101 protein-coding genes, 1 tRNA gene and 3 rRNA genes (2 of these 105 cut by a window edge) are annotated in these 115,343 nt (G+C 56.0%); 71 read left to right on the plus strand and 34 right to left on the minus strand.

Annotation, left to right across the window (positions count from 1 at the left end):
- The 4 genes in view from hemY to hemC are tightly spaced (at most 22 nt apart) and all read right to left on the minus strand, a layout consistent with a single transcriptional unit that may run on beyond the window.
- Positions 1-1,143 carry the 5' portion of a protoheme IX biogenesis protein HemY gene (gene hemY, locus KGP21_RS01240; protein WP_021181545.1) on the minus strand. It extends 51 nt beyond the left edge of the window, so only the first 1,143 of its 1,194 coding nucleotides appear in the window; its start codon is at positions 1,141-1,143; its stop codon lies off the left edge, out of view.
- A gap of 3 nt (positions 1,144-1,146) precedes the next feature.
- The gene (hemX, locus tag KGP21_RS01245) at positions 1,147-2,271 is read right to left on the minus strand and encodes a uroporphyrinogen-III C-methyltransferase (RefSeq protein ID WP_021807757.1); all 1,125 of its coding nucleotides are present in this window, start codon (positions 2,269-2,271) and stop codon (positions 1,147-1,149) included.
- 22 nt (positions 2,272-2,293) lie between these two features.
- The gene (gene hemD / locus KGP21_RS01250) at positions 2,294-3,034 is read right to left on the minus strand and encodes a uroporphyrinogen-III synthase (protein ID WP_021807758.1); all 741 of its coding nucleotides are present in this window, start codon (positions 3,032-3,034) and stop codon (positions 2,294-2,296) included.
- Positions 3,031-3,972: a hydroxymethylbilane synthase gene (gene hemC / locus KGP21_RS01255; protein WP_021807759.1), complete on the minus strand. Its 942-nt coding sequence runs from the start codon at positions 3,970-3,972 to the stop codon at positions 3,031-3,033. The genes hemD and hemC overlap by 4 nt, the downstream gene beginning before the upstream one ends.
- A gap of 314 nt (positions 3,973-4,286) precedes the next feature.
- Here hemC and KGP21_RS01260 point away from each other — a divergent pair, with 314 nt between their 5' ends.
- A complete protein-coding gene (locus KGP21_RS01260; RefSeq protein WP_021181540.1) occupies positions 4,287-6,845 on the plus strand; it encodes a class I adenylate cyclase in 2,559 nt (852 codons plus the stop codon).
- 69 nt (positions 6,846-6,914) lie between these two features.
- A protein-coding gene (locus tag KGP21_RS01265) for an IS3 family transposase (RefSeq protein WP_094983331.1) occupies positions 6,915-8,275 on the plus strand; the annotation gives its coding sequence in 2 pieces (ribosomal slippage) (positions 6,915-7,410 and positions 7,410-8,275; 1,362 coding nt in all).
- Positions 8,276-8,331: 56 nt separating this feature from the next.
- Here KGP21_RS01265 and cyaY read toward each other — a convergent pair.
- Positions 8,332-8,652, minus strand: coding sequence for an iron donor protein CyaY (gene cyaY, locus KGP21_RS01270; RefSeq protein WP_021807760.1), 321 nt, complete (start codon positions 8,650-8,652; stop codon positions 8,332-8,334).
- A 78-nt stretch (positions 8,653-8,730) separates the two neighbouring features.
- On the opposite strand from cyaY, the gene KGP21_RS01275 reads away from it, so the two are divergent.
- From KGP21_RS01275 to KGP21_RS01305, 7 genes are all read left to right on the plus strand, one after another.
- On the plus strand, positions 8,731-8,925 hold the full coding sequence (locus tag KGP21_RS01275) for a lipoprotein (RefSeq protein ID WP_301178823.1): 195 nt from the start codon (positions 8,731-8,733) through the stop codon (positions 8,923-8,925).
- Positions 8,926-8,994: 69 nt separating this feature from the next.
- On the plus strand, positions 8,995-9,819 hold the full coding sequence (gene dapF / locus KGP21_RS01280; protein WP_021807762.1) for a diaminopimelate epimerase: 825 nt from the start codon (positions 8,995-8,997) through the stop codon (positions 9,817-9,819).
- A complete protein-coding gene (locus KGP21_RS01285) occupies positions 9,816-10,520 on the plus strand; it encodes a DUF484 domain-containing protein (protein WP_021807763.1) in 705 nt (234 codons plus the stop codon). Before dapF ends, KGP21_RS01285 begins: the two co-directional genes overlap by 4 nt.
- Positions 10,517-11,428 (plus strand): tyrosine recombinase XerC, encoded by a 912-nt coding sequence (gene xerC / locus KGP21_RS01290; RefSeq protein ID WP_021807764.1) that lies wholly within the window; start codon positions 10,517-10,519, stop codon positions 11,426-11,428. Before KGP21_RS01285 ends, xerC begins: the two co-directional genes overlap by 4 nt.
- The gene (yigB, locus tag KGP21_RS01295; RefSeq protein ID WP_223536966.1) at positions 11,428-12,144 is read left to right on the plus strand and encodes a 5-amino-6-(5-phospho-D-ribitylamino)uracil phosphatase YigB; all 717 of its coding nucleotides are present in this window, start codon (positions 11,428-11,430) and stop codon (positions 12,142-12,144) included. The genes xerC and yigB overlap by 1 nt, the downstream gene beginning before the upstream one ends.
- Before the next feature lie 77 nt (positions 12,145-12,221).
- Complete coding sequence (gene uvrD, locus KGP21_RS01300; RefSeq protein WP_021181533.1) at positions 12,222-14,384, plus strand: DNA helicase II; 2,163 nt, start codon at positions 12,222-12,224, stop codon at positions 14,382-14,384.
- A 253-nt stretch (positions 14,385-14,637) separates the two neighbouring features.
- On the plus strand, positions 14,638-15,792 hold the full coding sequence (locus KGP21_RS01305; protein ID WP_371822648.1) for an IS481 family transposase: 1,155 nt from the start codon (positions 14,638-14,640) through the stop codon (positions 15,790-15,792).
- Positions 15,793-16,020: 228 nt separating this feature from the next.
- On the opposite strand, the gene KGP21_RS01310 is transcribed toward KGP21_RS01305, so the two are convergent.
- Positions 16,021-16,494 carry a WbuC family cupin fold metalloprotein gene (locus KGP21_RS01310; protein WP_223536968.1) on the minus strand — a complete coding sequence of 158 codons (474 nt, stop codon included), beginning with the start codon at positions 16,492-16,494 and terminating at the stop codon, positions 16,021-16,023.
- A 208-nt stretch (positions 16,495-16,702) separates the two neighbouring features.
- On the opposite strand from KGP21_RS01310, the gene ysgD reads away from it, so the two are divergent.
- The 3 genes from ysgD (at position 16,703) to KGP21_RS01320 (ending at position 19,085) form a co-directional block, all read left to right on the plus strand.
- Complete coding sequence (gene ysgD / locus KGP21_RS29675; RefSeq protein WP_363136375.1) at positions 16,703-16,774, plus strand: YsgD/CorL family protein; 72 nt, start codon at positions 16,703-16,705, stop codon at positions 16,772-16,774.
- 166 nt (positions 16,775-16,940) lie between these two features.
- Positions 16,941-17,891 (plus strand): magnesium/cobalt transporter CorA, encoded by a 951-nt coding sequence (gene corA, locus KGP21_RS01315; RefSeq protein WP_021807767.1) that lies wholly within the window; start codon positions 16,941-16,943, stop codon positions 17,889-17,891.
- Between the two features lie 132 nt (positions 17,892-18,023).
- Positions 18,024-19,085 carry an AbrB family transcriptional regulator gene (locus KGP21_RS01320; RefSeq protein ID WP_179249274.1) on the plus strand — a complete coding sequence of 354 codons (1,062 nt, stop codon included), beginning with the start codon at positions 18,024-18,026 and terminating at the stop codon, positions 19,083-19,085.
- Here the strand turns inward: KGP21_RS01320 and rarD are convergent.
- Together rarD and KGP21_RS01330 are read right to left on the minus strand one after the other, a co-directional pair.
- Entirely contained in the window at positions 19,077-19,964 is an 888-nt protein-coding gene (gene rarD, locus KGP21_RS01325; RefSeq protein WP_223536970.1) for an EamA family transporter RarD, read from the minus strand. The genes KGP21_RS01320 and rarD overlap by 9 nt on opposite strands.
- A gap of 101 nt (positions 19,965-20,065) precedes the next feature.
- Positions 20,066-20,536, minus strand: a complete 471-nt coding sequence (locus tag KGP21_RS01330) for a thioesterase family protein (protein WP_021807770.1) — start codon at positions 20,534-20,536, stop codon at positions 20,066-20,068.
- 201 nt (positions 20,537-20,737) lie between these two features.
- On the opposite strand from KGP21_RS01330, the gene pldA reads away from it, so the two are divergent.
- From pldA to rhtC, 3 genes are read left to right on the plus strand one after another with little or no spacing between them, the layout of a single operon-like run.
- Positions 20,738-21,616 carry a phospholipase A gene (gene pldA / locus KGP21_RS01335; RefSeq protein ID WP_021807771.1) on the plus strand — a complete coding sequence of 293 codons (879 nt, stop codon included), beginning with the start codon at positions 20,738-20,740 and terminating at the stop codon, positions 21,614-21,616.
- Positions 21,617-21,671: 55 nt separating this feature from the next.
- Entirely contained in the window at positions 21,672-23,504 is a 1,833-nt protein-coding gene (gene recQ, locus KGP21_RS01340) for an ATP-dependent DNA helicase RecQ (RefSeq protein WP_021181526.1), read from the plus strand.
- A gap of 12 nt (positions 23,505-23,516) precedes the next feature.
- The gene (gene rhtC / locus KGP21_RS01345; RefSeq protein WP_021807772.1) at positions 23,517-24,143 is read left to right on the plus strand and encodes a threonine export protein RhtC; all 627 of its coding nucleotides are present in this window, start codon (positions 23,517-23,519) and stop codon (positions 24,141-24,143) included.
- Between the two features lie 33 nt (positions 24,144-24,176).
- Here the strand turns inward: rhtC and rhtB are convergent, their stop codons facing one another.
- Positions 24,177-24,797 carry a homoserine/homoserine lactone efflux protein gene (gene rhtB / locus KGP21_RS01350; protein ID WP_021181524.1) on the minus strand — a complete coding sequence of 207 codons (621 nt, stop codon included), beginning with the start codon at positions 24,795-24,797 and terminating at the stop codon, positions 24,177-24,179.
- 116 nt (positions 24,798-24,913) lie between these two features.
- On the opposite strand from rhtB, the gene pldB reads away from it, so the two are divergent.
- Together pldB and yigL are read left to right on the plus strand one after the other, a co-directional pair.
- On the plus strand, positions 24,914-25,951 hold the full coding sequence (pldB, locus tag KGP21_RS01355; protein WP_223536972.1) for a lysophospholipase L2: 1,038 nt from the start codon (positions 24,914-24,916) through the stop codon (positions 25,949-25,951).
- Positions 25,952-25,962: 11 nt separating this feature from the next.
- Positions 25,963-26,763 (plus strand): sugar/pyridoxal phosphate phosphatase YigL, encoded by an 801-nt coding sequence (gene yigL / locus KGP21_RS01360; RefSeq protein ID WP_021181522.1) that lies wholly within the window; start codon positions 25,963-25,965, stop codon positions 26,761-26,763.
- Positions 26,764-27,071: 308 nt separating this feature from the next.
- Here the strand turns inward: yigL and alsS are convergent, their stop codons facing one another.
- Both alsS and budA read right to left on the minus strand, forming a co-directional pair.
- On the minus strand, positions 27,072-28,751 hold the full coding sequence (gene alsS / locus KGP21_RS01370) for an acetolactate synthase AlsS (RefSeq protein ID WP_021807774.1): 1,680 nt from the start codon (positions 28,749-28,751) through the stop codon (positions 27,072-27,074).
- A gap of 28 nt (positions 28,752-28,779) precedes the next feature.
- Positions 28,780-29,559, minus strand: coding sequence for an acetolactate decarboxylase (budA, locus tag KGP21_RS01375; RefSeq protein WP_223536974.1), 780 nt, complete (start codon positions 29,557-29,559; stop codon positions 28,780-28,782).
- A 428-nt stretch (positions 29,560-29,987) separates the two neighbouring features.
- On the opposite strand from budA, the gene KGP21_RS01380 reads away from it, so the two are divergent.
- Complete coding sequence (locus KGP21_RS01380) at positions 29,988-30,890, plus strand: LysR family transcriptional regulator (RefSeq protein WP_021807776.1); 903 nt, start codon at positions 29,988-29,990, stop codon at positions 30,888-30,890.
- Positions 30,891-31,012: 122 nt separating this feature from the next.
- Here the strand turns inward: KGP21_RS01380 and glpQ are convergent, their stop codons facing one another.
- Both glpQ and glpT read right to left on the minus strand, forming a co-directional pair.
- A complete protein-coding gene (gene glpQ, locus KGP21_RS01385; protein WP_021807777.1) occupies positions 31,013-32,092 on the minus strand; it encodes a glycerophosphodiester phosphodiesterase in 1,080 nt (359 codons plus the stop codon).
- 103 nt (positions 32,093-32,195) lie between these two features.
- Positions 32,196-33,548: a glycerol-3-phosphate transporter gene (gene glpT / locus KGP21_RS01390; protein WP_021181519.1), complete on the minus strand. Its 1,353-nt coding sequence runs from the start codon at positions 33,546-33,548 to the stop codon at positions 32,196-32,198.
- 361 nt (positions 33,549-33,909) lie between these two features.
- On the opposite strand from glpT, the gene glpA reads away from it, so the two are divergent.
- From glpA to glpC, 3 genes are read left to right on the plus strand one after another with little or no spacing between them, the layout of a single operon-like run.
- Complete coding sequence (glpA, locus tag KGP21_RS01395) at positions 33,910-35,559, plus strand: anaerobic glycerol-3-phosphate dehydrogenase subunit A (RefSeq protein WP_021807778.1); 1,650 nt, start codon at positions 33,910-33,912, stop codon at positions 35,557-35,559.
- Positions 35,549-36,820 carry a glycerol-3-phosphate dehydrogenase subunit GlpB gene (gene glpB, locus KGP21_RS01400; protein ID WP_223538556.1) on the plus strand — a complete coding sequence of 424 codons (1,272 nt, stop codon included), beginning with the start codon at positions 35,549-35,551 and terminating at the stop codon, positions 36,818-36,820. Before glpA ends, glpB begins: the two co-directional genes overlap by 11 nt.
- On the plus strand, positions 36,817-38,016 hold the full coding sequence (glpC, locus tag KGP21_RS01405; RefSeq protein ID WP_223498711.1) for an anaerobic glycerol-3-phosphate dehydrogenase subunit GlpC: 1,200 nt from the start codon (positions 36,817-36,819) through the stop codon (positions 38,014-38,016). Before glpB ends, glpC begins: the two co-directional genes overlap by 4 nt.
- A 35-nt stretch (positions 38,017-38,051) precedes the next feature.
- Here glpC and KGP21_RS01410 read toward each other — a convergent pair whose 3' ends face one another.
- The 3 genes from KGP21_RS01410 to KGP21_RS01420 are packed head-to-tail and all read right to left on the minus strand — an operon-like array spanning position 38,052 to position 39,820.
- Complete coding sequence (locus KGP21_RS01410; RefSeq protein WP_021807781.1) at positions 38,052-38,618, minus strand: DcrB family lipoprotein; 567 nt, start codon at positions 38,616-38,618, stop codon at positions 38,052-38,054.
- Between the two features lie 53 nt (positions 38,619-38,671).
- Positions 38,672-39,106, minus strand: coding sequence for a GNAT family N-acetyltransferase (locus KGP21_RS01415; protein ID WP_209555259.1), 435 nt, complete (start codon positions 39,104-39,106; stop codon positions 38,672-38,674).
- A 48-nt stretch (positions 39,107-39,154) separates the two neighbouring features.
- Complete coding sequence (locus tag KGP21_RS01420) at positions 39,155-39,820, minus strand: 7-cyano-7-deazaguanine/7-aminomethyl-7-deazaguanine transporter (RefSeq protein WP_021181513.1); 666 nt, start codon at positions 39,818-39,820, stop codon at positions 39,155-39,157.
- 198 nt (positions 39,821-40,018) lie between these two features.
- Here KGP21_RS01420 and tusA point away from each other — a divergent pair, with 198 nt between their 5' ends.
- The gene (gene tusA / locus KGP21_RS01425) at positions 40,019-40,270 is read left to right on the plus strand and encodes a sulfurtransferase TusA (RefSeq protein ID WP_021181512.1); all 252 of its coding nucleotides are present in this window, start codon (positions 40,019-40,021) and stop codon (positions 40,268-40,270) included.
- A 49-nt stretch (positions 40,271-40,319) separates the two neighbouring features.
- On the opposite strand, the gene KGP21_RS01430 is transcribed toward tusA, so the two are convergent.
- The gene (locus tag KGP21_RS01430; protein ID WP_223536977.1) at positions 40,320-42,656 is read right to left on the minus strand and encodes a zinc/cadmium/mercury/lead-transporting ATPase; all 2,337 of its coding nucleotides are present in this window, start codon (positions 42,654-42,656) and stop codon (positions 40,320-40,322) included.
- Between the two features lie 142 nt (positions 42,657-42,798).
- Positions 42,799-43,425, minus strand: coding sequence for a lysoplasmalogenase (locus tag KGP21_RS01435; RefSeq protein ID WP_021181510.1), 627 nt, complete (start codon positions 43,423-43,425; stop codon positions 42,799-42,801).
- A 163-nt stretch (positions 43,426-43,588) separates the two neighbouring features.
- Between KGP21_RS01435 and KGP21_RS01440 the strand changes: the two genes are divergently transcribed.
- Complete coding sequence (locus KGP21_RS01440) at positions 43,589-43,948, plus strand: DUF2500 domain-containing protein (protein WP_021181509.1); 360 nt, start codon at positions 43,589-43,591, stop codon at positions 43,946-43,948.
- Positions 43,949-43,977: 29 nt separating this feature from the next.
- Here the strand turns inward: KGP21_RS01440 and KGP21_RS01445 are convergent, their stop codons facing one another.
- Entirely contained in the window at positions 43,978-44,250 is a 273-nt protein-coding gene (locus KGP21_RS01445; RefSeq protein ID WP_021181508.1) for a DUF1145 family protein, read from the minus strand.
- Positions 44,240-44,863, minus strand: a complete 624-nt coding sequence (gene rsmD, locus KGP21_RS01450; protein WP_021181507.1) for a 16S rRNA (guanine(966)-N(2))-methyltransferase — start codon at positions 44,861-44,863, stop codon at positions 44,240-44,242. Before rsmD ends, KGP21_RS01445 begins: the two co-directional genes overlap by 11 nt.
- Before the next feature lie 209 nt (positions 44,864-45,072).
- Here rsmD and ftsY point away from each other — a divergent pair, with 209 nt between their 5' ends.
- The 4 genes from ftsY (at position 45,073) to rpoH (ending at position 49,412) form a co-directional block, all read left to right on the plus strand.
- Complete coding sequence (gene ftsY, locus KGP21_RS01455) at positions 45,073-46,620, plus strand: signal recognition particle-docking protein FtsY (RefSeq protein WP_223536981.1); 1,548 nt, start codon at positions 45,073-45,075, stop codon at positions 46,618-46,620.
- A gap of 5 nt (positions 46,621-46,625) precedes the next feature.
- Entirely contained in the window at positions 46,626-47,297 is a 672-nt protein-coding gene (gene ftsE / locus KGP21_RS01460; RefSeq protein ID WP_021181505.1) for a cell division ATP-binding protein FtsE, read from the plus strand.
- A complete protein-coding gene (ftsX, locus tag KGP21_RS01465) occupies positions 47,287-48,240 on the plus strand; it encodes a permease-like cell division protein FtsX (protein WP_021181504.1) in 954 nt (317 codons plus the stop codon). The genes ftsE and ftsX overlap by 11 nt, the downstream gene beginning before the upstream one ends.
- 314 nt (positions 48,241-48,554) lie before the next feature.
- Positions 48,555-49,412, plus strand: coding sequence for an RNA polymerase sigma factor RpoH (gene rpoH / locus KGP21_RS01470; protein ID WP_021181503.1), 858 nt, complete (start codon positions 48,555-48,557; stop codon positions 49,410-49,412).
- Between the two features lie 58 nt (positions 49,413-49,470).
- On the opposite strand, the gene KGP21_RS01475 is transcribed toward rpoH, so the two are convergent.
- From KGP21_RS01475 to panM, 3 genes are read right to left on the minus strand one after another with little or no spacing between them, the layout of a single operon-like run.
- Entirely contained in the window at positions 49,471-51,552 is a 2,082-nt protein-coding gene (locus tag KGP21_RS01475; protein ID WP_021807786.1) for a hypothetical protein, read from the minus strand.
- A complete protein-coding gene (locus tag KGP21_RS01480) occupies positions 51,539-52,756 on the minus strand; it encodes a DUF3142 domain-containing protein (RefSeq protein ID WP_223536984.1) in 1,218 nt (405 codons plus the stop codon). The genes KGP21_RS01475 and KGP21_RS01480 overlap by 14 nt, the downstream gene beginning before the upstream one ends.
- Positions 52,753-53,145 (minus strand): aspartate 1-decarboxylase autocleavage activator PanM, encoded by a 393-nt coding sequence (gene panM, locus KGP21_RS01485; RefSeq protein ID WP_059199090.1) that lies wholly within the window; start codon positions 53,143-53,145, stop codon positions 52,753-52,755. The genes KGP21_RS01480 and panM overlap by 4 nt, the downstream gene beginning before the upstream one ends.
- 463 nt (positions 53,146-53,608) lie before the next feature.
- Between panM and KGP21_RS01490 the strand changes: the two genes are divergently transcribed.
- The 12 genes from KGP21_RS01490 to KGP21_RS01545 all read left to right on the plus strand — a co-directional run bounded on the left by KGP21_RS01490 (position 53,609) and on the right by KGP21_RS01545 (position 66,226).
- Positions 53,609-54,724 (plus strand): branched-chain amino acid ABC transporter substrate-binding protein, encoded by a 1,116-nt coding sequence (locus KGP21_RS01490; protein ID WP_037376583.1) that lies wholly within the window; start codon positions 53,609-53,611, stop codon positions 54,722-54,724.
- 148 nt (positions 54,725-54,872) lie between these two features.
- Positions 54,873-55,799, plus strand: coding sequence for a high-affinity branched-chain amino acid ABC transporter permease LivH (gene livH, locus KGP21_RS01495; protein ID WP_021181499.1), 927 nt, complete (start codon positions 54,873-54,875; stop codon positions 55,797-55,799).
- On the plus strand, positions 55,796-57,079 hold the full coding sequence (locus KGP21_RS01500) for a high-affinity branched-chain amino acid ABC transporter permease LivM (protein WP_021807789.1): 1,284 nt from the start codon (positions 55,796-55,798) through the stop codon (positions 57,077-57,079). Before livH ends, KGP21_RS01500 begins: the two co-directional genes overlap by 4 nt.
- A complete protein-coding gene (livG, locus tag KGP21_RS01505; RefSeq protein ID WP_025120109.1) occupies positions 57,076-57,843 on the plus strand; it encodes a high-affinity branched-chain amino acid ABC transporter ATP-binding protein LivG in 768 nt (255 codons plus the stop codon). Before KGP21_RS01500 ends, livG begins: the two co-directional genes overlap by 4 nt.
- A 4-nt stretch (positions 57,844-57,847) precedes the next feature.
- Positions 57,848-58,549: a high-affinity branched-chain amino acid ABC transporter ATP-binding protein LivF gene (gene livF, locus KGP21_RS01510; RefSeq protein WP_021807790.1), complete on the plus strand. Its 702-nt coding sequence runs from the start codon at positions 57,848-57,850 to the stop codon at positions 58,547-58,549.
- A 67-nt stretch (positions 58,550-58,616) separates the two neighbouring features.
- Positions 58,617-59,804, plus strand: coding sequence for a PLP-dependent aminotransferase family protein (locus tag KGP21_RS01515; RefSeq protein WP_021807791.1), 1,188 nt, complete (start codon positions 58,617-58,619; stop codon positions 59,802-59,804).
- A 193-nt stretch (positions 59,805-59,997) separates the two neighbouring features.
- On the plus strand, positions 59,998-61,317 hold the full coding sequence (ugpB, locus tag KGP21_RS01520) for a sn-glycerol-3-phosphate ABC transporter substrate-binding protein UgpB (RefSeq protein ID WP_223536987.1): 1,320 nt from the start codon (positions 59,998-60,000) through the stop codon (positions 61,315-61,317).
- 115 nt (positions 61,318-61,432) lie between these two features.
- Positions 61,433-62,320, plus strand: coding sequence for a sn-glycerol-3-phosphate ABC transporter permease UgpA (ugpA, locus tag KGP21_RS01525; protein WP_021181493.1), 888 nt, complete (start codon positions 61,433-61,435; stop codon positions 62,318-62,320).
- Positions 62,317-63,162, plus strand: a complete 846-nt coding sequence (gene ugpE / locus KGP21_RS01530) for a sn-glycerol-3-phosphate ABC transporter permease UgpE (protein WP_021181492.1) — start codon at positions 62,317-62,319, stop codon at positions 63,160-63,162. Before ugpA ends, ugpE begins: the two co-directional genes overlap by 4 nt.
- Positions 63,163-63,167: 5 nt before the next feature.
- On the plus strand, positions 63,168-64,241 hold the full coding sequence (locus KGP21_RS01535) for a sn-glycerol-3-phosphate import ATP-binding protein UgpC (protein ID WP_223536991.1): 1,074 nt from the start codon (positions 63,168-63,170) through the stop codon (positions 64,239-64,241).
- On the plus strand, positions 64,241-64,978 hold the full coding sequence (gene ugpQ, locus KGP21_RS01540; RefSeq protein WP_218519985.1) for a glycerophosphodiester phosphodiesterase: 738 nt from the start codon (positions 64,241-64,243) through the stop codon (positions 64,976-64,978). The genes KGP21_RS01535 and ugpQ overlap by 1 nt, the downstream gene beginning before the upstream one ends.
- 291 nt (positions 64,979-65,269) lie before the next feature.
- Positions 65,270-66,226: an AEC family transporter gene (locus tag KGP21_RS01545; protein WP_223536994.1), complete on the plus strand. Its 957-nt coding sequence runs from the start codon at positions 65,270-65,272 to the stop codon at positions 66,224-66,226.
- Here KGP21_RS01545 and KGP21_RS01550 read toward each other — a convergent pair.
- Positions 66,207-66,560, minus strand: coding sequence for a hypothetical protein (locus KGP21_RS01550; RefSeq protein ID WP_223536997.1), 354 nt, complete (start codon positions 66,558-66,560; stop codon positions 66,207-66,209). The two genes, KGP21_RS01545 and KGP21_RS01550, sit on opposite strands and share 20 nt — an antisense overlap.
- Before the next feature lie 158 nt (positions 66,561-66,718).
- Between KGP21_RS01550 and KGP21_RS01555 the strand changes: the two genes are divergently transcribed.
- Complete coding sequence (locus KGP21_RS01555; protein ID WP_071681810.1) at positions 66,719-67,582, plus strand: carboxylate/amino acid/amine transporter; 864 nt, start codon at positions 66,719-66,721, stop codon at positions 67,580-67,582.
- Here the strand turns inward: KGP21_RS01555 and metR are convergent.
- Complete coding sequence (gene metR / locus KGP21_RS01560; protein WP_021807976.1) at positions 67,579-68,529, minus strand: HTH-type transcriptional regulator MetR; 951 nt, start codon at positions 68,527-68,529, stop codon at positions 67,579-67,581. The two genes, KGP21_RS01555 and metR, sit on opposite strands and share 4 nt — an antisense overlap.
- Positions 68,530-68,634: 105 nt before the next feature.
- Here metR and metE point away from each other — a divergent pair, with 105 nt between their 5' ends.
- Together metE and KGP21_RS01570 are read left to right on the plus strand one after the other, a co-directional pair.
- Positions 68,635-70,911, plus strand: a complete 2,277-nt coding sequence (gene metE, locus KGP21_RS01565; protein WP_223536999.1) for a 5-methyltetrahydropteroyltriglutamate--homocysteine S-methyltransferase — start codon at positions 68,635-68,637, stop codon at positions 70,909-70,911.
- A gap of 125 nt (positions 70,912-71,036) precedes the next feature.
- Positions 71,037-71,924, plus strand: coding sequence for an AraC family transcriptional regulator (locus tag KGP21_RS01570; protein WP_094983290.1), 888 nt, complete (start codon positions 71,037-71,039; stop codon positions 71,922-71,924).
- Positions 71,925-72,399: 475 nt separating this feature from the next.
- On the opposite strand, the gene KGP21_RS01575 is transcribed toward KGP21_RS01570, so the two are convergent.
- The 5 genes from KGP21_RS01575 to KGP21_RS01595 form a co-directional block, all read right to left on the minus strand.
- Positions 72,400-72,744, minus strand: coding sequence for a PTS fructose-like transporter subunit IIB (locus tag KGP21_RS01575; protein WP_021807973.1), 345 nt, complete (start codon positions 72,742-72,744; stop codon positions 72,400-72,402).
- 21 nt (positions 72,745-72,765) lie between these two features.
- The gene (locus KGP21_RS01580) at positions 72,766-73,662 is read right to left on the minus strand and encodes a [formate-C-acetyltransferase]-activating enzyme (RefSeq protein ID WP_223537001.1); all 897 of its coding nucleotides are present in this window, start codon (positions 73,660-73,662) and stop codon (positions 72,766-72,768) included.
- Entirely contained in the window at positions 73,628-75,925 is a 2,298-nt protein-coding gene (locus tag KGP21_RS01585) for a formate C-acetyltransferase (RefSeq protein ID WP_166733873.1), read from the minus strand. The genes KGP21_RS01580 and KGP21_RS01585 overlap by 35 nt, the downstream gene beginning before the upstream one ends.
- Positions 75,926-75,991: 66 nt before the next feature.
- The gene (locus KGP21_RS01590; RefSeq protein WP_021181481.1) at positions 75,992-76,312 is read right to left on the minus strand and encodes a PTS fructose-like transporter subunit IIB; all 321 of its coding nucleotides are present in this window, start codon (positions 76,310-76,312) and stop codon (positions 75,992-75,994) included.
- Positions 76,313-76,386: 74 nt separating this feature from the next.
- Positions 76,387-77,463 carry a PTS fructose transporter subunit EIIC gene (locus tag KGP21_RS01595; protein ID WP_223537003.1) on the minus strand — a complete coding sequence of 359 codons (1,077 nt, stop codon included), beginning with the start codon at positions 77,461-77,463 and terminating at the stop codon, positions 76,387-76,389.
- 361 nt (positions 77,464-77,824) lie between these two features.
- On the opposite strand from KGP21_RS01595, the gene ptsP reads away from it, so the two are divergent.
- Together ptsP and fsa are read left to right on the plus strand one after the other, a co-directional pair.
- Positions 77,825-80,326: a phosphoenolpyruvate--protein phosphotransferase gene (gene ptsP, locus KGP21_RS01600; RefSeq protein ID WP_223537005.1), complete on the plus strand. Its 2,502-nt coding sequence runs from the start codon at positions 77,825-77,827 to the stop codon at positions 80,324-80,326.
- A gap of 51 nt (positions 80,327-80,377) precedes the next feature.
- Complete coding sequence (gene fsa, locus KGP21_RS01605) at positions 80,378-81,043, plus strand: fructose-6-phosphate aldolase (protein ID WP_021807968.1); 666 nt, start codon at positions 80,378-80,380, stop codon at positions 81,041-81,043.
- A gap of 88 nt (positions 81,044-81,131) precedes the next feature.
- Here fsa and KGP21_RS01610 read toward each other — a convergent pair whose 3' ends face one another.
- Positions 81,132-81,959 carry a dienelactone hydrolase family protein gene (locus KGP21_RS01610; RefSeq protein ID WP_223500678.1) on the minus strand — a complete coding sequence of 276 codons (828 nt, stop codon included), beginning with the start codon at positions 81,957-81,959 and terminating at the stop codon, positions 81,132-81,134.
- Positions 81,960-82,261: 302 nt separating this feature from the next.
- Here KGP21_RS01610 and udp point away from each other — a divergent pair, with 302 nt between their 5' ends.
- The 14 genes from udp to hemB all read left to right on the plus strand — a co-directional run bounded on the left by udp (position 82,262) and on the right by hemB (position 95,472).
- Positions 82,262-83,023, plus strand: a complete 762-nt coding sequence (gene udp, locus KGP21_RS01615) for a uridine phosphorylase (protein ID WP_021807966.1) — start codon at positions 82,262-82,264, stop codon at positions 83,021-83,023.
- 151 nt (positions 83,024-83,174) lie between these two features.
- Positions 83,175-83,957: a tyrosine-protein phosphatase gene (locus KGP21_RS01620; RefSeq protein WP_179251089.1), complete on the plus strand. Its 783-nt coding sequence runs from the start codon at positions 83,175-83,177 to the stop codon at positions 83,955-83,957.
- 86 nt (positions 83,958-84,043) lie between these two features.
- The gene (locus KGP21_RS01625; RefSeq protein WP_024485458.1) at positions 84,044-84,574 is read left to right on the plus strand and encodes a DedA family protein; all 531 of its coding nucleotides are present in this window, start codon (positions 84,044-84,046) and stop codon (positions 84,572-84,574) included.
- Positions 84,575-84,859: 285 nt separating this feature from the next.
- Positions 84,860-85,648 carry a histidine phosphatase family protein gene (locus KGP21_RS01630; RefSeq protein WP_371824835.1) on the plus strand — a complete coding sequence of 263 codons (789 nt, stop codon included), beginning with the start codon at positions 84,860-84,862 and terminating at the stop codon, positions 85,646-85,648.
- Between the two features lie 107 nt (positions 85,649-85,755).
- Positions 85,756-87,069 (plus strand): OprD family outer membrane porin, encoded by a 1,314-nt coding sequence (locus KGP21_RS01635; protein ID WP_223537008.1) that lies wholly within the window; start codon positions 85,756-85,758, stop codon positions 87,067-87,069.
- A gap of 142 nt (positions 87,070-87,211) precedes the next feature.
- Entirely contained in the window at positions 87,212-88,759 is a 1,548-nt protein-coding gene (rmuC, locus tag KGP21_RS01640; RefSeq protein WP_059199068.1) for a DNA recombination protein RmuC, read from the plus strand.
- 78 nt (positions 88,760-88,837) lie between these two features.
- A complete protein-coding gene (gene ubiE / locus KGP21_RS01645) occupies positions 88,838-89,593 on the plus strand; it encodes a bifunctional demethylmenaquinone methyltransferase/2-methoxy-6-polyprenyl-1,4-benzoquinol methylase UbiE (RefSeq protein WP_021181470.1) in 756 nt (251 codons plus the stop codon).
- 13 nt (positions 89,594-89,606) lie between these two features.
- On the plus strand, positions 89,607-90,215 hold the full coding sequence (locus KGP21_RS01650) for an SCP2 domain-containing protein (protein ID WP_037376657.1): 609 nt from the start codon (positions 89,607-89,609) through the stop codon (positions 90,213-90,215).
- Complete coding sequence (gene ubiB, locus KGP21_RS01655) at positions 90,212-91,843, plus strand: ubiquinone biosynthesis regulatory protein kinase UbiB (protein ID WP_021181468.1); 1,632 nt, start codon at positions 90,212-90,214, stop codon at positions 91,841-91,843. Before KGP21_RS01650 ends, ubiB begins: the two co-directional genes overlap by 4 nt.
- Before the next feature lie 140 nt (positions 91,844-91,983).
- Entirely contained in the window at positions 91,984-92,250 is a 267-nt protein-coding gene (gene tatA / locus KGP21_RS01660; protein ID WP_021181467.1) for a Sec-independent protein translocase subunit TatA, read from the plus strand.
- A 3-nt stretch (positions 92,251-92,253) separates the two neighbouring features.
- On the plus strand, positions 92,254-92,826 hold the full coding sequence (gene tatB, locus KGP21_RS01665; RefSeq protein ID WP_059199066.1) for a Sec-independent protein translocase protein TatB: 573 nt from the start codon (positions 92,254-92,256) through the stop codon (positions 92,824-92,826).
- 3 nt (positions 92,827-92,829) lie between these two features.
- On the plus strand, positions 92,830-93,600 hold the full coding sequence (gene tatC / locus KGP21_RS01670; protein WP_021181465.1) for a Sec-independent protein translocase subunit TatC: 771 nt from the start codon (positions 92,830-92,832) through the stop codon (positions 93,598-93,600).
- Between the two features lie 52 nt (positions 93,601-93,652).
- Positions 93,653-94,435: a 3'-5' ssDNA/RNA exonuclease TatD gene (gene tatD, locus KGP21_RS01675; protein WP_223537010.1), complete on the plus strand. Its 783-nt coding sequence runs from the start codon at positions 93,653-93,655 to the stop codon at positions 94,433-94,435.
- A 14-nt stretch (positions 94,436-94,449) separates the two neighbouring features.
- Positions 94,450-95,472, plus strand: a complete 1,023-nt coding sequence (gene hemB, locus KGP21_RS01680) for a porphobilinogen synthase (protein WP_021181463.1) — start codon at positions 94,450-94,452, stop codon at positions 95,470-95,472.
- 42 nt (positions 95,473-95,514) lie between these two features.
- Here hemB and rfaH read toward each other — a convergent pair whose 3' ends face one another.
- Positions 95,515-96,003, minus strand: coding sequence for a transcription/translation regulatory transformer protein RfaH (rfaH, locus tag KGP21_RS01685; protein WP_021181462.1), 489 nt, complete (start codon positions 96,001-96,003; stop codon positions 95,515-95,517).
- 242 nt (positions 96,004-96,245) lie between these two features.
- On the opposite strand from rfaH, the gene pepE reads away from it, so the two are divergent.
- From pepE to fre, 3 genes are all read left to right on the plus strand, one after another.
- Positions 96,246-96,971: a dipeptidase PepE gene (gene pepE / locus KGP21_RS01690; protein ID WP_223537012.1), complete on the plus strand. Its 726-nt coding sequence runs from the start codon at positions 96,246-96,248 to the stop codon at positions 96,969-96,971.
- A 212-nt stretch (positions 96,972-97,183) separates the two neighbouring features.
- Positions 97,184-98,680, plus strand: coding sequence for a 4-hydroxy-3-polyprenylbenzoate decarboxylase (gene ubiD, locus KGP21_RS01695; protein WP_059199063.1), 1,497 nt, complete (start codon positions 97,184-97,186; stop codon positions 98,678-98,680).
- A gap of 51 nt (positions 98,681-98,731) precedes the next feature.
- Positions 98,732-99,433: an NAD(P)H-flavin reductase gene (gene fre, locus KGP21_RS01700; protein WP_021807955.1), complete on the plus strand. Its 702-nt coding sequence runs from the start codon at positions 98,732-98,734 to the stop codon at positions 99,431-99,433.
- 152 nt (positions 99,434-99,585) lie between these two features.
- Here fre and fadA read toward each other — a convergent pair whose 3' ends face one another.
- Together fadA and fadB are read right to left on the minus strand one after the other, a co-directional pair.
- Positions 99,586-100,749 carry an acetyl-CoA C-acyltransferase FadA gene (gene fadA / locus KGP21_RS01705; RefSeq protein ID WP_021181458.1) on the minus strand — a complete coding sequence of 388 codons (1,164 nt, stop codon included), beginning with the start codon at positions 100,747-100,749 and terminating at the stop codon, positions 99,586-99,588.
- Between the two features lie 10 nt (positions 100,750-100,759).
- On the minus strand, positions 100,760-102,952 hold the full coding sequence (gene fadB, locus KGP21_RS01710) for a fatty acid oxidation complex subunit alpha FadB (protein WP_059199062.1): 2,193 nt from the start codon (positions 102,950-102,952) through the stop codon (positions 100,760-100,762).
- A gap of 320 nt (positions 102,953-103,272) precedes the next feature.
- Here fadB and pepQ point away from each other — a divergent pair, with 320 nt between their 5' ends.
- From pepQ to birA, 10 genes are all read left to right on the plus strand, one after another.
- Positions 103,273-104,604 (plus strand): Xaa-Pro dipeptidase, encoded by a 1,332-nt coding sequence (gene pepQ / locus KGP21_RS01715; RefSeq protein WP_179254002.1) that lies wholly within the window; start codon positions 103,273-103,275, stop codon positions 104,602-104,604.
- On the plus strand, positions 104,604-105,218 hold the full coding sequence (locus KGP21_RS01720; RefSeq protein ID WP_021807951.1) for an IMPACT family protein: 615 nt from the start codon (positions 104,604-104,606) through the stop codon (positions 105,216-105,218). The genes pepQ and KGP21_RS01720 overlap by 1 nt, the downstream gene beginning before the upstream one ends.
- Positions 105,219-105,253: 35 nt before the next feature.
- A complete protein-coding gene (gene trkH / locus KGP21_RS01725) occupies positions 105,254-106,705 on the plus strand; it encodes a Trk system potassium transporter TrkH (protein ID WP_021181454.1) in 1,452 nt (483 codons plus the stop codon).
- Positions 106,706-106,728: 23 nt separating this feature from the next.
- Positions 106,729-107,262, plus strand: a complete 534-nt coding sequence (gene hemG / locus KGP21_RS01730) for a menaquinone-dependent protoporphyrinogen IX dehydrogenase (protein WP_021181453.1) — start codon at positions 106,729-106,731, stop codon at positions 107,260-107,262.
- Between the two features lie 433 nt (positions 107,263-107,695).
- Positions 107,696-109,236 (plus strand): 16S ribosomal RNA (locus tag KGP21_RS01735).
- A gap of 145 nt (positions 109,237-109,381) precedes the next feature.
- Positions 109,382-109,457, plus strand: a tRNA-Glu gene (locus tag KGP21_RS01740).
- A 243-nt stretch (positions 109,458-109,700) separates the two neighbouring features.
- Positions 109,701-112,608, plus strand: a 23S ribosomal RNA gene (locus tag KGP21_RS01745).
- Between the two features lie 104 nt (positions 112,609-112,712).
- Positions 112,713-112,828, plus strand: a 5S ribosomal RNA gene (rrf, locus tag KGP21_RS01750).
- The 16S, 23S and 5S rRNA genes sit together here with 1 tRNA gene alongside, the layout of an rRNA operon.
- Before the next feature lie 640 nt (positions 112,829-113,468).
- Positions 113,469-114,506, plus strand: coding sequence for a UDP-N-acetylmuramate dehydrogenase (gene murB / locus KGP21_RS01755; protein ID WP_094983248.1), 1,038 nt, complete (start codon positions 113,469-113,471; stop codon positions 114,504-114,506).
- Positions 114,503-115,343, plus strand: the 5' portion of a protein-coding gene (gene birA, locus KGP21_RS01760) for a bifunctional biotin--[acetyl-CoA-carboxylase] ligase/biotin operon repressor BirA (protein WP_037376753.1). Its footprint extends 122 nt past the window's final position; only the first 841 of its 963 coding nucleotides appear in the window; it begins with the start codon at positions 114,503-114,505; its stop codon lies beyond the right edge, outside the window. The genes murB and birA overlap by 4 nt, the downstream gene beginning before the upstream one ends.

Consider the following 115,343-nt stretch of genomic DNA (forward strand, 5'->3'; position numbering starts at 1 on the left):
TGTGGCTTCATCGCTGCGGTGCAGCTTATCCAACGCATCTGCCAGCCAGGCGTAGTCATAGGCATCTGGCCGCTGTTGCAGTGCTGCATGGAACGCATCACTGGCTTGCTGCCATTCACCGTGTTTCATCAGTAACTGACCCAGCGTGCTGTTAAGCAACGGTGTCGCACCATGCTGCTTGATCTGTTGGCGTAATGCTTTTTCCAACTGCTCCGGGTTGCCAGATTTGATACGTGGGATCAACAACACCAGCCGCTCGTCGTATTGGCGTTTCAGACCGTCCAGCACAATGCTTTGTGCCAGTTCATGGTCATTACACTCAATAAGATGTTCCACCATCGCTACCTGTAGCGGGATTTCGTGGCGGATTTTACGGCTCTGATCTTTCCACCAGCGCTTCAACCCTTCACTGCCTTCATCGGCCATGGCCTGATTCATCAGGCCGATATAGGCCTGCTGCTGTAAAGCCTGCAGCTCTTCTTCACTGTGCAGGTTGATTTTGCTCATCGAAGGCAGAATTTCCAGCAGTGAGGCATAAGCTCCGGTACGCAGATAGGCCTGCTCCGCCAGCCGCAGCACTTCCGGGTGACGCGGTGCCTGGTTCAGCAAGCTATCGACGCCGTGCCGTGCCGCATGGGCTTCACCCTGAGCCAACTGAATACGCACGCGGGTAATATCTACCGGCAACTGATCGGTATCGGCAGCCTCTGCGGCACGTTCCAGATACTGATTGGTGCGGAAATCATCGCCACGTTGCTGTGCAGCTTCTGCCGCCAGCAGGTAGTTCACCACCGGTTGCTCGGCATGATCGGCATTGCGGGTCAGCAGTTTCTCTACCTGCTTGTAATCCCCTTCCGCCAGTTTGATCAGCGCCGCTTTGGTTTGTTTACGGGCGCGGCTGCGTTTGCGGCCAAGGAACCAGCCACGGGTGCGCGCGCCAGTGCGGAAGACGCGGCGCAGGATCCATTCGATGACAAACAGCGCCAGGAACAGCAGCACCGCCATAATCACCAGACCGGTGACGCTGGTTTCGACGTTGTAATTGTCGGTCTGGATCAGCACATAGCCTTGGTGCCCGGCCAGCATCGGCCCCAGCACCAGGCTGGCAATCAGCACCAGAAACAGGAATAACACGCGTAACATGACTTATCCCTCCTGGTGAGTGGCAGGGGCCTGGGCCAACAGATTACGCACCCGGGTCTGCATCAGTTTTTCCAGCATCGGCTGGCTTTTCAGCTGGCCCGGTACGTCCATGGAGATCGATTGCTGGCTCAGGTTGTCCAACTCTTCCAGGAACGCCTTGGTAGCCGGATCGGTGGTATCGAAGTAGGCGCGTACCCAGGTTGATACCGTTTCCAGCGACTGTTTATACACTTCGTTCTGATGACGAGGGATAGCCTGTGCGGCAACCAGCAGGCGCGAACGGATATTCTCACGCAGGTAGACATCCTGATTCGGCGCCAGCAGCGGTTCAGCACTGCTATCACGACGGCGGACGGTAATAAAGTCCGCCATAAAGTTGTGCCAGCTCTTGGTCAGGTTTTGACGCCATTCGCTCAACGAACTGGACAGTTCGCCGTCGTCTTCATCCATTGGCCGTTCATCACGGTTGTTATCCGCCAGACGCAGGTCGTCGACCTGATTGGACAGCTGGTTGACCTTCAGGATGATGCCGTCAAAATCTATCTGCGCCACGGCGGAAAGGGTACCGACATCTTCGGTGATGGCGCGGCGAATATCGATCAGGCTCGGATCGTTCATCTCTGCCAGGCTGGCGTCGGCGCTTTTCAGCAGCGCAGCCGCGGTGGTGACATCCTGATCGCTCCACAGTTTACGGCCTGCCATTTTCACCAGGAAGTCCGCCTGTGCCAGCAGCCAGGTTTTGGCATCGCTGCCGGAAATGGTGGCAACCTTATCTTGCAGTTCATTGAGCTGACGCACCAGCGAAGTTTGCTCGCGATCGGTGGCCTCCAGCGTTTTACCCTGCTGTTGCAGCAAGCCTTCCAGTGCGCTCTTTCCCTGCTGCTGGCTCTGCTTCAGTTCTGCCAACTGTTGCTGTAAAGCCTGGTTGGCGGCAATCAATGTCTGCGCCTGCTGGTGCGTGTGATAATAGCCGCCAGCACCCAGAGCGATGACGAGCACGATGGCAATCGCACCTAATACCGGGCCGGTGTTCTTGCCTTTCCGGTGGTCAGCGGCTGGCTGCTGGGGGCTCTCAACCGCTGGGTTTGATTCTTCAACCGCGGCGGATGGAGTGTTTTGTTCCGTCATAGTGGCACATCCCATAGTCAGGTTATTGTAGCGCGCGGATCAGCGCGTCATTATCTGCGTTTTCAGCTACCCGAATCGTGCTCCAACCCAGCTCCTGGGCAAGGGTAGCAAGACGTTCACTGACCACTATCAGGCGGCAACGTAACAGCCAGGAAGAGCGATAGTAATCAGGAACTAAAGTATAGAGCTGTTGTAACATTTCACCGCTGGTCACTACCAGCGTATCGATACCGGCGCGTTGCCAATGGGCACTTTGCTCACTGCCATCATAATGCACCGGGCTGCGTTGATAACATTCATAATAGCTTACTGCTGCACCCCGCTCAGCCAGCGTTTCGCCTAGGAGTTCGCGGCCGCCGTTGCCCCGCATGATCAACGCTCGTTTACCGGTGAGCTGTTGCAACGCGGGTAGCAGCAAAAGCATTTCGCTGATTTCACGTTCACGCGGATAGTCTACCGGCAGGCTGCTGATGCGATGCATTGCCAGTGCGGTGGTGCGGCCAATAGCATAATAGGATAACTGGCCAGGCCATTGAAGCCCGGCACGATTGATGACCGAACTGGCATAGCTGACGGCGTGCTGCGACAGGGCAAACACCAGATCGCCCGCCTGCAACTCTGCCAGCCCCTGAGGTAAGCGGACAAGATCGTTACCGGGGGCGAAGTCGATCAGCGGCGCGTGAAAGGCAACCCGGCCAAGTGCGCGCAGGCGGCTCACCAGTTGTTCCCCGGCGGGAGAAGGGCGGGTTACCAGAATGGTCATGCCGGAGGATTTCCCTGATAAACGTCATGCAGGATCTCACGGGCACCGGCAGCCAACAGTTCTTCTGCCAGTTCTATACCCATTTGCTCAGCCTGTGCCGACGGGCCACGGCGTTCACCGCAGACCATCTGGCTGCCGTCGGGGGCACCGACCAGCGCACGTAACCACAGCTCATCGCCTGTCAGTTCGGCATAGCTGCCGATGGGAACCTGGCAGCCTCCTTCCAGGCGGGTGTTCATCGCCCGTTCTGCGCGGACACGAATTTCGGTTTCGCGATGGTTGAGAGGGGCCAGCAAAGCTCGGGTGACGTCATCGTCAAGGCGGCACTCGATACCGACTGCGCCCTGGCCGACGGCGGGCAAGGATTCTTCCGCGCTCAGCGGGCAGCGGATACGCTGTTCCAGACCCAGACGTTTTAGCCCGGCCACGGCCAGAATAATGGCGTCGTAATCGCCGTTATCCAGTTTACCCAACCTTGTGCCGACGTTGCCACGCAGATCGCGTACGATCAGATCCGGGCGACGGCGACGCAGCTGGCATTGACGGCGCAGGCTGGAGGTACCGACCACGCTGCCTAGCGGCAGTTGATCGAGCGAGGCAAAGTTATTGGAGACGAAAGCGTCACGCGGGTCGTCACGTTCACAGATGGTGACCAGCCCCAAGCCTGCGGGGAAGTCGACGGGGACGTCTTTCATCGAGTGCACGGCAATGTCTGCCCGGCCTTCCAGCAGAGCCAGCTCAAGTTCTTTGACGAACAGGCCCTTACCGCCAACCTTGGCCAGCGGCGTATCCAGAATGATGTCGCCGCGCGTGACCATAGGCACCAGTTCCACCTGCAGGCCAGGGTGGCTAGCCATCAGACGCTGCTGAACATAGTGTGCTTGCCATAGGGCAAGTGGGCTCTGACGGGTGGCAATTCGAATAATTTTGTCTAACATGCTGGTTACCGTTTTTATAATTCGCCGTCCATCCTACCACTGAGGATCAAAACTGTCAGTGCAAGAAGCCACAGGCGGAGAAAGGACAACGGAATCAAAGGGGCGTGAGGAGAAGTTGGCGGCAGTTCACACTGAGGGTAAATCATTTATAGAAGTGCTAGGATAAGTGTGTCGCTTTACCTCCTTTACGGTCAATCAGCAAGGTGTTAGATTGATCACGTTTCCAGCAATAAGTCGTCAAAAATTCTTCTAAACTAAAGACGCAGCGGGAATACGGGTTTTTTTCAAGCATCGGGATAATCAGGCGAGACGTCTTGTACCTCTACATCGAGACACTGAAACAAAGACTGGATGCGATCAACCAACTACGTGTCGATCGTGCCCTGGCGGCCATGAAGCCCGCGTTCCAACGGGTCTACAGTCTGCTGCCTACCTTATTGCACCACCATCATCCACTGATGCCGGGCTACCTCAACGGTAACGTTCCCCATGGCATCTGTATCTACACGCCTGATGAAACCCAACAAGCCTATCTCAATGATCTAGAAGACAAATGGGGTAGCCCGTTTGAAAAAATGGCCACGGGTGAACTGCCGATTACGGCGCTTTATTCCATGGGCAGCACCTCCTCGATCGGCCAGAGCTGCACTTCGGATCTGGATATCTGGGTCTGCCACCAATCCTGGCTAGACAACGAAGAACGCAGCCGCCTGCAGCAAAAATGCAGCCTGCTGGAGAAATGGGCGGCCTCGATGGGGGTGGAAGTCAGCTTCTTCCTGATCGACGAAAACCGTTTCCGCCATAACGAAAGCGGCAGCCTGGGCGGAGAAGACTGCGGCTCGACCCAACATATTCTGTTGCTCGATGAGTTCTACCGCACGGCCGTGCGTCTGGCAGGGAAACGTATCCTGTGGAACATGGTGCCGGGCGAAGAGGAAGCGCATTACGATGAATATGTGCTTTCGCTCTATTCCCAGGGGGTACTAACCCCGAATGAGTGGCTGGATCTCGGCGGATTGAGCACGCTCTCCGCTGAAGAGTACTTCGGTGCTAGCCTGTGGCAGCTGTATAAGAGCATTGATTCGCCCTACAAGGCGGTGCTGAAAACGCTGCTGCTTGAAGCCTATTCATGGGAATATCCGAAAACTCAGTTGCTGGCGATGGGGATCAAACATCGTCTGCACCAGGGGGAGATCGTCTGCTTTGGCCTTGATGCCTATTGCATGATGCTGGAGCGCGTCACCCACTATCTGACTGAAATCAACGATACCACCCGCCTTGACCTGGTTCGCCGCTGCTTCTATCTGAAGGTCTGCGAGAAGCTGTCGCAGTCCAACAACGCCACTATCGGCTGGCGGCGGGAAATCCTCAGCCAACTGGTCAGTGAGTGGGGCTGGGACGAAGAGCGGTTGGAGATCCTCGATAATCGGGCTAACTGGAAGATCGAGCGGGTGCGCGAAGCCCACAACGAACTGCTGGATGCGATGATGCAAAGCTATCGCAACCTGATCCGCTTCGCTCGCCGCAACAACCTCAGCGTCAGTGCCAGCCCGCAGGATATCGGAGTGTTGACCCGTAAACTGTACGCGGCCTTTGAGGCACTGCCGGGTAAGGTGACGCTGGTGAACCCGCAGATTTCACCCGACCTGTCAGAAAACGACCTGACCTTTATTCACGTGCCGATTGGCCGCGCCAACCGCACCGGCTGGTACCTGTATAACCAGGCACCGGAGATGAGCTCGATCGTCAGCCATCAGCCGCTGGAATATAACCGCTATCTCAACAAGCTGGTGGCCTGGGCCTATTTCAACGGCCTGCTCACTTCGCGCACCCGCTTGCATATCAAGAGTGGCAATATCTGCGACACCGCCAAACTGCAGGAATTGGTTACCGACGTGTCGCACCATTTCCCGCTGCGCTTGGCCGCTCCGACGCCGAAAGCGCTCTACAGCCCGTGTGAAATCCGCCATCTGGCGATTATCGTCAACCTGGAAAACGACCCGACGGCGGCTTTCCGTAATCAGGTGGTGCATTTCGATTTCCGTAAGCTGGACGTGTTCAGCTTTGGCCAGCAGCAACAATGCCTGGTTGGCAGTATCGATCTGCTGTATCGCAACTCATGGAACGAAGTGCGTACCCTGCATTTCAGCGGTGAGCAGTCGGTGCTTGAAGCGTTGAAGACCATTCTGGGCAAGATGCATCAGGATGCGGCACCGCCGGAATCGGTGGAGGTGTTCTGTTACAGCCAGCACTTACGTGGCCTGATCCGTACCCGCATTCAACAACTGGTTTCCGAGTGTATCGAGCTGCGTCTTTCCAGCACTCGCCTGGAGCCGGGCCGGTTTAAAGCGGTGCGTGTGGCCGGGCAAACCTGGGGCCTGTTCTTCGAACGCCTGAGCGTGTCGGTGCAGAAGCTGGAAAACGCCGTGGAGTTCTACGGGGCGATCTCCAACAACAAACTGCATGGCCTGTCGATCAAGGTGGAAACCGATCAGGTGCATTTGCCACCGGTGGTTGATGGTTTTGCCAGTGAGGGGATCATCCAGTTCTTCTTTGAAGACACCACGGATGATAAAGGCTTCAACATTTACATTCTGGATGAGTCGAACCGGGTTGAGGTTTATCACCACTGTGAAGGGAGCAAAGAGGAGTTGGTGCGCGACGTCAGCCGCTTCTATTCCTCCTCACACGATCGCTTTACCTACGGCTCCAGCTTTATCAACTTCAACCTGCCGCAGTTCTATCAGATTGTGCATATCGATGGCCGTACTCAGGTGATCCCATTCCGCAGCAATGCGCTGTCGAATCTGTGTATCTCTGTCGCCGACGGCAATGCCGCACAGCCTCTGAAGCAACAGTTCCAGCTGCATTAATGCTTGAGGGCGCAGTTGTGAACTGAACCCCAAATGTTGGACAAACATCTGACATTTGGAGGTACAGTTCTGATGAAGTATTCACTTCAGTTCAAACTTGACGTTGTCCGGTACTATCTTGCCGGACTCGGCGGTCAAAAACAGACCGCTAAGAAGTTTTCTATTGCCCATGTCCAACTACGCAGATGGATTGCCGCTTATCAGCATCATGGGGAACAGGGGCTGCGGTTAGGACGCAAGCAACATTACACACCTGACTTCAGGCTCTCTGTTGTCGAATTCGCGCTTTCAAATCCGCTCTCTTTAGCGACAGTCGCCGCTAAATTCAATATTCCTTCTTACCTTACTGTGGAACGCTGGATTAAACTCTATCGGGAGAATGGGGCTGAAGCCCTCAACCTGAATAAGCGTAGTCGCCAAATGCGTCAGCATCCCAAAACCCCCCATGCCGATAAATCGCCTGATGAGTTGACCCCCGAAGAGATGCGGGAGGAAATCGAGTTTTTACGTGCGCAGAATGATTACATAAAAAAGTTGAGAGCCTTGATGCAACAGAAGGAAGCCCAGACTCGTCGAAAAGGGCAAAAATAATCAGAGCATTGAGGTCAGAACACCGTTTGGAGGTTTTGCTGTGGGCCGGAAAACTGCCGCGCAGTACGTATTACTATTGTTGTAAAAGCCATCAAGCACCGGATAAGTATGGTGAAACCAAGCAGCAAATAATGGCTGTTTTTAACGAGCATAAAGGCCGTTACGGCTATCGCCGGGTGACCAGTGTTCTTCGAAAGATGGGGGCTGTGCTAAATCATAAAACCGTGCAAAAACTGATGGTTGAGCTGCAATTGAAATCGCCCGTTCGCCGTAAAAAATACCGTTCGTACAAGGGACATGTCGGTAAAGTGGCCCCGAATACCTTGCAGCGCGATTTTACCGCTCTGGAGCCTAACCAAAAGTGGGTGACCGATATCACGGAGTTCCAGGTGGCGGATAAAAAGCTGTATTTATCGCCGGTACTCGACTTGTTTAACGGTGAAATCATTGCCTATGAGATGTCCCGTAAACCTGTGTTCAGTCTGGTAAAAACGATGCTGGATAAGGCGCTCAGTACGCTAAAAACGGAAGAAAAGCCGTTGCTGCACAGTGACCAAGGTTGGCACTATCAGATGGCGGCTTATCAGCATCAGTTGCAGGAAAATGGGATAGAACAGAGCATGTCTCGCAAGGGTAACTGCCTGGATAATGCGGTAATGGAAAACTTCTTTGGCCATCTGAAAGCTGAACTGTATTATTTACAACGCTTTGAGAGTGTGGAACAGCTGTCTGAAGAGATAGACATGTACATAGATTACTACAATAACCATCGTATCAAACAGAAGCTCAAAGGCCTGAGCCCTGTGGAGTACAGAACGCAGGCTTTGATGGTTGCTTAATTTTAAACCGTCCAACTTCTTGGGGTCAGTTCATTGCTTGCGCCCCTCTGCAAAACTCAGCTAAAACTGACCGTCTCGCCGGACTGTGTGCTGGCCGCCTCACTCAGCAACTCATAAAATTCCCGGCCGCTGCGATCGCAATGCCAGCTCTCGTCACGATAGCTAAAGTGATAGCCACCGGCCTTGGTGGCCAGCCACACCTGGTGCAACGGCTCCTGACGGTTGATCACAATCTTGCTGCCGTTTTCGAAGCTTAGCGTCATCACCCCGCCGTTAGTTTCGTAATCGATATCTGCATCACCATCAAAATCGTCCAGGGTCTGTTCAATATTCAGCATCAGTTGGTCGGCCAACTGGTGAAACTCGCTATCGTTCATATTCGATTCCTATTGCTTTTCATGATCCACCTGCGATTATAGTGAGCTTGGACGCATGAATTACAGGCATTAATGCAAATGAAAAAACAACTACGCTATGCGCTGATGGCCGTTTTGCTGGCTGGGCTCTCTGGCTGTGGCCTGAAGGGCCCGCTGTATTTTCCACCGCAGGACAAACCGGCAGAGCAACCGGTAACCAGTGCTGGCACCGTTAGCAAAAACCAACAAGAACCCGCTGGCACTCAGCAGCAACCGTCGATGAGCAATCAGTAATGAGCCTTTATGGTGGTTGATGCCACCATAAATATCAGACGGTACGTCGTCCAGATAGCGGAGTATGATATGCAGTTCTCCAAAATGCACGGTTTAGGCAACGACTTTATGGTGGTCGATGCCGTTACACAGAACGTCTATTTTTCACCTGAGCTGATCCGCCGTCTGGCCGACCGGCATTTGGGCGTGGGTTTTGACCAGATGCTGGTGGTAGAACCGCCGTACGATCCCGAACTCGATTTCCATTACCGTATTTTCAATGCTGACGGTAGCGAAGTGGCCCAGTGTGGCAACGGCGCCCGCTGTTTTGCCCGCTTTGTGCGCTTGAAAGGCTTGACCAACAAACGTGATATCCGCGTCAGTACCCAGACCGGGCGCATGATCCTTAGCGTTACCGATGATGACCTGGTGTGCGTCAATATGGGTGAACCGAATTTCGATCCGCAGATCGTGCCGTTTCGCGCCACCAAAGCGGAAAAGACCTACATTATGCGCGCGGCGGAACATACGGTGCTGTGCGGCGTAGTCTCAATGGGTAACCCACACTGTGTGTTGCAGGTGGACGACGTGAAAACGGCCAAGGTGGAGCTGTTGGGACCGGTGCTGGAAGGACACGATCGTTTCCCGGAACGTGCCAACATCGGCTTTATGCAGGTTGTGAACCGTGAGCACATCAAACTGCGGGTTTATGAGCGCGGTGCCGGTGAAACGCAGGCCTGTGGCAGTGGTGCCTGTGCTGCCGTGGCGGTGGGCATTCAACAAGAGCTACTGGCGGAAGAGGTGCATGTCGAACTGCCTGGCGGTAGCCTGCATATTCGCTGGAAGGGGCCAGGGGAGCCGTTATTCATGACCGGCCCGGCCACCCATGTTTATGACGGATTTATTCACTTATGAAGCAGGTTGACGATCGGATAGCCATGGGCGTTGAGCTTGATGATGACACGGTGATGCAATTTCTGATGCAGAATCCGGACTTCTTTATGCGCAATGCACGGCTGGTTGAACAGATGCGAGTGCCTCACCCGGTGCGGGGCACGGTATCTTTGGTGGAGTGGCATCTGGCGCGTCAGCGCAACCAGATCACCCAGTTGGAAGAAGAGATCACCTTGTTGATGGAGCAGGCCAGTGCCAACGAATCGCTGTTTGGCCGCCTGCTGCATCTACAGGCTGACCTGGCCACCGCCAGCAGCCTGCAGGATATGCTCAACCGCTTGCAGCGTTGGGCGCGCGGGTTTGGGCTGGCAGGGGCGAATATCCGCCTGTTTGCCGATCGCTGGAATATTGGCGCACCGTCGGATTTCACCCATCTTGGCCTGACGCGCTCGGCGTTTGAGCCGCTGCGTATTCAACGCCTGGGCGATCGCTATCACTACCTCGGCAACCTCAATGGCCCCGAACTGCTGCTGTTGCTGCCGCAGGCCAAACAGGTTGGCTCCGTGGCGCTGTCATTGCTGGGGGATCAGGGCGATCTTGGCATGGTGATCTTCAGCAGCCGCGATACTCAACATTATCAACAGGGGATGGGTACCGTGATGCTCGGCCAGTTGGCGCGTATGTTGCCAAAACTGTTGGAACGCTGGATAGAACGCGCATGACCGGCGTAGCGGCCAACCTGCAACCGCCGGTGGACGCTTTCCTGCGTTATTTAAAGGTGGAGCGGCAACTCAGCCCACTGACTCAGATCAGCTATTCGCGCCAGCTGCAGGCGTTGATCGCCATGGCAATCGAGCTGGGCATCAGCGAATGGCCGATGCTGGATGCCGCCAGAGTGCGTCAGCTGGCAGCCCGCAGTAAGCGCGCCGGGTTACAGTCTTCCAGCCTGGCGCTACGCCTCTCCGCATTACGCAGTTTTCTGGACTGGCTGGTCGGCCAGGGCGTGATAAGCGCCAACCCCGCCAAAGGCATCCGCACGCCGCGCAGTGGCCGTCATTTGCCGAAGAATATCGACGTCGACGAAATGAACCAACTGCTGAACATCGATCTCAACGATCCGCTAGCGGTTCGCGATCGTGCGATGCTGGAAGTGATGTACGGGGCCGGGCTGCGTCTGGCCGAACTGGTGGGATTGGATTGCCGCCATGTCGATCTGGGCGGCGGTGAGATCTGGGTGCTGGGGAAAGGCAGCAAAGAACGTAAATTGCCGATAGGCCGTACGGCGGTTACCTGGCTGGAGCACTGGCTGGCGCTGCGCGATCTGTTTGCACCGCAGGATGATGCCATGTTCCTCTCCAATCAGGGCAAGCGCATCTCGGCGCGCAACGTGCAAAAACGTTTTGCCGAGTGGGGCGTCAAGCAGGGCGTCAACAGCCATATCCATCCGCACAAGCTGCGCCACTCTTTTGCCACCCATATGCTGGAATCGAGCGGCGATCTGCGCGCGGTGCAGGAGTTGCTGGGGCACGCCAACCTGACCACCACGCAAATTTATACCCACCTCGACTTTCAACATCTGGCGAACGTGTACGATGCCGCGCATCCACGCGCCAAACGAGGGAAATCCTGATGCACTTTTACCGTCCGTTACGCCCACTGGCCGCGCTGACTTTCGATCTGGACGACACGCTGTATGACAACCGCCCGGTGATCAAGCAGACCGAGCATGAGTCGGTGGCCTTTTTGCAGAACTACCATCCGGGATTAAGCCACTTTCAGTCGGCGGACTTCCACCGTTTGCGGCAGGAACTGCGTGAACAGGATCCGGAGATTTACCACGACGTTACCCAATGGCGCTGGCGGGCGGTCCACTTGGCGTTGAGCCGTCAGGGGCTGCGCGATGCTGAAGCGTCCATCGGTGCCGATGCCGCCATGCAGAACTTTGCCCTGTGGCGTAGCCGGATCGATGTGCCAGAAGCCACTCACGCGACCTTGCGGGCGCTGGGGCAACGTTATCCGCTGGTGGCGATCACCAATGGTAATGCCGATCCGGCCCAGTGCGGGTTGGAGCAATACTTCCAGTTTGTGCTGCGCTCCGGGCCAGATGGCCGCGCCAAGCCGTATCAGGATATGTATCAACTGGCGGTCGAAAGGTTGGGCGTGGCACCGGAACAAATCCTGCACGTCGGGGATGACCTGACCACCGACGTTGCCGGGGCGCTGCGTTCGGGCCTGCAAGCCTGTTGGATCAACGACCGTCAGCGGAGCCTGATGCGGGTAGCTGACAGCCGCCTGCTACCACATATTGAGATTTCGCAGTTGGCATCGCTGACAGCATTGTTATAATCCCAGCAGAACTCTGTATAAATTCCCAGTGGAAAGCGCGTGGAAGCGGGTTTTCCCTTTACCAATCAATGGTGCCTATGGACGTTTCCGACCTGCTCGACAGCATGAATGATAAACAACGTGAAGCCGTGGCTGCGCCACGCAGCAACCTGTTGGTGCTGGCCGGTGCAGGCAGCGGCAAAACCCGGGTGCTGGTGCATCGCATTGCCTGGCTACTGGCGGTGGAGAACTGCTCGCCGTACTCCATCATGGCGGTGACCTTCACCAACAAGGCGGCGGCAGAGATGCGCCACCGTATCGAACACCTGATTGGTACCAGCCAGGGCGGCATGTGGATCGGCACCTTCCACGGCTTGGCACACCGCCTGCTGCGCGCTCATCATATGGACGCCAACCTGCCGCAGGACTTCCAGATCCTGGATAGTGAAGACCAGCTGCGCCTCCTGAAACGCATAGTGCGGGCGCTGAACATTGACGAGAAGCAATGGCCGCCGCGCCAGGCGATGTGGTACATCAACGGCAAGAAAGACGATGGCCTACGTCCACAGCATATCGAAAGCTACGGCAACCCGGTGGAAGCCACCTGGTTGCGGATCTATCAGGCTTATCAAGAGGCTTGCGATCGTGCAGGGCTGGTCGATTTTGCCGAATTGCTGCTGCGCGCCCATGAGCTGTGGCTGAACAAACCACATATCCTCAATCATTATCGTGAGCGCTTCACCAATATCCTGGTGGACGAATTCCAGGACACCAACCGCATCCAGTACGCTTGGATCCACATGCTGGCCGGGGGCAAGGCCAACGTAATGATCGTGGGGGATGATGACCAGTCGATCTACGGCTGGCGTGGTGCGCAGGTGGAAAACATCCAGCGTTTCCTGAAGGATTTTCCCGGTGCAGAAACGGTGCGTCTGGAGCAGAACTACCGTTCGACCAGCACCATCCTGAAGGCTGCCAACACCCTGATCGCCAATAACGACGGGCGCATGGGCAAAAACCTGTGGACCGAAGGGGCCGAAGGCGAGCCGATCTCGATTTACTGTGCGTTCAACGAGCTGGATGAAGCCCGCTTTGTGGTTAACCGCATCAAGGCCTGGCAGGACAACGGCGGCGCGCTGAATGACTGTGCCATCCTGTATCGCAGCAACGCCCAATCGCGTGTGCTGGAAGAGGCCTTGTTGCAAACCGCCATGCCATACCGCATTTACGGCGGCATGCGCTTCTTCGAACGTCAGGAGATCAAGGATGCCCTGGCCTATCTGCGGTTGATCGCCAACCGTAACGATGATGCGGCCTTTGAGCGCGTTGTGAATACCCCAACGCGCGGCATTGGCGATCGTACCCTCGACGTAGTGCGCCAGGCGGCACGAGACCGCCAACTGACGCTGTGGCAGGCTACGCGTGCGCTGCTGCAAGATAAGGTGCTGGCGGGCCGTGCAGCGTCCTCCCTGCAGCGTTTTCTGGAGCTGGTGGACTCACTGGCCCACGAAACCGCTGAAATGCCGTTGCATGTGCAAACCGACCGGGTGATCCGCGATTCCGGGCTGTTCATTATGTATGAACAGGAAAAGGGCGAGAAGGGTCAGGCGCGTATCGAAAACCTTGAGGAACTGGTCACGGCCACGCGGCAATACAGCTACCAGGATGAAGATCAGGATCTGATGCCGTTGCAGGCCTTCCTGTCCCATGCCGCGCTGGAAGCGGGGGAAGGGCAGGCAGATGCCTATCAGGACGCGGTGCAGCTGATGACCCTGCACTCGGCCAAAGGGTTGGAGTTCCGCCAGGTGTTTATCGTCGGCATGGAAGAGGGGATGTTCCCAAGCCAGATGTCGCTGGACGAAGGTGGCCGCCTGGAAGAGGAGCGCCGCCTGGCCTATGTTGGCCTGACCCGTGCAATGCAAAAGCTGACGCTGACCTATGCGGAAACCCGCCGCCTGTATGGTAAAGAGGTGTATCACCGGCCATCACGCTTTATCGGTGAGATCCCGGAAGACTGTGTGGAAGAGGTGCGCCTGCGGGCCAGCGTCTCCCGCTCGGTAAGCCACCGCCGGATGGGGACGCCGATCAGTGAAAACGACACTGGTTACAAGCTTGGACAGCGCGTGCGCCATGCCAAATTTGGTGAGGGCACCATCGTCAACCTGGAAGGCAGCGGTGAACACAGCCGGTTGCAGATCGCGTTTCAGGGTGAAGGCATCAAGTGGCTGGTAGCCGCCTACGCCAAGCTGGAAACGGTGTAACATCCCCTCACCCCAACCCTCTCCCACAGGGAGAGGGAGCTCAAAGTCCCTGCTCTGTTGGAAGCAAGAAGATAATCTCAGCAAAAATTGAGTTTACCTTCATCTAAGGTGAGTCAACAAAAGTCCATGATGTATCACCGTTTTTTCAGTCCAACTCGATCGGTCCCCTGTGGGAGTGTACAGACCGGGGACATCATGAACACTTGTTCGGGGACATGGTAGACACTTACAACATAGGTATGAGTACTTCTGAGTGGAGTTGCTTATGCCGTGGGATGAGAGATCTGCCATGTCATTACGTACCGAGTTTGTGCTTTTCGCCTCGCAAGAAGGCGCTAATATCCGTGCGCTATGCCGTCAGTTCGGCATAGCGCCTGCTACCGCATACAAGTGGTTACATCGCTGGCACTCTGATGGGCGCGCCGGTCTGAACGAACGTTCTCGAGCGCCACACCATTCCCCCAGCAGAACCTCTGACACCGTTGTCCAACATCTCCGCGCTGCACACCTGGCCCATCCGATGTGGGGCGCACGCAAGCTCAAGCGGTGGCTCGAGATGCAGGGGCATACGTTACCGGCCGCCAGCACCGTGCATAACCTCATGCGCCGCCATGACCTGCTACCGGGCGGTCCGTCACCGGCGCCCACCGTCGGACGCTTTGAACATGACGCCCCGAACCGACTCTGGCAGATGGACTTTAAAGGCCACTTCCCCTTCGCCGAAGGGCGTTGTCATCCGCTGACCTTGCTGGATGACCATTCGCGCTTCTCGCTCTGTCTGGCGCACTGCCCGGACGAGCGACGTGTCACCGTGCAGTCACAGTTGATAGCGGTGTTCGAACGTTATGGCTTGCCGGAGAGAATGACCATGGATAATGGTGCCCCCTGGGGCGACACGACGGGCAGTTGGACCGCGCTGGAACTGTGGCTGATGCGTCAGGGTATCCGGGTGGGTCACTCTCGGCCTTATCATCCTCAGACTCAGGGTAAGCTGGAGCGCTTCCACCGCAGCCTGAAGGCAGAGCTCCTGCAGGGACGGTGGTTTACCCATGCCGCGCAGTTGCAGGAGGTGTTCGACGCCTGGCGAGATACCTACAACCTGGAACGCCCACACGAAGCCCTGTCAATGGCGGTGCCAGCGTCCCGTTATCAGCCTTCATCGCGACAGTACAATGGCAATCCGGCGGCAGCCGAGTATGACGAGGGGGTCCTGGTCAGGAAAGTGGATGTCAGTGGAAAACTAAGCCTGAAAGGGATGGGTCTGAAAGTGGGCAAGGCCTTTATCGGTGAATATGTCGGGCTGAAGGAAAGTGAGAGAGAGGGCTACTACGAGATATGGTGGTACAGCACGAAAGTGGGGATGATCGACCTGAGAAATAGGTCGATCATCATGGGTAAAGGATGTTAAAAAGTGTTCACCATGTCCTTGAACACCTGTCTACCATGTCCCCGGTCTGTACACTCCCACAGGGAGAGGGAGCTCAAAGTCCCTGCTCTGTTGGAAGCAAGAAGATAATCTCAGCAAAAATTGAGTTTACCTTCACCTAAGGTGAGTCAACAAAAGTCCATGATGTATCACCGTTTTTTCAGTCCAACTCGATCGGTCCCCTGTGGGAGAAGGTGAGGGGGCAATAATTTAGTGAGTGAAACGATCGCCCACTTTGGCCGTCGCATACCAGCGCATCACTGCTTCGATCCCCTCGCCACCTTCCGGCGGAGCCCAGTGCATACAGTCTTCCTCGCCGAGCGCCTGATAAGGGCCCTGCTTCACTTCAAACACCACGCCACCCGGATCGACAGATAGCACGGCATGCCAGGTAAACGCCGGCATCTCCAGCACCTTGGTTTCTTCGCCTAGCAGGGTACGTTGGGTGACCACGCCTTCGTCATTGAACTGCAACACTACGAAACGGCCACGCAGCGGGGTGAGTAACTCCCAGGTCTGCGGGTGGCGGTGTGGGCGAATATAGGTGCCAGGCTCCATGGCAATTGCCAGGCGCTGCACCGTATCGCTCAGCTCTTCATGTAAGGTACGGTGGGCACGCAGGCGTGGCTGTGTGGCTGCCTGTTCGCTCATGGTCGTCAAGTCGTGGGCGGTAATCTGTTTCATTTCGTCAATCCGCAATATTTCTGTGCGCTAATCTTAGCAAGATTCGTGGCTGCGGTCAGAGATCGCGACGCGGTTTTCCTTCAGGCGTGGTCCAGGTTGCGGGAGTGTTACAAACCGGCCTCAAGCGTGCTGAATTGTTGCGCGATTATCCACCCTAACCGGTTGACAGGCTTTTTCTTCTCGGCGTAACATGCGCGCACGAATATCAATGAGGACACACGCCTTGGACACACCCAGTAGATACTGGCTCACAGACCTGGACACCAGGTACAACTTCTAAGGCTATCCCATTGCGCTGATACCCTTCGTGGTTGTCGGCGACCCTCCCCAGCGTCGCTCCGAGTCAGATCTCTTCATGGTCTGGAACGAGCCGGTATTGCATACTTCCCTCGCTTTCTGTGCTTCAATGCGTTGTCTACCCCGTTACCATTAGGGAGTTTTGGCACATGCTAAGCGCTTTTAAATTAGATAACAGCCGCTTATCCCGTCTGGAGTTGGATGACTCAGATGATTTGACCTCGTCGCTGTGGGTTGACCTGGTCGAGCCGGAGGAGGGCGAACGCGAGCGCGTGCAAAATGAGTTGGGCCAAAGCCTGGCGACACGCCCCGAACTGGATGATATCGAAGCCTCGGCCCGTTTCTTCGAAGACGATGACGGCCTGCATATCCACTCCTTTTTCTACTACGAAGACGCCGAAGATCACGCGGGCAACTCTACCGTGGCATTCACCATCCGCGATGGCCGCCTGTATACCCTGCGTGAACGCGAACTGCCCGCTTTCCGGCTTTACCGAATGCGTGCGCGCAGCCTAAGAATGGTGGACGGCAACGCCTACGAGCTGCTGCTGGATCTGTTTGAAACCAAAATTGAGCAGTTGGCCGACGAGATTGAAAACGTCTACAGCGATCTGGAAAAGCTCAGCCGGGTGATTATGGAAGGACACCAGGGCGACGAATATGATGAAGCGCTTTCCACGCTGGCGGAACTGGAAGATATCGGCTGGAAGGTACGCCTGTGTCTGATGGATACCCAACGCGCGCTGAATTTCCTGGTGCGCAAGGCGCGTTTGCCAACCAGCCAGCTGGAGCAGGCGCGGGAAGTGCTGCGCGATATCGAATCCCTGCTGCCGCATAACGAATCGCTGTTCCAGAAGGTCAACTTCCTGATGCAGGCGGCGATGGGCTTTATCAACATCGAACAGAACCGCATCATCAAGATCTTCTCGGTGGTATCGGTAGTGTTCCTGCCGCCGACGCTGGTGGCCTCAAGCTATGGGATGAACTTTGAGTTTATGCCTGAGCTGCGTTGGTCCTTCGGCTACCCGGGGGCGATTGCACTGATGATCGTGGCAGGGCTGGCACCTTATCTCTACTTCAAACGCAAGAACTGGCTTTAAATCTGGCTCTCGTACGCTTCGGGTGGTGGTCTACACCACCGCCCCATTTTATCTTCAATGATCCCCGCTTTCGCCCGTTAAACCGGGGTAGAATATCCCCACTGCTTATCGGCTCGTAAGGCATGCGTCTTAATGGAGAAGTTTCCACGCGTCATTCAATGGCTGATCCTGCTGCTGGCTTCGCTGGTGTTGGGGTTTGGTCTACAGGCCTTCCATGTTCCTGCCGCCTTGTTGCTTGGGCCGATGATTGTCGGCGTCGCGATGGGGCTGCTCGGCGCTTCGGTGCGCATCCCTGGCCCCCTATTTATTGCTGCACAGGCGATCCTGGGTTGTATGATCGCCCAAAGCCTTTCGCCCAATATTCTTACCCCCCTGTTGGATGATTGGCCGCTGGTATTGCTGGTGCTGATCGCGACGTTGTTGGCGAGCGGCGTTTCCGGCTGGTGCCTGGTGCGTTTCAGTGGTCTGCCTGGCCCTACCGGTGCCTGGGGATCTTCCCCTGGCGGCGCATCGGCGATGGTGGCGATGGCGGGAGATTTCGGCGCAGATGTGCGGCTGGTGGCGTTTATGCAGTATCTGCGCGTGCTGTTTGTCGCGACGGCAGCAGCGGTCGTGGCGCGTATCGGCCTGGGAGATGAAGCTGGGCATGGGAGCGCCGCTCTGGAGTGGTTCCCCGCCCTCGACTTGCGCTTTGCCGGTACTTTGGCCGTAGCCGTTATCGGCTCCTGGTTAGGACCGCGCCTGCGCATTCCTTCCGGTGCGCTGATGTTGCCAATGATCGCGGGGGCGGCATTACATTCCACTGGCACCATGATGTTACAAGTGCCCGAATGGCTGCTGGCGCTGGCCTACACGCTGATTGGCTGGAGCGTCGGGCTGCGTTTTACCCGGGCCATCTTCCTGCTGGCATTGCGCACCTTGCCGCAGATGGTGGTCTCGATTGTCGCGCTGATGCTGTTTTGTGGCGGGCTGGGGTGGATGTTGACCCAGTTCCTGCCGGTCGATCTGTTGACGGCCTATCTGGCCACCAGCCCCGGCGGATTGGATACCGTGGCGATCATCGCCGCAGGCAGCCGGGTTGATATGACCTTTGTGATGGCGATGCAGACGCTGCGGCTGTTTACTATTTTGCTGACCGGCCCGGCGATGGCCAGATTCATCTCTAACCATGCCCAGCCGGTACAATCAACGTAGCTTTCGTTGCTGGTATAAGGCATCCAACAGGAACAACATCAACGCCGCCCAGATAAAGCCGAAGGTCACCAGCTTATCCTGGCCGATGGTCTCACCGTAGAAGGTGACTGCCAGCAGGAACATCAACGTTGGCCCGAGGTATTGGAAGAACCCGAGCGTCGACAGGCGCAGACGGGTGGCCGCTGCGGTAAAGAACAGCAGTGGCACGGTGGTGACCACCCCGGCGGCAACCAGCAGTAAATTCAGCGACCAGGGGTTGGTGCTCAGATGGCTGGTTGGGCTATCGGCAATCAGGAACAGGTAGATGGCGGCCACCGGCAGCAGCCACAGGGTTTCGATCAGCATGCCGGTTTGTGCATCAATGGCAATCTTCTTGCGCAGCAGGCCGTAGAAGGCAAAGCTGAAGGCCAGGCCAAGCCCGATGATCGGCAGCGAACCAAACTGCCACAGCTGTACCAACACCCCGGTAAAGGCCAAGGCTACGGCCACCCACTGCATACGGCGGAAACGCTCGCCCAGGAACAGCATCCCCAGCAGCACGTTCACCAGTGGATTGATGAAATAGCCCAGGCTGGCCTCCAGCATATGGTGGTTATTCACCGCCCAGATAAACAGCAGCCAGTTCCCTCCCACCAGCAGCGCGGTAACGGCCAGCAGCAGTAGCCGCTTGCGGTTTTTACAAGCGGCCCGCACCTGCGGCCAATTGCGGCCCAATGACACCAGCCCCAGCATAAAGAAGAACGACCAGATCACCCGGTGGGTGAGGATTTCATCGGCAGGGACCTGTTGGATCAGCTTGAAATAGGCGGGGGCGAGACCCCAAATAAAATAGGCGGCCAGAGCAAAGAAAATGCCCTGCCGCGTCTGTTGTGCGTCCATGACGGTTACCGGGTGGGAAAAGGAGATGCGGTGATTTTACTGAAGATAACCGGCCGTGTCCCACAATTGTGTGGTGTATGGATCACAACCGGCTGGCACCCTTAGCCCACCAGGTAGGTGGCGGTGGCGCTGGCGATGTGTAAGCCATCGTGGTTGTGCAGCTCAACGCGTGCCACCGCCACTTTATTACCGCTGCGCAGTACGCTGGCGGAAGCAACAAAATGCTCGCCGCGGCCTGGGCGCAGATAGTCGACGCGCAGATCGATCGTCCCCATGCGCGATAAACGGGACGCCAGCTCTTCCTCGATCAGCGGGTCCTGACGCATCAGCACGCTGCCCACGCACGCTAGCCCGGCGGCAACATCCAGTACGGAAGCGATCACGCCGCCATGCAGGATTTTCTGGGCGGCATTGCCCACCAGCTTAGGTTGGTTAGTAAAGCTCAATTCAACGTAATCATCCTCAAAGCGGCGAAGCTCCAGCCCCAATTCACGGTTAAACGGCATGTGATAGACGAAGATTTCGCCTATTTTCTGGCGGGCGGCCTCGAGGGTCAAAGTTGTGTGTGACATAGTTCCTTTCTTTATTTGAGTTCGGCCAGCCGATGTACTGGTCAGTCCAGGTTAATGACTTGTGGATTTTATGCTTATCTTTTGTTGCTTTCCAGGCCTGGTAGATAAATGTATTCACTAGTGCGGTAAAACCAGCAATGTGTGTAAAATAGCCTGCTTTTATTTCCGGGTTTTTCCTTATCTTTCGAGAGTGAAAAAATTATGCGCGTTCTGTCTGGGATTGTGATGGCGATGCTGTTTGCGCCAGTAGTGGTGCAGGCCGATGAGGCCACCGAGCAAAAGAATCTGAATAAACCGGCGGTTCGTGGCAGCATCATCGGTAACATGCTGCAACACTATGATAATCCGTTCACTCTGTATCCTTATGAAACGAACTACCTGATTTATACCGATACCAGCGATCTGAACAAAGAAGCGATCAAATCCTATAGCTGGGCGGAAAATGCCCGCAAGGATGAGGTAAAGTTCCAGCTCAGCCTGGCCTTCCCGATCTGGCGTGGCATTGCCGGTGAGAACTCGGTATTGGGAGCATCGTACACCCAACGTTCCTGGTGGCAGTTCTCCAACCATGACGAGTCCTCACCGTTTCGTGAAACCAACTACGAACCGCAAATTTTTGTCGGCTGGGCTACGGCGTATAAGTTTGCCGGCTGGACGCTGCGTGATATCGAAGTGGGTCTGAATCATGAGTCCAATGGCCGTGAAGATCCTACCTCACGCAGCTGGAACCGTGGCTATGCACGCCTGATGGCGCAGAACGGCGACTGGCAGGTCGAGGTCAAACCCTGGTTCCGCTTCTCGGAAAGCGACAGCAACGACGATAACCCGGATATCACCAAGTATATGGGCTATTACCGTCTGACGGTGGGCTATGCCTTGGGGGAAAGCGTGTTCAGTGCCGAAGGCCAGTACAACTGGAATAGCGGTTATGGCGGCGCGCAGGTGGGCTGGAGCTACCCAATTACCAGCCATGTTCGTTTCTATACCCAGGTGTTCAGCGGCTACGGCGAATCGATGATTGATTACAACTTCAAGCAGACACGGCTGGGTGTTGGTGTCATGCTTAACGATATTATGTAGTTTAGGTAATAACGGTGTCAGTCAGGCACCGTGATAGCGATAAATGGGGAAGTGTGTGTCAACCGCAGCAGTGATAAACAGAGAGTTGCTGGCAGAGCAGGTATTACGCGATACCTTCGGCTACCAGCAGTTCCGTCCGGGTCAACAAACGATTATCAACGCAATTATCGGCGGCCAGGATTGCCTGGTGGTGATGCCGACCGGCGGGGGTAAATCGCTGTGCTATCAAATCCCGGCGCTGGTGATGGATGGACTGACGCTGGTGGTATCCCCACTGATTTCCTTGATGAAAGATCAGGTCGATCAGCTCTTGGCCTATGGCGTTTCCGCCGCCTGCTATAACTCGACGCAAACGCGCGAGCAGCAGCTTGAGGTGATGGCAGGTTGCCGCAGCGGCCAGATCAAGATGCTGTATATCGCGCCTGAACGGCTGATGATGGACAGCTTCCTCGAACTGTTGGATCACTGCCCGCCGGTGATGCTGGCGGTGGACGAGGCGCACTGTATTTCCCAGTGGGGCCACGACTTCCGCCCGGAATACCGCGCACTGGGCCAGTTGAAGCAACGTTTCCCGACCATGCCGGTAGTGGCATTGACGGCCACCGCCGATGAAGCCACGCGGGGGGATATCGTTCGCCTGTTGGCGCTAGACGAGCCGCTAATCCAGATCAGCAGTTTCGACCGCCCCAATATCCGCTACACGCTGGTGGAGAAGTTCAAGCCGCTCGACCAACTTTGGCGCTTCGTGCAGGACCAGCGCGGTAAAAGCGGCATTATTTACTGCAACAGCCGCGCCAAGGTGGAAGACACCACCGCACGTCTGCAAAGCCGTGGGTTGAGCGTTGGGGCCTATCACGCCGGGCTGGACAACGAACGCCGCTCCCAGGTGCAGGAGGCTTTCCAGCGTGATGATTTGCAGGTGGTGGTGGCTACCGTCGCCTTCGGTATGGGCATCAACAAACCTAACGTGCGTTTTGTGGTGCACTTCGATATTCCGCGCAACATAGAGTCCTATTATCAGGAGACTGGCCGTGCAGGGCGTGATGGCCTGCCAGCGGAAGCGATCCTGCTGTATGACCCGGCGGATATGGCCTGGTTACGCCGTTGCCTGGAAGAGAAACCGGCAGGGCAGCAGTTGGATATCGAACGCCATAAGCTCAACGCCATGGGGGCATTTGCCGAAGCGCAAACCTGTCGCCGCCTGGTGCTGCTGAACTACTTCGGTGAAGGCAAGCAGCAGGCCTGTGGCAACTGCGATATCTGCCTCGATCCGCCCAAGCGTTATGACGGCCTGGAGGATGCCCGTAAGGCACTCTCGGCGATTGGCCGCGTTGGGCAACGCTTCGGCATTGGCTATGTGGTGGAGGTGCTACGCGGCTCCAATAACCAGCGTATCCGCGAGTTTGGTCATGAAAAGCTGCCGGTGTACGGCATTGGCCGCGATCAGACCACCGAACACTGGACCAGCGTGCTGCGCCAACTGATCCATCTGGGCTTTATCACCCAGAACATAGCGATGCATTCGGCACTGCAACTGACCGAGGCCGCGCGCCCGGTGCTGCGTGGCGAAGTGGTGTTACAGCTGGCGGTGCCGCGTATTCAGAGCTTCAAGGTACGCAGCAGCGCCAATCAGAAATCCTACGGCGGCAATTACGATCGCAAGCTGTTTGCCAAACTGCGCAAGCTGCGTAAATCGATTGCCGACGAAGAGAACATCCCCCCGTACGTGGTGTTCAACGACGCAACGCTGCTGGAGATGGCCGAACAGATGCCGATCAGGGCCAGCGAGTTGTTGAGCGTCAACGGCGTGGGGCAGCGTAAGCTGGAACGTTTTGGTGCGCCATTTATGGCGCTGATCCGCGCTCACCTCGACGGTGACGACGAATAAGGATAATCACTCATGCTGATGTTGTTTTTAACGGTGGCGATGGTGCATTTGATTGCGCTGATGAGCCCAGGGCCGGACTTCTTTTTTGTATCGCAAACCGCAGCCAGCCGCTCCCGTCGCGAGGCGATGATGGGCGTGGTGGGGATTTCCCTCGGCGTCATGGTCTGGGCCGGTGTGGCGCTGCTGGGGTTGAACCTGATCCTGCAAAAGATGGCCTGGCTGCACCAGGTCATCATGGTGGGCGGTGGCCTGTATCTGTGCTGGATGGGCTGGCAACTGCTGCGCTCCGCCCGTGGCCAGAATGCGCAAACTGCTCCGGCAGCAGAAGTGAAGGTGGCGTTACCCAAGCCGGGCCGCAGCTTTATCCGTGGCTTGCTCACCAACCTTTCCAATCCCAAGGCCGTTATCTACTTCGGTAGCGTGTTCTCGCTGTTTGTCGGCGAGGATGTAGGTGCCGGAGCGCGCTGGGGACTGTTCGCTCTGATCACCGGTGAAACCTTTATCTGGTTCACCCTGGTGGCGATCATCTTTGCGTTACCCGCTATGCGCCGGGGCTATCAGCGGATGGCGAAGTGGATCGATGGCCTGGCCGGGGTGTTGTTCACCGGTTTTGGCCTGCATCTGATCTTCACGCGTTAATGATTACCGGACCGACCCCTGCGGCCCGGTAGATCATGCCTTTCTAGCCGTTGCCAGTAATCCCGCCACCAGAATAAACAGCGAGCCAAAAATCCGGTTTAACAACTGCATTTGGCGCGGGGTCTTTAACCAACCGGCAATGCGGGTGGCCAGCGTGGCATACCCAATCATCACCAGAATATCGATCACCACCGTGGTGACGCCGAGAATGACATACTGCTCGGCCTGGGGCTGGTTGGGCATGATAAACTGCGGGAACAGGGCTGCCAGAAACACGATGCTCTTGGGGTTGGTCAGATTCACCAGTACGGCGCGGCGAAACAGACGGCGCCGTGGCATGGTGCCTGCCAGAGTGTGCAGATCCAACGCACCTGCGGCACGCCACTGCTGGATACCCAGCCACACCAGATAGGCCGCACCAAACCATTTCAGCAGTTCAAAGGCCAGCAGCGATTGGGAGACTACCGCGCCGAGGCCAATCCCCACCAGCACGATATGGATACTCAGGCCAACCTGGAGGCCTGCAATTGACGCTGCCGCTCCGCGATAGCCGTGGCTGATGCCGGTACTCATGGTGTTGATGGCACCGGAGCCGGGGGAAAGGCTGAGGATAAGGGTTGTCAGCAGATAGGTTAACCACCAGTCTAAGGTCATCGCAATGCTCCCTGAATACACCAATTTGTCACCAATTTGTGCCACAATACGCTAGTATGATTTCCCGTGCCAGAGATCACATTTACCTCTCTGAACATCCCGTTAAAAGGTAGGCCATGTCGTCAATCACCCTCGATCCAGCTGAATGGTTAAACCGTGAAAAGCAGTTTTCTGCCTTCGCGACTGGGCCACTGCTGGATTTTTGGCGGAGACGTGAGGAAGGGGAGTTCATCGGCGTCGGGGGCGTACCCATCCGCTTTGTGCGCTTAGCTTCCCCGCTACACCAGCGGGTGGTGGTGATAAGCCCCGGGCGCATCGAAAGCTATATCAAGTACCCCGAAGTGGCGTACGATCTGTTTCACTGCGGCTATGACGTGATGATCATCGATCATCGTGGTCAGGGGTTATCCGGGCGGATGCTGGCAGATACGCACCGGGGGCATGTGGTAAACTTTGCCGACTACGTAGACGATTTTGCCCAGTTTTATCATCAGCAGGTTAAACCCTTGGGTTACCGGCAGCACGTCGCGCTGGCACACTCTATGGGGGGCGCGATACTGGCGCAGTTTTTGGCACGTGAGCCACAGTCGTTCGCCGCCGTCGCACTCTGCGCGCCGATGTTGGGCATTTATCTGCCGATGCCGGGCTGGATGGCCAACGGTATTTTGAGCTGGACGGAAAAACGCCCAGGGCTGCGTGACTATTACGCGGTGGGCACCGGGCATTGGCGTCCCTTACCCTTTGTGGTCAATACGTTGACCCACAGCCGCGAGCGTTATCGCCGCAACCTGCGTTATTACGCCGATCATCCCGAACTGCGGGTAGGTGGGCCAACCTATCACTGGGTCAAGGAAAGTATTCTGGCCGGGCAGCAGATCATCGCCCAGGCTGCTAACATCACTACGCCGATTTTATTATTGCAGGCCGGTGAGGATCGGGTGGTCGACAACCGTTCCCAGCGCGCTTTTTGTCAGGCACTGTCAGACGCGGGGCACCCTTGTGAAGGGGGAAAACCGTGGGTTATCAAAGGCGCTCGCCATGAGATCCTGTTCGAACGGGACGCGATGCGCGCCGAGGCACTGAACGCAATCCTGCGTTTCTTTGCTCAGCACTTAGGCGGTACTGCTGCCGCCGAAAATTCCACTAGAGGTTAGAACATATCGCTATGTATCACGTCGTTGCTTCCGATTTAGATGGCACTCTGCTGTCCCCTGAGCACACCCTGACACCGTACGCCAAAGAAACGCTGCAGCTGCTGACGCAGCAGGGCGTGCACTTTGTTTTCGCTACCGGCCGCCACCATATCGACGTTTCCCAGATCCGCGATAATCTCGGCATCAGTGCTTTTATGATCACCTCCAACGGTGCGCGGGTACATAACACCGCCGGTGAGCTGATCTTCAGCCACAACCTGGATGAGGATATCGCCCGCGATCTGTACAACATGATGCACGACAACCAGGAGATCCTGACCAACGTCTACCGCAACGACGACTGGTTCATGAACCGTGAAAGCCCGGAGCAGGAAGCCTTTTTCCAGGAATCGATCTTTAAATACCAGTTGTTTGAGCCGGGCTTGCTGGAAACCGATGGCGTGTGCAAGGTGTATTTCACCTGCGACGATCATGAGAAACTGCTGCCGCTGGAAGATGCCATCAACGCACGTTGGGGCGATCGGGTCAACGTCAGCTTCTCGTTCCCAACCTGCCTGGAAGTGATGGCCGGTGGCGTCTCGAAAGGCCATGCGTTGGAAGAAGTCGCCAAGATCATCGGCTATTCGCTCAAAGAGTGCATCGCCTTTGGCGACGGCATGAACGATCTGGAAATGCTGTCAATGGCGGGGAAAGGCTGCATCATGCAGGATGCCCAGCAGCGTCTGAAAGACAAGCTGCCGGAGCTGGAAGTGATTGGCTCCAACGTTGACGACGCGGTGCCTCATTACCTGCGTAAAATGTACTCGATTTAACTGATAGGGGCGCAGTCTTCACCGGCTGCGCCCGCCGAGCGACTCAGCTCACATTCCGTGCCACAAAACGATTTACCATTGGGTTCAGTGCTATGCACCTGAGATGGAAAACGTCTGTGTTGGTACCGACGCCATCCGACCGATCTGTGCCGGCTGTTGATAGCCACGGCATAAAGCACGGCTTATAGCAGAGCACTTGCGTTATGGAAACAGGAAGGCAAATGCCCTCCAGGCGTAGTGCACCGTCAGGTGAACGACGTTTACAGTCTCCAAGGGGTAGCCTAAGGGAACGTTTTCCCTAGCCCGAATCAAATCATTTGGCTAAAGTTCATTTGAGCCATCAGTTTGTAATTGTCAGCATAATCTACCGGGATCGCCACCACCACTGGCCCCTCAATTTCCATAGCCTTACGCAACATATACCGCAAATCCTCCACTGATTGCACTGCAAATCCGACGGCGCCGCATGCCTCTGCATAGGCTTTGAAATCAATCGGGCCAAACTCTACACCAGACTTGCGTTGATATTTATTCACCTCCTGCATCTCCACCATGTTGTAGGCATTATCCACCCAAATCACATGCACGATATTGGCTTTCAGCCGCACTGCGGTTTCCAACTCCATACTCGATTGCATAAATCCCCCATCGCCGGAGATGGATAACACTTTGTCTCCTGGCCGGACCAACGCCGCACCAATGGCCCACGGCAGGGCAACCCCCATGGTCTGCTGGCCATTGGAGATCAGGAGTTGGCGGGCACGGAAGCAATACAAATAGCGAGCGATCCAGATATGGAAGCTCCCCATATCCACACATAGCGTCACGTCATCGCTGACGATATCCTGCAGTTCCTTGACGATGCGCAACGGATGAATCGGCATGCCGCCACGGCCTGCAGCACGCTCTGCCAGCTCTGCGCGCTGCAGGCCGAGATCGGATAAGATCAGTTCCACTTCGGCAGGCATACTGAGCACATTGCTGAAACCTTCGGTCAGCAAATTGATAGTGGCGTTGATATTGCCGATCAGCTCCACATCTGGGCGGTAACAGGTATCAATTTCGGCCGGTTGTACATCGATATGTACCAGCATCAACCGCCTTTGGCTGTTCCACATGCAGGGGTCGTATTCGATCGGGCTATAACCCACACTGACCACCAGATCGGCCTTTTGCAACAGTTGGTCGGCAGGCTGATTGTTGAATAACCCGACGCGGCCAGCAAAGCGGGAAAAATCATTAACATCAATCACTCCGGCGGCCTGATAGGTTCCTACCACCGGCATATGCGTACGCTGTAACAAATGGCGTATTGCGGCACTGTTTTCTGGGCGGCTGGCTTGCAGCCCCAGTAACAGTACCGGACATTTCGCCTGCTGGATCAGTTTAAGCGCCTCATGAATGTCTTCGGTTGAAGCGGCCCCCAGACGGGGTGAGCGGCATCCGGTCAGCACCGGTGCCGTAACCGGTTCATTGATGATATCCATCGGCAAGCTGATAAACGCAGCCCCAGGACGGCCAAATTCAGCACTGCGAAACGCATTGGCCATGACTTCTGAAATGGCGGAACCGGTATGTACCTCGGCACAATATTTGGTGACTGGCCGGAACATGCTGACGGTATCCATGCTCTGGTGTGTTTGTTTCAGATTGTCAGCACGTTTCACCGCTCCGCCCAAGGCCACCACCGCATCCCCTTCGGAGGTTGCGGTGGCCAGCCCGGTGATCAGGTTAGAGCTGCCCGGCCCGGAGGTCACCAGTGCGACCCCTGCCTTGCCGGTCAAGCGGCCAACTGCCGCTGCCATAAACGCCGCGTTGGCTTCGTGACGTACCACCACGGTTTTTATCTCAGGTTCATCTTCCAACGCATCGAATACGCGGTCTATTTTAGCTCCGGGGATACCAAATACCTGTTTCACACCCTGCGCGTGCAGATTTTTAACCACCAAATCTGCCCCACACCGCCAGTGATTGTCTGAACCAACCATAATCCACCTCCTGAAAAAACGACGCCGATTAACCCTCGGCAGAACGAATGGCGCAATCCAAATCCTCTGGACAGAGGTCGGCGCACAGGAAATCCGCATCGTGCGGCAATTGAAGATTGAGACGAGCGATCACGCCAAACTGCAGACGGCCATGATCGAGTTGATAATCCAATACATGACCCCCACCGATGCGATCGTCGGTGATAAAGTGTTCGTGGTAACCCGCAACACTGATGCCCTGCATATAATCAGGTGAGCGGAATCCCACCAATGTGCCGCTGCGTTGCTGAAATGCAAAGGTCGGCTGCGCTTCGATCGCTTCCAGCATCGGTTTGTAGGGCCGCTCTTGCCGCGGTACGGTCCGAGTTTCCACGTGGCTGAACAGACCATCAACCCGTAGCGCACAGAACAGATTAGGTGAAGCTACCTGCTGGTCGATGTACCGGTGCAGGTCGGCTTTGCAGATCGGTTTTTCCATCTTTAGCGTCACGCTAGGCTGAAAAAAAGTGACCACCGCGAACGGCGTTCTTTGTTGCAGACTGGCCGCGCGGGCGCTGCCATCTGCACGCAACTGATGTACTTCCCGATCAAAAGCGATCAGTTCACCATCAAGATGGTTGAAGGTCCCTAGACCGAAATTACCGTGTGTGAGCAATTCGGCGATAGTGACATCCCCTTCGTAAACGCCACCAAGCAAGGCGCTCATCAATGAGGTCTGATAAATTTCCCCCTGACCACAATCCAGCGCTTGCCTGGCAAAACCTTGCGCCAACTGCTGCGCACATGAACAGCCGTGATTTTCATTCATTACCACCTCCTCCACCCGCACGGCATCTAAAGTGCTATGCGTTTAAATGCTCAAGAGCATGAGCAAACCTGCCGCTGCCAAAGTGCTCACTTAGAACCCTTCACTGGCAGCGGCAAAAACAGTGATACAAACAGGCAACGTGCCGGACTCAAGCAGAGTCTAGATAAAACAAAGACCTTCTAATGATTTTAACCGTGACACATCACGTTTACGGTTAATGCGGTATTAATTTGAAAATAAATTCAGCAGATTAATTCACTATTTCATATCAAATTTTAAGGTTTATAAAAATAAACTAAGGCATTTTATCTTGATAATTTAATATTTTCAGCGCGATATCGCTGCTTTACTCTGGGGGTAGAGTAACGTTAACTCAGCCGGTAGAGAACCGAGTATTCATAAGAAATGCTTTTGCATATAATGCAAAGATGAATGACGCACGCTATGCCGAACATTTGCCGATCTTTCTCGATGTTGCCCAATTGGGTAGCTTCTCTGCCGCCGCACGCAAACTGGGCATGGTGCCTTCTTCATTGGTGCGGCATATCGATACGCTGGAAGGTGAACTTGGCGTCATGCTGTTTGTGCGCTCAACTCGCGGCCTGGTGCTGACCGAAGCTGGTGAAATGCTGAAAAAGCGCGCCTCACAGTTGCTGACGCAAATCATCGATATCCGCGCCGAACTGGCAGCGCAAAACGAGACTCCGCAAGGCGTGCTGCGTATCAGTTGCTTGCCCACTTTCGGTAAAACCTATCTGTTGCCGCTCTTACCGGTGCTAATCCAGCGTTATCCAAGGTTGGTAGTTGAGTTGGATCTCACCGAACGCCAGACCGATCCGAAACAAGAAATGCTGGACGCCGCCATCCGTATCGGCGAGCAGAAAGACAGTTCACTGTACGCAAACCGCATCGCTACACAGCGCTGGTTCATGTGTGCCAGCCCGGACTATATCGTTCGCAATGGGAAACCGGCCAACCTACAGGAGTTACGTGATCATCAGTTGATCGCCCGCTATCACAAACAGCAACCCGCTTGCTGGGCGCAAATCCTCAGTGAACCTCTGATGAATCAGTGCAAGATGGTGCTGCGCTGTGATGATTTCTCGGCACAACGCCAAGCGGCATTACTCGGATTAGGCATCACTTTCTTGCCTAACTGGGTGGTGGGGCCGGATATTCAGGCAGGAAGTTTGTTGCCCCTGCTGGCAGATCCACGCGGCGAGGAACAAGGGATCTATCTATTGCGCCCAGCAGCCAGAATTTCGGCCAAATTGAGCGTTTTTATGAGTTTGCTCACTGAGCGTATTGGTCAACCTCCAAGCTGGCAATGAAGTGGCTCGATCGAGCTTTTCAATCCCGGTTCAGCCTCTGGCATAGGCATTTATGTGGTTGCTTTGCTGTTACGGCAGACTTGGTTCTGATCCCCACCGGGTAACCCGGTGGGGAGTTGTCGTTACTTATGTTGCCCCTGCTTTTGCAGGAACTGTACACCCTTGTCCGGGAAGTCGGTAAACACGCCGTCAACGCCCGCCTGATTGTAAATCGCGTCGAACAGCTGGTTCACGTCGGTGACGTATTTCGGCAGCTTATCGGCACGAATGGTGTAAGGGTGCACCGCCATATTGCTGGCATGAGCGTCCTTGACCATATCGGTCAACACAATCTGGTTCGGCTTGGATTTCTCTTCGACGATCAGCATGTGATAATCAGGCCCGATGCCGTCGGCATACTGGGCGATCTTTTTCATCGCGCCCGGTTTGAACATCCAGTCGTAGTCATAGTTGACCCACTTGCCGTCGGCCTTCTGCTCGTAGGTTTCGTTCCAGTCGGTGTAGGCAATCAGCTGTACCAGCTTCAGATCCATCCCCATCTTGGGTTCCAACTGATCCTTGATGCGTTTCAGCTCGTTGGCATCAAAACACTGCAGATAGACGTTGTCGCTCTTGCTGGTGTAGCCGTATTGCTTGAGGACTTCCAGCACCTTGGTGGAGATGTCTTTTCCTTCCTGCTGATGGAACCAGGGGGCCTTGATTTCCGGGTAGAGGCCGATGTTCTTGCCGGTTGAATGGTTGAGACCCTGCACGAACTCGATCTCTTCCTGGAAGGTGTGGACGCGGAAGTCGGATTTGCCCATCGGGAAGCGGCCAGGGTAGCTTTGCACCTGCTTACCGTCTTTGATATCAAAGCCTTCGGTGAACTTCAGTGATTTGATCTCAGGCAGCGTAAAGTCGATGGCGTAGTAGCGGCCATCTTTACGCGCCCGGTCCGGGAAACGTTCGGCAACGTCGGTGACGCGATCCAGATAGTGGTCGTGCAACACTACCAGCTCGTTGTCTTTGGTCATCACCAGATCTTGCTCAAGGAAGTCGGCGCCCTGCGCGTAGGCCATTGCCTTGGCCGGTAACGTATGCTCCGGCAGATAGCCGCTGGCACCGCGGTGAGCGATAACGACTTTATCCGCAGCCTGGGCGGCACTGAGCATTGAAGTGGCAAGAATGATCCCTGTCAGCAGGGCTTTGGTTTGAGTCCGCATTCTGTGTAGCTCCATGTTGTAGAGGTAAGAAAAAGGCCGCACAAGCGCGGCCTTAGATTAACGATAAAGGGTAGGGGCGTTGCATACTGCGCCCGCTTAGCTTTTAGCCGCGTTTAGCCGCGATTTCTGCGTGGTGTTTCTTCTCGCTGATCATGGTCAGCACCAGCAGGATCACCGCACCGATGCTGCCGCCGATCATCACCATAAAGCCGCCGTCCCAACCGAAGTAGTCAACGGTATAGCCGACGATGGCGCTGGCTGCGACCGAGCCCCCCAGGTAACCGAACAGACCGGTAAAGCCGGCGGCGGTACCTGCCGCTTTCTTCGGTGCCAGTTCCAGCGCGTGCAGGCCGATCAGCATGACTGGGCCATAGATCAGGAAGCCGATGGTGATCATACAGGCCATATCGATGCCAGGGTTACCCACCGGGTTCAGCCAGTAAACGATGGTGGCGATGGTTACCAGCACCATGAAGAACACCCCGGTGGCACCACGGTTGCCTTTAAACACCTTGTCCGACATCCAGCCGCACAGCAGGGTGCCTGGAATACCAGCGTATTCGTACAGGAAGTAGGCCCAGGAGGACTTATCCAGTGCGAAGTGTTTCACTTCTTTCAGGTAGGTTGGTGACCAGTCCAGGATGCCGTAGCGCAGCAGATACACGAACACGTTGGCGATCGCGATGTACCACAGCAGTTTGTTTGGCAACACGTACTGCATGAAGATCTGCTTGGCTGTCAGCTCTTCTTCTGCTTCTTCGGTATAATCATCCGGATAGTCGTTTTTGTATTCTTCAATCGGTGGCAGACCAACAGATTGCGGGGTGTCACGCATCAAGGCGAAGGCGATCAGGGCCACCAGGATCGCACCGAAGGCAGGCATATACAGCGCCGCATGCCAGTCGTTAAACCAGGCCATACCCAGCAGGAACAGCAGTGGAGGCAGGCCGCCACCGACGTTGTGCGCACAGTTCCATACCGAAACGATACCGCCACGCTCTTTCTGCGACCACCAGTGCACCATGGTACGGCCACAAGGCGGCCAGCCCATACCTTGGAACCAACCACACAGGAACAGCAGCACGAACATCACGGCAATGCTGGAGGTTGCCCAAGGCACGAAGCCCATAAACAGCATGACGGCAGCGGCCAGTATCAGGCCGGCGGGTAGAAATACGCGCGGGTTGGAGCGGTCTGAAACCGACCCCATGATGAACTTGGAGAAACCGTAGGCGATGGAAATCCCTGACAGCGCGAAGCCCAGGTCACCACGGCTGAAGCCCTGATCGATCAGATACGGCATCGCCAGGGTGAAGTTTTTACGCACCAGATAGTAGGCGGCGTAACCAAAAAAGATCCCCATAAAAATCTGCCAGCGCAGCTTACGGTAGAGCGGGTCTACCTTGTCGACTGGCACACGAGAAATGTGTGCGGCTGGCTTAAAAATACTCAACATGAGCGCCTCCGATGGCTTTATCTGTTTATTGCCTCAACAGGAAACGGCTGTCCTGAAGATGAGCTTGCGGATACCTGAAGTGTTGTTAAATGTTCCATAACGAGCGCAATGCTAGAGAAAACCCCCCGGTCACACCGTGATGGATGGCTCATTTGTTACACTTTTATGAAACTGTGGCGAATTTTGAGTGATCGGTTAACATTTTGGAATGGCTAAATAGCACAAATACGTGATGTTTGTCACATTCATGGCTTTTTATGGCCATATTATTTTCGTTTTCTGTTCGTTATTGTTCCTTATCAAACAAAAACCCTACTGACTGTGGCTAAATAAAGCCATAACTACAGGCTCAGGGGGCGTGATGAGCAACAACTCACCAATCACCGAAACGGACGTGATCATCATTGGCGGCGGCGCTACCGGCGCGGGGATTGCCCGTGACTGTGCGCGGCGCGGTCTGCGTTGCGTTTTACTGGAAAGGCATGACATCGCCACTGGCGCTACTGGCCGCAACCACGGGTTGTTGCACAGCGGAGCGCGCTATTCGGTCACCGACGGCGAATCTGCACGCGAATGTATTGAAGAAAACCGCATTCTCAAGCGTATTGCCCACCACTGCATCGAACGTACCGATGGCCTGTTCATTACCTTGCCTCAGGACTCATTGGCCTTTCAGCAGCAGTTTATTGCCGCCTGTCGCAGCGCCGGGATCGAGGCCGAAGCCATTGACCCCGCGCTGGCATTACGCCTGGAGCCTGCGGCTAACCCGGCGCTGATCGGCGCAGTGCGGGTGCCGGATGGCACCGTCGATCCTTTCCGCTTAACGGCGGCCAACATGCTTGATGCGCGTGAACATGGCGCACAAATCCTCACCTATCATCAGGTTACCGGTTTGTTGCGTACTGGCGATCGCGTGACGGGCGTGCGCGTTTTCGATCACAAGGCCGCACAACAGTACGATATTCATGCTCAGGTGGTGGTCAACGCCGCCGGGATCTGGGGCCAGCAAATTGCCGAGTATGCCGATCTGCGCATCCGCATGTTCCCTGCCAAAGGGGCATTGCTGATCCTGGGCCATCGCATCAATAACATGGTGATTAACCGCTGCCGCAAACCGGCGGATGCCGACATTCTGGTGCCTGGCGATACTATCTCGCTGATTGGCACCACCTCTACCCATATCGATTACGACCAGATCGACAACATGGTCGTGACGCCACAGGAAGTGGATATATTAATCCGAGAAGGCACTCTGCTGGCTCCGAAATTGGCGCAAACGCGCATTCTGCGTGCCTATGCGGGCGTGCGGCCACTGGTCGCCAGCGACGACGATCCCTCCGGGCGTAACGTCAGCCGTGGCATCGTGCTGCTCGATCATGCGGCGCGCGATGGGTTGGAAGGCTTTATCACCATTACCGGCGGCAAATTGATGACTTACCGGCTGATGGCCGAATGGACCACCGACCTGGTCTGCGCCAAGCTGGGCATCGACAGCCCTTGCACCACGGCGGAAGCGGCGTTGCCCGGTTCCCGTCAGAGCGCCGAAGAAACGGTGCGCAGCGTGGTTTCACTGCCTGCCAGCATCCGGGGGTCGGCGGTGTACCGCCATGGCGATCGCGCCAGCCTGGTCCCTTCTGGTAACCGGCTGGACAACAGCCTGGTGTGTGAGTGTGAAGCAGTGACCGCCGGTGAGGTGCGATATGCGGTGGATTCTCTGACCGTCAACAATCTGGTCGATCTGCGCCGCCGTACCCGCGTGGGTATGGGGACCTGCCAGGGTGAGCTGTGCGCCTGCCGTGCCGCAGGTTTGTTGACGCGGTTTAACGTGGTAACGCCGCAGCAATCCATCACCCAACTGTCCCATTTCCTCAATGAACGCTGGAAAGGCGTGCGGCCTATCGCCTGGGGCGATGCCCTGCGGGAGAGCGAATTCACCAGTTGGGTATATCAAGGGTTATGTGGGTTAGATGCGCAAGGCGACCCTAAGCAGGAGGCGGATGATGCAATTTGATGCGTTGGTGATTGGTGGTGGCTTGGCCGGGATGAGCTGTGCTATCCGTTTAGCCGAGCATGGCAAACGCTGCGCGGTAGTCAGTTCCGGCCAAAGCGCGCTCTATTTTTCTTCCGGCTCGCTCGATCTGTTGGCCCATTTGCCCGATGGTACGCCGGTGGCATCGCCTCTGTCTGCCTTGCCCGAACTGGCGCAACAGGCTCCGCAGCATCCGTATAGCCTGATGGGAGCCACACAGGTGGCCGCGCTGGCAACGGAGGCTGAGCAATTGCTACAGCGTTGCGGGTGGCAGATGCAGGGTGATAGCAGCCAAAACCATCTACGCGTGACCCCTCTCGGGACCCGCCGTGCCACCTGGCTCAGCCCCCTGGCGATCCCTGTCTCTCCCTTGGGCAGCAAGTTGCCGTGGCAGAATATCGCCGTGCTGGGGATTGAAGGCTTTCTGGATTTCCAACCGCAGATGGCGGCCAGCTCATTGATGCAAGAGCAGGGGCTCAAGGCTGAGGTGGCATTTTTGCATCTGCCTGTTTTGGATCGTCTACGTAATAATCCCAGCGAGTTCCGCGCGGTGAATATCGCCCGCGTACTGGATCTGCCAGAACATCTGACTCAGTTGGCGGAGGAGATCACGCGCCAGGCAGGTGAGGCCGAGGCCATCTTGCTGCCAGCCTGCCTGGGATTAGAGGATGATGAACCGTTGATGACGTTGCGCCGGTTGGTCGGTAAGCCCGTTTATCTGTTACCCACGCTGCCGCCTTCCGTGCTCGGCATGCGGCTGCATCAGGCATTGCGTCAGCGCTTGCAGCAACTGGGTGGGGTGTTTATGCCGGGGGATAGCGTGTTGCGTGCCAGCTTCGATGGGCAGCGCGTCACCGGTCTGTATACCCGCAATCACACCGATATTCCGCTGCGGGCGCAGCAGGTGATACTGGCCAGCGGCAGCTTCTTCAGCAACGGCCTGGTGGCCAATTTTGACGGCATTCGTGAGCCGGTATTTGGCCTCGACGTTTACAGCAAAGCCGAACGCGCCGACTGGAGCGATGCCAATCTGTTTGCTCCGCAGCCGTACCTGCAATTTGGGGTTCAGACCGATACCGCGCTACGGGCGTTAAAACAGGGGGAGGCGATGACCAATCTGTATGCTATCGGTGCCGTGGTTGGCGGTTACGATCCGTTGCAGCAGGGCTGTGGCGCCGGGGTTTCGCTGCTCGGCGCGCTGCACGTTGCCCAACAGATCCTGGCACAGGAGGTTTCAGCATGAGCCTGTTACCAGACAACAGCTTCGAGAGCTGCATCAAATGCACCGTCTGCACCACCTATTGCCCGGTTGCCAAGGCTAACCCGCTCTATCCGGGGCCAAAGCAGGCCGGGCCTGATGGGGAGCGCCTGCGGCTGAAAGATCCGGCGCTTTACGACGAAGCGCTGAAGTATTGCACTAACTGCAAGCGCTGCGAAGTGGCTTGCCCCTCCGACGTTAAAATCGGCGATATTATCCAACGCGCACGGGCCAATTTCAGCCAAAGCAAACCGACGCTGCGCGATGCCATCCTCAGCCACACTGACATCATGGGCACGCTCTCGACGCCGTTTGCCCCTATCGTTAACGCGACTACCGGCCTGAAGCCGGTACGCAAGCTGTTGGATAAGGCGTTGAAGATCGACCATCGGCGTGAGCTGCCGAAATACTCGTTTGGCACCTTCCGCCGTTGGTACCGCCAGCAGGCGGAACAGCAGCAGCGCTATGCCGAGCAGGTGGCGTTTTTCCACGGTTGCTTTGTTAACTACAACCATCCACAGCTTGGCAAAGACCTGATCAAGGTGTTTAACGCCATGGATATCGGCGTGCAGCTGCTCAAGCGGGAGAAATGCTGCGGCGTACCGCTGATCGCCAACGGCTTTATTGCACAGGCGAAGAAGCAGGCTAAAGTGAATGCGGAATCGCTGCATGAGGCGGTCCTGACCAAAGGCATACCGGTGGTGGCTACTTCGTCGAGCTGCACGTTTACCCTGCGTGATGAGTACCCGCATTTGCTGGAGGTGGACACCTCGGCGGTGCGTGAACGGGTGGAGCTGGCTACACGTTATCTCTATCGTCTGCTCAGCCAAGGGCGCACCTTGCCGCTCAAACAGACGCCGCTGCGGGTGGCTTACCACACGCCGTGTCATATGGAGAAAATGGGCTGGACGGCCTATACGCTGGAGTTATTGCGGCAGATCCCAGGGCTGGAACTGGTGGTGCTGGACTCGCAGTGCTGCGGTATCGCCGGGACTTACGGCTTCAAGTCGGAAAACTATGAAACCTCGCAAGGCATTGGTGCCTCGCTATTTCGCCAGATTGAAGCCAGCGGAGTGGATATGGTGATCACCGATTGTGAAACCTGCAAATGGCAGATCGAGATGTCCACCAGCAAGCGCTGTGAACATCCGATCACCCTGTTAGCACAGGCATTGGCGTAACAGATTACACGGGCCAGCATGCTGGCCCAGTGCGATTACTGCTTGATCTTCACCGTATTGAACACGCCAGCCGCTACGCTTTGAGACTGCTGCTGGTTATCCGCTGGCAGCGTGATTTGCAGGGTCAGTTGCTTACCGTCTGGCAGCATAGCAAGCAGCACGCCAGAGTAGGCTTTCTGGCCAGCCACGGTGATCACGGTATCCAGTTGGCGCATTGGCGTGCCGTTAATTTCAACCGCTTTATTGGTAATGACCTGCAGGTTGGCATCGCGGGAGTGTTGCTGCTCTTCCATGCGTTTGGCCAGGGTATCCAGATCGCCCGCTGCCTTGTCGGCAACGATCACGATCACCGCACGCTGGTTGGTGCTGTCGGCATAGATGTGCACGTTAGTTGGCTGGTTGGTCAGCTTATCGCTCTGATCGGCCAAACCGTTAGGCAGGGTAAAGGTCAGCTTGCCATCCAATAAACTCACCTGTTGTCCGCTTGGGACGCTGGCTGCTGCGCTGCCTGCGGGGGCATTAGTGTCTTTGGTGGCGCTATCACAGGCCGCCAGGCCAAGCACTAGCAGGCCGATACCCATCAATTTTGTTACTTTACGCATCTGGTGTTCCTTATTCCTTTGCAGATAGAGTTGGTTGACCGTATGGCTAGATGTCACAGGTTTTTTTTAAGTAATAGACGATACTCGTCTACTTCGCCTTTCTTTTCTAGAGTGAAAATCTGATATTCGTGGCTAATGAGCATTATTAGCATGGCGCGGAACTGGTTGCGGGTTTTTACCCACAGTTGCTGATAGCCTTGCGAACGCGCCCAACGCTCTTGCTCCGCCAGCATGGTTTGGGCGATACCCTGGCGGCGAAAATCAGGTAAAACTGCGCCCAGCCAGCTGTAGAACTCCCCCGGCGCGGTTTGATAGCCGAGTTTAAAACCGGCTGCCTGGCCATCAATTTCGGCAATCAAGCCGTGAGAAGGGTTATCCCCGATACGTTGCTGCAAATCTTTCAGGCTGTGCAGACTGCCAAATTCTGGAATGCAGAGGTAAAGAGAGAAGATCTCTTCAAGTGTAGCTTGGCGAGTGGTTAAGCGCATGGGCAGCCTCCGTTAAATCAGGCTGCCCAGTATAAACCAGAAGGCGGGTTAACTCAGTTGCAACCGGTTGGCGGGTTGGCGTTCTGCCAGACGTTTGAGCAGCATATTGAGCAGCACCCCGTACATCGGCAGGAAGAATACCAGACAGATCAGCACCTTGAAGCTGTAATCTACCAGCGCGATTTCCACCCAGTTGGCGGCCATAAAGGGATCGCTGCTTTTGTAGAAGGCGATAAAGAAGAAGGCCAGGGTATCGCTGATATTGCCAAGGAACATGGCCGCGGCGGGGGCAACCCACCAGGCACTGCGTTGACGTAGGCGGTTGAACACCTGCACGTCCAGGATCTGGCCCAGTACGTAGGCCATAAAGCTGGCGGCGGCGATACGCGCTACAAACAGGTTGAAGCTGGTCAAGGCGGCAAAGCCCTGCCATTCACCCTGGAAAGTGACGGTGGAGATCACATAGGAGATAAACAGCGCCGGGACCATCACGGCAAGGATAATCCTGCGTGCCAGCGGAGCACCGAAGATCCGTACGGTCAGGTCAGTGGCCAGGAAGATAAACGGAAAAGTGAAGGCACCCCAGGTGGTGTGAAAGCCGAAAATGCTGATCGGCAACTGCACCAGGTAGTTGCTGGAAGTAATGATGGCGATGTGAAATAGCGATAGCCAAACCAACGCGATTAAGCGCTGTCGATCGGTAAACGAATACATAATGTAGCCTTTTTGAGTGTGGGGTGAGGGAACCCATTGTTAACTGCGCGGCGACATGGTACGCGTTTGGGCATTCAATGCAATGGTTAAATTTAACGCAAACGTTAACGTATCTTGCGCAGAAAAACTACCGGCGTAAACTAGCGGGTAATCAGATCCGGCGAGGGTTCGCCGATCGTTTTAGATCGAGAGAGATGTATGACTGACATTTTTGCCCAGGCAGACCAGACGCTAGACGCGCTGGGGCTGCGCTGTCCGGAACCGGTCATGATGGTGCGCAAAACCGTGCGCCATATGGATAACGGTAAAACCTTGCTGATCATTGCCGACGATCCGGCCACCACCCGCGACATCCCGGGTTTTTGCCGTTTTATGGAACATACGCTGGTGGCCCAGGAAACCGAGCAGGCCCCATATCGTTACCTGCTGCGTAAGGGCCTGGCAGAATAATCCTTTGGCTGTCAGGCCCATTTCCATAACGGGCCTGACAGATGTTCTACTATGTACGTTTCTTCAGCAGCCGTAAGGCGTTGGCGGTCACCAGCGCGGTTGCTCCAGAGTCTGCCAATACGGCCAGCCACAGGCCAGTCATCCCCAGTAGGGTGGTGACCAGGAAAATCGCTTTCAGCCCAAGCGCAATGGTAATGTTCTGGCGAATATTAGCGTGGGTAGCGCGGGAGATGCGGATCATCTCGGCAACGCCGGTCAACCGGTTGTGTGTCAGCGCGGCATCCGCCGTTTCCAATGCCACGTCGGTACCGCTCCCCATCGCAATGCCAATGCTGGCGGCCTTCATCGCCGGGGCATCGTTGATACCGTCGCCGATCATGGCGGTAGGTTGCAACTTGCTCAGCTCGGTTACCGCGTTCACTTTGTCTTCCGGCATTAACCCGGCGCGGTAATCGATCCCCAATTCATTGGCAATGGCGGCCGCAGCGCGCGGGTTATCACCTGTGAGCATCACGCCACGAACGCCTAATTGCGTCAACTCGGCAATCGCCTGTTTAGCGTCGCTACGCAAGGTGTCACGCAACGCCAGCAAACCGATAGGCTGCCCGTCCTCTAGCACCACCACTGCGGTTTTACCCGCCGTTTCCAGCGTCTCTACCTGGCTGCGCCATTCGCTGCTCAACTGGTTTTCCGTCAACTTGCCCGGTGCGCTGATCAGGATAGTTTTACCGTCAACCTTCCCTTCAACCCCGATACCCGCCAGAGCCCGGCGGCCTTCGGCCAGTGGCAATGCAGTCCCGTTCTCCGCTGCGCGCTTGACGATCGCCTGTGCCAGTGGATGATGTGAGCCCGTCTCGACAGCCGCTGCAATGGCCAGCAGTTGCTGTTCGCTGAGGCCGTCTGCAGGCAGCACGTCGGTCACCGTCGGTTTGCCTTCGGTCAGCGTACCGGTTTTGTCGAACGCGATGGTTTGCACTTGGCCCAATTGTTCTAATGCCGCACCACCTTTAATCAGCGCGCCACGGCGCGTGGCCGCCGCAAGGCCAGAGGTGATGGCCGCTGGCGTGGAGATGACCAAGGCACACGGACAACCGATCAGCAGCAAGGTCAGACCCCGATAGATCCACATTTCCCAAGGCTCGGCAAACAGCAGCGGTGGCACCAGGATCACCGCCACGGCCAGCAGCATGATCGCCGGAGTGTAGTAACGGCTGAAGCGATCGAGGAAGCGCTCAATCGGTGCGCGGCGCTCTTCGGCCTCTTCAATCAGCTGCAGGATACGGTCGATGGCATTTTTACCCGGCTCGGAAGTGACCTTCATCTGCGCGGCCTGATCGACGGACAGGCTGCCAGCGGCCACTTTCTGACTCTGTTGGCGCTCTACCGGCACGGATTCACCGGTTAAAGCGCTTTCGTCAAAGCTGGCGAACGGGTTTAGCAACTCGGCATCGGCAGGCAAGCGGCCACCGGGCGCGATCTCTATTACGTCACCGGGGCGCAGGCTGGCTACAGGCACGCGTTTACGTACGCTGCCCTGGATAAGCAGAGCATCTTCCGGCACCAGTTCCATCAACGCTTTCACGCCACGGCGTGCACGATTGGCCGCGTAGGATTCCAGCAGTTCTCCCACCATAAACAACAGCAGCACCATGGCCGCTTCGGCGGTGGCACCGATAAACAGCGCACCGATGGCGGCAACGCTCATCAAGGTTTCTATGGCAAACGGTGTGCCTGAACGGATCAGACGCAAGGCTTTGCTGGCAATCGGCACCAGGCCGACCAAGGTGGTGGCAATAAAGGCTATTTCGCCCAGCCGTGGGTTGAAGAAGTCGAGAACCCAACTGAGCACCATCAGTGCGGAGAGCAGCAGCAGAGGGCCGTACTCACCAAACCGGGAGGTTTTGGGTTCATCGCCTATTGCCGGCGGGTTAGTCCCCAACAGGGTAAAGCCAGCCTGTTTTACCGCGTCCTGGATCCGCATGCTGACGTCGGATTGGGCATCCACCACCAGTTTTTCCGTGGCAAACAGCACGCGAGCGCTGTCGACGCCGGGGATCGACGTTACGGCATTTTCGATTTTCTTGGCACAGCTCGGGCAATCCATGCCGGTGACTTTCCAACTGAAACGCTGGCTGCCGGAAGGGGGAACGGCAGCCAGCCTGTCGCTTTCCTCATCCGGGTCGTCGGGGCCATCGCTACTGCAGCAGCTGGCACCGTGATCGTGGGCCGCGTGATGGTCATGGGCAGCGGTTGCTCCCACCGGGGTTTTTTCATTGCTACAGCCATGCTGGGTTTTGGCGTGGTCATGACTACAGCCGCAGCCGTGATCGTGATTATGTTCTTGATGCTGATGCTCTTGGTGATTATGTGGTTTATGAGTCTGCATAGCGCCCCCTTCAGGCAATCCAATATCCTCTCAACAAGCACTCTACACCTTGGAGCTGGCTCCAGAGTCAAGTGCGATATGAGAATTATTGTTAATTGAGGGGGAGGCTACGGATCCGGTTGCCCGAATCCGTAACCTGTCATTACAGATATAGCGAGCGGACGATGAGGAAATGCCCGGAGAAGTAGCAGAAAGCGACCACGGCATCTGCCGCACGGAAGGTAAAGCGGTAGCGGTTCAGCAGCCAGACGATATTCGCCAACAGCAACAGCGAGGTACCCGCCAGCAATGAGAAGCCAAAGTCGGTACTGCGCAGGAAATATTGTTCCCCCGCCAGCCACACCATCAGCAGCGTCATAGCGACCAGCGTGGCGATCGGCCAGCGCATCTCTTCCAACCGGCTCCAGATGATGGCCAGCAGCAGTGCGCCAATCACCAGCAGCACCAGCGGCAAAGGCCAGAACAGGCTGAAGGTCATCTGGCTGGCAAAGCTCAGGGTATACAGCAGGTGTGAGAGGAAGAAAGCACCGATGGCGTACAGCACCCGCTCGCGCGGCAGCAGTAACAAGGCATCACCCGCCAGCGTAGCCAACAGGCCCAAAACGATCAGGTAACCCGCAGGGCCCAATACCGGAGCCTGCCAGGCCAATAACAGCAACAGCAGTAAGGTGACTGGTTTAAATACCCAGCGTTGCCAGCGCGGGCCGCGATAGGAGGCATCAACGAACAACCAACCGGAAAAAAATACGGCAAGGAACGGCCAACTCATATGTCTTCCTTATTTATTATGGGAGCCGGGATAACCAACTCCAGGTTGTCACTTTCTCAGTGTAAGCAGCGCGCGTGGGTTCGACAATGCTTTCTTCCGAATGCTATGTTTACGCGGTTTTAGGCGTGAATGAAATCCGCCGGATAAAAGAGGAAAACCGTCAATGAGTAAGCCACCGTTGTTCTTTGTTGCCGTGATCGCGCTGATTGCGGTGCTGGCGACCCGCCAATACCTCAACAAACGCCGCCAGGATGCGGATAATGACCGCCAGCCGGTGCGTACATTGCAGGTGGAAGTCAGCGCCAAGCGGGAGTTCCCCTCGCCGAATCGTCGTTCGCGGCAGCGGGAAAATATCGTGGTGGAAGATATGCGTTACGAAGTGTACTTCCGTCCGTTGACGGGCGGCAGCGAGATCAAAATACCGTTGCCGCAGCAGCAATATAATCAGATAGATAAAGGCGCTCAGGGCACGCTGAGCCTGCAGGGCACCCGCTTTATCTCCTTCACGGCGCAGAAATCGTAGGGGCGCCGCATGCTGCGCCCGCTAAAAGGCTATTTTTTCTTCAGCGGCGGCTGTTTTTTCTGCCAGTCCAACAGCTCAAACACGCCAAAAATAAAGATCTTGGTTTCCAGCCAGCGGCTGATGGGCTGGTCTTTCGGCTGGGTGGATTTCAGTAGCACCAGCTGTAGCCCGTGCATCACCACCATAAAGAACAAGGCTACGTTGATGAAGTAGGTCAACGGCTTGGGATACGGGTGAAACAGGTTGGTGAGCAGAAAGCCCCATACGCACAGCATCAGCAGACGGCCCAGGTTAATCAGCATGTTCGGTTTTCTCTTCAAGGGTACGGAGGTAAAGACGATAGGCTACCTGGCCGGCGACCTTCTCGCGGTGCAGTGTCCAGGTCGCAGGAACATCGGTGGCGGCGCTTTCGGCTTCGGCCTCGACGTAAATCCAGGCCTCGTTCGCTAACCAACCCTGTTGTTCCAGCAGCGTGACGGTATCGGCCAGCAACCCTTTGCGGAACGGGGGATCGAGAAACACCACGTCAAAAGGTTGCCCGTTACCTGCCAGCCAGGTCAAAGCGTTGGTATTCACCACGCTGCCATTGCCTTGCAACAGCGCCAGGTTTTTCCCCAGCTGTTGGGCTACTGGCCGCTCGTATTCCAGCAGCGTGGCGCTTTCGGCATAGCGCGATAAGGCTTCCAATCCCAACGCACCGCTACCCGCGAAGCAGTCCAGACAGCGAGCCCCACGGATCACCGGGGCTAACCAGTTGAACAAGGTTTCGCGTACGCGGTCGGTGGTTGGCCGTAGCCCCTCACTGTTGGGCACCGGCAGTTTGCGCCCGCGCCATTGGCCGCCGATGATGCGGATCTGGCCAGCGGAGGCCGTCTGCGGTTTTTTGAGCGCGCCGCGCGGTGGTTGTTTTGCCATAAAGAGTCTTAATCAGTTGCGAAGTTAACGAAAAGTTACCGCCATTCTATACCGGATTGCGGATAAGTTGCAGCCTGGAGGCGGTGAGAGCGTTAAAACTACCGCGATGAAAGCATTGCCGATGCGTGTTGCTGTGCCAGGGAAAGTGATAGACTCGGCGAATTAATTTTTCGCATTTGCAAGCCATTGGTACGGAGTAGGGTCAGAACATGGCAAAAGATAAAAAACGTGGGTTTTTCTCCTGGCTGGGCTTCGGCCAGAAGGAAGAAGAGCAGCAACAACCTGAATCTGCCGTAGAACAGGCGGAACAGCAGGCCGCAGAAACCCCGGCTGCCCCCAAACTGGACGATAAGCTTCCTACCCAGGGATCTGCTCCAGCCGCCACCAAAGATACTCCAGGGGAGTGGGATAGCAGCCTGAGCGGCGAGCCTATCACCGAAAATATCCTGCCGCTGGACGAACACCATGCTGAGCCGGTGGCGATCGAAGAGGTCACCGTAGCGCAACAGCCTGAGGCGCAAGTAGAAGAACCCGAGCTGATTGAAGCGCCTGCTGAAATTATCGAACCTGAACCCGAGGTGATTGAAGCGGTAATCGAAGCGTCTGCTGAAATTATCGAACCTGAACCCGAGGTGATTGAAGCGGTAATCGAAGCGCCTGCTGAAATTATCGAACCTGAGCCAGAGGTGATTGAAGCGGTAATCGAAGCGTCTGCTGAAATTATCGAACCTGAACCAGAGGTGATTGAAGCGGTTATCGAGCCTGAGCTGGAAGCGGAACCCGAACAGCCTGAGCTGCTGGCTCCGGCGGTAACGCAAGAGCAAGAGCGCCCTAGCAAAGAAGGCTTCTTCGCCCGTCTTAAACGCAGCCTACTGAAAACCAAACAGAATCTGGGTTCCGGCTTTATCGGCCTGTTCCGTGGCAAGAAGATCGACGACGATTTGTTCGAAGAGCTGGAAGAACAACTGTTAATCGCCGACGTTGGTGTAGAAACCACTCGTAAAATCATTGAGTCTCTTACTCTGCACGCCAGCCGTAAGCAACTGAAAGATGCCGAATCGCTGTATGGCAAACTGAAAGAAGAGATGGCGGAAATTCTCGCCAAGGTGGATCAGCCACTGGATGTCGGTGGCAAAACGCCATTCGTGATCCTGATGGTGGGTGTCAACGGCGTGGGTAAAACCACCACCATCGGTAAGCTGGCGCGTCAGTTCCAGGCCGAAGGTAAATCGGTGATGTTGGCCGCGGGCGACACTTTCCGCGCCGCAGCGGTTGAGCAGTTGCAGGTCTGGGGCGAACGTAACCGCATTCCGGTCATCGCTCAGCATACCGGTGCCGATTCCGCTTCGGTGATCTTCGACGCGGTGCAGGCGGCCAAAGCCCGCAATATCGATGTGCTGATTGCCGACACCGCTGGTCGCCTGCAGAACAAGGCGCACCTGATGGAAGAGCTGAAGAAGATCGTGCGGGTGATGAAAAAACTGGACGAGCAGGCCCCCCATGAGGTTATGCTGACTCTGGATGCCAGCACCGGACAAAATGCGGTTAACCAGGCGAAATTATTTAATGAAGCCGTGGGCCTGACCGGCATAACGCTGACTAAACTGGACGGTACCGCCAAAGGCGGGGTGATCTTCTCCATTGCCGATCAGTTTACTATCCCGATCCGTTACATCGGCGTTGGTGAAGGCATCGAAGATTTGCGGCCGTTTAAGGCTGATGACTTTATTGAGGCACTTTTTGCCCGAGAGGATTGATACGGATGATTCGCTTTGAACAGGTCAGTAAAGCTTATCTGGGCGGACGGCAAGCCCTGCAGGGGGTAGATTTTCATCTGCGTCCGGCGGAGATGGCGTTTCTGACCGGCCATTCCGGCGCGGGGAAAAGTACCCTGCTGAAACTGATTTGTGGGATTGAGCGGCCAAGCGCCGGTCATATCTGGTTTGGCGGGCATGACATCAGCCGGTTGAAAAACCGCGAGGTGCCTTTCCTGCGCCGCCAGATCGGCATGATTTTCCAGGATCACCATCTGCTGCTGGATCGTACGGTGTATGACAACGTGGCGATGCCGCTGGTCATCGCCGGAGCCAGTACCGAAGATATCCGTCGCCGCGTTTCGGCTGCGCTGGACAAGGTCGGGCTGCTGGATAAAGCGAAGAACTTCCCCATTCAGCTCTCCGGTGGTGAGCAGCAGCGCGTTGGCATTGCCCGCGCGGTGGTGAACAAGCCAGCGGTGCTGTTGGCGGATGAACCGACCGGTAACCTGGATGACGCCCTGTCGGAAGGGATCCTGCGCCTGTTTGAAGAATTTAACCGCGTTGGGGTGACGGTGCTGATGGCAACCCACGACACCGGGCTGATCGCCCGGCGCAATTACCGCATCCTGACGCTGAGCCAGGGCCGTATGGTAGGGGGGGCACAGCATGGCGAATAATGCAAAAACCGCCAAGAGCAAGGCACTGCGTGGTGGCTGGCGTGAACAGTGGCGCTATGCTTGGATGAACGCCATTGCCGATATGCTGCGCCAACCACTGGCAACGCTGCTGACCGTGATGGTCATCGCCATCTCCCTGACGCTGCCGAGCGTTTGCTACATCGTCTGGAAGAACGTCAGTACCGCTGCAACACAGTGGTACCCAACGCCACAGTTGACGGTGTATCTGGATAAATCCCTCGACGATGATGCGGCGGTCAAAGTGCTGGATGCCATCAAGGCCGAGGCCGGGGTGGAGAAGGTGAACTACCTGTCGCGTGAAGAGGCGCGGGGCGAGTTCCGCAACTGGTCTGGTTTTGGTGGCGCGCTGGATATGCTGGAAGAAAACCCGCTGCCAGCCGTGGCGATTGTCACGCCGCAGATGAGTTTCCAGAGTTCTGATACGCTCACCACCCTGCGCGATCGCGTGGCGGCGGTGCAGGGCGTGGATGAAGTCAGGATGGACGACAGCTGGTTTGCCCGCCTGGCGGCGCTGACCGGGTTGGTGGGCCAGGTGGCCTTGATGATCGGCATACTGATGGTGGTGGCGGTATTCCTGGTGATTGGTAACAGCGTGCGTCTGAGCATCTTCAGCCGTCGCGATACCATCAACGTGATGAAGCTGATCGGTGCCACCGACGGCTTTATCCTGCGGCCATTCCTCAACGGTGGTGCAATGCTCGGCTTCTTCGGCGCGCTGCTGTCGCTGGCCCTGTCTGGCGCGCTGGTGTGGAAGCTGGAGTCGGTAGTGACCAACGTGGCGAAGGTGTTTGGCACCACCTTTACCCTGCATGGCCTGGGTTGGGATGAGGCGCTGTTGCTGCTGCTGATCTCGGCGATGATCGGCTGGATTGCCGCCTGGTTGGCCACCGTGCAACATTTACGCCGATTTACACCACAATAGTGAATTTTTGGTATACTCTTCTCCTGCTGCGGCCCGGTTGCCGTGCTGCGGGAGAAGAGCTGCCAGACCTCAATATCTCCGATCTCTTCTCAAACGCACAAATTCCCAATCAACCTGAGCTTGCATGACGTATTGTCGTGTGCACTGTGTGTGAAAAACGGTGAACTTTTGGGGTTGAGCACGGTCCAAATCTGCAGCAAATGTTTAGGTGCCCGGCGTGTGGACCCGCTTTTGCAACAGCAACTGCCGCAAGATCAATAGCTCCCCGCCGTGAAATCACCTGCATGACCAGTTTTATCAAGAGAGGGTTTTGAATGACCAAAGAAATGCGCACTTTAGCCTTAGTCCCACAGGGCAGCTTGGAAGCCTACCTGCGGGCAGCCAACACCTATCCGATGCTGACGGCAGAGGAAGAGCGGGAACTGGCTGAACGGCTGCATTATCAGGGCGATCTGGAAGCAGCTAAGCAGCTCATCCTGTCTCACCTGCGCTTTGTCGCTCATATTGCCCGTAACTATTCAGGGTACGGTTTGCCGGTGGCAGATCTTATCCAGGAAGGTAATATCGGCCTGATGAAGGCCGTGCGTCGCTTCAACCCAGAGGTTGGCGTACGTCTGGTGTCCTTTGCGGTGCATTGGATCAAGGCAGAAATTCACGAATACGTGCTGCGCAACTGGCGTATCGTCAAAGTGGCGACCACCAAGGCACAGCGCAAGCTGTTCTTCAACCTGCGTAAAACCAAGCAGCGTCTGGGCTGGTTCAATCAGGACGAAGTGGAGCTGGTCGCGCGCGAGCTGGGTGTCACCAGCAAAGATGTGCGTGAGATGGAGTCGCGTATGGCGGCACAGGACATGACCTTTGACCCAACGCCAGAAGACGAAGGGCGTGACGGTCATGCCATGGCCCCAATGCTCTATCTGCAGGATAAAAGCTCGGACTTTGCCGAAGGGATCGAAGAAGATAACTGGGAAAGCAACGCCGCAGACAAACTGGCCTACGCGCTGGAAGGTCTGGACGAGCGCAGCCAGCATATCATTCGCGCCCGCTGGTTGGACGACGACAACAAGTCCACCCTGCAGGAGCTGGCCGATCAGTATGGCGTTTCCGCCGAGCGTGTGCGCCAGCTGGAAAAGAACGCCATGAAGAAACTGAAGATGGCGATCGAAGCCTGATACTGATAGCGCTTAATGTTCGAAAAGCCCGGCTCGCCGGGCTTTTCTGTTTTTGTAGTTAGTTGGCTGCGGGATCAAACTCCGGTGCGGGGCAGTCATAGCCAAATTTGGTACCCCACTCAAACTGGGTGCCATTCTTGATATAACGCTGATACAGCGCGCGGCCGGTCTTGGCGTCGCGGGCTATCACCCAACCAGCGGCATTACACAGCACGGCAGCGTAGGCCTGGCTTTTCGGCGGTAGCAGGTCGGCGGCCTTTTGCGCCAGATCCACCGCCTGCCAGCGGTAATGCAGGAAACGGTTATCTGCATCTGGCAACGATTTCTTGGCCCGTGCCGCTTCCGCCGCGCTGATCCAACTCTTGTCTTTGATGTCCTTGGTGTTGAACGCATCCCCCAGATAGGAATACCCCGCGCCATAAATATTGTAATCCGGCGTCATTTCATAGCCGGTGAAATCCAACCCCTGTGAGCGCAACAGCGCCGCCGCCTGATAGTAGCTTTTGGCGCGTGCGTTCTTATCTGCCGATTTATCCTTCGCCGCTTTCATCAGGTTGGCAAAGTCCTGCGCCGCTTGGCGGTAGTTTGGAATGGCAAAGTAGTTCACCGCTTCCTCATAGCGACCTACGCGCATCATGCGCCGTGCCAGCAATTCACGCAGTTGAACCTCTTGGGTGATCCGCTCGCCATTGTATTCATCGGGTTTGACCGGCTTGAGTGGCGTGGTGGGGGCTGGCGCATGCTTATCCACAAAGCCTTTCAGCTCATCGACCGTTAGCACCCGCTCGGCGATATCCGCCACGTCTGCCCAGTAGTTTTCTTTGCCGCGGTACATCAGATCCATCGCTTGCAGATAGTCGCCACGGTTCAGCGCCAGAATGGCCTGCTCGCCGGCAACACGGCAATCCGGCACGATCATTTCAGCTGCGAAGTCTTCGTTACGCTGTTCCCCCCAGCTTTCATCGGTAGGGAATGCGGCTGCGGCTTTGGCATAGGCGGCGGTTGCGGCTTTCACATCACCCTCACGCAGGGCCATTTTGGCACGTAACCACCAGGCTAAACCGCCATCTCCCGCATTTTTCAGCAGGTTGGCCGCCATGGCATATTGCCCGGAACGATAGGCCAGCGCCGCCAGCCGGTCGCTACCGGTGAAACCATTTTTAACCGAGTCATTGAGCAACGTCAGGGTCTGATCGACAAGCTGCTTGGCGCTGGTCTCGCCGTTAATGATACCGGACATCTCCAGATTACTGCTGCGGGCGAACAGCTCAATGGTGACCAATTGCTGCACCAACGGATCGTGAATAGCCTGTTTTAACGCCTCTACATGCTGCGGGTTGATCAGATAGGAGGAGATATATTGCAGCGAGAGACCGCCATCGGGATCGCCTTGGGCAGCCTGCTGAGCATATAGCTGTGCTGCCGGAGCGATTTCCCCGAGCCACAAATGAATACGTGCTTGTTGGCCCAGGCTACTCAGTGCCAGTTGATCGGGATCGGCGGTGCCACTTTTCACCTGGTCGATCACCTGTTGGAAGGCAGCCAAGGCCTGCTCAAGCTGCGCTTTCTCCGGATGTTTCACCACCGGCTCGCTACCGGATTCACTTTCCGGCGTGCCATGATCGTCCATCAGCAGGCGGCCGAGCGAGTATTGCGCCCGTAACCCCCATGCTTCCTGCTCGGCGGCTGGCAACGCCAACACCTGCTGGAAATATTGCGACGCCCGCGGATCTTTTGCGGCAAAGGCGACCGCCCCCAGCGTATATAAGCGCGCGGCATTAGATAGCCCTTGCGCATTCACCGCGTCGGCTTCTTCAACGGTGTGGGTAGCACGCATCTGGCTAATGGCCTGCTGTGCGGGTGAAAGCGGCATCGGTTTTGGCGGTGTCACCGGGGCCATGGGCGGAGCCTGCCAGCGTGGCAGCTGTGGGTCTACCGGTACCAGACGGGTGGCTTCGAAAGCGAAGTTACCCTCAGGCATATACAGCAGGGTGCCGTTGCGATTAACCAGCAGGCGGTTGGGGAAGTCTGGCCCGCAGGCCTGGCCGCTCAGCGGCACCATCAATGCTGCAGCGATCAGTGATGCTAACGGGAGCGCACGGCGACGGTGCCCTGCAGTGTGCAATTCAAGGTATGACATGGGTGCCTCCTGGCGTGATCTGTTGGCAGCGTAGCCAGCCCAAGGGGCGTGATTGCCCTGCTCGGAGCTGATCGCCGCTAATGCGGATAAAGCGTTGGGGGTCCGATGGCGTTGCCAACTGGTAATGACCTACCGCGTCGGCGGCCAGGCAACCTTCGGCCTGAATGTGGATCTCACGCGGTAACGGAGCATCCACCGGCCCCTGATTCTCAATCATCAAATCATACAGCCCATTTTGCTGTGGCTGCGGCAAAAATTTAACCTGCCAGTGGGTGAGCAATGGCTGGTGCTGGATCACCGCCCATAGCGTCGCCATCGACCAGGCGCGGCGATCGTTTTCCAGCGGCAGGCGGAACCAGATAATGCCGCGCAGATGTGGCAGTGGGCGTTGTGCGAGCTGCTGCAAGAAATCGGCAACCTGCTGCGGTGCCACGGTCAGTTCCTGGACCTTGCCCGCCACGCGCTGCGAGGCTTCGCTCTCAACCAGAGCCCCCTGGGCATCGAACCCTAGCAGAGCCATGCCGTAGGCTGGCAAGGCAATACGGAAGGGTTTAGGGCTAAGGCGAGCGTACTGGCGTGTCCACTCCTGCGCCAACCGGCCGTCGAATAAACCTTGGGTGGGGGAGAGCACCGCATGTACCTGAAGCACCGAGCTGTCTACCTGTTGCAGTACGCCGGGCAGCGCTGGGGATCCGATCCAGGCGGGCAGGGCGGTGATGCCTAGCTGTAATGAAGAGGGCAGCCGTTGGCGCAGTTGGTGCAGAAATTGTTGATATTTGGGCAGCCGTACGGTGGCGGCGTCATGGTCGATCTCCACACCAATCACCGGTAAACCAGCCGCCTGCCAGCGTTGCAGCTGTTGTTGCAGACGTGCATAGATGGTGGCCTCATCCAACTGCATCAATTGCCCGTCTATCCGCACTACCAACCATAGCGGGCGGCCATCTTGTTTCAGCATGGCGGTATTGACCGTGATGTCCCGGAAACCCTCACGGGGATGCACCTGCAGACCCAACACGCGCAGGGTAGTAAACAGGTCACGGCTGGCAGCCAGCGCCTCGGCATGCTGAGGTGTCCACACCCTTTGCCAAACGTAGGCCTGCTGATCCCAAGGTTGATGAAGATTCATGGCCTGGTAGTGCCCTACAAACCAGGCCATGACGGCGAGCAGCATAATGACGATCAGAGCTAGCCAACGTTTCATTTTTGCCAGCAATCGCCCTGAGCCTGGAATCCGCAGGCACGCATAAAGTTGCCGACTTCGCCACGTTCACGTGCGGCCAACCCGGTAGTATCCAGTTGCCAATGTTGCACCTGTGGCAATTGGCGTTGGGCATCTTCCATCAGATACAGCCCCACGCCACGGCGGCGTGTCACTTCGCGCACCAGCAGGTCGTGCAATTGAGCTCTCTGGCCCGCTATCTCGATTTTTACCGCCCCCAGCAGCCGCTCGTTAAAGCGGGCGGCAAACAGTGCTTTACCCTCCTCCAGCCAGCTTAGCCACTGCTCAGGCTGTTGATGTGGCCAGATTTTACCAAGGTCGATAAGGTCTTGAGGGGACAAACTGGTCAAGCGTTCAATGGTCAGTTTCATGCCGGATTTCCGCACCGATAAGGGATGCCGACAGTGTAATGGATCTTGCTCAGTGCGTTGTGTAAGTTTTTCTATACGAGGTCTGCGCGAAATGTTTTTTGCTGCGGGCATTTTCCGAGTAAACGGTTAGTTAATGGCGTGTTAACCAGCACATCGCGCTGTTCCTTGCGCTAAACGTCGCAGATTTAATCCGGATTTTATGCTGTTTACACCGCTTGTTTCTGACATTGGGAGTTGCTTTGCAGAAGAAAACTCCTGTTTAATGACATGAAAAATAAAGTCTTATTAGAAAATATTGTCGCAAAAGTACCTAAATCATTATTACTTATAGATAAAAGCGATTTACCGGCGTTTTGCCAGCCACGGTCAGTTGGCTGTTACTTGCAATCTGCCGGGTAGAAACAATGATTAGGTGTGACAAATACAACAGCAACACTCACAACGACAGATGGGGAATATGCGGATGAAATTAACAAAGGGTAAAGCGCTGCTGGCCGGTTGTATCGCGATGGCTATCGGCCATGTCGCTGTGGCAAAAGACATCAAGATTGCCGTAGTGGGTGCCATGTCCGGCCCGGTAGCGCAGTATGGTGATATGGAGTTCACCGGTGCACGTCAGGCGATTGCCGATATCAACGCCAAAGGCGGTATCAAGGGCGATAAGCTGGTGGCGGTAGAGTATGACGATGCCTGTGACCCGAAACAGGCGGTAGCGGTAGCCAACAAGGTCATCAATGACGGCATTCGTTACGTGATCGGCCACCTGTGCTCTTCTTCGACCCAGCCAGCCTCCGACATCTACGAAGATGAAGGCGTGATCATGATCACCCCGGCGGCGACCAACGCGGATCTGACCACCCGTGGTTACAAGATGATCCTGCGCACCACTGGCCTGGATTCCGATCAGGGCCCAACGGCCGCCAGCTACATCCTCAACGAGATTAAACCCAAGCGCATCGCCGTGGTCCACGACAAGCAGCAATACGGTGAAGGCCTGGCGCGTTCAGTGCGTGACAGCCTGAAAAAGCAGGGGACCGATGTTGTGATGTTTGAAGGCATCACCGCTGGCGATAAAGATTTCTCTACCCTGGTCGCTCGTCTGAAGAAAGAAAACGTCGATTTCGTCTACTTCGGCGGTTACTACCCGGAGATGGGCCAGATCCTGCGTCAGGCCAAACAGGCGGGCTTGACTACCCGCTTCATGGGCCCGGAAGGTGTGGGTAACTCCTCGCTGTCCAACATTGCCGGTGCCGCGTCTGAAGGCATGCTGGTGACGCTGCCAAAACGTTACGATCAGGTGCCAGCCAACCAGCCGGTGGTCGATGCATTAAAAGCCAAGAAACTGGATCCTACAGGGCCATTTGTCTGGACCACCTATGCTGCACTGCAATCACTGGTCACCGGGATGGAGCGCAGCGGGAGCCAGGAACCGGCAGATATCGTCAAAGATCTGAAAACCGGCCAACCGGTGGCAACCGTGATGGGGCCTCTGAGCTGGGATGACAAAGGCGATCTGAAAGGCTTCGAGTTCGGGGTGTTTGAATGGCATGCCGACGGCTCATCAACGCCGATTAAATAAGCCCGTTTAAGGTGGCCTCTGCGTTTTTTGGGCGTGGAGGCCACCTTGACAGCAAAATCTACAAACCGGGAATTCCCGGCGCCTGCAACGCCAGCAGGCCGTTGGGCCGCTCTTTGTCGGCCAGTACAACACCTTAGAAGGTCAGAGTATGTCAGAGCAGTTTCTCTATTTTCTGCAGCAGATGTTCAACGGCGTGACGCTGGGCAGCACCTATGCATTGATCGCCATCGGTTACACCATGGTCTACGGCATTATCGGCATGATCAACTTCGCCCACGGCGAGGTCTATATGATCGGCAGCTATGTCTCCTTTATCGTGATCGCCGCCCTGATGATGATCGGCATCGACGTGGGTTGGCTGCTGATCGGCGCAGCGTTCCTGGTGTCGATCGTAATTGCCAGCGCCTATGGCTGGAGCATCGAGCGGGTGGCCTACAAACCGGTGCGCAACTCCAAGCGCCTGATTGCGCTGATTTCCGCCATCGGGATGTCGATATTCCTGCAAAACTACGTCAGCCTGACGCAGGGGTCGCGTGATGTGGCGCTGCCAAGCCTGGTCACTGGCCAATGGGTGCTGGGTGAGAGCAACGGCTTTGCCGCGACCATCAGTACCATGCAGCTCATCATCTGGGTCGTCACCTTCCTGGCGATGCTGGCGCTGACGATGTTTATCCGTTATTCGCGTATGGGCCGCGCTTGCCGTGCCTGTGCGGAAGATTTGAAGATGGCCAGCCTGCTGGGCATCAATACCGACCGGGTGATTTCGCTCACCTTCGTGATCGGGGCAGTGATGGCGGCGGTGGCTGGCGTGCTGCTCGGCCAGTTCTACGGCGTGATCAACCCTTACATCGGCTTTATGGCCGGGATGAAAGCCTTCACCGCGGCGGTACTGGGCGGGATTGGCAGCATTCCTGGGGCGATGATCGGCGGGCTGGTGTTGGGCGTAGCTGAAGCGCTCACCTCCGCCTATCTGAGCACCGAATACAAAGACGCGGTGTCCTTCGCCTTGCTGATTGTGGTGTTGCTGGTGATGCCAACCGGCATCCTTGGGCGTCCGGAGGTTGAGAAAGTATGAAACTCGGTCTGCTTAACGCCTGTATTGCCACGGTCGTGCTGTTTGTCATGGCCTCCTTCCTGATGGGGATGCAACTGAGCCTCGACGGTACCAAGCTGGTGGTGCACGGTGCTGCCGAAGTGCGCTGGATGTGGATTGGTATCGGTTGTGTGGTGGTGTTCTTCTTCCAACTGCTGCGTCCGCTGATGCAGCATGGGATGAAGAAAATCTCCGGCCCGGCGTTCGTCTTACCCAGCTTTGACGGCTCCACCATGCGCCAGAAGGTGCTGGCAGCGGCGATCATCATTGCCGCCGTCGTCTGGCCGTTCCTGGTGTCGCGCGGCACGGTGGATATCGCCACCCTGACGCTGATCTACGTGATGCTGGGGCTGGGCCTGAACGTGGTGGTCGGCCTTTCCGGCCTGTTGGTGCTGGGCTACGGCGGCTTTTACGCCATCGGTGCCTATACCTACGCATTACTGAACCATTATTACGGGCTGGGATTCTGGGAAAGCTTGCCGCTGGCGGGGATTGTCACCGCCATCTTCGGCTTCCTGCTTGGTTTCCCGGTATTACGCCTGCGGGGAGACTATCTGGCGATCGTCACGCTGGGCTTTGGTGAAATCGTCCGCATCCTGCTGTTGAACAACACCGAAATTACCGGCGGGCCAAACGGCATCAGCCAGATCCCGAAACCCACCTTCTTTGGTCTGGAGTTTAACCGCAGTGCCCGCGACGGCGGCTGGGATACCTTCCATAACTTCTTTGGCCTGAAATATGATCCCAGTGACCGCATAGTGTTCCTCTACCTGGTAGCGCTGCTGCTGGTGATATTGACGCTGTTTGTGATTAACCGCCTGCTGCGCATGCCGCTGGGCCGTGCCTGGGAAGCATTGCGCGAAGATGAAATCGCCTGCCGTTCACTGGGCTTGAGCCCGACCAAAATCAAACTGACCGCCTTCACCATCAGTGCCGCCTTTGCCGGTTTTGCCGGCACGCTGTTTGCCGCACGTCAGGGGTTTGTCAGCCCGGAATCCTTCACCTTTGTGGAATCGGCCTTTGTGCTGGCGATCGTGGTGTTGGGCGGCATGGGCTCACAGTTTGCGGTGATCCTGGCGGCGATCCTGCTGGTAGTATCCCGTGAGATGATGCGCGATCTGAATGAATACAGTATGTTGCTGCTGGGGGCGCTGATGGTCTTGATGATGATTTGGCGGCCGCAGGGGCTGCTGCCGATGAAACGCCCGCAGTTGAAGCTGAAAGCGGCTGATATCAAAGCCGTGAAGGGGGAGCAGGCATGAGTACTCAACCTTTACTGGCGGTCGCCGGGCTTTCGATGCGTTTTGGTGGTTTGCTGGCGGTAAACAACGTCGCGCTGGAACTGCATCAAGGTGAGATTGTTTCGTTGATTGGCCCGAACGGCGCAGGCAAGACCACGGTGTTCAACTGCCTGACCGGGTTCTATCGCCCGACCAGTGGCACCATCAAACTGCGCGATCGCCATCTGGAAGGGCTTTCCGGCCAGACCATTGCCCGCATGGGTGTGGTGCGCACCTTCCAGCACGTGCGGCTGTTCCGCGAAATGACGGTGATTGAAAACCTGCTGGTGGCCCAACATCAGCATCTGAAAAGCGGCGTGTTTGCCGGTTTGCTGAAAACCCCGGCGTTCCGCCGTGCAGAAGCTGATGCGCTTGAGCGTGCGGCAGTGTGGCTGGAGCGTGTGGGCCTGTTGGAGATGGCTAACCGTTCGGCGGGTAATCTGGCCTATGGCCAGCAGCGTCGGCTGGAGATCGCCCGTTGCATGGTAACGCGCCCGGAACTATTGATGCTGGATGAACCGGCGGCGGGCCTGAACCCGAAAGAAACCGATGAGCTGGATCATCTGATCGTCGAGCTGCGTGACCAGCACCAGGTGTCGGTGCTGTTGATTGAGCACGATATGAAACTGGTGATGGGGATTTCCGATCGCATCTACGTGGTGAATCAGGGAACGCCGTTGGCGCAAGGCTCACCGGCAGAAATCCGCAATAACCCGGACGTGATCCGGGCCTATCTGGGCGAATAAGCATATGTTGTCATTTAATCAGGTTTCCGCCCATTACGGCAAAATTCAGGCGCTGCACCAGGTCAGCCTGAACATTCAACAGGGGGAGATTGTCACCCTGATCGGCGCCAACGGTGCCGGTAAAACCACCCTGCTCGGCACGCTATGCGGCGACCCAAGGGCCAGTGAAGGGTCCATCACCTTGATGGATCAGGACATCACCCAGTGGCAGACAGCGCGCATCATGCGCGAGGCCGTGGCGATCGTACCGGAAGGGCGGCGGGTGTTCTCACGCATGACGGTGGAAGAGAACCTGGCGATGGGCGGTTTTTTTGCCGACCGCGAGCAGTATCACCAACGCATTGAGCGGGTGTTTACCCTGTTTCCACGCCTGCTGGAGCGCCGCAGCCAGCGCTCTGGCACCATGTCCGGTGGTGAGCAGCAGATGCTGGCGATTGGCCGTGCGCTGATGAGCCAGCCAAAGTTACTGCTGTTGGACGAGCCTTCACTCGGGCTGGCCCCCATCATCATCCAGCAGATTTTCGATATCATCCAGCAGCTGCGCGAAGAGGGGATGACCATCTTCCTGGTGGAACAAAACGCCAACCAGGCGCTAAAACTGGCGGATCGTGGTTATGTGCTGGAAAACGGCCGCGTGGTGTTGGAAGATACGGGGGCCGCATTATTAGCAAACGAAGCAGTGCGGTCAGCATACCTGGGTGGTTAAACCATGGGTAATTGACATAGGGCGCACTGAGTGGCGCCCCTATTCTTAACGATTACGAGAACAAGCAATGAAGACAGAAGGACTACTCGCACAGCGCATCGTAAAGGTCAAAAGCTCGGCAATCCGCGAATTGCTCAAGCACAGCAAAATGGAAAACGTCATTTCGCTGGCGGGTGGCATTCCCTCTGATGCACTGTTTGACTTCGAAGGATTGAGCATTGCTACCCAGCAGGCTATTACCGAACAACCGAAAAGTGCTTTCCAATATGGGCTGACTGAAGGCAGCGAACTGCTGCGTGAAGGCATCTGTACCCTATGCGCACAGCGTGGCGTTAATGCCAAGCCGGAAGATATCGTGGTGACCGCAGGCTCCCAGCAGGCGTTAGATCTGGTGATGCGTGCGGTGATTAACCCTGGTGATGTGTTTGTGGTAGAGCGCCCGACCTATCTGGCGGCGCTGCAAACGCTGGAACTGGCGGAAGCCAACGTCATGTCCGTTTCTTCTGACAGCGACGGCATGGTGGTGGATGAGCTGGCTGAACTGCTGAAAACCCAGAAGATCAAAGGGGTGTACGTGGTGCCGAACTTCGGCAACCCAAGCGGTCTGACCCTGAGCGCCGCACGCCGTGAGCAGTTGGTGAAATTGGCGGTGGAGCATAACTTCCTGATTATCGAGGATGACCCGTACGGCGAGCTGCGCTTCACCGAAGAGCGTAATGCTACGCTGTATCAGGTTTCGCAGCAGGTGCTGGGCCATACCGAAAACATTATCTACACCTCCACCTTCTCCAAGATCCTGGCTCCGGGCCTGCGCCTGGGTTGGGCCATCTTGCCACCGTTCCTGTTGCATAAAGTGGCGATCATCAAGCAGGCGGCGGATCTGCATGCTAGCGCGCTGTCGCAGAGCATCGTCGAATGTTACCTGGGGCTGGATCGTTTACCGGCGCAGATCGAAAAGATCCGCGCGGCCTACAAGCACAAAGGTGAGATCCTGGCCGGGCTGGTGGAAAAAGAGCTGGGTGATGTGATCAGCTTTGATATGCCGAAAGGCGGCATGTTCCTGTGGGCGCGTTTCCGTCAGCAATTCGATGCCACCGAGTGGCTGAATACCACTCTGAAACAGGGCGTGGTGTTTGTGCCGGGAGAATACTTCTTCTCTGACAAACCGGATCGCTCAACCTTCCGCCTGTCGTTTGCCACGGCAACCGAACAACAGATGCAAGAGGCCGTTGCCCGCCTGCGTCGCTCGCTGTAATCTCTCTGCGGCGGTGGGGAGAATTCCCTACCGCCGACATCAAACCGCCATCTGCACTTCACCTCGCTGTCATCTAGCTGTCACGCCAAAGTTATTTTACTGTCATCCGCGCATGGCATGTTTAGCATCCGAACAAAAACTGTTTCTTTTCGCTCACGCGTTTTGATCACACCCGCTTTTTCAGGAGTTAGGCATGTTTGCTCACGCGATTAAAAAAACCACGTTGTGCGTTACCTTGGCCCTGGCGGTCAGCGGCCATGCAATAGCTGCCACCGAGATCCCCTTCTGGCATTCGATGGAAGGGGAACTGGGCACCGAAGTGGATTCTCTGGCGGACCGTTTCAACCAAACTCACAGCGATGTGAAGATCGTCCCGGTTTATAAAGGCAACTACGAACAGAGCCTGGCGGCGGGCATAGCTGCTTACCGTTCCGGCAAGGCACCGGCGATCCTGCAAGTCTATGAAGTGGGCACCGCCACCATGATGGCGAGCAAGGCGATCAAACCGGTGTATCAGGTGTTCCAGGAGTCGGGCGTCAAGTTCGACGAATCGGTGTTTGTGCCGACCGTGGCCGGTTACTACACCGATAATAAGAGCGGCCATCTGCTGTCCCAGCCTTTCAACAGCTCCACCCCGGTGCTGTATTACAACAAAGACGCCTTTAAGAAAGCGGGCTTGAACCCGGATCAGCCACCGAAAACCTGGCAGGAATTGGCGGCTGATGCCGCCAAACTGCGCGCGGCTGGCATGAAGTGCGGCTACACCAGCGGTTGGCTGGGTTGGATCCAACTGGAGAACTTCAGCGCCTGGCATGGTGTGCCGTTCGCCAGTGAAAACAACGGCTTTGGTGGCACCAGTGCCAAGCTCGAGTTCAACCAGCCGCTGCAGGTGAAACATATTCAGTTCCTGCAAGACATGAACAAGAAGGGTGACTTCACCTACTTCGGCCGCAAGGACGAACCTACCGAGAAGTTCTACAACGGCGACTGCGCCATGGCGACCGCCTCTTCCGGCTCGCTGGCCAGCATCCGCAAATACGCCAAGTTTGATTTCGGCGTGGGCATGATGCCTTACGATGCTGACGCCAAAAATGCACCGCAGAACGCCATTATCGGCGGGGCCAGCCTGTGGGTGATGAACGGCAAAGACGCGGCGACCTACAAAGGCGTGGCGGAGTTCCTGCAATATCTGGCCCAGCCTGAGATTGCCGCCGAATGGCACCAAAAGACCGGCTACCTGCCGATAACCACTGCTGGCTATGAAATGACCAAACAGCAGGGCTTTTACGACAAAAATCCAGGTGCCGATGTGGCCACCCGCCAGATGCTGAACAAGCCACCGTTGGCGTTCACCAAAGGGCTGCGTCTGGGCAATATGCCGCAGATCCGTACCGTGGTGGATGAAGAGCTGGAAAGCGTATGGACCGACAAGAAAACCCCGCAGCAGGCGCTGGATGCTGCGGTACAGCGTGGTGACGTGTTGCTGCGCCGCTTCGAGGCTTCCACCAAGTAAGCGTCAGATTGGGCGTTCTTTTGCCAAACGACATCGATCCACTCCCTCTCCCTTTGGGAGAGGGCTGGGGTGAGGGGCTTATACCGCCCCTCATCCCCATTTAACGGTTAACCCTATGTCATCATCCCGTCCCGGCTTCGGCTGTAGCTGGCTGCCCTATGTGTTGGTGCTGCCACAGCTGCTGATCACCGTCGTGTTCTTCCTGTGGCCTGCCGGTCAGGCGCTGTGGTACTCGGTACAAAGCGTCGATCCGTTCGGCCTTTCCAGCCAGTTTGTCGGGTTGGACAACTTCACACAGCTGTTTCAGGACCCGTATTACCTGGACTCTTTCTACACCACGCTGTTGTTCAGCTTCCTGGTGGCCGGTGTTGGCCTGCTGGTATCGCTGTTCTTTGCCGCGCTGGTGGACTATGTACTGCGCGGCAGCCGTTTCTATCAGACCTTGATGATCCTGCCCTATGCGGTTGCCCCTGCGGTAGCGGCGGTGCTGTGGATCTTCCTGTTCAGCCCCGGCATGGGCCTGATCACCCATGTGCTCGCCGGTTTCGGCTACGACTGGAACCATGCGCAAAACAGCGGACAGGCGATGTTCCTGGTGGTGTTGGCATCGGTGTGGCAGCAAATCAGCTATAACTTCCTGTTTTTCCTGGCCGCATTGCAATCCATCCCGCGTTCTCTGGTGGAAGCGGCGGCGATCGACGGGGCTGGCCCGGTGCGGCGTTTCTTCAACCTGGTGCTGCCGCTGATCACGCCGGTGAGCTTCTTCCTGCTGGTGGTCAACCTGGTGTATGCCTTCTTCGACACCTTCCCGGTGATCGACGCCGCTACTGGCGGTGGGCCGGTACAGTCGACCACCACGCTGGTGTACAAAATCTATCGTGAAGGGTTTGCCGGTCTGGATCTGTCCAGCTCGGCGGCGCAGTCGGTGGTGCTGATGCTGCTGGTGATTGGCCTGACGGTGATCCAGTTCCGCTTTGTCGAACGTAAGGTGCGTTACCAATGATTGAGAACCGACGTGGGCTGGATATCTTCAGCCATACGATGCTGATTGTTGGCGTGCTGGTGGTGCTGTTCCCGCTGTATGTGGCCTTTGTGGCCGCCACGCTGGACGATCAGCAGGTGTTTCAGGTGCCGATGACGCTGGTCCCCGGAGGGCACCTTTGGGACAACATCCGCCATATCTGGCAGGGCGGAGTGGGCACCCTCAAGGTGCCGTTCTCGATGCTGCTGCTCAACAGTGTGATCATGGCGCTGGCGATCACCTGCGGCAAAATCGTGGTCTCGGTACTGTCCGCCTATGCCATCGTCTATTTCCGTTTTCCGCTGCGCAGCCTGTTCTTCTGGCTGATCTTCATGACGCTGATGCTGCCGGTCGAGGTGCGTATCTTCCCGACGGTGGAAGTGATCTCCAACCTCAACCTGCTGGATAGCTACACCGGACTCACGCTGCCGCTGATGGCATCGGCCACGGCCACCTTCCTGCTGCGTCAGTTCTTTATGACCCTGCCGGATGAGCTGCTGGAGGCCGCCCGTATCGACGGAGCCGGGCCGATGCGCTTCTTTTGGGACATCGTGCTGCCGCTGTCGAAAACCAATCTGGCGGCGCTGTTTGTCATCACCTTTATCTACGGCTGGAACCAGTACCTGTGGCCGATCCTGGTCACCAGTGACGCCTCGATGAGTACGGCGGTGGCGGGGATCCGCAGCATGATTTCCACCTCCGGCGCGCCGACCCAGTGGAATCAGGTGATGGCGGCAATGATGTTGACTTTGATCCCGCCGTTGGCGGTGGTTCTTCTGATGCAGCGCTGGTTTGTGCGCGGCCTGGTTGATAGCGAGAAGTAACGAATATGGCAGGTTTAAAACTACAGGCAGTCACCAAGTCTTACGACGGCAAAACGCCGGTGATCAAGCAGATCGATCTCGACGTGGCTGACGGCGAATTTATTGTGATGGTTGGCCCCTCCGGCTGTGGCAAATCGACGCTGCTGCGGATGGTGGCCGGGCTGGAGCGCACCACCAGCGGGGATATCTATATTGATAGCCAGCGTGTGACCGATCTGGAACCGAAAGATCGCGGCATCGCCATGGTGTTCCAGAACTACGCGCTGTATCCGCATATGAGCGTGTACGACAACATGGCCTATGGCCTGAAAATCCGTTGCTTTGGCAAACAGCACATCCGTCAGCGGGTAGAAGAGGCCGCGCGTATTCTCGAGTTGGAACCGCTGTTGCAACGCAAACCGCGTGAGCTTTCCGGTGGCCAGCGCCAGCGGGTGGCGATGGGGCGCGCGATTGTGCGCGAACCGGCGGTGTTCCTGTTTGATGAACCGCTCTCCAACCTGGACGCCAAATTGCGTGTCCAGATGCGCCTGGAATTGCAGCAGCTGCATCGCCGCCTGAAAACCACCAGCCTGTATGTCACCCACGATCAGGTTGAAGCGATGACGCTGGCGCAGCGGGTGATAGTGATGAATAAAGGTGTGGCGGAGCAAATTGGTACGCCGAGCGAGGTTTATCAACGTCCGGCGACGCTGTTTGTCGCCAGCTTTATCGGTTCCCCGGCGATGAACTTGTTGCCTGGCACGCTGAGTGTGGACGGCAAACAGCTGCAACTGACCGGTGGCATGGCACTGGATCTGCCAGAGCCTCGGCCACAGTGGGGCGGACAGGAGTTGACGTTGGGTATCCGACCGGAGCATATTCAACTGAGTACGCGCGAGCAGGGCGGGATCCCGCTAGAGCTGCAAACGCTGGAACTGCTCGGTGCCGATAATCTGGCACACGGTCAATGGGGGAGTTCAGGCGTGATCGTCCGCCTGAGCCATGAAACCTTGCCGCCTGCGGGCAGTACCCTGTATTTACAGCTGCCTGCGTCGGCGCTGCACTTTTTTGCTACCCACAGCGGAACACGGATGGATTGATGACTACAGCCTGGCCTTATCCCCATATTGTCGCCCATCGCGGCGGCGGTTCTCTGGCACCGGAAAATACCCTGGCGGCGATAGATGTCGGCGCGCGTCATGGCCACAAGATGATCGAATTTGACGCCAAACTGGCGCAGGACGGGCAGATTTTCCTGCTGCATGATGACACGCTCGAACGCACTAGCAACGGCTGGGGCGTGGCGGGCGAACTGCCATGGGAAAAGCTGGTAGAGCTGGATGCCGGTGACTGGTACAGCTCGGCTTTTAAAGGGGAGCGTTTGCCGCTGCTGTCTGACGTGGCGGAGCGCTGCAGGCAGCACGGCATGATGGCCAATATTGAAATCAAGCCAACCACCGGCAGCGACGAGGAAACCGGCCGCGTGGTGGCCTTTGCCGCCAGCATGTTGTGGCAAGGGCAAACCGATCCGCTGCTTTCTTCATTCTCGGTGGAAGCTCTGGCAGCGGCGCAGCAGACCGCTCCAGAACTGCCGCGCGGCCTGTTGCTGGACAAGTGGGATGACAATTGGCGGGAGCTGACCGAGCGCCTGGGCTGTGTCTCGCTGCATATTAATCATAAAGAACTGACCGCTGAACGTGTCGCGGCGTTGAAAGATGCCGGGCTGCGTATTCTGGTGTATACCGTCAATCAACCGGAGCGGGCGCGTTTGTTATTGAATTGGGGCGTTGACTGTATTTGCACCGACCGGATAGATGTGATCGGTCCGGATTTTTAAACGGTTAATTTAGTAGATAAAGATGACCCCTCACCCCGACCCTCTCCCACAGGGAGAGGGAGCCAGTCAGTGCACTGTGTTAGCCAGAGTTTCTTCCGGGGTATCAGAGAGTTCGATCGGATTCTGATGGCAGTCTGTACACTGGATTAGCCTGAATTTCTCCGGAGTATCAGCGAGCTCGATCGGTCCCCTCTCCCTGTGGGAGAGGGTTAGGGTGAGGGCCATTCACTTTGACTAAACCAGAACATAGCGACGTCAGCCCGTTGCCGCCGCGCCATCGGAAGGGATGCGATGCCTGCCTTTATTGTTTCGCTGTGGCACCAGATAGTGCTGTCTTTGCCGTTATTTGTGCTGATCGTGCTGGGATATGGCCTTATCCGCTGGGGAAAGTGGCCATCTGCCATCACCGATGGCCTGACCCGCTTTGTGTTTTCCCTCGCCCTGCCTGCCATGTTGTTTCGCATGATGTGCGATTTCTCGCAACGTCCAGCAGTGGATGCCCGCCTGCTGATCGCCTTCTTCGGCAGTTGCCTGATCGTCTTCGTAATCGGCCGCATTGCCGCACGGCGGATCTTCAAGCTGGACGGCGTTTCGGGGTCGGTATTCGCTCTGGGCGGCATTTTCTCCAATAACGTCATGCTTGGCCTGCCGATCGCCACGGTGATGCTGGGAGAGGAGGCCATCCCATCAGTGGCTCTGGTGCTGGTATTCAACGGCCTGATTCTGTGGACGTTGGTGACCATCTCCATCGAATGGGCGCGCAATGGCTCCCCCACGCTGCAAGGCTTTATCAAAACGGCGCGCAGCGTACTGACCAATCCGCTGATTATCGGCATCCTGTCTGGCACGCTGTTCAGCCTGACCGGCCTGCCACTGCCGGTGTTTGTCGATCAACCGGTTAGCATGCTGGGCCAGGTAGCGGCTCCGTTGTCGCTGGTGGTGCTCGGTATGGGGCTGGCGGAATACCGTATCAGCGAAGGCTGGCAACTGAGCAGCGCCATCTGCTTTCTCAAGCTGATCGTCCAGCCGATGGTGGTCTGGCTGCTGGCTTGGTCAATGGATTTACCCCCAATGGAGACCCGTGTGGTGGTACTGCTGGGCTCCATGGCGGTGGGGGTGAACGTCTACCTGATGTCACGGCAATTTAACGTTCTAACGGGCCCTGCCGCTACCAGCCTGGTGATGTCCACCGCGCTGGCGGCGATCACCACCCCGTTAATCCTCACTATTATGGGGGTAAGGGTGTAGCCGGGAGCGGCGCCTGCGGTATTACCGGAGCTGTCTGGTTAAAGGGATTAACCGGCTGATTGCCGTTTTGCAGCATCTTGCCAGTGGTCATCTGTGGCTGCATCGGGTTGTTGTTGCCGTTATAGGGCAGCATTTTGGGCTGGTTGGTCTGGAGCGGATAACCCTGCTGTTGGCGCTGTTCCATCTGCTGATTGTTCAGCATGCGCTGCTGCTGTGCCTGCTGGTCGCGCTGGTTAAGAAACTGCTGTTGCTGGCTGAGCGTAGTGACCCCGTTTTCCGCCGCAGCCAGCCAAGGTAGCCACAGCAGGGCGGTGATAATAAGGTGACGTTTCATGGTGTATCTCCGTTTATTCTCTGAGTATTAAGCCTAACGCAGCCAGAAAAAATTGCTCGTTAGTTTGTTTATTGCTCACACGTCAACCGCCTTTTCCCCCCGTTGTTTTCCACCTTCCGCTACAATCGCCCTTTCGGATCTTTTAGGGTGAACTTGTCGTGCTGCTTCTGGTTATTACCACCATTTTATGGGCATTTTCTTTTAGCCTGATCGGCGAATACCTGGCAGGCAATGTCGACAGCTGGTTCTCGGTGCTGATGCGCGTTGGGCTGGCTGCGCTGGTGTTTCTGCCGTTCCTGCGCTGGCGCAACATCAAGCTGAAAGTGATCCTGCTGTATATGCTGGTGGGTGCCTTCCAGCTTGGTATCATGTATCTGATTAGCTTCCGTGCTTTTCTCTATCTGACCGTGTCGGAATTCCTGCTGTTTACGGTGCTGACGCCGCTGTACATCACGCTGATTTACGATCTGATCAGCGGCCGCCGTCTGCGTTGGGGCTATCTGTTCAGCGCATTGCTGGCCGTGCTGGGGGCGGCGATTATCCGCTACCACCAACTGAGCGATCACTTCTGGTGGGGGCTGCTGCTGGTGCAGGCGGCGAATATCAGTTTCGCCATCGGCATGGTGGGTTACAAACGCCTGATGGAAGTGCACCCGCTGCCGCAGCATACGGCATTTTCCTGGTTCTATCTGGGTGCGGCGGCAGTAGCGGTGGTCGCCTGGTTCCTGTGGGGTAATCCGAACCAACTGCCAACCACCAACCTGCAATGGGGCATTTTGGTTTGGCTGGGCGTGGTGGCTTCCGGATTGGGCTACTTTATGTGGAACTACGGGGCAACGCAGGTGGATGCTGGTACGTTGGGCATCATGAACAATATGCATGTGCCCGCGGGCCTGCTGGTTAATTTTGCTGTTTGGCATCAGCAGCCGCACTGGGCCAGCTTTATTGTCGGTGGCTCGGTGATTGTCGCCTCGCTATGGGTACATCGCCGCTGGGTCGCACCGAAAGCGGCTGGTCGCTAGCTTAAAGACGCTAAGGATTTGGTGTCTGGCAGGCTGCCCATCGGCCGGGCGGCATCACGCACGAACGGCAGATGCTCGCAGGCGTGCTGACGTGCCGAGCGGATAAAGGCTTCGGTGACCGTTTGGCGCTGCTCACCGTCGCGGGTAGCGGCATACAAGCGGCTCCACAGGCCATCCCCGAGCGTCTTGGTGACGACCAGCCCCTGGCGCTCAAAACTCTCCACCACCCAGTGCGGTAACGCGGCGATCCCCATCCGGGCCGACACCATTTGAATCAATAACAGCGTGTTATCGACGTTTTTCAGCGCCGGGCTGACGCCTGCCGGCTGCAGGAAATGACGCCAGATGTCCAGCCGTTGGCGCTGCACCGGGTAGATCATCAGCACTTCATCACTCAGGTCTGCCGGTTCAATGTGCGGCTTATTGGCCAACGGATGATCGGGAGCGAGGATCAGCCGGACTTCAAAGTCGAACATCGGCGAATAGTGCAGCCCGCTGCGCGGCAGAATGTCAGAGGTCAGCACCAGATCCAGCTCACCTTGTTGCAGGGCTGGTTGCGGATCGAACGTCACGCCGGATTTGAAATCCATCACCACCTGCGGGAAATAGGAGCGGAAGTTGTCCAACGCCGGCGTCAGCCACTGAATACAGCTGTGGCATTCGATGGCGATGCGCAGCGTGGTTTGATGCGGTTCGTGGCAGGCCTGCAGCGCCTGTTGGATCTGCGGCAATACCTGCTCTGCCAGCTGTAGCAGGATCTCCCCCTGAGCGGTAAAGCGCAGCGGCTGGCTTTTACGAACAAACAGCTTAAAGCCCAGACGCTGCTCCAGATCGCTGAACTGATGCGAAAGGGCAGACTGTGTCTGATGAAGCTGTGCGGCGGCGGCGGCTAGGGAGCCGGTATTACGCAGAGCCTGTAGGGTCCGTAAGTGTTTCAGTTCGATCATGAGAGTCCTTCACAGTGACAGTGAAAATATTGCGCTTGTGGATCATACAGTACCTGCGGATTATGGATGTGTAAACATCTGGACGGCTAAATGGGAAATATGACGATGACAATTCTAAATCACACACTGGGTTTTCCACGCGTTGGTCTGCGTCGTGAACTGAAAAAAGCGCAGGAAAGTTACTGGGCAGGTAATTCAACACAGGAAGAGCTGTTGGCGGTTGGCCGCGAGCTGCGCGCTCGTCACTGGCAACAACAACAGCAGGCCGGGGTGGATTTGGTGCCGGTTGGCGATTTCGCCTGGTACGATCACGTGCTGACCACCAGCCTGCTGCTGGGCAACGTCCCGGCGCGTCACCAAAATAAAGATGGCTCGATCGATCTCGATACCCTGTTCCGTATTGGCCGTGGCCGCGCCCCCACCGGTGAACCTGCGGCAGCGGCGGAAATGACCAAATGGTTTAACACCAACTATCACTACATGGTGCCTGAGTTTACTCAAGGCCAGCAGTTCAAACTGGGCTGGACTCAACTGCTGGATGAAGTTGACGAAGCGTTGGCGCTGGGCCACAAAATCAAGCCGGTGCTTTTGGGCCCGGTAACCTATCTGTGGCTGGGCAAGGTGAAGGGCGAGCAGTTCGACCGCCTGTCACTGCTGAACGATATCCTGCCGGTCTACCAGCAAGTGCTGGCGGAGCTGGCCAAACGCGGCATCGAGTGGGTACAGATCGACGAACCTGCGCTGGTGCTGGAACTGCCTAAAGCCTGGTTGGAGGCCTTCAAACCGGCTTATACCGCGCTGCAAGGCCAGGTCAAACTGCTGCTGACCACCTATTTCGACAGCATTGGCCATAACCTCGACACCATCCGCGAACTGCCGGTGCAGGGGCTGCATGTGGATCTGGTCGCAGGCAAAGATGATGCTGCTGCCCTGAACAACGCATTGCCGAAAGAGTGGGTGCTGTCGCTTGGGGTGAACAATGGCCGTAACGTCTGGCGTGCTGATGTGAGCAGTTGGTTTGAACGCCTGCAGCCGCTGGTTGGTAGCCGCCCGCTGTGGATCGGCACCTCGTGCTCGCTGCTGCACAGCCCGATCGATCTGAGCGTGGAAAGCCGCCTGGACGAAGAAGTGAAAAGCTGGTTCGCCTTTGCGCTGCAAAAATGCGCCGAACTGGCGCTGTTGAGCTCAGCTCTGAATGCACCAGGGGCAGATAAACAAGCCAAACTGGATGCCTACAGCGCACCAATCCGCGCCCGCCGCCAATCCAGCCGTGTGCATAATGCGCAGGTGGAGCAACGCCTGGCGGCCATCACTGCCAAAGACAGCGAACGTCAGCGCCCTTATGAACAACGTGCTCAGGCTCAGCGCGATCGCTTCAACCTGCCAGCCTGGCCAACCACCACCATCGGCTCCTTCCCTCAGACCACCGAAATCCGCGGCCTGCGCCTGGAATTCAAGCAGGGTCGTCTGGATGGGAGTAACTACCGCACCAGCATCGGCGAACATATCAAGCAGGCCATCGCCGAGCAGGAACGCCTGGGGCTGGACGTGCTGGTACACGGCGAAGCCGAGCGTAACGACATGGTGGAATACTTCGGCGAAAACCTGGACGGCTTCGTGTTCACCCAAAACGGTTGGGTACAGAGCTACGGTTCCCGCTGCGTGAAACCACCGGTGATTATTGGCGATATCAGCCGCCCGGAAGCCATCACCGTAGAGTGGGCCAAGTTTGCCCAGTCGCTGACCGACAAGCCGGTAAAAGGCATGTTGACCGGCCCGGTGACCATTCTTTGCTGGTCCTTCCCGCGTGAAGATGTGAGCCGTGAAGTGATCGCCAAACAGATTGCGTTGGCGCTGCGTGATGAAGTGGAAGACTTGGAGAAGGCCGGTATCGGTATTATCCAGATCGACGAGCCTGCTCTGCGCGAAGGCCTGCCGTTGCGCCAGTCCGATTGGGCCGCGTACCTCGACTGGGCGGTGGATGCCTTCAAACTGAACGCCGCCGTGGCGCAGGATGATACCCAGATCCACACCCACATGTGTTATTGCGAGTTCAACGACATCATGGATTCTATCGCGGCGCTGGATGCCGATGTGATCACCATCGAAACCTCTCGTTCCGATATGGATCTGCTGGAAGCGTTCAAAGAGTTCGACTATCCAAATGAAATCGGGCCGGGCGTTTACGACATCCACTCGCCGAACGTGCCAAGCGTGGAATGGATCGAAGCGCTGCTGCGTAAAGCGGCACAGAATATCCCGGCGGAACGCCTGTGGGTGAACCCGGACTGCGGCCTGAAAACCCGTGGCTGGCCAGAAACCCGCCAGTCGCTGGCCAACATGGTGTTAGCGGCTCAGCGTCTGCGCGACCAGGTGGTCTGATCCAAAAACGATATTTTACTCAAGGGCGCTTTGGCGCCCTTTTCTTGTTCTACTCCCGCGTTTTCCTCGCCGCTATTGGTTATTATCAAGTCTCGTTGTTCACTTGGTTTGAAGGATTATTCCCGATGAAACACCCGCTGGTGGCCGTGTTGGCTCCGCTGCTCGATGACGGGCAGGGGATCCGGCAGGTTTATTTTGCCGGTAACCAACATCCGGCCCCGGAGCTGGCTTATCAGGTAGGCTTTCCACGCCTTGAGCTGGTGGTGGACGGGGAGCAGGAAATGGAGTGGGAGGGCAGCCAGGGAGTGCGGCAACAACAGATACTGCTGCCGGGGGATGTGCTGTTTGTCCCGGCGCAAGGCTGGAACAGCCCGCGCTGGCAGCAACCTACAACCACGCTCAGCCTGTTGTTTGGCAAGCAGCAACTCGGCTATAGCCTGCTGGGCTGGGATGGGGAAAACACGCTGCCGCTGGGTAAGGATAACGTGGCGCGCCGTGGCCCGCGTGTGGGGTCGTTCATGTTGCAGGCGCTTAACGAACTCTCCTGGCATCAGAGCGATCAGCCTACCGCGCGTTTCCTGGTAAAGGGCTTGCTGAGCCATGCGCTCGATCTGTTTGGCACCTCGGTGAGAACCGCCTCGCGCAGCCAGGCGCTGTTTGATGCGGTGCGGGGTCACCTGGAGGAACATTATCGTGAGCCGCTTACCCGCGAGTCGGTGGCCCAGGCGTTTTATATCTCACCGAATTACCTTTCTCATCTGTTCCAGAAGGCCGGTGGCATCGGGTTTAACGAATATCTTAATCACGTGCGGCTGGAGCAGGCGAAGCACCTGCTCAAACGCTATGACATGAAGGTGAAAGAGGTGGCGCACGCCTGCGGGTTTGTCGACAGTAACTATTTCTGCCGCCTGTTTCGCAAGAACACCGAACGTTCCCCGTCGGAGTATCGCGGTCAATACCACAGTGAACTGGGCCCCTCACCCCAACCCTCTCCCACAGGGAGAGGGAGCTGATAGCCCTTGCTCTTTTGCAAGTAAAGAGCCCATATCAGCGAACGCGATCGTCCCGTCATCCAAGGTGAAAAACTATAATTTCAGAGATACTCGATCGGTCCCCTCTCCTTGTGGAGAGTGTGAGGGAGCTGATCGGCGTCGTGATCAGGTGTGGGAGTTAATCTGTAACAAAGCAGTTATTTTCGCAGGGATGTGCCGTTTGGGTCCCTTATTTACCCCCCATCCAAGATGAGTCACTGCAATTTCAAGCACACTCGATCGGTCCCCTCTCCTTGTGGAGAGTGTGAGGGAGCTGATCGGCGTCGTGATCAGGTGTGGGAGTTAATCTGTAACAAAGCAGTTATTTTCGCAGGGATGTGCCGTTTGGGTCCCTTATTTACCCCCCATCCAAGATGAGTCACTACAATTTCAAGCACACTCGATCGGTTCCCTCTCCTTGGGGAGAGGGTTAGGGTGAGGGGGGCTAACACCGTAGTTAAACTACGCGGATATGCGTTTCCTGGGGCGAAGCGGCTGCCTTGCGTACCGCACTGAGCGCCTTCTCCGGCGTGCGCAGAAAGGTGTTGATGCCGATCTGCACGCAGCGGTGGTGCTCAAAACGCTCACTTTCCGCCAGCAGAATATCGCTGATCAACAGCACCACGTCGGCCTGGGCAAGATCGTCCGCCGTCAGCGAATTTTCAATCCCCAATGCACCCTGGGTTTCTACTTTGACCGGCCATTTCTCCTGCGCGCACAGTTTTTCCAGCCGCTCGGCAGCCATGTAGGTATGGGCGACCCCGCTGATACAGGCCGTTACCGCTACGAGTTTTATCGTCATGTCAGCCCCTTTTTCTGCTGTTCAACCGCCAATGATCACCCGGTAACCCGCCTGTTGCGCCATCGCCTGTAAGGGAGCGATCTGTAGTTCCGTTGGGGCCGCTACGCCGCGCATGACATATTCGCGCCCCAGCAGGCTATATTTCGCCTCGCCGTACTGATGAAAAGGCAGCAGATGGATCTCTTGTAGCCCAAAAGGCGCCAGGAATGCCAGCACCTGCGCCATATTCTCCGTGCTCAAAGTGTAGCCGGGTATTAACGGCAGGCGCGGGATCAGGTTAACTCCGCGCTTCACCAGCGCAGTAAAGTTTGCCAGCACCCGTGGCAGATTGATGTTCAACTGATTTTTGGCGGCCTCGGCATCCATGATTTTCAGGTCGAACAGGATTTGATTGCAGTATTCTGCCAGGGCCAGCACCTGGGCCTGCGAGGCATCTCCGGCGGTTTCGACGGCGGTATTGATGCCCAACACTTGCAAGCGCTGCAACAGTTGGGTGGCAAACTCGGCTTGCATCAGTACTTCGCCACCGGAAAGCGTCACCCCGCCGCCGGAGGTGCGATAAAACACCTCATCCTTGAGGATTTGCTGTAACAGCGCCTCCAGCGTGATGTTTTGCCCGATCAGTTCCATCGCTCCGCTTGGGCACTCCTGTGCGTCGTTCAGGCAGGGTTGGCATCGCAGGCATTTGGCCTCGCGCCGCACGCGATGGATCTTGCCGGACATCGACTCCGGGTTGGCACACCAAGGGCAGCTATGTGGGCAGCCTTTGAAAAACACCACGGTGCGGATACCGTGGCCGTCGTTCAGTGAATAACGCTGAATATTGAAGATCCGGGCCTGTGGCTCTGCGGGCGTCGCCCGGGAAAACCCGGGCGTGATCAGGTTACAGTTGATGCGCTGTACGGCGGATGATGTCATCCTGGATCTCCTTCGACAGCTCCACGAAGAATGCGCTATAGCCGGCAACACGCACCACCAGCCCGGCGAAGTCCTGTGGCCTGGCCTGCGCTTCCTTCAGCGTTTCGGCATTCACCACGTTGAACTGCACGTGTTGTAGCTTGAGCTTGGTAAAGGCCCCGAGGAAATCAGCCAGTTTATTCAGCCCTTGCTGACCTTCCAGCGTACTTGGGGTGAATTTTACGTTTAGCAGCGTACCGTTGGAGAGCAGGTAGTTATCCAGCTTGCTCACCGATTTCAGCACCGCCGTCGGCCCCTGGCCATCCTGGCCGAGCATTGGCGAAAGCCCGCCGTCCGCCAATTGTTCCCCTGCATAGCGCCCGTCTGGTGTGGCTCCCACCACCGCCCCCAATGGCACGTGGGCAGAAACGGTATAAGATCCGGGGGTAAATTGACCGCCGCGCGGGTTACGGTACTGTTCCACCTCTTTGCAGTAAAATCGCAGCAGATCGGCACTGATCAGGTCAACTTCGTCGATATCATTGCCGTATTTGTCGAAGCGGTTGATCAACCGTGCGCGGATCTTTTCCCCTTCCGGCGTGGCGAAGTTGGCCTTCAGCGTGGCCAGTAGCTCATCAAAGCTCAGGCGCTGTTGATCGAACACCAGGCCTTTCAGGGCAAACAGCGAATCGCTCAGGTTGGCGATGCCGATACCTTGTACCCCGGAGAAGTTGTAGCGTGCGCCGCCTTCGGTGATGTCTTTGCCGTTTTGCAGGCAGTCATCGATAAAGGAAGACAGCAGCGGCACCGGTGCCCAGTCGCGGTGGCCGATATCGCAGATGTTGCTGCCTTCGGCCATCAGCCGGACGTAATGACGGATCTTTTCGCGAATGTGATCCAGCAACTGCGGATAGGTGAGGCTGGCGTTGCCTTCGTTATCCAGCAGCGTCAACTCCATCACTTTCAGCAGGTTGAACATGGCAATGTCGTGCAGGCCGTAGGTGCGCCCTGGGATCGACAGCTCAACACAGCCCACCACCGCATAATCACGCGCATCTTCCAGTGAGACGCCACGGTTCAGGAACGCTGGCACCACCACCTCATCGTTAAAGATTTGCGGAATACCGGTGCCGAGGCGGATGGTTTCGGCGGTTTTCAGCAGGAATGGCCGATCGATGAACTCATTGACCCGCACGCCCAGGTTCGGCTGCGGCAGGCGGATATTCTGGTAGGCATCCAGGCACAGGAAAGACAGCACGTTGACCGCGCTGCGGCCGGTTTCCGTCAGGCCGCCCAGCAAGATGGTATAGCCGGTAGGGAACCCTGCGAAATAACGAGCACTGGAAGTAGAGCGCAGCAGCACGATGTCGTTGCATTTCACCCACAGGCTTTCCAGCAGCTCCTTCAGGAAGGCCGGATCCTGCCCCTGATTGAGGGAGGCTTGATAAAATGGCAGCATGTACTGATCGAAACGGCCCAGCGACAGGGAGCTGGCGTTGGATTCATACTGCAAAATGATGTTCATATACCAGAACAGCTGACACGCCTGGTAGAAATCCTGCGGCTTGTGGTGGGCGTTGTGGCTGGAGATCTCGGCGATGCGCAGCAGCTCGGCGTGACGAGTCTCATCGCTGCATTGCTCCGCCATTTGGCGTGCCAGGCTGGCATAGCGCAGGATATGGCGCTGTGAGGCATGTAACAACAATAGTGCGGCAGCATAAAATGCGTTGTCTGGCTGCTGATCCGCATGGCTTTGCAGTTCGGCTAGCAGGCTATCCAGGCCGTTATTCAGCAGGCGCGGATAATCGATGATGATATGCCCCTGGCCCTTATCTGTCTGGTTGACGCTGAAAATCTGGGTCTGGGTAGCGGTTTTAACCTCCTCTGACATCTGGCCGTTGATGAAATCCTTCATCGAACGTTTTTCCCAGTAGGGGTAAAGCTGCTCGCGATACACCTGCTTGTCCGCTTCGGAAATGGCAAAGCGATCCTGCGGACGGGTTGGGAAAGCATCCAGTTCTTTCAGCAGCCAGTAAGGGTCCATCTCTGGCGACACGATCCCGGCCCGCGGCTTCACCGTACGGTTACCGGCAATCAGTTCATCTTCCCGCAGGGTGATTGCCACGTGATCGAGAATATAGGCGGTTGCCTTGGCACGGCGGATGATGGTGGGTTCTCCCTCGGTCTGCCGGTGGCTGGCGGTATAGAGCAGTGCGCGTTCGAGTGAAATTTCACGCGGGGCGGAGAACAGGGCGGCTTTTAGACGTTCGATCCGGGAGATCATCACATTTTCCTTTTGTGCGGTAATGGGGCGGGAAAACCCGGCACGTGTGCCGGGCTGGCTGAGCGGTTAAGCCTTTTGCGCTAAATGGGCGGCAATCTTCTCCATGATGGCATCGGCTCGTTTTACCGCGTCGCTGATGGCCACGCGTACCACGGTTTTCCCTTTAAAACGTTCTTCAAACTTGATGCCGATATCCTTGGTCAGGATCACCACGTCGGCGGCTGCCACGTCTTCGGCCGTCAGTTCGTTTTCCAGGCCGATGGAGCCTTGGGTTTCCACCTTGCACTGCCAGCCTTGGGCTTTGGCGGAACGCTCGATGGCCTCGGCAGCCATGTAGGTGTGGGCAACGCCAGATGGACAAGCGGTTACAGCGATAATCATGGTCATGGAAAACTCCTCAAAATGGTATGCGTGTCTTGCAAGCTGCACTGTGATTAGCGGCAGCTTGCAGGCGTATTTATTCAGTTAATTTCGAAATTCAAGTCCAGATCATCCTGGGCGACTTTAGTAGCCTGTTTCTTGGCAGCACAGCTTTTCAGCAGGTTAACCAGCAGGGCGGTGACCACCATGCCCACCAGCAGCGCGGCTACGTAGCCCAGCTTGCCTTCAACGACTGGCAGCACAATCAGACCACCCCAACCGGCGTAGCACTGTGCACCCACCAACGCGGCCGTCACGGCGGCGCAGGCAGAACCAATCATGATGGAGGGGATCACGCGCAGCGGATCGGCAGCGGCGAACGGGATAGCCCCTTCGGTAACGCCGACGCAGCCCATCAGCAGTGCAGCTTTACCCGCTTCGCGCTCTTCTGGGGTGTAGTATTTGCGGCCAATCAGCGTGGCGAATCCCAGGCCGAGCGGTGGGGTGGCGATGGCAACGGCCGCGATGGCGACCACCGAATACACGCCCTGAGCGACGCAGATCAGCATAAAGGCGTAGGCCACCTTGTTAACCGGGCCGCCCATGTCAAACGCCAACATCAGGCCCATGATGATGGCCAGCACGACGATGCTGCCCTGCTGCATACCTTGCAGCCAGTGGGTCAGGCCGTTGGTCAGCGCGCCAACCGGTTCACCCAGGCCCCACATCATGATGCCTGCGGTAAGCAGGGTGCCGATGATTGGGATCACGAAGATCGGCATCACCGAGCGCAGGATCTTCGGCACCGGGATCTTCTTGAGATAGAACACGATAATGCCGCCCAGCAGGCCAGCGATGATCGCCCCGAAGAAACCAGCCCCGAAGGATGCGCCTACCCAGGCCCCAATCGCCGAGGGAGCCAGCGCGGAGCGATCCGAGATGGAGTAGCCGATATAGGCCGCCAGGAAAGGCACCATCAACGTCAATCCGGCCACGCCGATATCAAACAGTTTTTTCAGGTTAGGGTCCGTCGCCGCATCGGGGGCAGCCCCTTTGCCATACAGCATCACGGAGATAGCCAGCAAAATGCCGCCGGCGACCACAAACGGGATCATATGGGAGACGCCGGTCATCAAGTGCTGGCGTGTGTTTCTTAGAATATTGAGTAGCTCTTTCATCGTTCACTCCCTGGCCGCAACCAGCGTGCTTCTGAGATAAAACCACCGGGGAATGACCCCTGATGGATAAAGGTTGTTGGCTATCACAATAGGCATCTGGCGGAACTATCAACAGTGGATAAAATTGCCATTTACTGGATTTTTGTATTGTCAGGAGAAAAGTGCGATCTAACTCAAAGTGTGCGACAGAATAAACCGGGCTTGTGGCAACGGGCTTTGTGAGCGGCATCGCATTTATGCCGTCAGGATACATTTGTCCAGTGTTTGACATTTTTATCCGATAGCCCTGGGCCGCGCTGCGCTTTTATCCTTGTGGCAAACCGGTGTTGTTCACCGCTGCTTTTGGTATGAGGAAAGAGTGATGGCGAAAATTGTGACGTTTACCTGCGCGCTGCCCAACGGGGTACATGCCCGCCCAGCCAGCCATATCGAAACCCTGTGCAACGGTTTCCGTTCCCGCTTTGAATGGCACAACTCGCGTAGCGGCCTGCGTGGCGACGGCAAAAGCGTGTTGTCACTGATCGGTACCGATACTTTGCTGGGTGATGAATGCCGCATCACCATCGAAGGGGAAGATGAACAGGCGGCATTTGAGCGCCTGAGCCAGTTTATCCAACATGAATTCCCGCACTGCGACGAAGCGTTGCCACAGGTGAATGACCAGGCAGAGCAGGAGCCAATCCCGCAGTCTTTGGCTAACCTGAACCCAACGCTGGTACGCGCTCGCTCCGTCAACCAAGGCACCGCCAATGGCAAACTGGTGCATCTGGCGCGGGTAGATTTAAACGCCCTGATGTTGCCGCCTACGCAATCTGTTGAACAGGAGCAGCAGCAGTTGGCCGAAGGGGTGACGCGCTTCGGCAAGGCGTTGGATCTGCAACTGATGGGCGGTAACGGCACCACCACGGCGGTGCTGGAAGCGCATCGCTCCTTGCTACGTGACGGCGCATTCCGCCAGCACCTGCTTGATGGCGTGTTGGCAGGGGAAAGTTGTGCCGCTGCCATTGTGGCCACTGCAGCCCACTTCAGCCAGCAACTGGCACAGTCTGCCAGTGCCTATCTGCGCGAGCGCGAACTGGATATTCGTGATGTCAGCTTCCAGCTGTTACAGCAAATTTATGGCGAGCAGCGCTTCCCGGCGCAGCAGGCGCTGAGCGTTGACAGTATCTGCATCACCGATGAACTGACCCCGAGCCAATTCCTGGAGCTGGACAAGCGTTATTTGAAAGGCCTGTTGCTGGGCAGCGGTGGCAGCACCTCACATACGGTGATCCTGGCGCGCTCCTTTAACATTCCAACCCTGGTTGGCGTTGATGCCGCTGCAATGCTGCCATATTTGAATCAATCGGTGCAGATCGACGGCGATCTTGGGCTGGTGGCCTGCGATCTCAGCGAACCGGTTCGTCGTTACTATCAGCAGGAACAGTGGCTGAGCGAGCAGATCCGCAGCCAGCAAAGCGCCTATCTCGATCAACCGGGGCGTACGGCCGACGGTGTGCGGATGGAAGTTGCCGCCAATATCGCCCATGCGGTAGAAGCGGAGGCGGCCTTCAGCAACGGTGCAGAGGCAGTAGGCCTGTTCCGTACCGAAATGCTGTATATGGATCGCCTGACAGCGCCTTCCGAAGATGAGCTTTACAACATTTACTGCCAGGCAGTGGAAGCCGCAGCAGGCAAGACGATCATCGTGCGTACCATGGATATCGGCGGCGACAAGCCGGTGGATTATCTGAACATCCCGGCCGAAAACAACCCGTTCCTCGGTTACCGGGCGGTGCGTATCTATCAGGAATTCCTGCCGCTGTTCCGCACCCAGCTACGCTCGATCCTGCGTGCTTCGGCACACGGTCCGCTGAAGATCATGATCCCGATGATCTCCTCAATGGAAGAGATCCTGTGGGTGAAGGATCAACTGGCCGAAATGAAGCAATCGCTGCGTGCCGGGCAGATCCCGTTCGACGAAAAAATTCCGCTCGGCATCATGCTGGAAGTGCCTTCGGTGCTGTTTATCATCGACCAGTGCTGTGAGGAGATCGACTTCTTCAGTATCGGCAGCAACGATCTGACGCAGTACCTGCTGGCGGTGGATCGTGATAATGCCAAGGTCATCAAGCACTACAACAGCCTGAACCCGGCGTTCCTGCGTGGGTTGGATCATGCGGTGCGTGAAGTGCACCGACATGGCAAATGGATCGGCCTGTGTGGCGAGCTGGGGGCGAAAGGTTCGGTGTTGCCACTGCTGGTGGGTATGGGGCTGGATGAGATCAGCATGAGCGCGCCTTCCATTGCCGCCACCAAAACCCGCCTGGCCAAGCTGGACAGCCGCGAATGCCGTTTGCTGCTCAACCGGGCCATGGCCTGCCGTACTTCGCTGGAAGTGGAACACCTGCTGGCCCAGTTCCGTATGGAGCAAAGCGATGCGCCGCTGATCACGCCGGAATGCATTGCCCTGGGGGCAGATTGGCGCAGCAAAGAAGAGGTGATCAAAGGGATGGCAGATAACCTGCTGCTGGCCGGGCGTTGCCGTTACCCCCGTAATCTTGCCGCCGATTTGTGGGCGCGTGAGGCGGTATTCTCCACCGGCCTGGGCTTTGGCTTTGCCATTCCGCATACCAAATCTGAACATATTGAACAGTCCACCATCAGCGTGGCCAAGCTGGCGCAGCCGGTTGTTTGGGGCGATGAAGAGGCGCAGTTCGTGATCATGCTGACCCTTAATAAACATGCCGCCGGCGACCAGCATATGCGTATTTTCTCCAAGCTGGCGCGGCGCATCATGCATGAAGGTTTCCGTGACGCACTGGTAAACGCAGTGTCTGCCCAACAGGTAGAAGCGTTGCTGAAACAAGAGCTTGAACTGTAATCCATTTTTGGGCGCTGCGGCGCCCTTCATTTTTAGCCTTGAGGAGCAACTATGGAACTCTATCTGGATACTGCCGACATCAATGCGGTGAAACGTTTGGCACGTGTGTTGCCGTTGCAAGGGGTGACAACTAACCCGAGCATTGTGGCAGCGTCACGCACGTCGCTATGGGAAGTGCTGCCCGCTTTACGCGATATCATCGGTGGTGAAGGGAAGCTGTTTGCCCAGGTGATGGCGACCACGGCCGAGCAGATGGTTGAAGAGGCGGTCATGCTTCACCAGCGCGTTCCTGGCGTGGTGGTGAAAGTACCGGTGACGAGTGAAGGGCTGGCCGCGATCAAAATCCTGCAAGGCTTGGCTGTTCCAACGCTGGGGACGGCAGTGTATGGGGCAGCACAGGGGCTGCTTTCTGCCTTGGCAGGGGCGAAGTATGTGGCACCTTACGTCAACCGCGTGGATGCCCAGGGTGGCAATGGCATTGCTACCGTGCAGGAGTTACAGCACTTGTTAGAACTGCACGCCCCGCAGGCCAAGGTGCTGGCCGCCAGCTTCAAGACTCCACGTCAGGCACTGGAGTGCCTGTTGGCAGGTTGTGAAGCTATTACCTTACCGGTCGATGTCGCAGAGCAGTTTATCAGCGCCCCGGCGGTGCAGGCGGCGGTTGAGAAGTTCGAGCACGATTGGCACGGTGCGTTCGGCACTTTGTCACTGAGCTAAGTTAGTTGCTTAACTGACAAGCATCAGGGGCACTTGCTGCCCCTGAAACTGCTGATATTTCCCTCCTAACTCGACATATTGCGCCCGTCTATTTCACCCCATGCTGGCTGAACCAGGCCAACATGCGCTGCCAACCGTCGGCGGAAGCCTCCGCGTTATAGCTTGGCCGGTAATCGGCGTGGAAAGCATGACCCGCTTCTGGATAAACCACGATTTCCGCATCGGCATTGGCTGCTCGGATCGCCTTGCGCATGGTTTCCACCGTTTCCTGCGGAATGCTGCCATCCTGGCCACCGTATAGCCCAAGTACCGGCGTCGAAAGATCGATCGCTATATCAACCGGATGCTTCGGCGAATTCAAGGTTTTCTCCCCCACCAGCTTGCCGTACCAGGCCACTGCCGCTTTCAGCTGCGGATTATGCGCGGCATACAGCCAGGTGATGCGACCGCCCCAGCAGAAACCAGTGATCGCCAACTTGCCGGCATCGCCGCCGTGGCGCGTTGCCCAATGCGCAGCGTGATCCAGATCGGCCAATACCTGGCTGTCTGGCACCTTGCTGACCAGCTTTTGCATCAGCTCGCTGATTTCGCTGTACTCTCTGGCATCGCCTTGGCGGAAATAGAGTTCTGGAGCGATAGCCAGATAACCCTGCTTGGCCAGGCGGCGGCACAGATCCTGAATGTGCTCATGCACGCCAAAGATTTCCTGCACGACCAGCACAATGGGGAACGGCCCTTGATGATGGGCCGGTTTGGCGATATAGGCTGGCAGATCGTCCCCCTGCGAAGGGATGGTGGTTTCCCCCACGTGTATATCCTGCACATCGGTCAGAATGGTTGAGGTGGCCAACGGTGCTACGGCCGGGGTAAATCCCCCGTTGGCCTGTTTTAACGTCATTTGTTGTTCTGTTTTCATTGATTGCAGGCTCCATGCGTTAGAGAAAAAGCGCGGCAGTTAACTATAGGCAGATTAGCGCTTATTAGCATCGCATGGCGAATTTTCGCGCAGGATAGCAATGGCCGCTCAGGCAGCAAGTTGGTATAAACTGAATGGAGATTAAGCGTGTTAGGGTTTTTTGTGTGATATTAATCACAAAAATAATGTAGATGAATTTCTGTTTCTTTATTCAAGGTGATGAGCATCACGAAATTTAACAGCGATTGTCAGTAGAATCTCTGTTTGTTCCTCCCAAAAACCGTATCCATGAGGAGTCCCCCATGTCTCAGTCTGACGTTTTCCACCTCGGTCTCACTAAAAATGATCTGCAAGGCGCTACATTGGCCATCGTCCCTGGCGATCCGCAGCGTGTTGAGAAAATTGCCAAGCTGATGGAAAACCCGGTTCATCTGGCTTCCCACCGCGAATTTACCTCTTGGCGTGCAGAACTGGATGGCAAGGCAGTGATCGTATGCTCAACCGGTATCGGTGGCCCGTCTACCTCGATCGCCGTTGAAGAGTTGGCACAGCTGGGTATCCGTACCTTCCTGCGTATCGGCACGACCGGTGCCATTCAGGCCAATATCAACGTGGGCGACGTGCTGGTGACAACCGCTGCTGTGCGCCTCGACGGTGCCAGCTTGCACTTTGCCCCAATGGAATTCCCGGCAGTGGCAGACTTTGCCTGTACCACTGCGCTGGTTGAAGCCGCCAAGGCTAGCGGTGCTACCACGCATATCGGCGTGACCGCCTCTTCCGATACCTTCTACCCAGGCCAGGAACGTTACGACACCTATTCCGGCCGTGTGGTCAGCCGCTTTAAAGGCTCAATGGAAGAGTGGCAGGCGATGGGCGTGATGAACTATGAAATGGAATCCGCCACTCTGCTGACCATGTGCGCCAGTCAGGGCCTGCGTGCGGGGATGGTTGCCGGTGTGATCGTTAACCGCACCCAGCAAGAGATCCCGAATGCGGAAACCATGAAGAAGACTGAAAGCCAGGCGGTGCAAATCGTCGTTGAGGCTGCTCGCCGTCTGCTGTAATCCCCGTTAAAAGCGGGCCGTTTGACGGCCCGTTTCTCCTTCTGTTACGGTTACCCCCTCTGTGTCATGCTGCTGGCCTGCTGCTGCTGGGGTCTTGCCATTGCTGGCCGTATGGCAGCTAATCTCAAGACAATCAACATAAAGGACGTCTATGACCGCTCAGATCCTGCTCCATCCTTCACTTGCGCCGCTAGACGGTGGCATCAACTTCCGCGATTTAGGCGGCAACAGCGTGGCCGATGGCCGCCGCATCAAACGCGGGCTGCTGTTTCGTTCCGGCGCTCTGGATCGCTTGAGCGAAAACGACTGTAGCTACCTGGCTCAGATGCCAATGCGCTCGGTGCTGGATTACCGCGACTTCGACGAAGTGCAGGCAAAACCTGACGTGCTATGGTCGGGAGCCGATTATTACCATGTGCCGGCCAACCCGCTCAGCAGCGAAGTGAATGCCAACCTTGAAAAACTCACCGACGAAACGCTGGCCAAGTTTGATGCCCGGGCCTTTATGCTGGAGCTGTACCGCCGCCTGCCGTTCAATAACGCCGCCTATCGCCAACTGGCGCAGCTGCTGGCTCAGCCTGAAGGCGGTGCGATTGTGCAGCACTGTGCGGTAGGCAAAGACCGTACCGGAGTTGGTTCGGCGATGGTACTGCTGGCGCTGGGTGCGGATGAGGCTACGGTAATGGAAGATTATCTGCTGACGGAAACCACGCTGGCGAGCTACCGTGAACATATGCTGGATCAGATCTCCAGCCGCCTGAACGACGCCTCGGTGGCGCAGTTTGCCTATGTGCTCAGTGCACGTGAAGAGTTCCTGGCGACCGCGTTGGGCTGCATTCATGAGCAATACGGTTCCACCAACCGTTGGTTGGAGGCCGAATATGGGTTGGGGCAAAGCCAGCTCGAGACGTTGCAGGCGCTCTATCTGGAATAACGGCACCATGTTTAACCAGGGTTTAACTAGTGAGGAAGGAGGCTGCGTATCCTTGAGGTCGGATCCGTTCTCAAAAGGAGCAGGTTATGAACCTCAATGACGTGATTAACTGGGTTAGCGAAACAGTGCGCCAGCATGAAGCCTGGGCGATCCCGATCGTCTTCTTCCTGGCGTTTGGTGAGTCGCTGGCCTTCCTCTCGTTGTTGTTGCCTGCCACGGTTATTCTGCTGGGGTTGGGGGCGTTGATTGGCGAGAGCGGCATTGCCTTCTGGCCGATCTGGGCGGCGGCGGCCGCCGGTGCCTTCTTTGGTGACTGGCTCTCCTATTGGGTCGGTTATCACTATCAGGGGCGTGTAGCCCATATGTGGCCGCTGTCACGCAATCCGCAGCTGTTGGTGCGTGGCCATGCGTTTTTTGAGCGCTGGGGCGTGCTGGGCATCTTCTTTGGGCGCTTCTTCGGGCCGTTGCGCGCCGTAGTACCGCTGGTGGGGGGCATTTGTGCCATGCCGCAAACCGCGTTCCAGATCGCCAATGTGGCCTCGGCAATGGTCTGGGCCTTCGGCATCCTGGCGCCAGGCGCCTTTGGTATCAAATGGTTTACCCAGTGGATGGCATGAACCGGCGCCTTGCCAAATAACCTCATATTTTAATTATTCAGCGCACAGTGAGAATTCGATCACGAATTTATCCTTAACCGGCGTTTTTTAATTCCCTTATTTTTTTAACGGTGTTACTTTCCCAATAAGTGGATTGTTACTGTGAATAAACAGGCAAAACCCAAACCCGTTGACGAACCAATGTCATGGGTTTGGGTTTTTTTTCGCCCTTATTTTGGCAAATGATCTGCCGATGATTAAAAAAATTAACCTATAGACGTTATTTTGTTCACTAAGGAAAGATTTATGAAAATTAAAACCTGGCTACTGGCCTCCGTACTTGCCGTTTCCTCTGCTGCAGCCTTCAACGTAACCGCCGCGCAAAGCGACAGCGTCGATATCTATTTTGCCCGCCACGGTAAAACACTGCTCAATACCTACGATCGCGTGCAGGGCTGGGCTGACTCACCACTGACACCGGCCGGGATCGAAACCGCGCGCTATCTGGGGGCCGGGTTGAAGGAGATCCCTTTCGATAGCTTCTACACCAGTGACGCTGGCCGCCAGCGTGAAACGATGCAGGTGATCCTCAAGGAAATGGGGAAGCCGGACGCTAAGGTCACGGAACTGACCGACCTGCGCGAAATGTTCTTCGGCGGTTTTGAAGGACGCGCTAACGCAGAGATGGCCGACGCTGCTGCCAAGAAGCTGGGCCTGGCCTCTGGTGCCGAGATGTTCAAGCAAATGGGCGAAGGCAAGATCAGCCTGATCCCGATGGTGGATGCCATCACGCAAAGCGATGATAAGCAAGAGGCGGAAAGCGCGCAGCAGGTCAAAACCCGTATGCAACGAGCCTTGCATACCATGGTGCAGAATGCGGTGAAGAACGGGGATAAAAACATCCTGGCGGTCTCTTCCGGGCTCTCGATGCAGATGATGATTTCCGATATGACCGATAATCCGAACAAAAATAAGCCACTGACTAATGCGGCCGTCGTCAAGATGACTTATAAAGACGGAAAATATACCGTAACCGATATTGGCGATATGACTTATGTCGCTAAAGGGAAAACGTTACTAAATAAAGCACCTTGATTATTACCTAATAAAAATAACCCACCCTTTTGGCTCGGGGATATTATCTGGGGCGATAGCATATCGCCTCGGCAGGGATTTTCTATACCTTTTTCGGGGATAACATAATGAAACGTTCTGCTTTAAGCTGTCTGGTCGCTATTTCGCTATTCTCCACCGCGGCCCAGGCCAGCGTTGATGACGTCCTGAATTCGCCCTTTTTCAGCGACAGCCATGCTGAACTGTCGCTGAAAAACTACTGGAAGTACCTCAAGGAAGATGCCGCCAATCCAAAAGAGGTGCATAACGCCTGGGGGCAAGGGCTGGCGCTGGGCTATCAGTCCGGCTATCTGGCGGACTTTATCGGCGTTAATCTTGATTACTACAGCGCGGTAAAGCTAGGGGCCAGTGATTACTTCAATACTCGTGGGGTGCTGTATAACAACGGCCCCGGCAACAGCAAAGAGAATGCTGCTGGCTACAGCAAGGTGGGCCAACGCTATATCAAGTTGAAAGGCGACGTGGGCGGCGCAGCGCTGAATGCGCAGGCTGGCTGGCAGGTGTTGCGTAACTACGGTGTGATTTCCACCTCCACTCGCCTGTCGCCTACGACTTATCTGGGATGGTCCGGTGGCGTATCCGGTGCCGGGCTCTCTTTGCGCGGCGCGTATGTTGAACGTTCGATGGATCGTAGCTCACCCGACAGCCTGCGCTTGCAAACCAACGATGGCCGCTATATCAACCATCTTGCCAGTGCCGAGCTGGGTTATGAGAATAAAGCATTTAACGGTCAACTGGCCTACGGGGAGTCTCAGGACTATCTGCGCCGTCAGATCTTGCGTATGAGCTACAAGGTCGATGAGAAACTCAGCCTGGGCAGCCAGATTTACACTACTCAGGCGCTGGATGACTATAAACAGATGGCGCTGAGCAAGCGCAACTTCGATCATAACGCCAACCACTATGCGCTGGATGCCAAATGGCAGGAGCCGCTGTGGAGCGTCAAGCTCGGTATTTCCCACACGCGGGCACCGAAGGGAGAGGGTCAGTTGGGCTTCTACCCGCGCCATATGTCAAAAAACTCACGCGGGACCTTTACCTCCATGGCCTATGCCGGTGAAGACTATATGCGCGATGGCGAAACCATGCTGGCCACCATAGCGGAATATCGCATCACGCCTGAGTTTACCGCCGGGCTGGCGGGCAACGTTGGCCAATTCAGCTATCAAGGTGCCGCGGTGCGTACCGGTGAGATTAACGTCTTTGGCCGCTGGGCACCTTCCCATCCCAAGCTGAAAAACCTGACGGTATTCGCCATGGCTGGGCCGGGTTGGTCTTATAAGAACAGCAATAAAACGCCGATACTGGTGGATGGCCATTCCCAGACCTCCCACTCGCTGTCCGGCGAGTTTATCGCCGAATATCGCTTCAAACTGTTTTAATCCGCCTTATCTGCACGGTAATGCCTTGGTTACCGTGTTCACTTCCACATAAAAACAGACTGGACATCCATACAGGCTCCCTTTAACGTGGCAGGCAACAGGCGTAAAACGCGCCGCAAGTGCATGCATGACAGGAGGCAGGGTGGATACCAGTTTGGTTTACGGTATTGGTGGCGTAGCGATAGGTTTACTGCTGGGGTGGCTGATCGCCAGCCTGCGTGCGCAACAGCACGGCGCGCAACATGAAACCGACATGCGTCTGCTGGAACAGTCTTTACAGCAGGCACAGCTTGAAACTGCCTCCCGCCAAGAGACGCTGCAACGCCACGAACAGCTGCTACGGCAAAACGATCTGGAACTGCGCACCCTGCACAGCCAACTGGCCGCCGGGCAGGAGAGACTGCAACAGCTCAACCATTGGCGCAATGAATGTGAATTGCTGAACCAGGAGCTACGGGCGCAGCGTGAAGTCAACAGCGCTCAGGAAGCCGAACTGCGTGAGGTGACGATCCGCCTGGAAGAGACCCGGATGGCCGCAGAAGAGAAACAGCGGCTGTTGATCAGCAGTGAACAGCGTTTGACCACCCAGTTTGAGAATCTGGCCAACCGCATTTTCGAAAACAGCGGCCGCAAGGTAGATGAGCAAAATAAGCAAAGCCTGGATCGCCTGTTGCTGCCGTTACGCGAGCAGTTGGACGGTTTCCGCCGCCAGGTGCAGGACAGTTTTGGCCAGGAAGCACGCGAACGCCATACACTGACGCACGAAATCCGTAATCTGCAACAGTTGAATGCGCAAATGGCTCGCGAGGCGCTCAACCTCACCAAGGCGCTAAAAGGCGATAACAAAACCCAGGGCAACTGGGGCGAGGTGGTGCTGAGCCGCGTGTTGGAAGCCTCCGGCCTGCGTGAAGGACATGAGTATGAGACGCAGGTCAATGTGCGGCTGGATAGCCAAAGCCGCATGCAGCCGGACGTGATCGTGCGTTTGCCACAGGGCAAGGACGTGGTGATCGACGCCAAAATGTCGCTGGTGGCCTATGAGCGTTACTTCAACAGTGAAGATGATTTTGAACGCGAAGCAGCGTTGACCGAGCATATCACTTCGCTGCGTGGGCACATCCGTGTGCTGGGCCGTAAAGATTATCAACAGTTACCTGGCCTGCGTTCGCTGGATTATGTGCTGATGTTTATCCCGGTGGAACCCGCCTTCCTGCTGGCCATCGATCGTGAGCCGGAGCTGATTAGCGAGGCATTGCAACATAACATCATGCTGGTCAGCCCAACCACTTTGCTGGTGGCTCTGCGTACCATCACCAACCTGTGGCGCTATGAACACCAGAGCCAGAACGCCCAGCGGATCGCCGATCGCGCCGCCCGCCTGTATGACAAGATGCGCCTGTTCGTTGACGATATGTCGGCCCTGGGGCAGAGCCTGGATAGGGCGCAGGGCAGTTATCACCAGGCGATGAATAAACTGAGCGAAGGCCGTGGTAATCTTATCGGCCGCATCGAGGGCTTCCGCGCGCTTGGGGTTGAGATTAAACGTCCCATCAACCCGCTTTTGGCGCAGCAGGCATCGGAACAACAGGATGATGAGCTGCTCTCTGAGCCAGACGAGGATATCGCCTCGCTCCCGGAGGAAGATAACGACGATAGCAACGAAGAACCGCATCGCACATCGCACGGATGATACCGTTGCAAGGTGGGGTATTACGCGGCTTTCTGGTACACTCCACGACACTAAATTGACTGAATGGCAGGCAGGACAATGGCAGATCAAGCGCAGGAAACCACCGATTTTGGCTTTCGTACCGTAGCAAGAGACGAGAAGCAGGCCATGGTGGCCAACGTTTTTCACTCGGTAGCGGCAAAATATGACGTGATGAACGACCTGATGTCGTTTGGTATCCATCGTATCTGGAAGCGCTTTACCATCGATTGCAGCGGCGTGCGCCGCGGCCAGCGCGTGCTGGATCTGGCCGGTGGTACTGGCGATCTGGCCGCCAAGTTCTCCCGCATGGTCGGTGAGCAGGGGCAGGTGGTGCTGGCGGATATCAACGATTCCATGCTCAAGATGGGGCGCGAAAAGCTGCGCGACCACGGCATCGTTGGCAATATCAGCTACGTGCAGGCCAACGCCGAAGCGCTGCCGTTCCCGGATAACTATTTTGACTGCATCACCATCTCCTTTGGCTTGCGCAACGTCACCGATAAAGACAAAGCGCTGCGCTCGATGTTCCGCGTGCTGAAACCGGGTGGCCGCCTGCTGGTGCTGGAATTTTCCAAGCCGCTGCTGGAGCCGCTGAGCAAGGCTTACGACGCCTATTCCTTCCACGTGCTGCCAAAAATTGGTGAGCTGGTGGTGAAAGATCCGGACAGCTACCGCTATCTGGCAGAATCGATCCGCATGCACCCCGATCAGGAAACCCTGAAGGGGATGATGGCTGCGGCCGGTTTCGAGAACGTCAACTACTTCAACCTGACCGGCGGCATCGTGGCGCTGCACCGGGGCTTCAAGTTCTGATATGGAAATGCCGATGCTGCTAACCCCGTTACTGACCGGCGTGCTGGAAACCTCGCTCAATAGCCTGCTGTTTCGCGATCGCAGCATGAAAGCTGCCCGCCAACGGCTGGCGGGTAAAGTGTTACGTATCGAGCTACAAGAACTCTCTTCGCCGTTGGTTCTGCTGTTCAGCGAACAGCGCGTGGATGTGCTTGGCCAATCAGAAGATAGAGCCGACTGTACGGTGCAAACCCGCGTACCGGTGCTGCTGAAATTGCGCGATCGTCAGCAACTTTCCCCGCTGATGCGCAGCGGCGAGCTGATTGTCGAAGGCGATATTCAGGTGGTGCAACAGCTGGTCGGCTTGCTCGATCTGGCAGAGTGGGATCCGGCGGAATGGCTGGCGCCTTATGTGGGCGATATCGCCGCGCAAGGTGTTAGTCAGATCGTTGGCAAAGGTTTGGGCCTGCTGAAATCCGGTTTGCAGAGCCAGCAACGCTACGTCGCCGAAACGCTGACCGAAGAGTGGCGTATGGCTCCCGGCCCGCTTGAAGTGGTGTGGTTTAACGAAGAGGTTGATGCCACCGTTCGCAGTGTGGACGCACTGATTGCTCGTCTGGACAAGTTGGAGGGTAAGCGATGACCCCTGGCGAAATTTGCCGCCTGTATTTGATCGTGCGCGTTTTCCTGAGCTATGGACTGGATGAACTGATCCCCAAGATGCGCTTGACGCTGCCGCTGCGCATTGGCCGTCGCCTGCTGTTCTGGATGCCTAACCGCCATAAAGACCAGCCGTTGGGTGAACGCCTGCGCCTGGCGCTGCAAGAGCTGGGCCCGGTGTGGATCAAGTTCGGCCAGATGATGTCGACCCGCCGCGATCTGTTCCCACCCCATATTGCCGACCAACTGACGCTGTTGCAGGACCGAGTAGCACCGTTCGATGGCGCGCTGGCCCGTAAGCATATCGAGTTGGCAATGGGCGGCCCGCTGGAAACCTGGTTCGATGACTTTGACCAGCAGGCGCTGGCATCGGCTTCGATTGCCCAGGTGCATACCGCACGGCTGAAAACGACCGGCCAAGAGGTGGTGCTGAAGGTGATCCGCCCGGACATTGGGCCGATTATCAAAGCCGATGTGCGCCTGATGTATCGCCTGGCAGGTTGGGTACCTAAGCTGATGCCGGACGGTCGCCGTCTGCGCCCGCGCGAAGTGGTGCGTGAATATGAGAAAACCCTGCTCGATGAGCTGAACCTGCTGCGTGAAGCGGCCAACGCCATCCAGCTGCGCCGTAATTTTGACGGTAGCCCGATGCTCTACGTGCCAGAGGTTTACTCCGATTACTGCCGTGAAAGCGTGTTGGTGATGGAGCGGATTTACGGTATCCCGGTGTCGGATATTGCGGCTCTGGAACAGCAGAACACCAATATGAAACTGCTGGCCGAGCGTGGCGTCCAGGTGTTCTTTACCCAGGTATTCCGTGACAGCTTCTTCCATGCCGACATGCACCCAGGCAATATTTTCGTCAGCTATGAACACCCGGAAGATCCGTGTTATATCGGCATCGACTGCGGTATCGTGGGTTCCCTGAACAAAGACGACAAGCGCTATCTGGCGGAAAACTTTATCGCCTTCTTCAACCGCGACTACCGTAAGGTGGCGGAACTGCACGTTGATTCTGGTTGGGTACCGCGTGATACCAACGTGGAAGATTTTGAGTTTGCCATCCGTACCGTCTGCGAGCCGATCTTTGAAAAACCGCTGGCGGAAATTTCGTTCGGTAACGTGCTGTTGAACCTGTTCAATACCGCACGCCGTTTCAATATGGAAGTGCAGCCGCAACTGGTATTACTGCAAAAGACGCTGCTGTACGTTGAGGGCCTTGGCCGCCAGCTCTATCCGCAACTGGATCTGTGGACCACGGCGAAGCCGTTCCTGGAAAGCTGGCTGCGGGATCAGGTGGGCATTCCGGCGGTGATCCGCGCGCTGAAAGAAAAAGCGCCGTTCTGGGCCGAGAAATTGCCGGAGTTACCAGAGCTATTTTATGACAGCCTGCAACAGCATAAACTGTTGCAACAAAGCGTCGATAAATTGACCGGTCAGATGCAGGCGCAACGCGTTCGGCAAGGTCAATCACGGTATTTGTTCGGGGTTGGCGCTACACTGTTAGTCAGTGGTACGATTTTACTGCTGGGAGGCGTAGAGGTGTTCCCTGCCTGGATGATGGCCGCAGGCGTAGTAGCCTGGGTCGTTGGTTGGAAACGCACCGTCTGAATAAATTAACCATCAGGTTAAGCGTTGTCGCTGTAGCCCTGCAAAAACGGGGCATATCCAACACAAAGATGAAGGGTATATAATGCGGCAACTTGAAAGACAACGGGTATAGACCCTTTTTTAAACCAGAGGTAAGTACAATGGGCGGTATTAGTATTTGGCAATTGTTGATCATCGCGGTGATCGTGGTACTGCTGTTTGGCACCAACAAACTGCGTACCCTAGGTTCCGATCTCGGTGCATCAATCAAGGGCTTCAAAAAAGCGATTGGCGACGACAACAGCACCGCGCCAACCAACACGACTGAAAAAACCAACCACGATGCAGACTTTGCGGCCAAGCCTATCACCGATAAGCAGCCGGAAGTGAAAGCAGCGGAAGAGTCGAAGAACAAAGAGCAGGTATAAACCGTGTTTGACATTGGGTTTGGTGAACTGCTGCTGGTACTGGTGATTGGCCTAGTGGTACTCGGGCCAGAACGGTTACCGGTGGCGGTCAGAACCGTTGCGGGCTGGATCCGAGCGCTGCGCTCTCTGGCAGCTTCGGTGCAGAATGAGCTGACGCAGGAATTGAAGCTGCAAGAACTGCAGGAAAGCCTTAAGAAGGCGGAGAAAGCGGGTTTGCAGAATTTAACGCCGGAACTCAAAGCTTCAATGGATGAGCTGAAAGAGGCGGCTGAGTCGCTGAAACGCTCTTATCACGTCGATAAGGACGAGCCGCCGCATACCATCCACAATCCAGTGGTCACCGATCCTGAAGCCATTCACGATGGCGTGACGCCGGCGGAAGCGGCGACTACCGCTTCGGCACCTGTTGCCACACCGCAGCCCACTGAACCTGCGCCAGTCGAGCATAGTGAACCGGTGGTGCCAACCGTGGCTCAGGCAACGGTCGTGGATCAGCAAATCCCTGCAAAGCAGGCCATCCCAGAGCCTGTGGCGGATAAATCCCCTGCGTCTCAACAACCTAGTGGCGAACGTTAAAACATGGCCGTTGAAGATACCCAACCGCTTATCAGTCATCTGATTGAACTGCGTAAGCGGCTGTTAAATTCGATCATCAGCGTGCTGGCGATCTTTATCGTGTTGGTGTTTTTCGCTAACGATATTTATCAGATCGTGTCTGCACCGCTGATCGATCAGTTGCCTGCCGGGGCGAGCATGATCGCCACCGATGTGGCTTCACCGTTCTTTGCTCCGATCAAGTTGACGATGATGGTTTCGGTGATCGTTGCCGCGCCTTTCATTCTCTATCAGGTCTGGGCCTTTATCGCTCCTGCGCTGTACCAGCATGAACGCCGCCTGATGATGCCGTTGCTGGTCTCCAGCAGCCTGCTATTCTATCTGGGGATGGCGTTTGCCTACTTTGTCGTGTTCCCGTTGGCCTTTGGCTTTTTTGCCAAAACTGCACCCATCGGCGTCACGATTGCGACCGATATCAGCAACTACCTGAGTTTTGTCATGGCGCTGTTTATGGCGTTCGGCGTGGCTTTTGAAGTGCCGGTTGCCATTATTCTGCTGTGCTGGAGCGGTGTTACTACGCCAGAAGACCTGCGTAAGAAACGCCCGTATGTGCTGGTTGGTGCTTTCGTGGTCGGCATGCTGTTGACGCCGCCGGACGTGTTCTCGCAAACCCTGTTGGCGATCCCGATGTACCTGTTGTTTGAGGTCGGGGTATTCTTCGCCCGCTTCTATGTCGGGAAGCGGCGCAAGCCGGTAGAGGAAGAAGAGGAAGGCGAAGAGCCACCAGCCTCCTGATACTCGTCTGTCTCTAAGCCGCCCATCGGGCGGCTTTTGCTTTGGAAAAACCATGTTTGATATTGGCGTCAACCTTACCAGCTCCCAATTTGCCAAAGATGCCACACAGGTGGTGGAGCGAGCCAAAACCGCAGGCGTGACGGGGATGCTGATCACCGGCACCAGCGCGCAGCAAAGCGAGGCGGCCAGTCACCTGGCCCGTGCGCATAGTGGCTATTGCTGGTCTACGGCTGGCGTGCATCCGCATGATGCCAGCAGTTGGAACGATGAGGTCGCACAGCACATTCACCGGTTGGCATCGCAGCCCTTCGTTGCAGCCATTGGTGAATGTGGGCTGGACTTTAACCGCAACTTTTCTACCCCGGAACAGCAGGAAGTGGCTTTCAACGCCCAGTTGGCATTGGCCGCCGAGCTCAATATGCCGGTCTTCCTGCATTGTCGCGACGCACACGCACGTTTTGTTGCACTGCTGACCCCTTGGTTGGATAAACTGCCCGCCGCAGTCGTGCATTGCTTCACCGGCAGCGCCGAAGAGTTACAGGACTGTCTGGCGCTGGGGCTGTCGATCGGTATCACCGGTTGGGTTTGTGATGAGCGCAGGGGTTTGGAACTGCGTGCCTTGTTACCCCAAATCCCGGCCGATCGTCTGCTGCTGGAAACCGATGCCCCCTATTTGTTGCCCCGGGATTTACACCCGAAACCTGCATCTCGCCGCAACGAACCCTGTTTTCTGCCCCATATCATTCGGCAGGTTGCGACCTGGCGCGAAGAAGATCCCGCGTGGCTGGGCCAGAAAACTGATGAGAACGCCCGCCGGTTATTCCGGCTGGTCTGAGTTAGGAGAAAATTATGAGCTATGCATTTCCGGGCACCTTCCCTGGTCGCCGTATGCGCCGTGTGCGCCGTCATGACTTCAGCCGCCGTTTGGTCGCCGAGAATCAGGTGACGGTCAATGACCTGATCTACCCAGTGTTTGTCATGGAAGGCAGCAACCGTCAGGAAGCCGTTTCCTCGATGCCTGGCGTATCGCGCATGAGCATCGATCTGCTGATCAAAGAGGCAGAAGCCATTGCCAAGCTCGGCGTGCCGGTGATCTCCCTGTTCCCGGTGATTGAGCCTGGCCTGAAGTCGCTGCATGCCGAGGAAGCCTACAACCCGGATGGTTTGGTGCAGCGCACCGTGCGTGCGTTGAAAGATGCCGTGCCGGAGCTGGGGATCCTGACCGATGTGGCGCTCGACCCGTATACGACCCATGGGCAGGACGGGGTGATCGACGAACATGGCTACGTGATCAACGACATCAGCAAAGAGATTCTGGTTCGCCAGGCGCTATCTCACGCTGAAGCCGGTGCCGAAATCGTGGCTCCCAGCGATATGATGGATGGCCGCATCGGCGCGATCCGCGATCAACTCGAGCTACAAGGCCTGGTGAATACCCAGATCATGGCGTATTCCGCTAAATATGCCTCATGCTATTACGGCCCGTTCCGTGATGCGCTCGGCTCCACCGGTAACCTGAAAGGCGGCAACAAGAAAACCTATCAGATGGATCCGGCTAACGGCGACGAAGCCCTGCAAGAGATTGCTCAGGATCTGCAGGAAGGCGCGGATATGGTGATGGTGAAGCCAGGGATGCCGTATTTGGACGTGGTGCGGCGTGTGAAAGATACCTTCGGGGTGCCGACCTTCGCCTATCAGGTGTCGGGCGAATATGCGATGCATATGGCGGCGATCCAGAACGGCTGGCTGCAGGAGCAACCGGCGGTGATGGAATCCTTGCTGTGCTTTAAGCGTGCCGGGGCTGATGGTGTGCTGACCTACTTCGCCAAGCGTGTCGCCCAGTGGCTGCATGATGATGCGATGCGCCGTTAATCGGTAGCAGACAAAACAGGCACCCTTGGGTGCCTGTTTGCATTAAAGCTTTTGGAACTGCCGGTTATCGATGCTCTGATTAATCTGCTTGTTGATCAAATTCAGCAGCAGCATCGAGCGGGCTTCACCGTCGGGTTCGGTGTAGATCGCATGTAGGCCCTCGAACACGCCATCGGTGATCAACACCGTATCGCCCGGCTGTGGGGTCTCTGGGTCCACATAGTATTCTTCGCTATGTGTCTGGAGCTCTTCGATAACCTGTAACGGTATCTGGGTCGGTAAGGCTCCAAATCGTACAAAGTGGCTGACACCACGGGTAGCGCTGATCGTGGTGGTGTGAATACGTTCCGGATCGAATTCAACAAACAGGTAGTTGGGAAACAGCGGTTCGCTAACGGCGGTACGCTTGCCACGCACGATTTTCTCCAACGTAATCATTGGGCTCAGGCAGTTGACGGCTTGCCTTACCAGGTGTTCCTGGGCCCGCAACAGCTGGCCGCGCTTACAATAAAGTAAATACCAAGATTCCATAGTTTCACATGCCTTTCTGTCAGCCGTTAAGCATACCAAAAGCCACTACGGATACCTAGTGACGCAAGCGTCCATCTTGTTGCCATGAGTTGCGGCAATCCACGGTAGCCAGCATAAAGTCACATATTTGTTTTCCTGATTCAGGTATAACAATAGGCCTCAAATTTACGACTGTCACAGTATGGTGGGCAAGCCTGATGCTCAATGTGACGCCTTTATCATTCTTGCACTGAGGGAGAGACATGGAGCTATTTTTACTGAGTAACGGCAAGCTTTCCGGCGAGGCCGAACTGCTCGGTTATGCCAAGAGCCGGCTGTTGGCCATGATTGAACGCCGTAACATCACATCAGCCGTTTTTATTCCTTATGCCATGATCCGTGGTGATTACGACCAGCGTGCGCAGGAACTGTCGCAGACGTTGGGTATCAAGGTTACCAGCATCCACCATGCCGAGTCTCCGGCAGAGGCGATCGCACAGGCCGAGTGTATTTTGGTCAGCGGCGGCAATACCTGGATGCTGAACCAGATGCTGCATGAAAATGGCCTGATTGTGCCAATCCAGCGTGCGGTGCGTGAGCGCGAAGTGCCTTATGTAGGTTGGAGCGCTGGCTGTAACGTGGCGACGCCGAGCATCCGTACCACCAATGATATGCCGGTACGCAGCAGCGTCGTGTTGCCTGCGCTGGGGTTGTTCCCGGTCCAGATCAACCCACATTACATCGATGCCCACATCAGCGGCCACATGGGTGAAACCCGTGATGAGCGCCTGGCAGAGTTCTGTGCGGTGAACCCAAGCGAGTCGGTTGTTGCACTGCGTGAAGGCAGCCTGCTGCACGTCTGCGGCAACGATCTGCGCTACTTCAGCGCCAGGGAGCAGGGCTTTAAAGTGTTCCGCCACGGGGTAGAGATACAGGAATATCATGATACTTTGGCGCTGCGCTCGTTGGTGCCGTTCATCTGCCATTGATAAACCGAAGGGGGCGCAGCATGCGGCGCCCCTACAGATTCAGCATTGTGATGACAACCCAAACTAGTAGCGCTAATGTGGGCAGATTGGCTAGAATTTGTTAATCTATCCGTTGCTGTGAAACGCCTTAAAATCAGCCAGTTAATTAAACGTCGAACCCCCTTGAGATTTTCAGGGATCGTCGTTTAAATCTTCTATAAATCAATGGTGTAATGGCTTGCATGAAATACCGTGACCTACGCGATTTCCTCTCGTTGCTGGAAAAGAGAGGGGAACTAAAACGCATCAGCCAGCCGATTGATCCCTATCTGGAAATGACAGAAATTGCCGATCGTACGCTGCGAGCAGGCGGCCCGGCGTTGCTGTTCGAAAACCCGAAAGGCTACGATATGCCGGTGCTCTGTAACCTGTTCGGCACGCCCAAGCGGGTGGCGATGGGGATGGGGCAGGAAGACGTCAGTGCGCTGCGCGAAGTGGGCAAGCTGTTGGCGTTCCTCAAAGAGCCGGAGCCACCGAAGGGCTTTCGCGATCTGTTCGACAAGGTCCCCAAATTCAAGCAAGTGCTGAATATGCCGACTAAGGTGCTGGGCTCTGCCCCGTGCCAGGAACAGGTGTGGCAAGGGGAAGATGTCGATCTTGGCCGTATTCCGGTGATGCACTGCTGGCCGGAAGATGCCGCCCCGCTGGTCACCTGGGGGCTGACGGTTACCCGTGGCCCGCATAAAGAGCGCCAGAATCTGGGGATCTATCGCCAGCAGGTATTGGGCAAGAACAAGCTGATTATGCGCTGGCTCTCGCACCGTGGCGGCGCGCTGGATTATCAGGAGTGGTGTCAGGAACATCCTGGTGAACGTTTCCCGGTTGCCGTTGCGCTGGGGGCCGATCCTGCCACCATTTTGGGCGCTGTGACGCCGGTGCCGGATAACCTGTCCGAATATGCCTTTGCCGGGTTGTTGCGCGGCAACAAGACCGAAGTGGTCAAATGTCTGTCCTGCGATCTCGAAGTTCCCGCCAGCGCAGAAATTGTGTTGGAAGGTTATATCGAGCAAGGGGAGCTGGCGCCGGAAGGCCCGTATGGCGATCACACCGGTTACTATAACGAGATCGACCACTTCCCCGTCTTTACCGTGACCCATATTACCCAACGGCGCAACGCGATTTATCACTCTACCTATACCGGTCGCCCGCCGGATGAACCAGCGGTGATGGGAGTGGCGCTGAACGAAGTGTTCGTGCCGATCCTGCAAAAACAGTTCCCGGAAATCGTCGATTTCTACCTGCCGCCGGAAGGGTGTTCCTATCGCCTGGCGGTGGTGACCATCAAAAAACAGTACGCAGGGCACGCCAAACGCGTAATGATGGGGGTCTGGTCTTTCCTACGCCAATTTATGTATACCAAGTTTGTCATCGTCTGCGATGACGATGTGAATGCGCGTGACTGGAATGACGTAATTTGGGCGATCACCACCAGAATGGATCCGGCAAGGGATACCGTTTTAGTGGAGAATACGCCGATTGATTATCTGGACTTCGCCTCACCGGTTTCCGGGTTGGGATCGAAGATGGGCCTGGATGCCACCAATAAATGGCCGGGAGAAACCCAGAGAGAGTGGGGCCGTCCGATTCAAATGGATGAGAAGGTGCGTGCGCGTATCGATGACATCTGGGATGAGCTCGCCATATTCAGTGACAGAGAACCGACGCTTTAAGCGCCAGTCTTTGTTCTCGGTCTTGCATTGATGACCCGACAGAGGGAACGCATGACAATCTTGAGCTGTAAAGTGACCTCCGTAGAGGCCATTACCGATACCGTTTATCGGGTACGTTTGGTGCCAGAGGCACCGTTTTCGTTCAAAGCAGGGCAATACCTGATGGTAGTGATGGATGAACGTGATAAACGCCCGTTCTCTGTGGCTTCGACGCCAGCACAGCAAGATTATATCGAGCTGCATATTGGTGCTTCTGAACTGAACCTGTATGCGATGGCGGTGATGGATCGTGTGCTGAAAGAGCAGGCCATCACCGTGGATATTCCGCATGGTGAAGCCTGGCTGCGTGAAGAGGGCGAGCGCCCGCTGGTGTTGATTGCCGGTGGTACCGGGTTCTCTTACGCGCGCTCGATTTTGCTGACGGCGCTGGAGCGCCAGCCAGACCGTGATATATCTATCTACTGGGGTGGGCGTGAGCTGAAGCATCTTTATGATCTCAGCGAACTGGAAGCGATTTCACTGCAATACCCAAATCTGAAGGTTATCCCGGTAGTTGAACAGCCGGAAGAGGACTGGCGTGGCCGCAGTGGCACGGTGCTGAGCGCTGTGTTACAGGATTTTGGCTCGCTGGCGGAGCATGATATCTATATCGCAGGTCGTTTCGAGATGGCGAAAATTGCCCGTGAGCGTTTCTGTGCCGAGCGTGGTGCACTGGAAGCGCACATGTTTGGCGATGCTTTCGCGTTTATCTGATTGTATGCGCAGCGTTAAAGACGGGGTGGCCAAATGCTGCCCCGTTTTTTTTGACATCGAATTTCAGGCATAAAAAAACCCGCCCCTGACAGGCGGGAAGTACGGCAACAAAACCTTTGGGATGCCCTTTTGGAGCATCCAATCAGACACAGCTAAACGCGTTCAAATACCGTGGCGATCCCCTGACCCAGGCCGATACACATGGTGGCCAGACCAAACTGCACGTCACGGCGTTCCATATTGTTCAGCAAGGTGGTGGAGATACGGGAGCCGGAGCAGCCTAATGGGTGGCCCAGGGCAATCGCACCGCCGTTAAGGTTGATCTTATCGTCCATGCTTTCCAGCAGCCCCAGATCTTTAATACAGGGCAGCGACTGGGCGGCAAAGGCCTCATTCAATTCAAACAGGTCTATATCCTGCACGCTCAGGCCGGCGCGTTTAAGCGCGAGTTTGCTGGCAGGCACCGGACCATAGCCCATGATCGAAGGATCGCATCCCACGACCGCCATTGAGCGGATGCGGGCACGAGCCTTCAGTCCGAGTGACTTGGCACGGGATTCGCTCATGATAAGCATGGCGGAAGCGCCGTCAGACAGTGCGGAAGAGGTGCCTGCGGTGACGGTGCCGTTGACCGGGTCAAACGCCGGGCGCAATGCCGCCAGGCTGGCAACGGTGGTTTCCGGGCGGATCACTTCGTCATAATCGTAACGAGTCAGTACGCCGTCGGCGTCATGGCCGGTGGTGGGGATAATTTCGTTTTTGAAATAGCCGGCCAACGTAGCGGCATGGGCACGTTGGTGGGAGCGGGCTGCAAATTCATCCTGCATTTCGCGGCTGATATTATGCATTTTGGCCAGCATTTCTGCGGTCAGGCCCATCATCCCTGCCGCTTTTGCCACGGTGCGGCTCAGGCCTGGATGGAAGTCTACACCGTGGTTCATTGGGACGTGGCCCATATGTTCCACTCCGCCAATCAGGCTGACCTGCGCGTCACCAACCATGATTGCGCGGGCTGCGTCGTGCAAGGCCTGCATCGAAGAACCACACAGGCGGTTCACCGTTACCGCTGGCACACGATGTGGGATCTCGGCCAGCAGCGCGGCGTTACGGGCGATATTGAAGCCTTGTTCCAGCGTTTGCTGCACGCAGCCCCAGTAAATATCATCAATCTCGGCGGCATTCAGCGCCGGGTTACGGCTCAGCACGGCACGCATCAGATGAGCAGAAAGATCTTCCGCGCGTACCTGGCGGAAAGCGCCGCCTTTTGAGCGGCCCATTGGCGTACGTACGGCATCAACAATAACTACGTTTTCCATCTTTATAACCTCATGCCGGTTGGCCAGTGGAGATATCAGACAGCGCCGCTGTCACCACCGGGTAGTAGCTTTCATTACGTTCCGCCTTGGCACGCAGGCCGGCTGGCACTTGATACAGCGCCCCCAGGTTAGCGTAACGCTGGGCCATTTCGACGTAATTGGCGGTGCCGAGCGTATCCAGATAGCGGAATGCGCCACCGTGGAACGGCGGGAAGCCGATGCCGTAAACCAATGCCATATCCGCTTCTGCCGGGCTGGCCACAATGCCTTCTTCCAGACAGCGTACCACTTCGTTGATCATCGGGATCATCATGCGGGCAATGATCTCTTCACTGCTGAAGGTCTGTGCCGATGCGCTCACGGTTGCCAGCAGAGTGTCGGTTTGCTCGTCGTTATCTTTACGCGGCTTGCCTTTGCTATCCTGGCTGTAGCGGTAGAAGCCCAGCTGGTTTTTCTGGCCGAAGCGTTGGTTATCGAACATCACGTCGATCGCATCGCGGTAATTTTTACTCATGCGCTCAGGGAAACCGTTGGCCATCACCGCCTGGGCATGGTGCGCGGTATCAATACCGACCACATCCAACAGATACGCCGGGCCCATCGGCCAGCCGAACTGTTTCTCCATCACTTTGTCGATCTGACGGAAGTCGGCGCCGTCGCGCAGCAGCTGACTGAACCCGGCAAAATACGGGAACAGCACGCGGTTAACGAAGAACCCTGGGCAATCATTGACCACGATCGGCGTTTTGCCCATGCGGGTGGCGTAGGCCACCACGGCGGCGATAGTGCTGTCGCTGGTGTGTTCACCGCGGATTATCTCAACCAACGGCATGCGGTGCACCGGGTTGAAGAAATGCATACCGCAGAAGTTTTGCGGGCGCTTCAACGATTTTGCCAGGTGATTGATCGGGATGGTTGAGGTATTGGAGGCCAGTACGGTATCTTCGCCGATCAGGGCTTCCACTTCAGACAACACCGCCGCTTTTACCTTAGGATTTTCAACTACGGCCTCAACAATCAGTTGGGCGCGTTCGATTCCGGCATAGTCCAGCGTTGGCTGGATGGTTGACAGCACCTGTGCCATCTTCAAGCCATCCAGTTTGCCGCGCTCCAGCTGTTTATTCAGCAGTTTGGCCGCTTCATTCATGCCGAGAGTCAGGGATTTGTCGCTGATGTCCTTCATGATCACCGGCACGCCTTTCAGCGCGGATTGGTAGGCGATACCGCCACCCATAATTCCGGCACCCAGCACGGCAGCCTGTTTCGGAGCTTCAACGTTCTTGGCCAATTTTTTCGCCTGGCCTTTCACGAACTGATCGTTGAGGAAAATGCCCACCAGGGCGCGCGCTTCGTTAGAGCGGGCCAAAGGCACAAAGCTGGCGGTTTCCAGTTTCAACGCTTCTTCACGGCCAAACTTGGCGGCGGCTTCGATAGTTTTTACCGCTGTCATTGGCGCAGGATAATGTTTCCCGGCAGTTTGCATCACCATGCCTTTGGCCGTGGTGAAACTCATGGCCGCTTCGATTGGGCTCAGTTTCAGCGGCTCCAGCTTCGGCTGACGGTAGGCGCGCCAGTCGAGTTGGCCGTCGATCGCCTGTTGCAGTACTTTCAGCGCGGCTTCCACCAGTTTCTCCGGTGCGACCACGGCATCGACCAGGCCGACTTTCAGCGCGTCTTTCGCGCCGATATCTTTCCCGGCGGCAATGATTTCCAGCGCGCTGTCGTTACCCAGCAGGCGTGGCAGACGTACGGAACCCCCGAATCCTGGCATGATGCCCAGTTTGGTTTCCGGCAGACCGATGCGTGCGTCTGGAGAGGCGATACGGAAATCGGTCGCCAGGATGCATTCGCAGCCACCGCCTAACGCGTAACCGTTAATGGCGGAAATGGTTGGCACCGGCAAATCTTCCAGCCGGTTAAAGATGGTATTGGCAAACACCAGCCATTCATGCAACTTTTCAGCCGGTGCGGCAAACAGCGAGAGGAACTCGGTGATGTCGGCACCCACGATGAATGCGGATTTGGCAGAGCGCAGCAGCAGCCCTTTCAACTCGGTTTGCTGTTCCAGCACCTCGAGTGCGGCACCCAGGCTGGCAACGGTGCTGGTATCCAGCTTGTTGATCGGGCCTGGTGCGTTGAACACCAACTCGGCGATGCCGTTGTCGAGCCAGTGTACTTGTAATGTTTCGCCTTGGTAGAGCATGTCGATCTCCTGAATCAGCGCAGATGATCTGGTATGACCAGATGATGACGAGTGTGGTTTTTATGTTAATAAATTGCAAATAATAGATTGCATATTTGCAAACCTGATCACAGGGGGAATGGCTAATTGCTTGATACCCAATCAAGTTATTTTTTACCCCTGAGCGAGAAACTTTGGTGCGTAGCGGCCATATCACCTGGGGATGCAATCTGTTTGCAGAGGTTTGCGAAGCACACCTCATGCAGGAGGTGATGGGGTTGGAGCGTGGGATCTGTGTGTTAAGATGGCTCATTCCGTTCTGAGGGCATAAGGGTACTGTGATGGAAACGCTGGCTTCTTTGTATAACGACCACTTGGCAACACTGCAACAACGAGCTCGTGAAGTATTAGAGCGCAACAATCTGGATGCATTGCTGATCCATTCAGGCGAGCTGCAACGGGTCTTTCTGGACGACCACAGCTACCCGTTTAAAGTGAACGCCAACTTCAAGGCGTGGGTGCCGGTAACGTCGGTGCCGAACTGCTGGTTGTGGGTGGACGGCGTTAACAAACCCAAGCTGTGGTTCTATTCCCCGGTGGATTACTGGCATAGCGTTGAACCGCTACCCAACAGCTTCTGGACCAAATCCATTGAACTGTTGCCGCTGACCAATGCAGATGATATCGCCAGCCAACTGCCGCAGCAGCGCGAGCGTGTAGGCTATATCGGCTATGCACAACAGCGGGCCCTCTCTCTTGGCATTGCGGCCGAGCACATCAATCCGCAAGCGGTGCTGAATTTCCTCGATTTCCGTCGCTCGATCAAAACCGGTTATGAACTGGCCTGCATGCGCGAAGCGCAGAAAACGGCCGTGATGGGGCACCGTGCCGCTCATGAAGCCTTCCAGTCCGGTATGAGCGAGTTCGATATCAACCTGGCCTATCTGACCGCCACTGGCCATCGTGATACGGACGTGCCTTACGATAATATCGTGGCCCTGAATGAGCATGCGGCGGTGCTGCATTACACCAAGCTGGATCATCAACCTCCTGCCGAATCCCGTAGCTTCCTGATCGATGCAGGGGCGGAATACAACGGCTACGCTGCCGACCTGACTCGCACCTATGCGGCTCAGAGCGACAATGCATTCGCCCATCTGGTGAAAGATCTCAACGGTGAACAGCTTGCGCTGATAGATACCATCAAAGCCGGGGTGCGCTACACGGATTACCATGTACAGATGCATCAACGTATCGCCAAACTGTTGAAAAATCATAAGCTGGTAACGGGCATCAGCGAAGAAGCGATGGTCGAACAAGGCATCACCTGTCCGTTCCTGCCGCACGGCTTAGGCCACCCGCTTGGTTTGCAGGTGCATGATGCCGCCGGGTTTATGCAGGATGAAAATGGTACTCATCTGGCAGCACCCGCAAAATATCCCTTCCTGCGCTGCACCCGTGTCATGCAACCAGGCATGGTGCTGACCATTGAGCCGGGCCTGTATTTCATTGAGTCCCTGTTGGCACCTTGGCGTAGCGGCGAGTTCAGTAAACACTTTGCCTGGGATCGTATCGACGCGTTGAAACCTTACGGCGGTATCCGCATTGAGGACAATATTGTGATCCACGAAAAGCGTATTGAGAATATGACGCGCGATCTGAACCTGGCCTGATGCAGCCTTACCCCATTCCTGGCGCTGTCATCAGCGTCAGTGAAGAGATAAAGAAAAGCCGTTTCATCACCCTGCTGGCCCCCACCTGCGGGGTCGAGGCGGCCAAAGCCTTTATCCAGCAGGTGCGTGACGAGCATCCAACGGCCCGGCACCATTGCTGGGCTTTTGTTGCCGGGGCACCGAATGATTCGCAGCAGTTGGGGTTCTCCGATGACGGTGAACCCTCCGGCACGGCGGGCAAGCCCATCCTGAGCCAGCTCATGGGCAGTGGGATCGGTGAAATAACCGCGGTGGTAGTTCGCTACTATGGTGGGATCAAGCTGGGTACCGGTGGCCTGGTGCGGGCATACGGCAGCGGCGTACAACAGGCGCTTAAGCAGTTGGTTGTCAGCTATAAAGTGCCGCAGCTCGAATATACTTTGCAGTGCGACTATGCTCAGCTGGCAATGGTAGAGAATTTGCTACAGCTTAGTGAAGGGCGGATTGTGCATGGGGATTACGGTGCTGCCGTGGTGTTACATTTGGCGCTACCGGCCACCGGTACCGAGGCATTCGGGAATAAATTACGCGATCTCAGCCGCGGAAGTTTGCAATTAGTCCCTATATCGCAATAATTCCCACCAACTGAATTGTTAAGGATCGTGCTGAAATGCATTTTCGCGCCATAACCCGTATTGTGGGCCTGCTGGTTATCCTGTTTTCCGGGACAATGTTTATTCCTGGCCTGGTGGCATTGATATACCGCGACGGAGCGGGGCGGGCATTCAGCCAGACCTTCTTTGTAGCCGTGACCATTGGCTTGATGCTGTGGTGGCCAAACCGCAAGCAGAAGCATGAATTAAAGCCACGTGAAGGCTTCCTGATTGTGGTGTTGTTCTGGACCGTGCTGGGCAGCGTGGGGGCATTGCCTTTCCTGTTTTCCGAACGGCCCAATCTCTCCCTGACAGACGCCTTTTTCGAATCCTTCTCGGGTTTAACCACTACCGGAGCTACCACCCTGGTCGGGTTAGACTCCTTGCCTAAAGCCATCTTATTCTACCGCCAGATGCTGCAATGGATGGGGGGGATGGGGATCATCGTGCTGGCCGTCGCCATACTGCCTATCCTCGGCGTCGGGGGCATGCAGCTATACCGTGCGGAAATGCCCGGCCCATTGAAAGACAATAAAATGCGCCCGCGTATTGCCGAAACGGCCAAGACCTTGTGGCTGATTTACGTACTGCTGACCATTGCCTGCGCGCTGGCGTTATGGGGCGCCGGAATGTCGGTATTCGATGCTATCGGCCATAGCTTTGCAACTATCGCCATCGGGGGCTTTTCCACGCATGATGCCAGCGTGGGTTACTTTGCCAGCCCGGCCATCAACACCATCATTGCTGTATTCCTATTGATCTCCGGTTGTAACTACGGCTTGCACTTTGCCTTGCTCAGCGGGCGCAGCTTGAAAGTGTACTGGCGTGATCCGGAATTTCGCATGTTTATCGCCGTGCAGTTCACGCTGGTGGCGGTGTGTACCGTGGTGCTGTGGTGGCACGGTATATATAGAAGCGGCATGGAAACGCTTAATCAGGCTTTCTTCCAGGTGGTGTCGATGGCAACCACTGCAGGGTTTACCACCGACAGCATCGCCAAATGGCCACTGTTCTTGCCAATGCTACTGCTCTGTTCAGCGTTTATCGGTGGCTGCGCGGGTTCAACCGGCGGTGGCTTGAAAGTGATCCGCATCCTGCTGCTGTACCTCCAAGGGTCGCGTGAGTTGAAGCGGTTGGTGCATCCAAATGCGGTTTACACCATCAAATTAGGCAACCGCGCGTTGCCAGAGCGTATTCTTGAAGCGGTGTGGGGCTTCTTCTCCGCCTATGCATTGGTATTTATCGTCAGCATGCTGGCCATTATCGCCACAGGTGTGGACGAGTTCTCGGCCTTTGCCGCGGTAACGGCTACGCTTAACAATCTGGGGCCTGGCCTCGGCGTTGTCGCCGATAACTTTACCACCATGCCGCCACCGGCAAAGTGGGTACTGGTCTTGACCATGCTGTTTGGCCGTTTGGAAGTGTTTACGCTGTTGGTTCTCTTCACACCGACTTTCTGGCGTGAGTAAATGTATCTACGAGGGGTAACGCCATGAAGGCACTGATTCTCTATTCGAGCCGTGACGGACAAACGCACTCTATTGCTGCTTATATAGCTAACCAATTGCAGGATACCCTGAACTGCGACGTTATCGATTTGCAGCAGGCAGAGCATATCGAGCTTGGGCAGTACCAACAGGTACTTATAGGGGCTTCGATACGCTACGGGCATTTCAATACGGCATTACACCGATTTGTGAAGCGTCACGCTGATCAGTTGAATCAGATGCCTAGCGCGTTCTTCGCGGTTAACCTGACGGCACGCAAACCGGAAAAGCGTTCGCCCCAAACCAACGCCTACACCCGCAAGTTCTTATTGTCATCACCTTGGCAGCCGAAGCAGTGCGCCGTGTTTGCCGGTGCGCTGCGTTATCCGCGTTATCGCTGGTTCGATCGCGTCATGATCCGCTTTATTATGAAAATGACCGGGGGAGAGACGGATACCAGTAAAGAAGTGGAATATACAGATTGGCAGCAGGTGGACCGTTTTTCCCAGGAATTCAGCCGCATCCAGTACGAAAAGTGATAGAAATGCTGCCTTGTGCAGCGTTTTGCCGAAAAAAGCCGCGCTTGAAAAGTTTTTTGAATTTAGGGGTTGCGCCCTTCTGAGAACTCCCTATAATGCGCCTCCACTGACCGGGAACAACGACGAACAAGTCGCCCAGCCAGGAAGAAGCAACCCGGTGAAAACACCGCGTCTCGTAAGAGAAAAAGGTTGACTCTTCAGCGGGAAAGCGTAATATGCACCTCCCGCGTTACCGAGAAACTTCACGGTAACGAACGCTCTTTAACAATTTATCAGACAATCTGTGTGGGCACTCACAAGACGATATCCAGCTACTTCGGTAGCAAAAAAATATCAAGTCTTGAAGAGTGACCAAGCAGTCATTCATGCGAATGAATGATTACGAAAGTTAATTTTCGAGCATCGCTGCACGAGTTGCAGCAAATCAAGCTTTTAATTGAAGAGTTTGATCATGGCTCAGATTGAACGCTGGCGGCAGGCCTAACACATGCAAGTCGAGCGGTAGCACAAGGAGCTTGCTCCTGGGTGACGAGCGGCGGACGGGTGAGTAATGTCTGGGAAACTGCCCGATGGAGGGGGATAACTACTGGAAACGGTAGCTAATACCGCATAACGTCTTCGGACCAAAGTGGGGGACCTTCGGGCCTCACACCATCGGATGTGCCCAGATGGGATTAGCTAGTAGGTGAGGTAATGGCTCACCTAGGCGACGATCCCTAGCTGGTCTGAGAGGATGACCAGCCACACTGGAACTGAGACACGGTCCAGACTCCTACGGGAGGCAGCAGTGGGGAATATTGCACAATGGGCGCAAGCCTGATGCAGCCATGCCGCGTGTGTGAAGAAGGCCTTCGGGTTGTAAAGCACTTTCAGCGAGGAGGAAGGGTTCGGTGTTAATAGCACTGTTCATTGACGTTACTCGCAGAAGAAGCACCGGCTAACTCCGTGCCAGCAGCCGCGGTAATACGGAGGGTGCAAGCGTTAATCGGAATTACTGGGCGTAAAGCGCACGCAGGCGGTTTGTTAAGTCAGATGTGAAATCCCCGAGCTTAACTTGGGAACTGCATTTGAAACTGGCAAGCTAGAGTCTTGTAGAGGGGGGTAGAATTCCAGGTGTAGCGGTGAAATGCGTAGAGATCTGGAGGAATACCGGTGGCGAAGGCGGCCCCCTGGACAAAGACTGACGCTCAGGTGCGAAAGCGTGGGGAGCAAACAGGATTAGATACCCTGGTAGTCCACGCTGTAAACGATGTCGACTTGGAGGTTGTGCCCTTGAGGCGTGGCTTCCGGAGCTAACGCGTTAAGTCGACCGCCTGGGGAGTACGGCCGCAAGGTTAAAACTCAAATGAATTGACGGGGGCCCGCACAAGCGGTGGAGCATGTGGTTTAATTCGATGCAACGCGAAGAACCTTACCTACTCTTGACATCCACAGAACTTTCCAGAGATGGATTGGTGCCTTCGGGAACTGTGAGACAGGTGCTGCATGGCTGTCGTCAGCTCGTGTTGTGAAATGTTGGGTTAAGTCCCGCAACGAGCGCAACCCTTATCCTTTGTTGCCAGCGCGTAATGGCGGGAACTCAAAGGAGACTGCCGGTGATAAACCGGAGGAAGGTGGGGATGACGTCAAGTCATCATGGCCCTTACGAGTAGGGCTACACACGTGCTACAATGGCATATACAAAGAGAAGCGAACTCGCGAGAGCAAGCGGACCTCATAAAGTATGTCGTAGTCCGGATCGGAGTCTGCAACTCGACTCCGTGAAGTCGGAATCGCTAGTAATCGTAGATCAGAATGCTACGGTGAATACGTTCCCGGGCCTTGTACACACCGCCCGTCACACCATGGGAGTGGGTTGCAAAAGAAGTAGGTAGCTTAACCTTCGGGAGGGCGCTTACCACTTTGTGATTCATGACTGGGGTGAAGTCGTAACAAGGTAACCGTAGGGGAACCTGCGGTTGGATCACCTCCTTACCTAAAGATATGCAGTTGAGTGCAGTGTCCACACAGATTGTCTGATGAAAAGTAATGAGCAAAGCGCTACCTGTTGATGTAATGAGTCTTCTGGACTCATGCTGATACGAGAAACGGTTAAACCCTGGGTTTAATCGGATTTTGTGTCCCCATCGTCTAGAGGCCTAGGACACTGCCCTTTCACGGCTGTAACAGGGGTTCGAATCCCCTTGGGGACGCCATCCGATAATGAGTGAAAGACATTATCACCGGTCATTCGTGACTGATTATCTTAAAGATGACTCTTGCGAGTCGTGTTTAAGATATTGCTCTTTAACAATCTGGAACAAGCTGAAAATTGAAACATGACAGCTGAAACTTATTCCTCCGTAGAAGTACTGGGGTAAGGATTAACCTGTCATAGAGTCTCTCAAATAAACAGCACGACAGTGTTCTCTGTTTACAGAAACACCTTCGGGTTGTGAGGTTAAGTGACTAAGCGTACACGGTGGATGCCTAGGCAGTCAGAGGCGATGAAGGGCGTGCTAATCTGCGAAAAGTGTCGGTAAGGTGATATGAACCGTTATAACCGGCAATACCCGAATGGGGAAACCCAGTGTGTTTCGACACACTATCGTATGGTGAATACATAGCCATACGAGGCGAACCGGGGGAACTGAAACATCTAAGTACCCCGAGGAAAAGAAATCAACCGAGATTCCCCTAGTAGCGGCGAGCGAACGGGGAACAGCCCAGAACCTGAATCAGTTCTTGTGTTAGTGGAAGCGTCTGGAAAGTCGCGCAGCAAAGGGTGATAGCCCCGTACACTAAAATGCATTAACTGTGAGTTCGATGAGTAGGGCGGGACACGTGACATCCTGTCTGAATATGGGGGGACCATCCTCCAAGGCTAAATACTCCTGACTGACCGATAGTGAACCAGTACCGTGAGGGAAAGGCGAAAAGAACCCCGGCGAGGGGAGTGAAATAGAACCTGAAACCGTGTACGTACAAGCAGTGGGAGCACCTTCGTGGTGTGACTGCGTACCTTTTGTATAATGGGTCAGCGACTTATATTTTGTAGCAAGGTTAACCGTATAGGGGAGCCGTAGGGAAACCGAGTCTTAACTGGGCGAATAGTTGCAAGGTATAGACCCGAAACCCGGTGATCTAGCCATGGGCAGGTTGAAGGTTGGGTAACACTAACTGGAGGACCGAACCGACTAATGTTGAAAAATTAGCGGATGACTTGTGGCTGGGGGTGAAAGGCCAATCAAACCGGGAGATAGCTGGTTCTCCCCGAAAGCTATTTAGGTAGCGCCTCGTGAACTCATCTTCGGGGGTAGAGCACTGTTTCGGCTAGGGGGCCATCCCGGCTTACCAAACCGATGCAAACTCCGAATACCGAAGAATGTTATCACGGGAGACACACGGCGGGTGCTAACGTCCGTCGTGAAGAGGGAAACAACCCAGACCGCCAGCTAAGGTCCCAAAGTCATGGTTAAGTGGGAAACGATGTGGGAAGGCATAGACAGCCAGGATGTTGGCTTAGAAGCAGCCATCATTTAAAGAAAGCGTAATAGCTCACTGGTCGAGTCGGCCTGCGCGGAAGATGTAACGGGGCTAAACCATGCACCGAAGCTGCGGCAGCGACGCTCAGGCGTTGTTGGGTAGGGGAGCGTTCTGTAAGCCGTTGAAGGTGAACTGTGAGGTTTGCTGGAGGTATCAGAAGTGCGAATGCTGACATAAGTAACGATAAAGCGGGTGAAAAACCCGCTCGCCGGAAGACCAAGGGTTCCTGTCCAACGTTAATCGGGGCAGGGTGAGTCGACCCCTAAGGCGAGGCCGAAAGGCGTAGTCGATGGGAAACAGGTTAATATTCCTGTACTCGGTGTTACTGCGAAGGGGGGACGGAGAAGGCTAGGCTAGCCGGGCGACGGTTGTCCCGGTTTAAGCGTGTAGGGGGGTGTTCCTGGTAAATCCGGAACGCTACCAACCCTGAGGCGTGATGACGATGCACTACGGTGCAGAAGTAGTTGATGCCCTGCTTCCAGGAAAAGCCTCTAAGCATCAGGTAACATCAAATCGTACCCCAAACCGACACAGGTGGTCAGGTAGAGAATACCAAGGCGCTTGAGAGAACTCGGGTGAAGGAACTAGGCAAAATGGTGCCGTAACTTCGGGAGAAGGCACGCTGGCGCGTAGGTGAAGAGACTTGCTCTCGGAGCTGAAGCCAGTCGCAGATACCAGCTGGCTGCAACTGTTTAATAAAAACACAGCACTGTGCAAACACGAAAGTGGACGTATACGGTGTGACGCCTGCCCGGTGCTGGAAGGTTAATTGATGGGGTCAGCCGCAAGGCGAAGCTCTTGATCGAAGCCCCAGTAAACGGCGGCCGTAACTATAACGGTCCTAAGGTAGCGAAATTCCTTGTCGGGTAAGTTCCGACCTGCACGAATGGCGTAATGATGGCCAGGCTGTCTCCACCCGAGACTCAGTGAAATTGAACTCGCTGTGAAGATGCAGTGTACCCGCGGCAAGACGGAAAGACCCCGTGAACCTTTACTATAGCTTGACACTGAACATTGAGCCTTGATGTGTAGGATAGGTGGGAGGCTTTGAAGTGTGGACGCCAGTCTGCATGGAGCCAACCTTGAAATACCACCCTTTAATGTTTGATGTTCTAACTCGGCCCCGTGATCCGGGGTGAGGACAGTGTCTGGTGGGTAGTTTGACTGGGGCGGTCTCCTCCCAAAGAGTAACGGAGGAGCACGAAGGTTAGCTAATCACGGTCGGACATCGTGAGGTTAGTGCAAAGGCATAAGCTAGCTTGACTGCGAGAGTGACGGCTCGAGCAGGTACGAAAGTAGGTCTTAGTGATCCGGTGGTTCTGAATGGAAGGGCCATCGCTCAACGGATAAAAGGTACTCCGGGGATAACAGGCTGATACCGCCCAAGAGTTCATATCGACGGCGGTGTTTGGCACCTCGATGTCGGCTCATCACATCCTGGGGCTGAAGTAGGTCCCAAGGGTATGGCTGTTCGCCATTTAAAGTGGTACGCGAGCTGGGTTTAGAACGTCGTGAGACAGTTCGGTCCCTATCTGCCGTGGGCGTTGGAAGATTGAGAGGGGTTGCTCCTAGTACGAGAGGACCGGAGTGAACGCACCACTGGTGTTCGGGTTGTCATGCCAATGGCACTGCCCGGTAGCTAAGTGCGGAAAAGATAAGCGCTGAAAGCATCTAAGCGCGAAACTTGCCTCGAGATGAGTCTTCCCTGGGCCTTTAAGGCCCCTGAAGGAACGTTTAAGACTAAGACGTTGATAGGCTGGGTGTGTAAGTGCAGCGATGCATTGAGCTAACCAGTACTAATGATCCGTGAGGCTTAACCTTACAACACCAAAGGTGTTTTAGAGTAGACGACAATTTTCAGCGAAGTTCCGAGATTGGTTTCGATGGCGACACGAGAGTGAAGCGGTTGAAATGAAACGAATTTGCCTGGCGGCAATAGCGCGGTGGTCCCACCTGACCCCATGCCGAACTCAGAAGTGAAACGCCGTAGCGCCGATGGTAGTGTGGGGTCTCCCCATGCGAGAGTAGGACACTGCCAGGCATCAATTAAGCCAAGAGGCCATCCGCAAGGATGGCCTTTTTGCTATGCGCAGAAAACAGAAATACCCCTCACCCCCGCCCTCTCCCAGAGTACCAGCCGAGAACAACTGAACCCCCGTGTGAGGGAGAGGGAGCCGTCCGGCGTTGTGGATAAGCGAGTGCAGCTTCGGCAAGTCGGAACCTGTGATGAACCCATGCCGTTTCGGCAGTGATGAGTAATCAGAAAGATAAGAAGTTCAGAGGAATACCAGCGGACTCGATCGGTTCCCTCTCCCTGTGGGAGAGGGTTAGGGTGAGGGGATGGTATCACTCGGCTATCCCGAATTATCTCCGCATAGGTAAACGATTAAATATAACCGAGTTCCCACCTGGAAATATTCATGAAATTTTTAGTTCCAAACCCGCCAGGCTAATTCATACATATCATTAATGCTGATAGATTTTATATAACTCAGACTTGTGCTTGAATCAAGATAATAGAATTTTCATATTATCATGATTTAAAAGGATATTTTTAATATTCCATGAGGTCAGAGGTTATTAGCTCACAAGAAATTACCAGTGAATAAAAACAAATAATAGCCATGCGCGGTGGATCGAGTAGACTAGATGATAATTTGTTCCGTCAGAGTATTTAAATCATGTCTACTGAAAGCGCGTCTTTAAAAAATCACAATACTTTTGCGCTCCCGGTCAACGCAGCGCATTTAGTCATTGCCGAAGAAATTGAAATGATGATTAAAGCCTGGCAGCAAGCGCAAAAGCGCCAACAGCCACTGCTGGTACTCGGTGAAGGGAGCAACGTCCTGTTCCTGGAGGATTTTGCCGGTACGGTCATGATTAACCAGTTAAAAGGTATCACGGTCAGGGAAGAGCAGGACGCCTGGCATTTGCATGTCAGCGCCGGAGAGAATTGGCACCATCTGGTTAGCCAGATGCTCGAACGTGGCATCCCCGGGCTGGAGAATCTGGCATTGATCCCGGGTTTGGTCGGTTCGGCCCCTATCCAGAATATCGGGGCGTACGGCATCGAGCTCAAACAGGTCTGTGAGTATGTCGACCTGCTGAACCTGACTACGGGTGAAATCGATCGTATGGATCCTGAACGCTGCCAGTTTGGTTACCGGGAAAGCGTTTTTAAGCATGAGCTTAAGCAAGGATTCGTGATTGTGGGCGTTGGTTTACGGCTTAGCAAACAGTGGAATCCGTTGCTGAACTACGGCGACCTTGCCAAGCTGGATCCCAAGACGGTAACGCCGCAGCAGGTATTTGACGCGGTATGCGCCATGCGGCGCAGCAAGCTGCCAGACCCACGTATTAGTGGCAATGCAGGCAGCTTCTTTAAAAACCCACTGGTGAGCGGGGAAGCCGCTAAAGCATTATTAGCCCAATATCCTGCAATGCCACATTATCCGCAGCCGGACGGGCAAGAAAAACTGGCTGCCGGTTGGCTGATCGATCAGTGTTCACTCAAGGGGCATCAGATCGGTGGCGCAGCGGTGCACCGTCAGCAGGCCTTGGTATTGGTAAATGCCGATAATGCCAGCAGCCAGGATGTGGTGGCACTGGCCAGGCATGTGCGCAATACGGTCGCGCAGAAATTCGATGTCTGGTTAGAACCAGAGGTACGTTTTATCGGGGCCACTGGTGAGCTGGATGCCGTAGAGGTCATTTCATGAGAGATACCACAGTACCACTGAAGATCATCTCCCTACTGGCGGACGGCGAGTTCCACTCTGGCGAACATTTGGGTGAGTCATTGGGAATGAGCCGCGCAGCGATTAACAAGCATATTCAGACTATCCGGGAGTGGGGTTTGGATGTGTTCACGGTTCCGGGGAAAGGCTATAGCCTACCTGCGGCGATCAACTTGCTGGATGCTGAGCGTATACTTGGCTTACTGGAAGACAAGCGGGTCACGGTATTGCCCGTGGTTGATTCAACCAACCAGTATCTGTTGGACAGGCTTGCAGAACTGACATCCGGTGATGCCTGTATAGCCGAGTATCAGCAGGCAGGGCGTGGGCGACGTGGTCGGCAGTGGGTTTCGCCTTTCGGGGCAAACCTATATTTATCCATGTTCTGGCGTCTTGAACAAGGGCCAGCGGCCGCGATGGGGTTGAGCCTGGTTATTGGCATCGTGATGGCAGAAGTGTTGCAGCATCTCGGTGCAGAACAGGTCCGTGTGAAGTGGCCCAATGATTTATACCTTAACGATCGCAAGTTGGCCGGTATTTTGGTTGAGCTGACCGGTAAAACCGGGGATGCAGCCCAGTTGGTGCTCGGAGCGGGTATCAACATGGCGATGCGTGAAACCAACGCCAGTCAGATTGATCAGCGCTGGATCAACCTGCAGGAAGCCGGGATCACTATCGATCGAAATGAATTGGCCGCCAAATTGCTTAATGAACTACGAAATTCATTACGGCAATTTGAAATAGATGGGCTAGCACCTTTTATTTCACGTTGGCGTCAATTAGATAATTTTATCGATCGTCCAGTTAAACTATTAATTG

Source organism: Serratia sp. JSRIV004, assembly GCF_019968705.1.
GTDB classification, from domain to species: domain Bacteria; phylum Pseudomonadota; class Gammaproteobacteria; order Enterobacterales; family Enterobacteriaceae; genus Chania; species Chania fonticola_B.

What these genes read in the sequence shown, in the direction of transcription:
- KGP21_RS01320 (WP_179249274.1), top strand. Translation starts at nt 18,024, where the DNA reads ATGGAGAAGTTTCCACGCGTCATTCAATGGCTGATCCTGCTGCTGGCT.
- pldA (WP_021807771.1), top strand. Translation starts at nt 20,738, where the DNA reads ATGCGCGTTCTGTCTGGGATTGTGATGGCGATGCTGTTTGCGCCAGTA.
- KGP21_RS01545 (WP_223536994.1), top strand. Translation starts at nt 65,270, where the DNA reads ATGCCTGCCTTTATTGTTTCGCTGTGGCACCAGATAGTGCTGTCTTTG.
- rpoH (WP_021181503.1), top strand. Translation starts at nt 48,555, where the DNA reads ATGACCAAAGAAATGCGCACTTTAGCCTTAGTCCCACAGGGCAGCTTG.
- rfaH (WP_021181462.1), bottom strand. Translation starts at nt 96,003, where the DNA reads ATGGAATCTTGGTATTTACTTTATTGTAAGCGCGGCCAGCTGTTGCGG.
- fsa (WP_021807968.1), top strand. Translation starts at nt 80,378, where the DNA reads ATGGAACTCTATCTGGATACTGCCGACATCAATGCGGTGAAACGTTTG.
- pepQ (WP_179254002.1), top strand. Translation starts at nt 103,273, where the DNA reads ATGGAAACGCTGGCTTCTTTGTATAACGACCACTTGGCAACACTGCAA.
- KGP21_RS01330 (WP_021807770.1), bottom strand. Translation starts at nt 20,536, where the DNA reads ATGTCACACACAACTTTGACCCTCGAGGCCGCCCGCCAGAAAATAGGC.
- tusA (WP_021181512.1), top strand. Translation starts at nt 40,019, where the DNA reads ATGACTGACATTTTTGCCCAGGCAGACCAGACGCTAGACGCGCTGGGG.
- metE (WP_223536999.1), top strand. Translation starts at nt 68,635, where the DNA reads ATGACAATTCTAAATCACACACTGGGTTTTCCACGCGTTGGTCTGCGT.
- rhtB (WP_021181524.1), bottom strand. Translation starts at nt 24,797, where the DNA reads ATGACCTTAGACTGGTGGTTAACCTATCTGCTGACAACCCTTATCCTC.
- rarD (WP_223536970.1), bottom strand. Translation starts at nt 19,964, where the DNA reads ATGGACGCACAACAGACGCGGCAGGGCATTTTCTTTGCTCTGGCCGCC.
- KGP21_RS01515 (WP_021807791.1), top strand. Translation starts at nt 58,617, where the DNA reads ATGAAGACAGAAGGACTACTCGCACAGCGCATCGTAAAGGTCAAAAGC.
- tatD (WP_223537010.1), top strand. Translation starts at nt 93,653, where the DNA reads ATGTTTGATATTGGCGTCAACCTTACCAGCTCCCAATTTGCCAAAGAT.
- KGP21_RS01475 (WP_021807786.1), bottom strand. Translation starts at nt 51,552, where the DNA reads ATGTCATACCTTGAATTGCACACTGCAGGGCACCGTCGCCGTGCGCTC.
- budA (WP_223536974.1), bottom strand. Translation starts at nt 29,559, where the DNA reads ATGAATGAAAATCACGGCTGTTCATGTGCGCAGCAGTTGGCGCAAGGT.
- KGP21_RS01275 (WP_301178823.1), top strand. Translation starts at nt 8,731, where the DNA reads ATGAAAAAACAACTACGCTATGCGCTGATGGCCGTTTTGCTGGCTGGG.
- ftsY (WP_223536981.1), top strand. Translation starts at nt 45,073, where the DNA reads ATGGCAAAAGATAAAAAACGTGGGTTTTTCTCCTGGCTGGGCTTCGGC.
- panM (WP_059199090.1), bottom strand. Translation starts at nt 53,145, where the DNA reads ATGAAACTGACCATTGAACGCTTGACCAGTTTGTCCCCTCAAGACCTT.
- hemG (WP_021181453.1), top strand. Translation starts at nt 106,729, where the DNA reads ATGAAGGCACTGATTCTCTATTCGAGCCGTGACGGACAAACGCACTCT.
- xerC (WP_021807764.1), top strand. Translation starts at nt 10,517, where the DNA reads ATGACCGGCGTAGCGGCCAACCTGCAACCGCCGGTGGACGCTTTCCTG.
- livH (WP_021181499.1), top strand. Translation starts at nt 54,873, where the DNA reads ATGTCAGAGCAGTTTCTCTATTTTCTGCAGCAGATGTTCAACGGCGTG.
- KGP21_RS01720 (WP_021807951.1), top strand. Translation starts at nt 104,604, where the DNA reads ATGCAGCCTTACCCCATTCCTGGCGCTGTCATCAGCGTCAGTGAAGAG.
- fadA (WP_021181458.1), bottom strand. Translation starts at nt 100,749, where the DNA reads ATGGAAAACGTAGTTATTGTTGATGCCGTACGTACGCCAATGGGCCGC.
- metR (WP_021807976.1), bottom strand. Translation starts at nt 68,529, where the DNA reads ATGATCGAACTGAAACACTTACGGACCCTACAGGCTCTGCGTAATACC.
- ugpE (WP_021181492.1), top strand. Translation starts at nt 62,317, where the DNA reads ATGATTGAGAACCGACGTGGGCTGGATATCTTCAGCCATACGATGCTG.
- KGP21_RS01595 (WP_223537003.1), bottom strand. Translation starts at nt 77,463, where the DNA reads ATGAAAGAGCTACTCAATATTCTAAGAAACACACGCCAGCACTTGATG.
- KGP21_RS01575 (WP_021807973.1), bottom strand. Translation starts at nt 72,744, where the DNA reads ATGACGATAAAACTCGTAGCGGTAACGGCCTGTATCAGCGGGGTCGCC.
- KGP21_RS01550 (WP_223536997.1), bottom strand. Translation starts at nt 66,560, where the DNA reads ATGAAACGTCACCTTATTATCACCGCCCTGCTGTGGCTACCTTGGCTG.
- cyaY (WP_021807760.1), bottom strand. Translation starts at nt 8,652, where the DNA reads ATGAACGATAGCGAGTTTCACCAGTTGGCCGACCAACTGATGCTGAAT.
- fadB (WP_059199062.1), bottom strand. Translation starts at nt 102,952, where the DNA reads ATGCTCTACCAAGGCGAAACATTACAAGTACACTGGCTCGACAACGGC.
- fre (WP_021807955.1), top strand. Translation starts at nt 98,732, where the DNA reads ATGACAATCTTGAGCTGTAAAGTGACCTCCGTAGAGGCCATTACCGAT.
- ubiD (WP_059199063.1), top strand. Translation starts at nt 97,184, where the DNA reads ATGGCTTGCATGAAATACCGTGACCTACGCGATTTCCTCTCGTTGCTG.
- tatC (WP_021181465.1), top strand. Translation starts at nt 92,830, where the DNA reads ATGGCCGTTGAAGATACCCAACCGCTTATCAGTCATCTGATTGAACTG.
- ugpA (WP_021181493.1), top strand. Translation starts at nt 61,433, where the DNA reads ATGTCATCATCCCGTCCCGGCTTCGGCTGTAGCTGGCTGCCCTATGTG.
- KGP21_RS01440 (WP_021181509.1), top strand. Translation starts at nt 43,589, where the DNA reads ATGAGTAAGCCACCGTTGTTCTTTGTTGCCGTGATCGCGCTGATTGCG.
- udp (WP_021807966.1), top strand. Translation starts at nt 82,262, where the DNA reads ATGTCTCAGTCTGACGTTTTCCACCTCGGTCTCACTAAAAATGATCTG.
- ugpQ (WP_218519985.1), top strand. Translation starts at nt 64,241, where the DNA reads ATGACTACAGCCTGGCCTTATCCCCATATTGTCGCCCATCGCGGCGGC.
- KGP21_RS01380 (WP_021807776.1), top strand. Translation starts at nt 29,988, where the DNA reads ATGAATGACGCACGCTATGCCGAACATTTGCCGATCTTTCTCGATGTT.
- KGP21_RS01480 (WP_223536984.1), bottom strand. Translation starts at nt 52,756, where the DNA reads ATGAAACGTTGGCTAGCTCTGATCGTCATTATGCTGCTCGCCGTCATG.
- KGP21_RS01620 (WP_179251089.1), top strand. Translation starts at nt 83,175, where the DNA reads ATGACCGCTCAGATCCTGCTCCATCCTTCACTTGCGCCGCTAGACGGT.
- corA (WP_021807767.1), top strand. Translation starts at nt 16,941, where the DNA reads ATGCTAAGCGCTTTTAAATTAGATAACAGCCGCTTATCCCGTCTGGAG.
- glpT (WP_021181519.1), bottom strand. Translation starts at nt 33,548, where the DNA reads ATGTTGAGTATTTTTAAGCCAGCCGCACACATTTCTCGTGTGCCAGTC.
- hemB (WP_021181463.1), top strand. Translation starts at nt 94,450, where the DNA reads ATGAGCTATGCATTTCCGGGCACCTTCCCTGGTCGCCGTATGCGCCGT.
- livG (WP_025120109.1), top strand. Translation starts at nt 57,076, where the DNA reads ATGAGTACTCAACCTTTACTGGCGGTCGCCGGGCTTTCGATGCGTTTT.
- KGP21_RS01570 (WP_094983290.1), top strand. Translation starts at nt 71,037, where the DNA reads ATGAAACACCCGCTGGTGGCCGTGTTGGCTCCGCTGCTCGATGACGGG.
- KGP21_RS01630 (WP_371824835.1), top strand. Translation starts at nt 84,860, where the DNA reads ATGAAAATTAAAACCTGGCTACTGGCCTCCGTACTTGCCGTTTCCTCT.
- KGP21_RS01635 (WP_223537008.1), top strand. Translation starts at nt 85,756, where the DNA reads ATGAAACGTTCTGCTTTAAGCTGTCTGGTCGCTATTTCGCTATTCTCC.
- alsS (WP_021807774.1), bottom strand. Translation starts at nt 28,751, where the DNA reads ATGGTTGGTTCAGACAATCACTGGCGGTGTGGGGCAGATTTGGTGGTT.
- pepE (WP_223537012.1), top strand. Translation starts at nt 96,246, where the DNA reads ATGGAGCTATTTTTACTGAGTAACGGCAAGCTTTCCGGCGAGGCCGAA.
- KGP21_RS01420 (WP_021181513.1), bottom strand. Translation starts at nt 39,820, where the DNA reads ATGTATTCGTTTACCGATCGACAGCGCTTAATCGCGTTGGTTTGGCTA.
- hemX (WP_021807757.1), bottom strand. Translation starts at nt 2,271, where the DNA reads ATGACGGAACAAAACACTCCATCCGCCGCGGTTGAAGAATCAAACCCA.
- ftsX (WP_021181504.1), top strand. Translation starts at nt 47,287, where the DNA reads ATGGCGAATAATGCAAAAACCGCCAAGAGCAAGGCACTGCGTGGTGGC.
- KGP21_RS01580 (WP_223537001.1), bottom strand. Translation starts at nt 73,662, where the DNA reads ATGACATCATCCGCCGTACAGCGCATCAACTGTAACCTGATCACGCCC.
- KGP21_RS01590 (WP_021181481.1), bottom strand. Translation starts at nt 76,312, where the DNA reads ATGACCATGATTATCGCTGTAACCGCTTGTCCATCTGGCGTTGCCCAC.
- KGP21_RS01415 (WP_209555259.1), bottom strand. Translation starts at nt 39,106, where the DNA reads ATGCGCTTAACCACTCGCCAAGCTACACTTGAAGAGATCTTCTCTCTT.
- murB (WP_094983248.1), top strand. Translation starts at nt 113,469, where the DNA reads ATGTCTACTGAAAGCGCGTCTTTAAAAAATCACAATACTTTTGCGCTC.
- KGP21_RS01435 (WP_021181510.1), bottom strand. Translation starts at nt 43,425, where the DNA reads ATGAGTTGGCCGTTCCTTGCCGTATTTTTTTCCGGTTGGTTGTTCGTT.
- glpB (WP_223538556.1), top strand. Translation starts at nt 35,549, where the DNA reads ATGCAATTTGATGCGTTGGTGATTGGTGGTGGCTTGGCCGGGATGAGC.
- glpC (WP_223498711.1), top strand. Translation starts at nt 36,817, where the DNA reads ATGAGCCTGTTACCAGACAACAGCTTCGAGAGCTGCATCAAATGCACC.
- ftsE (WP_021181505.1), top strand. Translation starts at nt 46,626, where the DNA reads ATGATTCGCTTTGAACAGGTCAGTAAAGCTTATCTGGGCGGACGGCAA.
- hemC (WP_021807759.1), bottom strand. Translation starts at nt 3,972, where the DNA reads ATGTTAGACAAAATTATTCGAATTGCCACCCGTCAGAGCCCACTTGCC.
- pldB (WP_223536972.1), top strand. Translation starts at nt 24,914, where the DNA reads ATGTCGTCAATCACCCTCGATCCAGCTGAATGGTTAAACCGTGAAAAG.
- KGP21_RS01650 (WP_037376657.1), top strand. Translation starts at nt 89,607, where the DNA reads ATGCTGCTAACCCCGTTACTGACCGGCGTGCTGGAAACCTCGCTCAAT.
- KGP21_RS01430 (WP_223536977.1), bottom strand. Translation starts at nt 42,656, where the DNA reads ATGCAGACTCATAAACCACATAATCACCAAGAGCATCAGCATCAAGAA.
- KGP21_RS01445 (WP_021181508.1), bottom strand. Translation starts at nt 44,250, where the DNA reads ATGCTGATTAACCTGGGCCGTCTGCTGATGCTGTGCGTATGGGGCTTT.
- KGP21_RS01310 (WP_223536968.1), bottom strand. Translation starts at nt 16,494, where the DNA reads ATGAAACAGATTACCGCCCACGACTTGACGACCATGAGCGAACAGGCA.
- KGP21_RS01610 (WP_223500678.1), bottom strand. Translation starts at nt 81,959, where the DNA reads ATGAAAACAGAACAACAAATGACGTTAAAACAGGCCAACGGGGGATTT.
- rsmD (WP_021181507.1), bottom strand. Translation starts at nt 44,863, where the DNA reads ATGGCAAAACAACCACCGCGCGGCGCGCTCAAAAAACCGCAGACGGCC.
- trkH (WP_021181454.1), top strand. Translation starts at nt 105,254, where the DNA reads ATGCATTTTCGCGCCATAACCCGTATTGTGGGCCTGCTGGTTATCCTG.
- hemD (WP_021807758.1), bottom strand. Translation starts at nt 3,034, where the DNA reads ATGACCATTCTGGTAACCCGCCCTTCTCCCGCCGGGGAACAACTGGTG.
- glpQ (WP_021807777.1), bottom strand. Translation starts at nt 32,092, where the DNA reads ATGCGGACTCAAACCAAAGCCCTGCTGACAGGGATCATTCTTGCCACT.
- dapF (WP_021807762.1), top strand. Translation starts at nt 8,995, where the DNA reads ATGCAGTTCTCCAAAATGCACGGTTTAGGCAACGACTTTATGGTGGTC.
- KGP21_RS01500 (WP_021807789.1), top strand. Translation starts at nt 55,796, where the DNA reads ATGAAACTCGGTCTGCTTAACGCCTGTATTGCCACGGTCGTGCTGTTT.
- KGP21_RS01535 (WP_223536991.1), top strand. Translation starts at nt 63,168, where the DNA reads ATGGCAGGTTTAAAACTACAGGCAGTCACCAAGTCTTACGACGGCAAA.
- ptsP (WP_223537005.1), top strand. Translation starts at nt 77,825, where the DNA reads ATGGCGAAAATTGTGACGTTTACCTGCGCGCTGCCCAACGGGGTACAT.
- yigL (WP_021181522.1), top strand. Translation starts at nt 25,963, where the DNA reads ATGTATCACGTCGTTGCTTCCGATTTAGATGGCACTCTGCTGTCCCCT.
- yigB (WP_223536966.1), top strand. Translation starts at nt 11,428, where the DNA reads ATGCACTTTTACCGTCCGTTACGCCCACTGGCCGCGCTGACTTTCGAT.
- uvrD (WP_021181533.1), top strand. Translation starts at nt 12,222, where the DNA reads ATGGACGTTTCCGACCTGCTCGACAGCATGAATGATAAACAACGTGAA.
- ubiB (WP_021181468.1), top strand. Translation starts at nt 90,212, where the DNA reads ATGACCCCTGGCGAAATTTGCCGCCTGTATTTGATCGTGCGCGTTTTC.
- KGP21_RS01490 (WP_037376583.1), top strand. Translation starts at nt 53,609, where the DNA reads ATGAAATTAACAAAGGGTAAAGCGCTGCTGGCCGGTTGTATCGCGATG.
- livF (WP_021807790.1), top strand. Translation starts at nt 57,848, where the DNA reads ATGTTGTCATTTAATCAGGTTTCCGCCCATTACGGCAAAATTCAGGCG.
- ugpB (WP_223536987.1), top strand. Translation starts at nt 59,998, where the DNA reads ATGTTTGCTCACGCGATTAAAAAAACCACGTTGTGCGTTACCTTGGCC.
- KGP21_RS01410 (WP_021807781.1), bottom strand. Translation starts at nt 38,618, where the DNA reads ATGCGTAAAGTAACAAAATTGATGGGTATCGGCCTGCTAGTGCTTGGC.
- KGP21_RS01625 (WP_024485458.1), top strand. Translation starts at nt 84,044, where the DNA reads ATGAACCTCAATGACGTGATTAACTGGGTTAGCGAAACAGTGCGCCAG.
- ubiE (WP_021181470.1), top strand. Translation starts at nt 88,838, where the DNA reads ATGGCAGATCAAGCGCAGGAAACCACCGATTTTGGCTTTCGTACCGTA.
- KGP21_RS01285 (WP_021807763.1), top strand. Translation starts at nt 9,816, where the DNA reads ATGAAGCAGGTTGACGATCGGATAGCCATGGGCGTTGAGCTTGATGAT.
- KGP21_RS01585 (WP_166733873.1), bottom strand. Translation starts at nt 75,925, where the DNA reads ATGATCTCCCGGATCGAACGTCTAAAAGCCGCCCTGTTCTCCGCCCCG.
- glpA (WP_021807778.1), top strand. Translation starts at nt 33,910, where the DNA reads ATGAGCAACAACTCACCAATCACCGAAACGGACGTGATCATCATTGGC.
- tatA (WP_021181467.1), top strand. Translation starts at nt 91,984, where the DNA reads ATGGGCGGTATTAGTATTTGGCAATTGTTGATCATCGCGGTGATCGTG.
- rhtC (WP_021807772.1), top strand. Translation starts at nt 23,517, where the DNA reads ATGCTGATGTTGTTTTTAACGGTGGCGATGGTGCATTTGATTGCGCTG.